This is a genomic window from Blautia caccae (assembly GCF_040095955.1).
Lineage (GTDB): Bacteria > Bacillota > Clostridia > Lachnospirales > Lachnospiraceae > Blautia > Blautia celeris.
The window spans coordinates 1-115,343 of record NZ_JBBMFP010000001.1 but is presented as its reverse complement, the minus strand read 5'-3'; the positions used below and the strand labels follow the sequence as shown (position 1 = coordinate 115,343).

99 protein-coding genes and 1 tRNA gene (1 of these 100 running past the window's edge) are annotated in these 115,343 nt (G+C 43.6%); 79 read left to right on the top strand and 21 right to left on the bottom strand.

Annotation, left to right across the window (positions count from 1 at the left end; translation table 11 throughout):
• The 10 genes from WMO65_RS00500 to WMO65_RS00455 all read left to right on the top strand — a co-directional run.
• Positions 1 to 67, top strand: the end of a protein-coding gene (locus WMO65_RS00500; RefSeq protein ID WP_148393404.1) for a carbohydrate ABC transporter permease. The gene continues 818 nt to the left of window position 1, outside the view; only the last 67 of its 885 coding nucleotides appear in the window; the start codon falls outside the window, past its left edge; its stop codon occupies positions 65 to 67.
• A 2-nt stretch (positions 68 to 69) separates the two neighbouring features.
• Entirely contained in the window at positions 70 to 906 is an 837-nt protein-coding gene (locus WMO65_RS00495; RefSeq protein WP_227210227.1) for a carbohydrate ABC transporter permease, read from the top strand.
• 17 nt (positions 907 to 923) lie between these two features.
• Positions 924 to 2,318 carry a glycoside hydrolase family 32 protein gene (locus WMO65_RS00490; protein WP_148393402.1) on the top strand — a complete coding sequence of 465 codons (1,395 nt, stop codon included), beginning with the start codon at positions 924 to 926 and terminating at the stop codon, positions 2,316 to 2,318.
• 626 nt (positions 2,319 to 2,944) lie between these two features.
• Positions 2,945 to 3,823, top strand: a complete 879-nt coding sequence (locus WMO65_RS00485) for an Rpn family recombination-promoting nuclease/putative transposase (RefSeq protein ID WP_148393401.1) — start codon at positions 2,945 to 2,947, stop codon at positions 3,821 to 3,823.
• Between the two features lie 417 nt (positions 3,824 to 4,240).
• Entirely contained in the window at positions 4,241 to 4,624 is a 384-nt protein-coding gene (locus WMO65_RS00480) for a VOC family protein (RefSeq protein ID WP_033140236.1), read from the top strand.
• Between the two features lie 12 nt (positions 4,625 to 4,636).
• Positions 4,637 to 5,713, top strand: coding sequence for a Gfo/Idh/MocA family protein (locus tag WMO65_RS00475; RefSeq protein ID WP_187370667.1), 1,077 nt, complete (start codon positions 4,637 to 4,639; stop codon positions 5,711 to 5,713).
• 70 nt (positions 5,714 to 5,783) lie between these two features.
• Entirely contained in the window at positions 5,784 to 6,833 is a 1,050-nt protein-coding gene (rsmH, locus tag WMO65_RS00470) for a 16S rRNA (cytosine(1402)-N(4))-methyltransferase RsmH (RefSeq protein ID WP_148393399.1), read from the top strand.
• 157 nt (positions 6,834 to 6,990) lie between these two features.
• Positions 6,991 to 7,842: a metallophosphoesterase gene (locus tag WMO65_RS00465; protein WP_148393398.1), complete on the top strand. Its 852-nt coding sequence runs from the start codon at positions 6,991 to 6,993 to the stop codon at positions 7,840 to 7,842.
• A 20-nt stretch (positions 7,843 to 7,862) separates the two neighbouring features.
• Positions 7,863 to 8,513, top strand: a complete 651-nt coding sequence (locus WMO65_RS00460; RefSeq protein WP_103733064.1) for a response regulator transcription factor — start codon at positions 7,863 to 7,865, stop codon at positions 8,511 to 8,513.
• Entirely contained in the window at positions 8,506 to 9,885 is a 1,380-nt protein-coding gene (locus WMO65_RS00455; RefSeq protein WP_148393397.1) for a sensor histidine kinase, read from the top strand. The genes WMO65_RS00460 and WMO65_RS00455 overlap by 8 nt, the downstream gene beginning before the upstream one ends.
• 87 nt (positions 9,886 to 9,972) lie before the next feature.
• On the opposite strand, the gene WMO65_RS00450 is transcribed toward WMO65_RS00455, so the two are convergent.
• The 4 genes from WMO65_RS00450 to WMO65_RS00435 all read right to left on the bottom strand — a co-directional run bounded on the left by WMO65_RS00450 (position 9,973) and on the right by WMO65_RS00435 (position 14,960).
• On the bottom strand, positions 9,973 to 10,590 hold the full coding sequence (locus WMO65_RS00450; RefSeq protein WP_033140230.1) for a sugar O-acetyltransferase: 618 nt from the start codon (positions 10,588 to 10,590) through the stop codon (positions 9,973 to 9,975).
• A 6-nt stretch (positions 10,591 to 10,596) separates the two neighbouring features.
• Positions 10,597 to 12,084 (bottom strand): 4-alpha-glucanotransferase, encoded by a 1,488-nt coding sequence (gene malQ, locus WMO65_RS00445; protein WP_033140229.1) that lies wholly within the window; start codon positions 12,082 to 12,084, stop codon positions 10,597 to 10,599.
• Between the two features lie 149 nt (positions 12,085 to 12,233).
• Complete coding sequence (locus WMO65_RS00440; protein WP_148393396.1) at positions 12,234 to 13,907, bottom strand: alpha-glucosidase; 1,674 nt, start codon at positions 13,905 to 13,907, stop codon at positions 12,234 to 12,236.
• Between the two features lie 123 nt (positions 13,908 to 14,030).
• A complete protein-coding gene (locus WMO65_RS00435; RefSeq protein WP_148393395.1) occupies positions 14,031 to 14,960 on the bottom strand; it encodes a helix-turn-helix domain-containing protein in 930 nt (309 codons plus the stop codon).
• Positions 14,961 to 15,361: 401 nt separating this feature from the next.
• Between WMO65_RS00435 and WMO65_RS00430 the strand changes: the two genes are divergently transcribed.
• Both WMO65_RS00430 and WMO65_RS00425 read left to right on the top strand, forming a co-directional pair.
• Positions 15,362 to 16,207 (top strand): MerR family transcriptional regulator, encoded by an 846-nt coding sequence (locus WMO65_RS00430; RefSeq protein WP_148393394.1) that lies wholly within the window; start codon positions 15,362 to 15,364, stop codon positions 16,205 to 16,207.
• Positions 16,208 to 16,367: 160 nt separating this feature from the next.
• Positions 16,368 to 19,130 carry a glycoside hydrolase family 3 C-terminal domain-containing protein gene (locus tag WMO65_RS00425; protein ID WP_148393393.1) on the top strand — a complete coding sequence of 921 codons (2,763 nt, stop codon included), beginning with the start codon at positions 16,368 to 16,370 and terminating at the stop codon, positions 19,128 to 19,130.
• Between the two features lie 217 nt (positions 19,131 to 19,347).
• On the opposite strand, the gene WMO65_RS00420 is transcribed toward WMO65_RS00425, so the two are convergent.
• Positions 19,348 to 19,421: transfer RNA gene (locus WMO65_RS00420), tRNA-Met, on the bottom strand.
• Positions 19,422 to 19,645: 224 nt separating this feature from the next.
• Between WMO65_RS00420 and WMO65_RS00415 the strand changes: the two genes are divergently transcribed.
• The 14 genes from WMO65_RS00415 to WMO65_RS00350 all read left to right on the top strand — a co-directional run bounded on the left by WMO65_RS00415 (position 19,646) and on the right by WMO65_RS00350 (position 31,520).
• Positions 19,646 to 20,869, top strand: coding sequence for a hypothetical protein (locus WMO65_RS00415; protein WP_103732798.1), 1,224 nt, complete (start codon positions 19,646 to 19,648; stop codon positions 20,867 to 20,869).
• A gap of 12 nt (positions 20,870 to 20,881) precedes the next feature.
• On the top strand, positions 20,882 to 21,688 hold the full coding sequence (srtB, locus tag WMO65_RS00410; protein WP_148393392.1) for a class B sortase: 807 nt from the start codon (positions 20,882 to 20,884) through the stop codon (positions 21,686 to 21,688).
• Positions 21,688 to 22,413: an NAD-dependent protein deacylase gene (locus tag WMO65_RS00405; RefSeq protein WP_033140222.1), complete on the top strand. Its 726-nt coding sequence runs from the start codon at positions 21,688 to 21,690 to the stop codon at positions 22,411 to 22,413. The genes srtB and WMO65_RS00405 overlap by 1 nt, the downstream gene beginning before the upstream one ends.
• Positions 22,414 to 22,445: 32 nt before the next feature.
• The gene (locus WMO65_RS00400; RefSeq protein ID WP_033140221.1) at positions 22,446 to 22,634 is read left to right on the top strand and encodes a DUF951 domain-containing protein; all 189 of its coding nucleotides are present in this window, start codon (positions 22,446 to 22,448) and stop codon (positions 22,632 to 22,634) included.
• A gap of 102 nt (positions 22,635 to 22,736) precedes the next feature.
• The gene (rpsF, locus tag WMO65_RS00395; protein WP_033140220.1) at positions 22,737 to 23,024 is read left to right on the top strand and encodes a 30S ribosomal protein S6; all 288 of its coding nucleotides are present in this window, start codon (positions 22,737 to 22,739) and stop codon (positions 23,022 to 23,024) included.
• A gap of 100 nt (positions 23,025 to 23,124) precedes the next feature.
• Positions 23,125 to 23,589 (top strand): single-stranded DNA-binding protein, encoded by a 465-nt coding sequence (locus WMO65_RS00390; protein ID WP_033140219.1) that lies wholly within the window; start codon positions 23,125 to 23,127, stop codon positions 23,587 to 23,589.
• A gap of 34 nt (positions 23,590 to 23,623) precedes the next feature.
• On the top strand, positions 23,624 to 23,887 hold the full coding sequence (gene rpsR, locus WMO65_RS00385) for a 30S ribosomal protein S18 (protein WP_033140218.1): 264 nt from the start codon (positions 23,624 to 23,626) through the stop codon (positions 23,885 to 23,887).
• Positions 23,888 to 24,065: 178 nt separating this feature from the next.
• On the top strand, positions 24,066 to 24,767 hold the full coding sequence (locus WMO65_RS00380; RefSeq protein WP_148393391.1) for a response regulator transcription factor: 702 nt from the start codon (positions 24,066 to 24,068) through the stop codon (positions 24,765 to 24,767).
• Positions 24,754 to 26,376 carry a sensor histidine kinase gene (locus tag WMO65_RS00375; RefSeq protein WP_148393390.1) on the top strand — a complete coding sequence of 541 codons (1,623 nt, stop codon included), beginning with the start codon at positions 24,754 to 24,756 and terminating at the stop codon, positions 26,374 to 26,376. The genes WMO65_RS00380 and WMO65_RS00375 overlap by 14 nt, the downstream gene beginning before the upstream one ends.
• A 175-nt stretch (positions 26,377 to 26,551) precedes the next feature.
• Positions 26,552 to 28,597: a DHH family phosphoesterase gene (locus WMO65_RS00370; RefSeq protein ID WP_033140215.1), complete on the top strand. Its 2,046-nt coding sequence runs from the start codon at positions 26,552 to 26,554 to the stop codon at positions 28,595 to 28,597.
• On the top strand, positions 28,594 to 29,040 hold the full coding sequence (gene rplI / locus WMO65_RS00365; RefSeq protein ID WP_033140214.1) for a 50S ribosomal protein L9: 447 nt from the start codon (positions 28,594 to 28,596) through the stop codon (positions 29,038 to 29,040). Before WMO65_RS00370 ends, rplI begins: the two co-directional genes overlap by 4 nt.
• Before the next feature lie 30 nt (positions 29,041 to 29,070).
• Positions 29,071 to 30,399: a replicative DNA helicase gene (gene dnaB / locus WMO65_RS00360; protein ID WP_033140213.1), complete on the top strand. Its 1,329-nt coding sequence runs from the start codon at positions 29,071 to 29,073 to the stop codon at positions 30,397 to 30,399.
• Positions 30,400 to 30,667: 268 nt separating this feature from the next.
• Positions 30,668 to 31,309 (top strand): DUF3796 domain-containing protein, encoded by a 642-nt coding sequence (locus WMO65_RS00355; RefSeq protein ID WP_033140212.1) that lies wholly within the window; start codon positions 30,668 to 30,670, stop codon positions 31,307 to 31,309.
• A 1-nt stretch (position 31,310) separates the two neighbouring features.
• Positions 31,311 to 31,520 carry a helix-turn-helix transcriptional regulator gene (locus WMO65_RS00350; RefSeq protein ID WP_103731755.1) on the top strand — a complete coding sequence of 70 codons (210 nt, stop codon included), beginning with the start codon at positions 31,311 to 31,313 and terminating at the stop codon, positions 31,518 to 31,520.
• Between the two features lie 339 nt (positions 31,521 to 31,859).
• Here WMO65_RS00350 and WMO65_RS00345 read toward each other — a convergent pair whose 3' ends face one another.
• Positions 31,860 to 32,684: a C45 family peptidase gene (locus WMO65_RS00345; protein ID WP_054352231.1), complete on the bottom strand. Its 825-nt coding sequence runs from the start codon at positions 32,682 to 32,684 to the stop codon at positions 31,860 to 31,862.
• Positions 32,685 to 32,946: 262 nt separating this feature from the next.
• Between WMO65_RS00345 and WMO65_RS00340 the strand changes: the two genes are divergently transcribed.
• Together WMO65_RS00340 and WMO65_RS00335 are read left to right on the top strand one after the other, a co-directional pair.
• Entirely contained in the window at positions 32,947 to 33,267 is a 321-nt protein-coding gene (locus tag WMO65_RS00340) for a hypothetical protein (protein WP_148393389.1), read from the top strand.
• 24 nt (positions 33,268 to 33,291) lie between these two features.
• A complete protein-coding gene (locus WMO65_RS00335) occupies positions 33,292 to 33,483 on the top strand; it encodes a helix-turn-helix transcriptional regulator (RefSeq protein WP_018598522.1) in 192 nt (63 codons plus the stop codon).
• 21 nt (positions 33,484 to 33,504) lie between these two features.
• Here WMO65_RS00335 and WMO65_RS00330 read toward each other — a convergent pair whose 3' ends face one another.
• The 7 genes from WMO65_RS00330 to WMO65_RS00300 are packed head-to-tail and all read right to left on the bottom strand — an operon-like array spanning position 33,505 to position 38,431.
• Positions 33,505 to 34,560 carry a type IV pilus twitching motility protein PilT gene (locus WMO65_RS00330; protein ID WP_033140208.1) on the bottom strand — a complete coding sequence of 352 codons (1,056 nt, stop codon included), beginning with the start codon at positions 34,558 to 34,560 and terminating at the stop codon, positions 33,505 to 33,507.
• 56 nt (positions 34,561 to 34,616) lie between these two features.
• Complete coding sequence (locus WMO65_RS00325; RefSeq protein ID WP_148393388.1) at positions 34,617 to 35,102, bottom strand: hypothetical protein; 486 nt, start codon at positions 35,100 to 35,102, stop codon at positions 34,617 to 34,619.
• A 15-nt stretch (positions 35,103 to 35,117) separates the two neighbouring features.
• A complete protein-coding gene (locus WMO65_RS00320; protein WP_148393387.1) occupies positions 35,118 to 35,561 on the bottom strand; it encodes a hypothetical protein in 444 nt (147 codons plus the stop codon).
• 21 nt (positions 35,562 to 35,582) lie between these two features.
• Positions 35,583 to 36,065: a DUF4860 domain-containing protein gene (locus WMO65_RS00315; protein WP_148393386.1), complete on the bottom strand. Its 483-nt coding sequence runs from the start codon at positions 36,063 to 36,065 to the stop codon at positions 35,583 to 35,585.
• A complete protein-coding gene (locus WMO65_RS00310) occupies positions 36,062 to 36,403 on the bottom strand; it encodes a hypothetical protein (protein WP_052099169.1) in 342 nt (113 codons plus the stop codon). Before WMO65_RS00310 ends, WMO65_RS00315 begins: the two co-directional genes overlap by 4 nt.
• Before the next feature lie 13 nt (positions 36,404 to 36,416).
• Positions 36,417 to 37,454, bottom strand: coding sequence for a type II secretion system F family protein (locus WMO65_RS00305; RefSeq protein ID WP_148393385.1), 1,038 nt, complete (start codon positions 37,452 to 37,454; stop codon positions 36,417 to 36,419).
• A gap of 11 nt (positions 37,455 to 37,465) precedes the next feature.
• A complete protein-coding gene (locus tag WMO65_RS00300) occupies positions 37,466 to 38,431 on the bottom strand; it encodes a transglutaminase-like domain-containing protein (RefSeq protein WP_033140204.1) in 966 nt (321 codons plus the stop codon).
• Between the two features lie 196 nt (positions 38,432 to 38,627).
• Between WMO65_RS00300 and WMO65_RS00295 the strand changes: the two genes are divergently transcribed.
• The 6 genes from WMO65_RS00295 (at position 38,628) to holA (ending at position 45,748) form a co-directional block, all read left to right on the top strand.
• On the top strand, positions 38,628 to 39,305 hold the full coding sequence (locus tag WMO65_RS00295; RefSeq protein WP_148393384.1) for a ComEA family DNA-binding protein: 678 nt from the start codon (positions 38,628 to 38,630) through the stop codon (positions 39,303 to 39,305).
• A 48-nt stretch (positions 39,306 to 39,353) separates the two neighbouring features.
• A complete protein-coding gene (locus WMO65_RS00290) occupies positions 39,354 to 40,043 on the top strand; it encodes a response regulator transcription factor (RefSeq protein WP_033140202.1) in 690 nt (229 codons plus the stop codon).
• Positions 40,044 to 40,064: 21 nt separating this feature from the next.
• Complete coding sequence (locus WMO65_RS00285; RefSeq protein WP_033140201.1) at positions 40,065 to 41,498, top strand: sensor histidine kinase; 1,434 nt, start codon at positions 40,065 to 40,067, stop codon at positions 41,496 to 41,498.
• A 15-nt stretch (positions 41,499 to 41,513) separates the two neighbouring features.
• Positions 41,514 to 42,455: a GerMN domain-containing protein gene (locus WMO65_RS00280; RefSeq protein ID WP_181014499.1), complete on the top strand. Its 942-nt coding sequence runs from the start codon at positions 41,514 to 41,516 to the stop codon at positions 42,453 to 42,455.
• Positions 42,448 to 44,664 carry a DNA internalization-related competence protein ComEC/Rec2 gene (locus WMO65_RS00275; protein WP_148393383.1) on the top strand — a complete coding sequence of 739 codons (2,217 nt, stop codon included), beginning with the start codon at positions 42,448 to 42,450 and terminating at the stop codon, positions 44,662 to 44,664. Before WMO65_RS00280 ends, WMO65_RS00275 begins: the two co-directional genes overlap by 8 nt.
• A 103-nt stretch (positions 44,665 to 44,767) precedes the next feature.
• On the top strand, positions 44,768 to 45,748 hold the full coding sequence (holA, locus tag WMO65_RS00270; protein ID WP_148393382.1) for a DNA polymerase III subunit delta: 981 nt from the start codon (positions 44,768 to 44,770) through the stop codon (positions 45,746 to 45,748).
• Between the two features lie 130 nt (positions 45,749 to 45,878).
• On the opposite strand, the gene rpsT is transcribed toward holA, so the two are convergent.
• Positions 45,879 to 46,139, bottom strand: a complete 261-nt coding sequence (gene rpsT / locus WMO65_RS00265; RefSeq protein ID WP_018598507.1) for a 30S ribosomal protein S20 — start codon at positions 46,137 to 46,139, stop codon at positions 45,879 to 45,881.
• A 225-nt stretch (positions 46,140 to 46,364) separates the two neighbouring features.
• On the opposite strand from rpsT, the gene gpr reads away from it, so the two are divergent.
• The 17 genes from gpr (at position 46,365) to WMO65_RS00180 (ending at position 68,436) form a co-directional block, all read left to right on the top strand.
• Positions 46,365 to 47,270 carry a GPR endopeptidase gene (gene gpr / locus WMO65_RS00260; RefSeq protein WP_033140199.1) on the top strand — a complete coding sequence of 302 codons (906 nt, stop codon included), beginning with the start codon at positions 46,365 to 46,367 and terminating at the stop codon, positions 47,268 to 47,270.
• A gap of 90 nt (positions 47,271 to 47,360) precedes the next feature.
• The gene (locus WMO65_RS00255) at positions 47,361 to 48,662 is read left to right on the top strand and encodes a stage II sporulation protein P (protein WP_207727925.1); all 1,302 of its coding nucleotides are present in this window, start codon (positions 47,361 to 47,363) and stop codon (positions 48,660 to 48,662) included.
• 157 nt (positions 48,663 to 48,819) lie between these two features.
• Positions 48,820 to 50,634, top strand: a complete 1,815-nt coding sequence (lepA, locus tag WMO65_RS00250; protein WP_033140197.1) for a translation elongation factor 4 — start codon at positions 48,820 to 48,822, stop codon at positions 50,632 to 50,634.
• A gap of 170 nt (positions 50,635 to 50,804) precedes the next feature.
• On the top strand, positions 50,805 to 51,947 hold the full coding sequence (gene hemW, locus WMO65_RS00245; RefSeq protein WP_148393381.1) for a radical SAM family heme chaperone HemW: 1,143 nt from the start codon (positions 50,805 to 50,807) through the stop codon (positions 51,945 to 51,947).
• 165 nt (positions 51,948 to 52,112) lie between these two features.
• The gene (locus WMO65_RS00240) at positions 52,113 to 52,562 is read left to right on the top strand and encodes a CBS domain-containing protein (RefSeq protein ID WP_033143032.1); all 450 of its coding nucleotides are present in this window, start codon (positions 52,113 to 52,115) and stop codon (positions 52,560 to 52,562) included.
• Between the two features lie 614 nt (positions 52,563 to 53,176).
• Positions 53,177 to 56,017: an excinuclease ABC subunit UvrA gene (gene uvrA / locus WMO65_RS00235; RefSeq protein ID WP_033143076.1), complete on the top strand. Its 2,841-nt coding sequence runs from the start codon at positions 53,177 to 53,179 to the stop codon at positions 56,015 to 56,017.
• Between the two features lie 109 nt (positions 56,018 to 56,126).
• A complete protein-coding gene (locus WMO65_RS00230) occupies positions 56,127 to 57,119 on the top strand; it encodes a rod shape-determining protein (protein WP_018598499.1) in 993 nt (330 codons plus the stop codon).
• A gap of 17 nt (positions 57,120 to 57,136) precedes the next feature.
• A complete protein-coding gene (gene recD2 / locus WMO65_RS00225) occupies positions 57,137 to 59,371 on the top strand; it encodes an SF1B family DNA helicase RecD2 (protein ID WP_148393380.1) in 2,235 nt (744 codons plus the stop codon).
• Positions 59,296 to 60,078 (top strand): ComF family protein, encoded by a 783-nt coding sequence (locus tag WMO65_RS00220; protein WP_243128845.1) that lies wholly within the window; start codon positions 59,296 to 59,298, stop codon positions 60,076 to 60,078. The genes recD2 and WMO65_RS00220 overlap by 76 nt, the downstream gene beginning before the upstream one ends.
• 315 nt (positions 60,079 to 60,393) lie before the next feature.
• A complete protein-coding gene (locus tag WMO65_RS00215) occupies positions 60,394 to 60,825 on the top strand; it encodes a hypothetical protein (protein WP_033143036.1) in 432 nt (143 codons plus the stop codon).
• A complete protein-coding gene (locus WMO65_RS00210) occupies positions 60,822 to 61,877 on the top strand; it encodes a hypothetical protein (protein WP_148393379.1) in 1,056 nt (351 codons plus the stop codon). Before WMO65_RS00215 ends, WMO65_RS00210 begins: the two co-directional genes overlap by 4 nt.
• 54 nt (positions 61,878 to 61,931) lie before the next feature.
• Positions 61,932 to 62,807, top strand: a complete 876-nt coding sequence (cdaA, locus tag WMO65_RS00205) for a diadenylate cyclase CdaA (protein WP_033143078.1) — start codon at positions 61,932 to 61,934, stop codon at positions 62,805 to 62,807.
• Positions 62,785 to 64,104, top strand: coding sequence for a CdaR family protein (locus WMO65_RS00200; RefSeq protein ID WP_052099654.1), 1,320 nt, complete (start codon positions 62,785 to 62,787; stop codon positions 64,102 to 64,104). The genes cdaA and WMO65_RS00200 overlap by 23 nt, the downstream gene beginning before the upstream one ends.
• Before the next feature lie 25 nt (positions 64,105 to 64,129).
• A complete protein-coding gene (locus WMO65_RS00195) occupies positions 64,130 to 64,393 on the top strand; it encodes an HPr family phosphocarrier protein (RefSeq protein WP_033143038.1) in 264 nt (87 codons plus the stop codon).
• Between the two features lie 98 nt (positions 64,394 to 64,491).
• Positions 64,492 to 65,196: an AzlC family ABC transporter permease gene (locus WMO65_RS00190; RefSeq protein WP_033143039.1), complete on the top strand. Its 705-nt coding sequence runs from the start codon at positions 64,492 to 64,494 to the stop codon at positions 65,194 to 65,196.
• The gene (locus WMO65_RS00185) at positions 65,193 to 65,498 is read left to right on the top strand and encodes an AzlD domain-containing protein (RefSeq protein WP_033143040.1); all 306 of its coding nucleotides are present in this window, start codon (positions 65,193 to 65,195) and stop codon (positions 65,496 to 65,498) included. Before WMO65_RS00190 ends, WMO65_RS00185 begins: the two co-directional genes overlap by 4 nt.
• Before the next feature lie 175 nt (positions 65,499 to 65,673).
• On the top strand, positions 65,674 to 68,436 hold the full coding sequence (locus WMO65_RS00180) for a L,D-transpeptidase family protein (protein ID WP_148393378.1): 2,763 nt from the start codon (positions 65,674 to 65,676) through the stop codon (positions 68,434 to 68,436).
• 66 nt (positions 68,437 to 68,502) lie between these two features.
• Here WMO65_RS00180 and WMO65_RS00175 read toward each other — a convergent pair whose 3' ends face one another.
• Genes WMO65_RS00175 through WMO65_RS00165 form a run of 3 tightly spaced genes read right to left on the bottom strand, consistent with a single transcriptional unit; the run spans position 68,503 to position 71,694 of the window.
• Entirely contained in the window at positions 68,503 to 69,762 is a 1,260-nt protein-coding gene (locus tag WMO65_RS00175) for an ATP-grasp domain-containing protein (RefSeq protein WP_243128844.1), read from the bottom strand.
• Positions 69,759 to 70,739 (bottom strand): hypothetical protein, encoded by a 981-nt coding sequence (locus WMO65_RS00170; RefSeq protein WP_148393377.1) that lies wholly within the window; start codon positions 70,737 to 70,739, stop codon positions 69,759 to 69,761. The genes WMO65_RS00175 and WMO65_RS00170 overlap by 4 nt, the downstream gene beginning before the upstream one ends.
• A gap of 25 nt (positions 70,740 to 70,764) precedes the next feature.
• A complete protein-coding gene (locus WMO65_RS00165; RefSeq protein WP_148393376.1) occupies positions 70,765 to 71,694 on the bottom strand; it encodes a glycosyltransferase family 2 protein in 930 nt (309 codons plus the stop codon).
• A 164-nt stretch (positions 71,695 to 71,858) separates the two neighbouring features.
• Here WMO65_RS00165 and WMO65_RS00160 point away from each other — a divergent pair, with 164 nt between their 5' ends.
• Positions 71,859 to 72,224 (top strand): DMT family transporter, encoded by a 366-nt coding sequence (locus tag WMO65_RS00160; RefSeq protein WP_148393375.1) that lies wholly within the window; start codon positions 71,859 to 71,861, stop codon positions 72,222 to 72,224.
• The gene (locus WMO65_RS00155; RefSeq protein ID WP_148393374.1) at positions 72,217 to 72,555 is read left to right on the top strand and encodes an EamA family transporter; all 339 of its coding nucleotides are present in this window, start codon (positions 72,217 to 72,219) and stop codon (positions 72,553 to 72,555) included. The genes WMO65_RS00160 and WMO65_RS00155 overlap by 8 nt, the downstream gene beginning before the upstream one ends.
• A gap of 63 nt (positions 72,556 to 72,618) precedes the next feature.
• Here WMO65_RS00155 and rffA read toward each other — a convergent pair whose 3' ends face one another.
• Positions 72,619 to 73,746: a dTDP-4-amino-4,6-dideoxygalactose transaminase gene (gene rffA / locus WMO65_RS00150; protein ID WP_148393373.1), complete on the bottom strand. Its 1,128-nt coding sequence runs from the start codon at positions 73,744 to 73,746 to the stop codon at positions 72,619 to 72,621.
• A 194-nt stretch (positions 73,747 to 73,940) separates the two neighbouring features.
• On the opposite strand from rffA, the gene WMO65_RS00145 reads away from it, so the two are divergent.
• Positions 73,941 to 77,213 carry an N-acetylmuramoyl-L-alanine amidase gene (locus tag WMO65_RS00145; protein ID WP_148393372.1) on the top strand — a complete coding sequence of 1,091 codons (3,273 nt, stop codon included), beginning with the start codon at positions 73,941 to 73,943 and terminating at the stop codon, positions 77,211 to 77,213.
• Between the two features lie 95 nt (positions 77,214 to 77,308).
• Here WMO65_RS00145 and WMO65_RS00140 read toward each other — a convergent pair whose 3' ends face one another.
• Both WMO65_RS00140 and WMO65_RS00135 read right to left on the bottom strand, forming a co-directional pair.
• Positions 77,309 to 81,283, bottom strand: a complete 3,975-nt coding sequence (locus WMO65_RS00140) for a hypothetical protein (RefSeq protein WP_148393371.1) — start codon at positions 81,281 to 81,283, stop codon at positions 77,309 to 77,311.
• Between the two features lie 109 nt (positions 81,284 to 81,392).
• Positions 81,393 to 82,382 (bottom strand): glycosyltransferase family 8 protein, encoded by a 990-nt coding sequence (locus WMO65_RS00135; protein ID WP_148393370.1) that lies wholly within the window; start codon positions 82,380 to 82,382, stop codon positions 81,393 to 81,395.
• A 175-nt stretch (positions 82,383 to 82,557) separates the two neighbouring features.
• Between WMO65_RS00135 and glf the strand changes: the two genes are divergently transcribed.
• The 16 genes from glf (at position 82,558) to WMO65_RS00055 (ending at position 103,091) form a co-directional block, all read left to right on the top strand.
• Positions 82,558 to 83,664 carry a UDP-galactopyranose mutase gene (gene glf, locus WMO65_RS00130; RefSeq protein WP_148393369.1) on the top strand — a complete coding sequence of 369 codons (1,107 nt, stop codon included), beginning with the start codon at positions 82,558 to 82,560 and terminating at the stop codon, positions 83,662 to 83,664.
• Between the two features lie 63 nt (positions 83,665 to 83,727).
• Positions 83,728 to 84,594, top strand: coding sequence for a LicD family protein (locus WMO65_RS00125; RefSeq protein ID WP_148393368.1), 867 nt, complete (start codon positions 83,728 to 83,730; stop codon positions 84,592 to 84,594).
• Entirely contained in the window at positions 84,591 to 85,877 is a 1,287-nt protein-coding gene (locus WMO65_RS00120; protein ID WP_148393367.1) for a lipopolysaccharide biosynthesis protein, read from the top strand. Before WMO65_RS00125 ends, WMO65_RS00120 begins: the two co-directional genes overlap by 4 nt.
• Positions 85,878 to 85,903: 26 nt before the next feature.
• Entirely contained in the window at positions 85,904 to 86,704 is an 801-nt protein-coding gene (locus tag WMO65_RS00115) for a glycosyltransferase family 2 protein (RefSeq protein WP_148393435.1), read from the top strand.
• A gap of 28 nt (positions 86,705 to 86,732) precedes the next feature.
• Positions 86,733 to 87,419, top strand: coding sequence for a glycosyltransferase family 2 protein (locus WMO65_RS00110; RefSeq protein WP_148393366.1), 687 nt, complete (start codon positions 86,733 to 86,735; stop codon positions 87,417 to 87,419).
• A gap of 9 nt (positions 87,420 to 87,428) precedes the next feature.
• On the top strand, positions 87,429 to 87,845 hold the full coding sequence (locus WMO65_RS00105) for a DUF2304 domain-containing protein (protein ID WP_148393365.1): 417 nt from the start codon (positions 87,429 to 87,431) through the stop codon (positions 87,843 to 87,845).
• Entirely contained in the window at positions 87,829 to 89,721 is a 1,893-nt protein-coding gene (locus WMO65_RS00100; RefSeq protein ID WP_187370664.1) for a DUF2142 domain-containing protein, read from the top strand. Before WMO65_RS00105 ends, WMO65_RS00100 begins: the two co-directional genes overlap by 17 nt.
• A 219-nt stretch (positions 89,722 to 89,940) precedes the next feature.
• Positions 89,941 to 91,239: a D-alanyl-D-alanine carboxypeptidase family protein gene (locus WMO65_RS00095; RefSeq protein ID WP_148393363.1), complete on the top strand. Its 1,299-nt coding sequence runs from the start codon at positions 89,941 to 89,943 to the stop codon at positions 91,237 to 91,239.
• A gap of 45 nt (positions 91,240 to 91,284) precedes the next feature.
• Positions 91,285 to 91,851, top strand: a complete 567-nt coding sequence (rfbC, locus tag WMO65_RS00090; protein WP_148393362.1) for a dTDP-4-dehydrorhamnose 3,5-epimerase — start codon at positions 91,285 to 91,287, stop codon at positions 91,849 to 91,851.
• Between the two features lie 13 nt (positions 91,852 to 91,864).
• Positions 91,865 to 92,674: an ABC transporter permease gene (locus tag WMO65_RS00085; RefSeq protein WP_148393361.1), complete on the top strand. Its 810-nt coding sequence runs from the start codon at positions 91,865 to 91,867 to the stop codon at positions 92,672 to 92,674.
• Between the two features lie 11 nt (positions 92,675 to 92,685).
• Entirely contained in the window at positions 92,686 to 93,996 is a 1,311-nt protein-coding gene (locus tag WMO65_RS00080) for an ABC transporter ATP-binding protein (RefSeq protein ID WP_148393360.1), read from the top strand.
• Complete coding sequence (locus WMO65_RS00075; protein WP_148393359.1) at positions 93,989 to 96,838, top strand: glycosyltransferase family 2 protein; 2,850 nt, start codon at positions 93,989 to 93,991, stop codon at positions 96,836 to 96,838. Before WMO65_RS00080 ends, WMO65_RS00075 begins: the two co-directional genes overlap by 8 nt.
• 23 nt (positions 96,839 to 96,861) lie before the next feature.
• A complete protein-coding gene (locus WMO65_RS00070) occupies positions 96,862 to 97,767 on the top strand; it encodes a class I SAM-dependent methyltransferase (protein WP_148393358.1) in 906 nt (301 codons plus the stop codon).
• A 13-nt stretch (positions 97,768 to 97,780) separates the two neighbouring features.
• Positions 97,781 to 99,163 (top strand): hypothetical protein, encoded by a 1,383-nt coding sequence (locus tag WMO65_RS00065; RefSeq protein WP_148393357.1) that lies wholly within the window; start codon positions 97,781 to 97,783, stop codon positions 99,161 to 99,163.
• Positions 99,164 to 99,173: 10 nt separating this feature from the next.
• Positions 99,174 to 101,624: a glycosyltransferase family 2 protein gene (locus WMO65_RS00060; protein ID WP_148393356.1), complete on the top strand. Its 2,451-nt coding sequence runs from the start codon at positions 99,174 to 99,176 to the stop codon at positions 101,622 to 101,624.
• A gap of 48 nt (positions 101,625 to 101,672) precedes the next feature.
• On the top strand, positions 101,673 to 103,091 hold the full coding sequence (locus tag WMO65_RS00055) for an ArnT family glycosyltransferase (RefSeq protein WP_148393355.1): 1,419 nt from the start codon (positions 101,673 to 101,675) through the stop codon (positions 103,089 to 103,091).
• A gap of 41 nt (positions 103,092 to 103,132) precedes the next feature.
• Here WMO65_RS00055 and WMO65_RS00050 read toward each other — a convergent pair whose 3' ends face one another.
• Positions 103,133 to 104,089: a glycosyltransferase family 2 protein gene (locus tag WMO65_RS00050; protein ID WP_033143059.1), complete on the bottom strand. Its 957-nt coding sequence runs from the start codon at positions 104,087 to 104,089 to the stop codon at positions 103,133 to 103,135.
• A gap of 186 nt (positions 104,090 to 104,275) precedes the next feature.
• On the opposite strand from WMO65_RS00050, the gene WMO65_RS00045 reads away from it, so the two are divergent.
• From WMO65_RS00045 to WMO65_RS00005, 9 genes are all read left to right on the top strand, one after another.
• The gene (locus tag WMO65_RS00045; protein ID WP_187370663.1) at positions 104,276 to 106,102 is read left to right on the top strand and encodes a glycosyltransferase family 2 protein; all 1,827 of its coding nucleotides are present in this window, start codon (positions 104,276 to 104,278) and stop codon (positions 106,100 to 106,102) included.
• A gap of 55 nt (positions 106,103 to 106,157) precedes the next feature.
• Entirely contained in the window at positions 106,158 to 107,114 is a 957-nt protein-coding gene (locus WMO65_RS00040; protein ID WP_148393353.1) for a glycosyltransferase family 2 protein, read from the top strand.
• A gap of 60 nt (positions 107,115 to 107,174) precedes the next feature.
• Positions 107,175 to 108,326 carry a CDP-glycerol glycerophosphotransferase family protein gene (locus tag WMO65_RS00035; RefSeq protein ID WP_243128843.1) on the top strand — a complete coding sequence of 384 codons (1,152 nt, stop codon included), beginning with the start codon at positions 107,175 to 107,177 and terminating at the stop codon, positions 108,324 to 108,326.
• Positions 108,327 to 108,352: 26 nt separating this feature from the next.
• A complete protein-coding gene (locus tag WMO65_RS00030) occupies positions 108,353 to 110,746 on the top strand; it encodes a CDP-glycerol glycerophosphotransferase family protein (protein WP_148393352.1) in 2,394 nt (797 codons plus the stop codon).
• Between the two features lie 81 nt (positions 110,747 to 110,827).
• On the top strand, positions 110,828 to 112,216 hold the full coding sequence (locus WMO65_RS00025) for a sugar transferase (RefSeq protein ID WP_148393351.1): 1,389 nt from the start codon (positions 110,828 to 110,830) through the stop codon (positions 112,214 to 112,216).
• The gene (locus WMO65_RS00020) at positions 112,213 to 112,965 is read left to right on the top strand and encodes a glycosyltransferase family 2 protein (RefSeq protein ID WP_349063528.1); all 753 of its coding nucleotides are present in this window, start codon (positions 112,213 to 112,215) and stop codon (positions 112,963 to 112,965) included. Before WMO65_RS00025 ends, WMO65_RS00020 begins: the two co-directional genes overlap by 4 nt.
• Before the next feature lie 113 nt (positions 112,966 to 113,078).
• A complete protein-coding gene (tagD, locus tag WMO65_RS00015; RefSeq protein ID WP_148393349.1) occupies positions 113,079 to 113,474 on the top strand; it encodes a glycerol-3-phosphate cytidylyltransferase in 396 nt (131 codons plus the stop codon).
• A gap of 16 nt (positions 113,475 to 113,490) precedes the next feature.
• Positions 113,491 to 114,273, top strand: coding sequence for an ABC transporter permease (locus WMO65_RS00010; RefSeq protein WP_148393348.1), 783 nt, complete (start codon positions 113,491 to 113,493; stop codon positions 114,271 to 114,273).
• A 1-nt stretch (position 114,274) separates the two neighbouring features.
• Positions 114,275 to 115,009 carry an ABC transporter ATP-binding protein gene (locus WMO65_RS00005; protein WP_148393347.1) on the top strand — a complete coding sequence of 245 codons (735 nt, stop codon included), beginning with the start codon at positions 114,275 to 114,277 and terminating at the stop codon, positions 115,007 to 115,009.
• Positions 115,010 to 115,343 lie beyond the last annotated feature (334 nt).

Sequence of the window (115,343 nt, the reverse complement as noted above, 5' to 3'; positions counted from 1 at the left end):
CGTGGCGATCTGTCTGCTGGTTGGCTTTGTATTCAGAAGAGTTACGGAAAGGGGGGAGGAAGCATGAATATGAGGACAAAAAAAAATATCTTTACCGGATGCAAAGTGCTTGCAGCCGCGCTGCTGCTGGTTTTCCAGGTATATCCCATCTTTTACGTGATCATGTCGAGTATGAAGACAACGGAGGATTTCCGGCACCTGGCCTCCTATGCGCTTCCTGGGGCGATCAATTTCAGCAATTATATAAAAGTATTCACCACAAGTCCCATGCTGACTTACTTTAAGAATAGTATCATCATCACAGTTGGGGTGCTGATTCCGCTGCTTCTGATCAGTTTTATGGCGGGATTTGCTCTCAGTAAGATCCGATTTAAAGGGAATAAGAAAATATTATCCTATTTTCTTTTGGGACTGATGCTGCCGTTTCAGGTAGCGCTGATTCCGTTGTTTACTATTTTCAGCAAGATGAATATGCTCAATACATATCCTGCTATTATACTGCCGCAGATCGCGTTTTCTCTTTCCTATTCCATCCAGCTTTTTTACTCATTCAGCAAATTTCTGCCGGATGAGATTGTGGAGGCAGCCATTATAGACGGATGTACACCTATGAAGACATTTTTCAGGATCATTTTCCCCATGTCAACCAATTCTATCCTGACAGTGGCTACCATGCAGGGAGTCTTTACCTGGAATGATTTTATCAATGCCTATACCTTTACACGTTCTACGGATATGAAAACAGTGACACTGGGACTGAATGATTTTGTGGGATTTATGGGAACTACGGACTGGGGTGCGACTTTTGCTGCCATCACGGTAACTGTTCTGCCTACATTCCTGTTCTATTTTTTTACCAATAAATATATGTTAAGCGGACTGACAGCCGGTGCTGTCAAAGGCTAGAAAGAGAGGATTTTATTATGAACAAGCTTTACTATCAATTCCCGGATACCTGGTTTGGAGATTGCATGCCTTTTGGCTATAAGGACAAATTTTTCCTTTACCATCAGAGAGATACCAGAAAGCCGGGGCCCTTTGGCGAACCCTTTGGCTGGGACCTGGCGACTACCTCGGATTTTGTAGCGTATCAGGACTGCGGTGTGGCAGTGCCCAGGGGAACAGATGAGGAACAGGACCAGTTTATTTTTGCTGGAAGTGTGTTTGAAGCGGAAGGAAAGTTTCACATTTTTTATACAGGATACAACAGGGATTATCCGGCACAGGGAAAAGCGTCCCAGGTGCTGATGCATGCTGTGAGTGATGACCTGTATCACTGGACAAAGACACAGGAGGCGCTTACCTTCTGTCCTCAGGAGGGATATGACCCGGATGACTGGAGAGACCCTTTTGTCATCTGGAATGAGGAGGCACAGGAATACCTGCTTATATTGGGGGCACGTAAAATCGGGCCTAAGACAGAACAGACAGGACGCACTGTAAAGTTTACATCAAAAGATTTGAAAAACTGGGAATTCCAGGGAGATTTCTGGGCACCCGGACTATACACCATGCATGAAATGCCGGACTTGTTCAAAATAGGAGACTGGTGGTATCATATCATCTCTGAATACAGTGACAAAAATAAAATCATCTACCGCATGAGCAGAAGTCTTGAGGGGCCCTGGATCGCTCCGTTGGATGATGCCTTTGACGGCAGGGCCTATTATGCCGGAAGGACGTTCTGCCTGAATGGGCAGAGGATACTCTTTGGCTGGGTTCCCACAAAGGAAGACGGTGATGACAGGAAGAACTTTGAGTGGGCGGGAACCTTTGTGGCACACGAGATATACCAGCGCCAGGATGGAACTCTTGGCGTAAGAATACCGGAAACTGTATGGAATGCATTTGGGGAGCGGGAGTACATTTCCGATGTAAAACTGGATAGTCCCTATGCCAGGACAGAGAAAGTGCTTGCTGAGACATGCGGTGATCTGTATTCTTTTGAGGCTGATATTACCTTCGGGGAGGGAACCAGATCTTTTGGAATCCGTGTTCTGGAAAAGGAGGAGACAGCGCAGTCTTACCAGTTTATTTTCCCTGTAGGGGAGAATAGATATGTCTTTGAAAAGAACCCCAACTGGCCCTGGTTTGGGTGCATGAACATCGGCCTGGAACGCCCGATCACGCTTCGGGCAGGGGAGACTTATCATGTGCGGATGATACTGGATGATACTATTGTAACTCTGTATGTGAACGGTGTGGCTCTTAACAGCAGAGTTTATGAAAAGCCGGGGGATGCACTCAGCATATTTGTCACAGACGGCACCATGGAGGTAAGTAATATTTCCATTGCGAGAGGACTGGAGTGTGTTTGAAAATGAGTAACCGTCCAGACAAGCTGAACCGTTACGCATTCAGTCATTAAAATTTGCTTCGCGATGCACAGATATGGAGCATTCTGCTCCATATCGCGCTGGCCGCCTCGGAATTTTCATGCCCTCGGTCTGAAAACACCTCCCGGGACAATAGCATGTGAACGGCCGCAGCTTTTCCTTGCTTTACAGATAATTTGAAGGAATACTTTGGGTTTCGTATGTAATCTTAAGGAGTCTGACTACGGTTTTTTCCCGCTTTACAGATAATTTGAAAGAAATCTCTAATTTTATTATGTAATTTCAAAGAGCTCAATCAAGTTATTAGCTTGTTTTACGAATAATTCCGAAAAAATTTGGGGGTTTGGTATGTAATCTTAGGGGATTTGCTTGCTAATCCTCCTATTTTTACAGATAATTCCGAAAAAAATCTTGGGATTTATATGTAAATCAAGAAATTTAGCTGACAGGTGCCCTTTCTTTACAGGTATCATCTCAAACTCAGGTGCTTTTCATATGATATGTGAACTGTAAGTGCACAATCTGCAAATGCTGATTTTTATATGGTGTAATAAAACAGACTGTGCTATAATCAAAACAGAATTCCTCTGTCTGTGCGGAGGTTATATATGAATCAAAACAGAAAACTGGCACAACTTTTATTTAAGGATAATTTTATGTTCGGTGCAGTTATGGTGCATGAGGAAATCTGCCGTGATTTTCTGGAATTAGCTGTAGGCTTTCCAATCGAGAAGGTGGAGATCAGCAAAGAGAAAAGCATGATCTACCATCCGGAATACCGGGGCATACGGCTTGACATTATCGCCCGGGATGAAAACAGGACCCACTATAATGTGGAAATGCAGGTGGCAAAAAAATCCCATCTGGGAAAAAGAGCCCGATATTATCACAGCCAAATGGATATGGAACTGCTGCTGACCGGAGAAGACTACAGGGAACTTCCTGCGGCCTATGTGATTTTTATCTGCGATTTTGACCCATTCGGGCAGAAAAAGTACCGCTATACTTTTCAAAACATTTGCGCGGAGACAGGCTTATCCATTGCAGACGGAAGCACTACTATTTTTTTGAGCACATGCGGAAACAATACGGCAGAGGTGCCTGAAAAACTTGTTAAATTTCTTGAATTTGTCAGAGCCGGCGAGGCAGACAGTACCCGGGACTACCAGGACAGCTTTATCAGAAAGATCCAGAAGTCCATGGAGTATATCAGAAGCAGCCGGGAAATGGAGGAGAAGTTTATGCTGCTGGAAGAGTTATTGAAGGATGAACGTGCAGAAGGCAGAGTGGAGGGCAGAGCAGAAGGTAAAGCGCTGGGCAAAGCGGAATCTATCCTGCTTTTGCTGCAGGATTCAGGTATGATACCGGATGAACTCAGAAGCAAAATCCTGGAGGAACAGGATACGGATATTCTTTCAAAATATCTGAAGCTGGCGGCACGCGCGGAGTCAGTTGCAGAGTTTATAAAAGAAATGGATAAAATCTAAACGGCGTTTCAAAATTATCATATAAGGATGCTGCGGCCATTTGCCTGCAGCATCCCTGTCTTACAATTCTATGCCATATCCGGCATATGACAAACCCTATCATCAATTATATTTGTAACCATCCGGCCGTCAGAAGCATTCGCGGCATTTGCCTATGAAAAAACGCTTTGCCTCGGGGCAGATATCTGCTTCCGTTATTCTTATGTACGGTCAGTGCACAAAATGCGAAGGACCCGACCGGACAGTTACATATATTTTTATATGACGGGCAGAGGAATTCTGATAGCCAGTTTCCCCGAATTATGATAGTATAAAACTACACGATTGCCCCACAGCAGAATGCCGGGCATGATGGGTTGCGCCAGAAAATAGTATAAGAAAACAGTACAGGCATCACATAAGAAAAGGAGAATGCATATGATGAAAAATTACGTTACAGGACTGCAGCATATTGGAATTCCCACAAATGATATAAAGAAAAGTCTTGAGTTTTATGAAAAACTGGGATTTGAAAATATTTATCAGGTAAAAAACGGGGCAGAGACTGTGGCCTTCCTGAGATATGAAAATTTAACACTGGAAATATATGAAAATGGTGCCGCGTCGGAGCGTGACGGCAGTGTGGATCATTTTGCGCTTGACACAAAACATGTGGAAGAGCTGTATGAGAAAATGAAACAGGAGGGATATACCATGCTGACCCCGGGAATCAACAGTCTTCCTTTTTGGGAAAAAGGAATCAAATTTTTTATCATTGAAGGGCCGAACAGAGAAAGAATCGAGTTCTGTGAGATTCTGTAGGAGGAGATGGGTATGAAAAGAGCAGTATTTGGTATTGTGGGCGCCGGATGGAGGGCTGAATTTTTCCTGAGGGCGGCAAAAGAGCTTCCGGAATTTTTTCATGTGAGCATTGTGGTGGAGCGGAATCCGGAAAAAGCAAAACGGCTGGAGCGTCAATGGGGCGTTAAAGTTCTGCCTGACCTGGATGCGCTTGCCAAGTGCAGGGAAGAGGTGGAATTTGTGGTCATGTGCCTCTCCCCGGATGTGATGCCGGCGATGCTTAATAAGGCTTCTGATCTGGGCTTTTATGTGCTCAGCGAGACATTTGCGCTGAACTGCGCAGATGCCATTGAGGAGTATTATCACGGAATCGAGGACCCATCCAGAGTGCAGTTCGCAGAGCAGTATTGGCTGCGGCCCGCCCATATGGCGAGGATGGCTGTCATTGAGTCGGGAAGGATCGGCCGTGTGACACAGGCACAGATTTCCGTGGGCCATGGATATCACGGTGTCAGCCTGCTCAGAAAATATCTGGATGTGGGATTTGAAAACTGTGTGATTCGGGCATGGGAATTTGCCAATCCCATTGTGGAAGGCCCGGGACGCGCCGGATATCCTGAGAAAGAGCAGATCATACAGGACAGACAGCAGTTTGCAGTGCTTGATTTTGGCGGCAAATGGGGCGTGTTTGATTTTACGGAAGAACAGTATTTTTCAAAAATCCGGGGCAGCAGAGTGCTGATCCGAGGTGACAGAGGGGAAATAGAAAACAATACCGTCCGCTGTCTGAAAGATTACAAAACACCGGTGGAATACAATATGACAAGAAGCGGTTCCGGTATAGACGAGGGACTTGGTGCTCCGGTCATAGAGGGAATCCAGGCAGCCGGAGAATGGCTGTACCTTAATCCATTCGGAAGGCCGAGACTCAGTGACGAGGAAATTGCCGTAGCAGATACTGTCTGGAAAATGCATCAGTATGTATGCGGTGGTGAGAGTTTCTATTCCCTGGAGGAAGCCTGTCAGGACCAGTATCTTGACTGTATGATAAAAAGCGCAGTCAAGTCAGGGGAGAGCGTAAAGACCCGGAGCCATAGCTGGACAAAATAAGGAAAAGACAGGTTCAGCAGCCGGGAGAACGGAACAGTTCCCCATTTTGTATATAAAAGGAGCAGCAGCAATGGAAAAGAAAGAACAGCAGCACAAGCGCCGTGTCCGCTATAAAGGCACCCATCCAAGAAATTATAAAGAAAAATATAAAGAACTGCAGCCGGAGAAATACGCGGATACCATCCAAAAGGTCATTGAAAAAGGCAGTACACCTGCCGGAATGCACATTTCCATTATGGTAAAGGAAATCCTGGATTTTCTGCAGATACAGCCGGGGCAGACAGGTCTGGATGCAACCCTCGGGTACGGCGGACACACGTCGGAAATGCTGAAATGCCTGCAGGCAGAAGGCCATATTTATGCCCTGGATGTGGACCCCATTGAGATGGAAAAGACGAGAGATCGGCTGCAGAAAAAAGGATACGGCCCTGAGATACTTACCATCATACAGAAAAATTTCGCTGATATTGACCAGGTGGCAGAACAGGCCGGAAAGTTTGATTTTGTTCTGGCGGATTTGGGTGTTTCCTCCATGCAGATAGACAATCCGGACAGAGGATTTTCTTACAAAACGGACGGGCCTCTGGATCTGAGGCTGAACCCCCAAAAGGGTGTCTCCGCTGCGCAGCGCCTTAAGGAAGTGACCCAGGAAGAACTGGAGGGAATGCTGGTAGAAAATTCAGACGAGCCTTTTGCAGAGGAGATCGCCAGGGCTGTTATGCAGGAATTAAAAAAAGGAAATGAGGTGTCCACCACCACACAGCTTCGCAGAATCATCGAAAAAGCACTCTGCCGTGTACCCGAAAAGGAGCGGGAGGAGGCTGTGAAAAAATCCTGCCAGAGAACCTTCCAGGCACTCAGGATTGATGTGAACAGCGAGTTTGAGGTGCTGGAAGCCTTCCTGGAGAAGCTGCCCGATGTTCTGGCAGAGGGCGGCCGCGCGGCTATTCTGACCTTTCATTCAGGGGAGGACAGGCTTGTGAAAAAATCCTTCAAGCAGCTTTGCAAAGCAGGTGTATACAGGGAAGTATCCACAGAAGTGATCCGGCCGTCCGCAGAGGAATGCAGAAGAAATCCACGTGCAAGGTCTACAAAAATGCGCTGGGCCGTCAAAGCATAACAAGAAGCTTAAAGACCACGGCATGGAGATTCATAAGTAATTATGGCCTCCATGCCGTTTTTTGTAACATGGCTGTCACAACTCTTTTTTATCCTTTAACAGGATGGATGAAGTAAACGATTTGATTCCATACTGAGAAAGGGAGTATAAAAGAATTATGAAAATATTAAAGAAACTGATTTTCGCCGTTTGTCTGTTATTTCTTCTGACCGCAGGCTGTATCTTCTATGCATTTCGGATTGAACCGTTCCGGATCAGCGTCAATACCTTTGCCATGGGGGCAGAAGAAAGCAGTGCAGAACCTGTAAAGATCGTTCAGATCTCAGATATTCATATAAAGGAGGACTTCACATACAAAAATCTGGAGAAAATAGTGGAGAGATGCAATCGCCTGTCACCGGATTTTGTTGTCTTTACAGGAGATTTATATGATAATTATGCAAAATACAGCGATGACAGCCACCTTATCTCCGAATTGAAAAAGCTGCATGCGGAATATGGAAAGATCGCCATATGGGGAAACAGGGACTACGGCGGCGGTGCGGTGCGAAAATATCAGGAGATCATGGAACTTTCGGGGTTTACATTACTTAAAAATGAGCGTATGTTCATTACAACGAAGAACGGGAAAAAAATACAGTTTACAGGTCTGGATGATGCTCTTCTGGGGCAGCCGTCCATGCCGGATATGACCGGAACGGACGCGGCGGATTTTAAGATCCTCCTGACCCATGAGCCGGACAGCGTCCTGACGTTTCCGGACAGCGGTCATCCACTGATCTTAAGCGGGCACAGCCATGGAGGGCAGGTCAGGATTCCGTTTCTTCCCTTTGTAAACGAAAGGGCCGTGGCAGCGACCTCCCTCTCCTCCAAATACAGCGGAGGGATGTACCGGGTGGGAGAGGAGGGGAAACAGAAGCTGTATGTAAATACCGGACTTGGGACTACCCATATTTCCGCCCGCTTTGGTGTGGTTCCGGAGATCACAGTGTTTGAAATTTATATCTGAATATTGGGGAGAGAGAACACATGAAGGTTTTGATCGCAGAAGATGATGAAAATATGAGCCGTATTTTAAAGCTGTATCTGGAGAGAGAGGGGTACACCGTGCAGACTGTTTTTAACGGGGAGGACGCGCTTGATTATTTTGAAACGGATGGGGCGGACCTGATGATCTTAGACTGGATGATGCCCGGAAGAGACGGACTTTCTGTGTGCAGGGAGATCCGCCGTATGAAAATTCCGGTGAAGATCATCATGCTCACCGCAAAGTCAGCAGCAGCCAGTGAATTGCAGGGCCTTGTCACAGGGGCAGACGATTATATCAGGAAACCTTTTGATATGGAAATCCTGCTGGTGCGCATAAAAAAACTGTGCAATATGGAATCCATCCTGCGCTGCGGAGCGGTTTCCCTGAATCCCCAGACTCATGAGGTGCGGATGGACCAAAAGAAGGTGGATCTGACGAAAAAGGAATACGATCTGCTTCATTATTTTCTCGTGAATAAGAACATGATCCTGTCCAGGGAACAGATTCTGGACAGCGTCTGGGGGATGGATTACGCAGGGGATGTGCGGACCGTGGATACGCATATCCGGCGTCTGAGAAAAAAGATCGGTGATTCCTGCATCAAAACCAGTTTTGGTTCAGGCTATAGGATGGAGGAAGCTTATGAATAAGCTATCACAAAAATTCATGGCAGGCATTCTTGTCATACTGTCTGTTTCCACCTGTGCATCAGCCCTGTTAAACGCCGGTTTTGTGGATAAATATTATCTGCACCAGAAAAAAAAGAGTCTCTCTGAGATCTGCGGCAGGCTCATGGAAGCAGTGGATGACGGCGTACCCTATGAAGAGGCAATTCGGGAAATTGAGGCGGAAAATAAAGTGATAGCCGTATCCGCAGACAGCCGCAGCTCGGACAATGAGATGATCAATTATGAAATAAGAGATGCTTTTCAGGTAAAAGGTGTTGGGTTTCAGAAGTTCTGGCTGTGGGAAGAAGATTACAAAGAGGTGATGCGCGGGAAGAACAGAATCCGCCTCTACAGCCAGGAAAAATTAAATTACAGTCTGCTTGTGGAATACGCTGCCGGAGACTCCAGACTGTTTTCAGTTGCCATGATCCTTCCTGATATAAAAGATGCGGTCCGGATTATGAACGCATGTACGGTATCCATCAGTTTCCTTACCATTTTACTGTCTCTTCTGTTTATTTTTATTCTGGTGAGAAGGGTGACCGCGCCGCTGAAACAATTCGATGCCTTTGCTGCCTCCATGGGAAGAAACGAATTTCATCCGCTGGAGATCCATACGAATGATGAGCTGGAGAGGGCAGCCGCCAATCTCAATGCCATGGGAAACCAGATCACGGCCTACCAGAAATCCCTGCAGAATAAAAAGGAACAGATGGAACAGCTTCTGGACAATGTCGCCCACGATCTGAAAACGCCGGTTTCCCTGATCAGGCTCTATGCAGACGGGATAAAAGACGGTCTGGATGACGGCACCTTTCTGGACACGATCATGCAGCAGAGCAGTCAGATGGACCGGATGATAAACAGGCTGCTGTTTTTGACCCGCATTGAGAAAAAAGAGCCATCCCTTGAACCATATGATCTCAGTGACATGCTGCAGGATATCCTGGAATCCTGCACGCCGCTTTCGAAAGAGCAGAATCTGGAATTTGTCCCGGATATCCAAGCGCAGACTGTGGTGACAACAAACGGAGAGTGGATGGAATCTGTTTTTTCCAACCTGATCACAAACGCCGTAAAATACGCTTCCGGTCATAAGATATGGATCACCCTGCAGAAAAGCGCCGGACAGGTGGATTTCACTATAAAAAATGAGTGCCGGAAGGAACACCTGGATCTGGAGAAAATATGGGATCCATACTATGTGGGAGAGCAGTCACGCAATAAACACCTTTCCGGGACAGGACTGGGCCTTACGATGGTGAAGAAAATGGTGCAGAAGCTAAACTGCGAGATAACCTGTACCTTAGAAGACGAAATGCTTTCTTTTATCCTGAAGATACCCCTGGATTGATCCAAAGAGACATCGGATCTTCCGGAACGATAAAACCCGTACCAAAAGACTGCCGTAATGCAGCCTTATGATACGGGCTTTTTATGCTTATTCTGTAATCTCTCCGCCGGTCTCAAAGAGGCGGTCTTTGAAATAATATTTCTTATCCTCATCCGTGATCTCTTTGATGACTCTGGCCGGATTTCCCACGGCCACGCTGTTGTCCGGGATATCCTTTGTGACAACACTGCCGGAGCCAATCACCACATTGTTTCCAATATGCACGCCCGGATTGATCACCACATTGCCGCCTACCCATACATTGTCACCGATGGATATTCCGATACCATATTCCCAGCCGGAATTTCTGGTTTCCGGGTGCAGGGGATGGCCGGCAGTGTAGATGGAGACATTGGGGGCAAACATAACATTTTTTCCGATGGTCACCTTAGCGACATCTAAAATCACACAGTTGGCATTGGCGAAGAAGTTTTCACCCACTTCTGTGTTGCTGCCGTAATCAAAATAGATGGGCTGTTCCATCCAGACATTCTCTCCGGTCTTTCCCAGCAGTTCCTTTAAAATGGCAACTCTTTTTTCTCCCTGGGAAGGGCGGCACTGGTTAAAGTCATAGCAAAGCTCTTTTGCTTTTGCACGCTCTTCGGTAAGCACGGTATCTGCCGGGTAGTAGAGCATTTCTTTCAGCATGCGTTCTTTTTGCGTCATAATCTGTTACCTTTCATAAATTCTTGTGATTTTCCGTATCCGGTTTTGTAAATCCTGCGAAAATTCACCGGGCAGGAGCCGCCACTTCCAGTTTTCACCCAGAGTGGACGGGGTGTTCATGCGGCAGTCATTGCCAAGGCCCAGGTAATCCTGCATGGGGATGATGCACAGGCGTGCGCAGCTTCCCATGACCCGGCAGATGACCTCCCAGTACAGACTTCTGTCTGCAGTAGTGTAGTCGTGCAGGTAATCACGCAGCATTTCCTTTTCCTTCGCTGAAATATCCTGGTACCACCCATTTAATGTGGCATTGTCATGGGTGCCTGTATAGACCACGGAATTCTCAGGATAATTGTGGGGCAGGTAGTCACTGGCACATCCCGTATCCCTGGTGTCAAAGGCAAATTCAAACACTTTCATGCCGGGAAATCCGCTTTCCCAGACCATATGGCGCACAGAATCGGTCACATATCCCAGATCTTCGGCAATGACATCTCTCCAGCCAAGGACTTCCTTCATTTTGTTGAAAATTTCCATGCCGGGGCCTTTTTCCCAGTGCCCGTTCCAGGCGGTGGTGTCTCCGTAGGGAATGGAAAAATATTCGTCAAATCCCCGGAAATGGTCGATTCTCACCACGTCATAGAGCCGGAAGGTGTAGGAGAGACGTTCCATCCACCAGGCAAATCCGGTGTTTCTATGGTAATCCCAGCGGTAAAGAGGATTGCCCCAGAGCTGGCCGTCTGCGGCGAATCCATCGGGCGGACAGCCGGCTACAGCCACGGGCACATTATCTTCGTCAAGCTGGAACAGCTCCGGATGTGCCCAGGTATCAGCGCTGTCGTAGGCAACATAGATGGGAATATCCCCGATGATCCGGATGCCCTTTTGGTTTGCATAGGATTTCAGCTTCTGCCACTGGCAGGTGAACTGAAACTGCATATATTTGTAAAATTCGATATCAAAATACAGTTTTTCCCTGTAGTAGTCCAGGGCATATCCATAACGTTTTCTGATATCCTCCGGCCATTGGTCCCAGCATTCATCCCCGAAGAAATTCTTCACTGCCATGAAGAGCGCATAGTCCTCAAGCCACCAGGAATTATCGGAACAAAAAGTCAGAAAATCCTGATTCTGTGATACATTGCTCCGCTCGTATGCTGTGCGGAGCAGTTTAAAACGCGCTTTGTATATCTTTCCGTAGTCCACAGACCTGGGATCGCTGCCGAAGTCAGCATCGTCGCATTCTTCCTGCGAAAGTACACCCTCGCTGATCAGAACCTCCAGGTCAATAAAGTAAGGATTGCCTGCATAGGTGGAGAATGACTGGTAAGGTGAATCTCCGTAGCTTGTGGGACCCAGAGGCAGAATCTGCCAGTATTTCTGCCCGGCAGATGCGAGCTGGTCCGCAAATGTATAGGCTTCTTTTGAAAAACAGCCGATTCCGTAGCCTGACGGAAGGCTGGATATGGGAAGTAAAATTCCGCTTTCTCTCATAGGTAAAACCCCCTGATCGTATTCAGAGCCGGCGGATGTACCGCTTGGGCTTATGGGGTTATTTTATCATAGATGCAGCGGAAATGGAAACCTATTTGTAACGAATCAGCAGGTCTGCCCGTAACTGTGAGGGTACCCAACCGTTACATTTATTTCTCCAGTTCCAGCACCAATACCTGGTAGCCGTGTAAGGTTATGGAATGATCTGTAAGGTTCATATCAGGATAGTTGTTGATCAGGACCTTTTTGCAGGCAGCAGGCAGTTCTATGGTCTGCTCCTCCTTCTGGTAATTGCCGATCACAAGCAGGTCCTTGTCACCTCTGCGGAAATAGGACATAAGGTTGTGGCGCTCCTCGAGATAGGGAACCAGCTCCCCGTACACTACGGTTTCCTGATATTCCGGATCTTTTCTCAGGGCGATCAGTGCCTTATAGAAAGCGTACACGGAATTTTCATCATGGATCTGGGATTCCACATTGATCTCTGTGTAGTTGGGATTGAGGATAAGCCATGGTTTACCTGTAGTGAAGCCGGCGTTCTCCCGACTGTTCCACTGCATGGGAGATCTGGCGTTGTCACGGTTGTAGGTTGCCATGATCTTCAGCGCCTCTTCCTCAGAATATCCGGCCTCCCGTGCTACGTGGTACTGGTCAAGAGCGCTGATATCGTCAACCTCCTCCAGTGGGATCACACCCAGGTTTTCCATGCCGATCTCCTGTCCCTGATAGATGAAAGGAAGGCCTTTCAGCATGAAATACAGGGCAGCCAGCATTTTCTTGCTGGTATCGCAGCAGTCACCTTCCGGAATATAGTAGCTGACACCCCGGGGCTCGTCATGGTTTTCAATGATGTTGGACAAAAATCCGATGTCACCTACGCGCTTTTGGGAGTGGAAGCAGCATTTCTTGTAGTCATCCGGTGTGATGTGTTTACAGTCATACCATCCCTTTTCACTCTTGCCGAAAGAGGTTTCAGCAAAGTCAAACATGGAGGAGAAGTAGCCGTTGTCTCCGATGAAATCAGGGATTTCCTCTTCTTTTTCATTGAACACTTCACCTACCGTAAACGCGTCGTGGGGCTTGAAGGTGCGGTCACGCATTTCGCCCAGGAATTCACCAACCCCTGTGGCATCCTCCAGCATATTGTCAATGAGGCTCAATCCGTCTTCGCGGTCAACCGGGTAATCTTTGTAAGGAAGCTTTTTCTTGATATTGATGATCGCGTCAATGCGGAACCCGCCAAGGCCCTTGTCCAGCCACCAGTTGATGTTTTTGTAAACCTCTTCCCTGACGGCTTCGTTTTCCCAGTTCAGGTCCGGCTGTTTTTTGTGGAACACGTGCATGTACTGCTTGTCCGGGCGTCCGGGAAGGGGTTCCCACACAGAGCCGCCGAAGTAGCTTCTCCAGTTGCAGGGCAGTTCGCCTTCTTTTCTGTCCTCTATGTAGAAGAAGTTGCCGTATTCCCCGTCCGGGTCCGCGCAGGCCTTTTGGAACCATTCATGTTCATCGGAACAGTGGTTTACCACCAGGTCCATGAGAATGTACATACCGCGTTTTTCTGCCTCTTTCAGCAGGCGGTCCATATCCTCCATGGTGCCGAAGGAGGGGTCGATTTTATAGTAATCCGAGATATCATAACCCTGGTCTGCAAAAGGAGATGCATAGATGGGGGAAATCCAGATGATATCCACACCCAAATCCTTTAAATAGTCCAGCTTGCTGATGATGCCCGGCAGATCACCGATGCCGTCTCCGTTGGAATCATAAAAACTTTTTGGATAAATCTGATATGCCACTTTGCCGTGCCACCATTTTCTTTGCATGTTCAATATACCTCCGTATGATCGATCTGATTTTTGGCGGCTTTCTTCTGCCGCCTGACGAGGATTATTATACTGACATTTGACACGGTTTGTCTTACGAATATTTGATTAAAAACTACGAAATTATGACTTTTCGCTGCGGAAAGTTTTTCTGTACTGCAGAGGCGTGGAGCCGGTCTTCTTACGGAACTCCCGAAGAAAATTCCCAAGATTGTTGAAACCGCAGTCCAGACAGATGTCCATGACCGGCAGCTCCGTGTCCTGGAGCAGGGTGATGGCGCGGCCGATGCGGTATTCATTGATATAGGTGACAGGCGTCCTGCCGATGGCCTTTTTAAAAAAGCGGCAGAAATACTGATCGTTCATGCCTGCCTGCCGGGCCAGGTCGTGGATATAGAATTTTTCCTGATAATGCTCATGGATGTATGCCAGGGAATTTTTGATGATCTCCACTCTGTAATCATCGGTTTTCTCCTGTGTGGTCAGCAGTCCCTCACCTGCCAGAATACCCAGTATTTTCAGGAGGCCGGCCCGGATAAAGAGCTGGGAGGGCAGGTCTTCCGTCACCGTCTGCCCTTCCTTGGAGAGGTAGGAACCACTCTGGTAAAATACGTTTACAATATCCAGATATTCTTTTTTGACTGCAGAAAAGGCGGGGTCCTTAGGACTCAGACACAGGGGGAAAAAGAGTTTTTTCTTTAACAGGGGCTGGAGGATACGGCTCTGGGCGATATCATAATTGTCAAAACTTAAAATGCGAGGGTGAAAGAGCACGGCAGATTCCAGGCAGGCGGACTTTGGATGGATGGAATGCAGATCCCCGGCATTGATGAAATAAAAACACTCCTCCTGTATGTGATAAGTCTCCATATTGACATCCAGTTCGAAGTCGCCCTTCATAAAATACAGGATTTCTACCTCGTCATGCCAGTGATGTTTTACCCCTTCCCAGTCTGTGACCTCGAAGATTTCATAGAGGCCGCAGGGGAAAGAGGCTGTGCCGTGGTCTTTCTGCTCCTTCAGATCCATATCAGAGTTGTCTGGTAATTTCATATGCTCCCCGCCTTTCCAGGGGCGTGTTTGTAACTATTTTAACGATTTGCGCCCCGTACTAAATCATTCTGATAAAAAGCATAGCACAGAATATTGGGAGCAACAAGGAAAATATGTGGGTATATGGCTGAACCGGACGTCATGGGGGCATGGGTATCTCTCACGCAGACACCCGCAACGCTCAGTCAAGCTAACCGTTAACTGCAACTAAGAGCACTCGGGAAAGCCCTCGTGTCTAAGTTTCCGTAAACGGTTAGCTCGGCCGAGCGTTGCGGGTGTTTGCGTAAGAGATGCCAGGGGCCGGGTGACGTCCGGTTAGGAAAAAACTTAAATATCCTCTTGACTCTGACGGAGCGTCATAGTGTAATCTGTAAATCAGGAAAGACAGGAGGAAGAAATATATGAGGACTGTAAAACAGGTTTCTGACATGACAGGTATCAGCGTGCGTGCGCTTCATTATTATGATCAGATCGGTCTGTTAAGACCCACGGTATGTAATGAGGCGGGATACAGGTTTTATGACGATAAAGCCCTGGAGATTCTGCGGCAGATTCTATTCTTTCGGGAGTTTGATATGCCCCTGAAAGAAATAAAGGCCATTCTGGACAGTCCTGATTATGACCGGGAGCAGGTTTTGAGAAGCCAGAAAAGACTTCTGGAACTGAAAATGAAGCGCCTGGAACGCCTGATTTCCAACATGAATGACATTTTGAAAGGAGAAGACAAGATGGATTTTGATGTGTTCAGCAAAGCGGAAATTGAAGAGTTATATAAACATATGACAGACAAAATGAATGAGAGCCAGAGACAGGCAGTCCGGGAGAAATTCGGCAGTATGGAGGCTTTCAAAGCGCATTATATAGAAAATGCATCCAGTGAAAATGTACAGGAAAACTTCAAAAAAGTGGTGGAGTGGTACGGCGATAAGCAGGCTGCACTGGATGCCTCAAAAAATCCTGCCGGTGCTGAGGTCGTGCAGGCATACCAGAACCGGCTTAATGATATCTGCAGCAGACTGGCAGCAAAAAGAGAGATGCCGCAGGATTCTTTTGAGGTCAAATCCCTTATCGGCGAGTATGAATTTGTTTCAAAACAGCTTTACCAGATATCCGACGCAGAGAAAATAATGCTGGAGCTGGCAGATCTTTACCGGGAAAACCAGGCAGCAAAAGAGGCATTTGACGGACAGTACGGGGAAGGTATGGCACAGTATTTTGCAGGGGCCATATGGGAATATTTTAAGTGATTGGAAGACAGCAGGCTGTCGGACGGAGTCCATTCCGTCCGGCAGGCCTGTTTTTTTAGGTCAAAATCAGCCTAATATGTGTCAAAAACGTCATATTGTCTTTTACTCCGCGCGAAGGTAAAATGAAGAAAGAATAAATCACGCGGATAGGAGAAACAAAGTGGAAAATAAATATGTGATCAACTGGGAAAAATACGCCTCCCTTGCCCGTCAGGCAGCAGCAGAGGGAGCGGTACTGCTTAAAAATGACGATCAGGCCCTGCCCTTAAAAAAGGAGACGATTTCCGTATTCGGCAGGATCCAGTTCCATTATTATAAGAGCGGAACCGGTTCAGGAGGCCTTGTAAATGCAAAATATGTAGTGGGTATAACCGATGCCCTGCTGGAGGAAGAAAATCTGTCCGTCAATGAGGAACTGGCAGAGGTTTACCGTTCCTGGATCGCAGAGCATCCTTTTGACCAGGGAAGCGGCTGGGCGCAGGAGCCCTGGTGCCAGGAGGAAATGCCTCTGGAAGAAAAACTGGTGGAGGAGGCAGCAGCCAAATCCGACGCGGCAGTCATTGTGATCGGCCGTACTGCTGGGGAGGACAGGGACGCTTCGGCAGAGAAGGGAAGCTATCTTCTGACGGATTTGGAAGAGGATATGCTTTCTAAGGTGTGCCGTGCCTTTGAGAGAGTCATTGTTGTCCTGAATGTGGGAAATATCATTGACATGAAGTGGGTGGATAAATACAGACCATCCGCTGTTCTTTACACCTGGCAGGGAGGCCAGGAAGGCGGCCACAGTGTTGCAGATGTGCTGACAGGACGGGTAAATCCCTGCGGAAAACTGGCTGATACCATCGCACATGATATCTCTGACTACCCCTCCACAGAGAATTTCGGTGGAGATACCTTTGATCTCTACACAGAGGATATCTATGTGGGGTACCGTTATTTTGAGACGTTTGCCAGGGACAAAGTGCTGTATCCCTTTGGATTTGGCCTGTCTTATACCGGCTTTGGAATCACGTGCAGCCCGGCAGAACACCGGGATGGGGAGACAATAGTCCGTGTAAAGGTCACCAACACAGGCGCCCTTCCGGGAAAAGAAGTGGTGCAGGTATATGTAAATCCTCCCCAGGGAAAATTAGGGAAACCCCTTAGAAATCTCGCTGCGTTTGCCAAGACAAAATGCCTTGTTCCGGGAGAAGAACAGGAACTTACCTTAAAGTTTTCGGATTATGATATCGCCTCCTATGACGACAGCGGCGTGACAGGACACAAGTCCTGTTATGTTCTGGAGAAGGGCAGTTATGAAGTCTATGCAGGTACAGATGTGCGAAGCGCCGAAGCTGCCGGAAGCTTTGAGATTCCGGAGACAGAGGTGATTTCTGTCTGTACGGAAGCTGCCGGCCCGGTCAGGAAATTTGAGAGAATGCGCGTCGGAAAAGGTGGTGTTTTGGCGTGGGAAGAGGTGCCTGTACGCACTCATAAAATGCAGGAACGTGTGCAGACGGAAACGCTTCCGGACATTACTTACACAGGGGATAAAGGATACACACTGGGAGAAGTTTTTGACGGGGAACTGTCCCTGGATGAATTTCTGGCACAGCTTTCAGAGGAGGATCTGTGCTGCATCGTCAGAGGGGAAGGCATGTGTTCTCCAAAGGTAACGCCCGGAACTGCAGCGGCTTTCGGCGGTGTCACGGAATCCCTGCAGAGGTACGGCATTCCCTGCGGCTGCTGTGCGGATGGCCCTTCCGGTATCCGTATGGACTGCGGAACACCTGCATTTTCCATGCCGAACGGTACTTGTCTGGCCTGCACATTTGACACAGAGCTGTCAGAGGCCTTATACGAAATGGAAGGCGCCGAGCTCAGGAAAAATCGCATTGATACGCTTCTCGGCCCCGGAATCAATATCCACAGAAATCCCTTAAATGGGCGTAACTTTGAATATTTCTCAGAGGACCCGTATCTGACCGGTATGATGGCATCCGCCCAGTTAAAGGGTATGGCACGCTATGGTGTAACAGGAACCGTGAAACATTTTGCGGCCAATAACCAGGAATACCACAGAAGACTTCTGGACTCCGTCATGTCAGAGAGGGCACTGAGGGAAATCTATCTCCGGGGCTTTGAGATCGCAGTAAAAGAGGGAAAAGCCTATTCCATCATGACCACCTACGGTGCAATAAACGGTCTGTGGACAGCCAGCAATTACGACCTTCTGACCACCATCCTGAGGAAAGAATGGAATTTTGACGGTATGGTTATGACTGACTGGTGGGCTGACTTAAACGACGAGGGAGGCCCTGCCTCCACGGATAATCTGGCCGCTATGGTACGGAGTCAGAATGATGTCTATATGGTGACACAGGATTCGCTCACAAATAAAGATAACCTGATGAAGAGCCTGAAAGAGGGAACTCTGAAACGCGGCGCTCTTCTGCGGAGTGCGGGAAATATCTGCCGCATGCTCATGAAATCTCCGGTGATGGAACGGTCCCTCGGCAGAATGTCCGAGGAGGAAAAAAATGCCGGTGAAGTTATGGCCGGAGAGGACAAGGTGGATTTTGATATTACCTATCACAAGGTGGACGGAAAGCTGGTTCTGGACGGTACAGAGATAGATACGTCAAAAGGAAAAAGCGTGGTGTACGGGATTTTACTGGATACTTTCGGATCTTATACCGTGCGCCTGAAAGTAAAGGCAGACGGCAGTGAGCTGGCGCAGATTCCTGTCTCCGTATTTGCAAACGGGCACCTGGAGGGGACGATTACCATCAACGGAACGAATGGGGAGTGGATAGAGATAGAAAAAACCATTGGTCCGTTGTTCGGCCCTCATAACTATATAAGGCTGTATTTTGCACAGGGAGGAATGAAGATCCAGACCGTGACAGTGGAACTGCAGGAAGAGATGAGCAGAGGCTTTTGATAGGAAAAGGATGACACCGCATGCAGGCTGTTCCCACGTTTGGGGCGCGTGATACAGGCGGAAATATAGAACGCGGTATGATATATACGGCATGACGTTCAGAAGAGTGTAGAACCTTTGGAAGAGAGAAGGTTCTGCACTCTTTTTTTGCGGTACACAACCCGTAAGTTGGACACAAAAAAAGCCGGGAGACATTTCTCCTGGCCTTTTTTCAGAGTAGCGGGAGTAGGATTTGAACCTACGACCTTCGGGTTATGAGCCCGACGAGCTTCCAGACTGCTCCATCCCGCGTTATATATTTAAGTATATTCAGTATAGTCCCTTTTTATACTAATGTCAAGAAAATAAATCGAAGGCAAAAAGCCTTACTTCCCATGTCCTTTGGACGACGTTTCCCGGGGTGTCCAAAAGCTCTGCCGCCACTTTTCAAAAAAACCATTCAGTTTCCCCCGCAACTATGGTACAATAAAACAAAAACCAACCAACACACCAACAGCAGAAAGGCAGGAGAACAGATGGCGGGAAAATGTATCCTATGCGGTGGAAAATTAAGAAACGGAATCTGCACAGAATGTGGTATGGACAACAATAAATCGGATGCCGCATACCGTTCCCAGGTGAATCGCAGCCAGTGCGAGGATGCCCCCCTAACGCATGTGCACGGGGAGGAGAGCACAGAACTTTACAGGAAGCCGGCTCTGAACCATCCCCGTCAGCAGCAGTACAGCCCTTCGGGCCAGGGCGGGAACGCAGCGAAAAAAAATCAGGGAGCCGGAAAAGCTCCGGGAAAATATACTTTGAACGGCGGAAACACCAAAAACACAGTGGATTTCAACCGTTTACGTGATATATCAAAAAGACCGGGAAGTTCCGGCATGTATTCGCCGGGCAGAGGAGGGGGCAGCAACAAAGCGGGGATCACTGTGGTTGTGGTGGCAGTCCTGGCAGGCATGATCCTGGTGTCCATTGGCTATGCCAACAAGTCAGAGACCACTGTGACAACAGAAAAGATCATTAACGAACCGGATTACCAGGAACCGTTTGATTACCAGCAGCCCTACGATTATCCGGAATACACCTTTGATCCCTACCAGTACACTACAAAAGAACTGGCGCCGGAAGGGGAGAACTGGGACACAGAACTGTCTGCGGGGGCGTATATGGTGGGATATGACATCCCGGAGGGCCGGTACGTTGCAGAGGGCGGCGAAGGCATGCGTCTGGAAGTGGCTGATATGGACAGTAATGTGTGGTTCAGCGAATATTTCGGTGAGGATGAGAACCAGGTACAGCAGTTAGATGACGTGAGACTGTTTACCGGTGCCATTGTCATGGTAAACGGCGGCGGAAATATACATATCACATCCGAAAACGCACAGACAGAAGCCGTTGTGACACCTTCCGCAAACCCACTGACAGAGGAGATCACACTGACGGACACCATGGTGGCAGGGGAAGATTTCCCGGAAGGGACCTACGATATTGTCATAGCTGCGGATGATTTTGGAATCGTGACCTATGAACTTCCAAAGGAACAGGGGCAGGAGTATGGACTGAACTTCAGTTTTCTGATGGATTCCAGTCCAAGCGGAGAGTATCCGGATTATACAAGAGAATATAAAAATGCGGTACTGCCCAAAGGCACCACAGTGACAGCGGATGAGCTGACCATAAAACTGGTCCCCAGCTCCAGGATCATTTCTGAGGACTACAATGCGTTTTACGATAACTACAGTTGATAGGAGACACCCATGAGCAGGAAGAATAAAAAGAAGACAACATTCGGAGGCATACTGCGGAATATCATTCTCATTGCAGCTATCTGTGTATTCCTTTTTTCCGCGTACCAGCTTGTTAATATTTATCTGGAGTACAAAAAAGGAACCGACGAATACGATAAGATCAGGGAATATGTAAAAGAACCCGAAGCAAAGAAAGAGGACAAAAAAGACGAACCAAAAGCCAAGGAGGAGGAAAAGGAGGAGGAGCTGATAGGCCCTCAAATTGACTTTGCCGGCCTCAAAGAGATCAATCCTGACATTGTGGGATGGATCCAGATGGAAGCCCTTGATGTGAGCTATCCTATCGTGAAGGGGACGGACAATGACCATTACCTCCATTATACTTTTGAGGGACAGCAGAATGCCGCAGGCGCCATTTTTATGGAACACACCAACAACAGCAATTTTGAAGACTGCAACACCATCATTTACGGGCATAATATGAAAAACGGTTCCATGTTCGGCACCTTCAGGACACTTCACGAGCCGGAAAACCTGACCAGTCCGTATCTGTGGATCTGTCTGCCGGATAAGAGCTACCGCTACGAGATATTTACGGTGCACACAACATCCGCCACGGGCGATACCTACACGCTTTTCAGCGCCCCGGATGACCAGTTCGCGCAGTATCTGAAGAAAATGCGGGATGCCTCAGAATTTGAGGTGGGCACTGAGCCCACCAAGGACGATAAGATCGTAACACTCTCAACCTGCACCGGAAATGATGCAACCAGATTTGTGATACAGGCCAGACGCCTGCCGGAGGTATATAAATAATGGAAGGGACGAAGAAGCTTCAGCAGATTATTTCAGAGAGCAGCAATATTGTATTTTTCGGAGGGGCCGGGGTCTCCACAGAGAGCGGTATCCCTGATTTCAGAAGTGTGGACGGCCTTTATCACCAGCAGTGGGAGTATCCGCCGGAGACCATTTTAAGCCATACCTTTTTCATGAGGAAACCGGAAGAATTTTATCGTTTTTATAAAGCCAAAATGCTCTGTGATACGGCGAAGCCAAATGCCGCGCACTTAAAACTGGCAGAGCTTGAAAAAGCAGGAAAGTTAAAAGCTGTCATTACCCAGAATATTGACAATCTTCATCAGATGGCCGGCAGCAGAAACGTGCTGGAGCTGCACGGAAGTGTATACCGCAACTACTGCATGAAATGCTGCACATCCTACGATTTTGCCTATATGAAGGCAGCAAAAGGCGTGCCGAAATGTGAAAAATGCGGCGGCATCATCAAGCCGGATGTGGTTCTCTATGAGGAGAGCCTGGACAACGGGACGATCACCAGAGCCGTGCAGGCCATCGCCGAGGCAGAGGTCCTGATCATCGGGGGAACTTCCCTGGCTGTCTATCCGGCAGCGTCCCTGATCGATTATTTCACCGGGAAGCACCTGGTAGTCATCAACCGGGATGCCACGCCCAGGGACCGGATGGCAGACCTTGTGATCAATGCGCCCATCGGGCAGGTATTCTCACAGATCCACGTGGAATAAAACAGAAAAGGCAGACAGAAAGGAAACCGGACATGGGTTACAGTTATGAAGTTGGAGATATTGTAAAACTGAAGAAACAGCACCCCTGCGGCAGCCAGGAATGGGAAATCCTCCGGGTAGGTGCTGATTTTCGACTGAAATGCACAGGATGTGGTCACCAGATCATGCTGGCGAGGAGAATTGTGGAGAAAAATACCAAAGATTTGAAAAAAAAGGCTTGAATATCCAGGAATGATGTGTTAAAATAAATCCTCGTGATATATTATTTATCCTTGTTCTCTGCATATCAGAGGGCCAGAAGACCATAAGGAGGTAAAAACAGCATGAACAAATATGAATTAGCATTAGTCGTTAATGCGAAGATCGAAGATGAAGCTCGTGCAGCAGTTGTGGAAAAAGCGAAAGGCTACATTACCCGTTACAACGGAGTTATTTCCGAAGTAGAAGAGTGGGGCAAAAAAAGATTAGCTTACGAAATCCAGAAAATGCGCGAAGGATATTACTACTTCATCCAGTTTGAAGCTGATGCAGCTTGCCCTGCAGAAGTAGAACGCCACATTCGCATCATGGACAATGTATTAAGATATTTAGTTGTTAGAAAAGACGCTTAATTCTTTCTGATGGCACAAAACGCGGATCCATTTAGAATTATGAAAGTAGATTTCTGATTCCCGATACTATGTGCAAGGTAAGAAATGATGAGGTAGAGATATGAACAAAGTAATTTTAATGGGTCGTTTAACCAGAGATCCTGAGGTGAGATACTCCGCAGGAGAAAACTCTATGGCAATTGCCAGATATACAATAGCCGTTGACCGCCGTTTCAAGAGAGACGGAGAAGCTACCGCAGACTTTATCGGATGTGTGGCTTTTGGAAGACAGGCTGAATTTGCAGAAAAATACTTCCGTCAGGGTATCAAGATCGCCATCAGCGGCAGAATCCAGACAGGCAGCTATGTGAACAAAGACGGCGTAAAAGTCTACACCACAGATGTTGTGGTTGAGGACCAGGAGTTCGCCGAGAGCAAAGCAGTCAGCGACAGCCATGTGGGACAGGCTGGCGGACAGGGAATGCAGGGCATGGGAATGCCTTCACCGACACCTGGTGCAGCATCCTCTGCAGACGGATTCATGAACATTCCGGACGGAATTGACGAAGAGTTACCGTTCAACTGATAAAGGACGGAATTTGATTAGGAGGTAAAAAATCATGGCTTACGAAAAAGGTAACAGACCGGATTCTCCGATGAAGAGAAGAGGCGGACGCAGAAGAAAAAAAGTTTGCGTGTTCTGTGGAAAAGAAAATAACGAAATCAACTACAAAGATGCAAATAAATTAAAAAGATATGTCTCTGAGAGAGGAAAAATCCTTCCGAGAAGAATCACAGGAAACTGTGCAAAACATCAGAGAGCTTTAACTGTAGAGATTAAGAGAGCAAGACATCTGGCAATTATGCCTTATGTTCAGGACTAATCTGCATACAGAAGCATTGTAGATAGGGCGCCGCTGCGTTGTGCAGCGGCGCTTTTTATATTTCTGAAGAGGTCCGGCAGACGCGGAAAGCACTCTTTTGGTTTCATCACACCCAAAAACGTGTTATAATGGGCACATCGGATGCGTTCGGTTATACAAAGGAAAGTGAGGCAGGTACATGAATTACAAAATTTTAATTGCTGAGGACGAACAGGACATTGCGGAGCTTTTAAAACTATATCTTGAGAATGAAGGCTACTGCGTTTTTTGTGCCGGCAATGGAGTGGAGGCGCTGAAGATTCTGGAGAGGGAGGATATCAGTCTGGCAGTGCTTGATATTATGATGCCCCGGATGGACGGATATGAGCTCACCCGGCGTATCCGGGAAACCAGCAATATCCCCATTCTGATTCTCTCCGCCAGGGATAAGAGCAATGATAAGATCCTTGGCCTGAATCTGGGAGCTGACGATTACATGGCGAAGCCTTTTGACCCGCTTGAGATTGTGGCAAGGGTGAATTCCAACCTCCGCCGTTTTTACCAGTTAAATACAGAGAAACCGAAACGGGAGGAATCCTATATTCTGAAGGTGGGGGATCTGAGCCTGGATACACAGACGCTTGTTCTGAAGAAAAAGGGCGAGGAGGTTCTGCTCACACCAATGGAGTACAAGATTCTGGCCCTGCTTATGAAAAAGCCGGGCACTATCTATACAAAGGTGCAGATTTACGAGAGCACCAGCGGGGAGTATTTTGAGAGCGATGACAACACGATCATGGTCCATATTTCCAATCTCAGGGATAAAATAGAAGATAACCCGAAAAATCCACGCTACATAAAAACCATAAGAGGAGTGGGTTACAAGATTGAAGACAGATAAGAGAAAAACAGGAAGCTTTCTGGCTCTTCTTATACAGAATTATGTGGGATTTACGCTGACCATACTCTGCATTCTGGCATTGATTTCCGCTGTCATCAACAAAGGTTTTGAAAGGCGGCTGGACCTGCCCAGCACCAGTGTCCTGGAAGAAAACGAGGGGCTTTTAGAGGCAGGCAGTTATGATAAATTTCCTTATAAAAAGGTGCTTGGCAAAAGAGGAGACTTTGCAGTTCTGGATGAGGACTGTAAGGTGGTGTATAAGAGCAGTGACGAGATGGAGACGTCCTTCACTGCTGCGGAGCTGTACTGTATACCGGAAATGACACTCTGGGAGTTTACGGAGACGACAACCTTTACGAATCAGGAGGGAAAGAAACAGATCCTGGTGAAACGGTACGGGCAAATCCCCAGTCAGGATGGCGAAATGTATAAGGAGACAGAGAGTTTCATGATCCTGGATGAAAATTATAAGGTGCTGACCAATACCATGGACTTTCCTGCAAAGCGTCTCGGGGAGAGGGAACTGCAGTATATGACAGATTCGGTCTCAAAGAAATACGGATACCAGAAACATGTGTTTACCGGGGAGGACGGCAGAAAGTACACGGCAGTCTTCAAATATAAGAAGATAGATGACCCCAGTTACCGCCAAATTGTCTCTGCCCTGGAACGGCTCTGGCTGCTGACAATCCCGCTGTATATTATCGTTGTGGCCGTTTTTGTGCTCAAACTGAACCGGAAGGTAAAGGTGCCGCTTACTTCTCTGAGCCGCACCATCACCCAGTACCAGCAGGGGGAGAAGCCCAGCAATGAGTACAGAGGGCCAAATGAGTTCGTGGAGATAGGTGACGATTTTGTCAGACTTGCCAACCGGCTCAACGAGAGTGAGGAGAGGCGTCTGAAGGCAGACAGGGATAAGCAGAAGATGCTGGCTGACATTTCCCATGATTTAAAGACTCCTATCACGGTGATCCAGGGATATGCCAGGGCTATCTGTGACGGTATGATACCTGAGGAGCGGCGGGAACAGTATCTCAGGACCATTTATCTGAAATCCTCAGCTCTCAATGAACTGATCAACACCTTTTATGAGTACAGCAAACTGGAGCATCCTGATTTCAGCCCTACACTGAAAAGGGAAAATATCTGTGAGTTTGCCAGGGAATATTTGGCAGCCAAATACAATGAGATTGCCCTGGCCGGATTCGACCTGGAGGTGGACATTCCGGAGGAGCCTCTCTTTTGTGACATTGACGCACAGCAGTTCAGGCGCGTGTTTGAAAATATCATTGCCAATGCGCTGCGGCACAATCAGGAGGGAACCATACTGCGCTTTAAGATCGCGGCTGAGGGAAACAGCATCAAGATCACCATATCGGACAACGGAAAGGGAATCCCTCCGGAGATCGCGGATGTTATCTTTGAACCCTTCACCGTGGGGGATGAGTCCCGCAACAGCAAACAGGGAACCGGTCTGGGGCTTGCCATTGCCAAAAAGATCGTGAAATCCCATAAGGGATATATCAGCCTTTCCAAAAAACCGGAAAAGGGAATGTCCACAGAGTTTATCATATGGATGAAAATGGGAGAAACGCTGTCTGAGACATGACGGCGTTTTTCTGCTTTTGATCCCGGCACAAGGGTTCGTCATTTTGCACGAAAATGGGAACTGCAATTTAAAGTTGTGCATCACCGTATTTGATGGTATAATATTAAAGTACATTTTCATCCGGCAACGCATAATGAAGACCGGACAAAGTAGAGAAATTGGCAGGTAAGAGGATATGAATGGGAAAATTAAGATTAAAGGTCAGTTGAAGCTGTACATGCAGTGGCCGGTAATTCTGGCAGTCCTTCTGATTCTCATGGATATTTGTGTGTTCCGCATCAACAGGCGTGCTGGTGCTATTGCCAGCGGATTTTTGGCTGTTTATTTGCTGATAGTTATTTTCTTATACCATCACAGCCGTGCCATCATCATGAATGAGCTGATTTCTTTTGCGACCCAGTACGGGCAGGTGCAGAGAAGCCTGCTGAAGGAATTTATCGTTCCTTACGCGCTGCTGGACAGCAAGGGAAAGCTGATGTGGATGAATGATGCATTTTCCGCCTTGTGTGAAAAACCGCGGAAATATAGAAAATCAATAACCACCCTGTTTCCGGAGATCACTGTGGACACGCTGCCGAAGGAGGATGCTTCTGAGGTTGTATTCCAGTTCAGTGAGAGGGATTATCGTGCGTCCATGCGCAGGATTTCCATCCAGAAGCTTTTGGAGGATTCAGGTCTGGTGGAGGCAGAGGAAGAGAATTTCCTCACAGCGCTGTATCTCTTTGACGAGACAGAGATTAACCGCTACATCCGCAGGACAGAGGACGAGAAGCTGGTTACAGGGCTTTTGTATCTGGACAATTACGACGAGGCACTCAACAGTGTGGAGGAAGTGCGCCGTTCACTTTTGGTTGCTCTGATAGAAAGAAAGCTGAACAAGTATTTCAGCGAGGTAGACTGTCTTGTGAAGAAGCTGGAAAAAGACAAGTTTATACTTGTGATGCGCCAGCGTTCTCTGGAGGAACTGAAGAAGAAACGTTTCAATATTCTGGAAGACGTAAAAACCGTCAACATCGGAAACGACATGGCAGTGACCATCAGTATCGGTATCGGTATCAATGCGCCCAGCTATGCCCAGAATTATGAGTACTCCAGAATCGCCATTGACCTTGCCCTTGGCCGCGGCGGTGACCAGGTGGTGATCAAGGACAAAGAGAGCATGACATATTTTGGCGGGAAATCCCAGCAGATGGGCAAGAATACCCGTGTGAAGGCACGTGTGAAGGCACATGCCCTGAAAGAATTTATGGTTGCCAAGGATAAAGTGGTGGTCATGGGACACAAGATTTCCGATGTGGACTCTATCGGTGCAGGTATCGGTATCTACAGGGCAGCAAAATCCCTGAATAAGAAGGCCCATATTGTTGTAAATAATCCAACCATGTCTGTGCGCCCTATCATTGAGAATTTTATGAACAATCCGGATTATGATGAGCATATGTTTGTGGACAGCGCGGAGGCAAAGGATATTGTGGACAACAATACCGTTGTGGTCGTGGTGGATACCAATAAACCAAGCTACACGGAGTGTGAGGAGCTTCTTTCTAAGACAAAGACCATTGTGGTGCTGGATCATCACCGCCAGGGTGCGGAAGTGATTTCCAATGCAGTGCTCTCTTATATAGAGCCTTTTGCTTCCTCAGCTTGTGAGATGGTGGCAGAGATCCTGCAGTATTTCTCTGATGATATCAGGATTTACAATATAGAGGCTGATGCCCTTTACTCCGGCATCATCATTGACACTAACAATTTTACAGCCAAGACGGGTGTGAGAACATTTGAAGCTGCTGCTTTTCTGCGCCGGTGTGGTGCGGATGTGACCCGCGTGCGTAAAATGTTCCGGGACGATGTGGCGTCCTACCGGGCGAAAGCTGAGGCAATCCGTCATGTGGAGACTTATCGGAATTATTTCGCCATTGCAGTCTGCCCCAGTGAGGGTCTGGACAGCCCTACCATTGTGGCGTCTCAGGCAGCCAATGAGCTTCTGAATATCAGCAGTGTGCGGGCATCCTTTGTGCTCACAGACTATAATCACACCATTTATTTCAGCGCCCGGGCCATTGATGAGGTGAATGTGCAGCTTATCATGGAACGTCTGGGAGGAGGCGGCCACATCAATATGGCCGGAGCACAGCTCAAGGATGAGACGATGGAAATCGCTGTCATCAAACTGAAAGAGACCATTGACCAGATGATCAAGGAAGGAGATATAGAGATATGAAAGTAATTTTAATGGAAGACGTAAAATCCCTGGGTAAAAAGGGTGACATTGTAAATGTAAGCGACGGATATGCCAGAAACATGCTGTTTCCAAAGAAACTTGGCCTGGAGGCCACATCCAAAAACATCAATGATTTAAAGCTCCAGAAAGCTCACGAGGATAAGGTGGCACAGGAGCTGCTTGATGCAGCCCAGGCTTTCAAGGCAGAGCTGGAGACAAAAGAAGTGACCGTATCCATCAAGGTGGGAGAAAACGGCCGTACATTTGGTTCTGTCTCCTCAAAAGAGCTGGCTGAAGCAGCAAAAGACCAGCTGGGATATGATATTGACAAAAAGAAAATGCAGCTTTCCTCCCCGATCAAAGAACTGGGGACCACAAAGGTGCCGATTCGTCTGCATCCGAAAGTGACAGCAGAGCTGAAAGTCATTGTGAAGGAAGCATAACGCTTCCGGGGGAAAGGAGCCATAGCTGTCATGGAAGAAGCACTCATAAAGAGAATCCTGCCCCACAGCATTGAGGCGGAGCAGTCGGTTATCGGTTCCATGATCATGAACAAAGATGCCATCGTGACTGCATCGGAGATTATTACAGGTGATGATTTTTATCAGCAGCAGTATGGCATTGTCTTTGAAGCCATGGTGGGGCTTTACAATGAGAACAAGCCTGTGGATTTGGTGACACTGCAGAACAGGCTGAAAGAGCTGGATGTGCCGCCTGAGATCTCCAGCATGGAGTTTGTGGGAGAGCTGGTGGCAGCAGTGCCTACCTCTGTCAATGTAAAGTATTACGCGGAGATTGTGTCTGAAAAGGCGATGCTGCGCAAACTGATCAAGACCACAGAGGAGATTGCCAACACCTGTTATCTTGGCAATGAGCGGACGCAGGATATTCTTGAGATTACGGAAAAGAAGATTTTTGACCTGGTACAGAGAAAAAGCAGTGATGAATTTGTACCGATAAAGGATGTGGTCCTGAATGCCATTGAGAAGATTGAGAAGGCATCCAGGACAAAAGGAAGTGTTACCGGTATCCCCACAGGCTTTATAGACCTGGATTACAAGATGTCCGGTTTCCAGCCGTCTGACCTGATTCTGGTAGCTGCAAGGCCGTCTATGGGTAAAACGGCATTCGTACTGAATATTGCCCAGTATATGGCGTTTAAGAGTGGTGTCACCACAGCGATTTTCAGTCTGGAGATGTCAAAGGAGCAGCTGGTAAACCGTCTGCTGTCTTTGGAGTCAAAGGTGGATTCCCAGAGTATCCGTACAGGTAATCTGGAGGATGAGGACTGGGCAAAGCTGATCGAGGGCGCCAATATCATCGGGTCATCCAATATGATCATTGACGATACGCCGGGTATCTCCATTTCAGAACTGCGGTCAAAGTGCAGGAAGTATAAGCTGGAGCAGAATCTGGGCGTTATCTTTATTGACTACCTGCAGCTTATGTCAGGAAGCGGCAGAAGCGAATCGCGCCAGCAGGAGATTTCCGATATTTCCAGGTCTCTGAAAGCACTGGCAAGGGAACTGAGCGTGCCGGTAGTGGCGCTGTCCCAGTTGAGCCGTGCCGTGGAACAGAGGCCGGATCACAGGCCCATGCTTTCTGACCTGCGAGAGTCAGGGGCAATTGAGCAGGATGCCGATGTTGTTATGTTTATTTACAGAGATGATTATTATAATAAGGACTCTGAGAATAAGAATATTGCGGAGATTATTATTGCGAAACAGAGGAATGGTCCGATCGGGACGGTGAATCTGGTTTGGCTGCCTAATTATACGAAGTTTGTGAATATGAAAAAATAAAAAAAGAGGTTCTGCGGCGGGGGTGCTGTGGGGCCTTTTTTGTTGGGAGCGCACCCCCAATCCGCCTCTGCCCCTCCCGGCACGCTTCTCATTTCCCTGGTGTTCACACGGCCGCAGGGGAGTGGAGGAGGAAAGTGTGACGTTTGGAAGAGAGTCGCAGATGTGGAAGGGATAGGGAAAAGAGTGGGCAGGGGGTTGACAGTGAGGAAGAGGAGTGATATATTTGTCTTATTAAGAGATAAATATATCACTTTTGGAGGATGAGAGTATGAAGAGGGATTGGAAAGGGATTGGGTTGATTGGGGTTATTTTGGCGGAGTTTTTAGCGGTGGGGTTTGATGTGATCTTTAATGGGAGCAGGATCGTGAAACCGATAGATATGGAGACTTATGTGTTCAGGGGGACGGATTTGCCTTTGATAGCGGCTACGGCGGGGCTTGTCTGTTATGTGTTTTATCTGGTGATCCGGGCAGTAGTAGTGAACTTCAGGAAGGGAGAAACGGCGGCTAAGGGAGTGACCAGGAAGCTGAATCCTAAGTTTGGGTGGTTTGGATTTTTTGGATTTGTGGGATTTATGGGGATTCCGGTTTATATGGTGCAGGGGCAGGTCTGGCCGTTTTTCTTTTTTGTATTTTTCGGGTTTTTTGGATTTTTCTATGAGGCGAAGATGAGCTGTACTTTGATGGATGAAAGATTTAAGGAGGAACAGGCAAGGGCACAGCTGGTCTCTTACAGAACAGGCTTTGGGCTTCTGTGGGTGGTGGCCTGGTTTATGGGAATTACAGGAGGACATATAGATATACGTTATGTGGCTCTTATCTTTACTGTTGCCTCGTCCCTGATCATTGCGCTGGTACTTTTTTTAAACAGCTATCTTCTGTACAAATATGATACGGAGGAAGCAGAGTGATATGGGGGTAGATGGATTTACATGCAACCTGAAAAAATACCGCCAGCTAAAAGATATGACCCAGGAACAACTGGCCAATGCTGTAGGCGTCCGCCGCGAAACCATTATGCGCCTGGAAAAAGCCCAGTATAATCCTTCACTGAAACTGGCAATTGATATTTCAAGGGTTGTGGAGGCTCCCATAGAAGAAATCTTTATTTTTGATGAGTAGACAAAAATGCAGCCATCACTTTCCGAATGGCTGCATTTTTATTACGCTTTCTGTCGGTTCCGAATCTCCCTCTCTGCGAGGAAGAGCGAAAGTGGATACATCCTGTCCTGGTGCCGAATGGAAGGCCGGGAGATGAATCGGAAGAACTATTCCCTTTTCGGCGTGTGCCCGGTGAGACAGTCTGGCACGTATCCCCATGAGCACGCTCGAAATGTAAAAAAGTTTTCCAGGTCATGGAACATCCGCTGCTATTCAAAAATATCATGAAAGGCAATTTCCTGCGCTTTCCTGAACACCCTAAAAAGCCTGTCTTATCAATTGATTTTTTCTAAATGGTTTTCACTTATATAAACCAAGAAGATCATTTACAAATATTTCATCATTGGTAAATTGAATTTTATTATTGTTTAAAAATCCATCCAATGATTGGATCGTTTTTTCAACAACAGAAATTTTCCATCTTTTGCTTAAATCTTTTTTAAAACTAATATAAATTTCATTTTTTAACGGTTCATATACGATTGAACTCAGAGTATTATCCTGACTGGTTTTGCTTAAAATTTCAAAGGCTTCATCTATTCCAAAGCTGTCCATATGATCGGAAATATATTCATAAGCACAAATATATCTGTCAGCACCTATACCACATACTTTATCATAATTTACATCCTCAAAATTTCCATTCGGAAAATTAGTCATAATAATAAAATCATTATGAATGGGACTTATTATATTTCTATCCTTTCCCTCTTCCAGAATAAATGCACCACCGGTTTTATCGGCAATCATAGTATGCAGTCCTAAATCCGGAAATAATGGATTCCTGGGATACGAGATCACTCTTTTATCAGGAAGTTCAAAAAATTCAGAGGATTTTCCTGTTTTCCTTAAGGCCTCGTCAAAAATCTCAAAAGCAAACCAATCGTTTTCGTCACAACTTGCTCTAAAACCCGGACCATATTCTACTGCCTGAGTACAGACAAAAAGCCCCTCACTATTAAAACCGGCGATATCCCTGTATCTGTTATCTAATAAAGCTGAAAAGTAAAATAAGTTCTTATCATTATAACTTTTGACTTTCAATCTTAAGTCAATATCATCAGTGTCGAAATTCATACCATAAATAGCTTTTTCCTGATGATATACTGCAAAACTTGTACACATTTTGAAGCCTCCTTTTAATATAATCTGTTTAGAGTATTGAAAGAATCATCTGGATATTTTATCATTGGCTTCACCACTTTTTTACACTTCTGTTCATATGATACCACAGACATCCTGACGGTTCAATCCACAACATTTTTGTCTGTATAACCCCTGTCCCCTATATTATCAAAAATATAAAGTAAAGAACTCTTTACATTTTGGCGGAATATGTTATAATACAAATGTAAAGAACTTTTGACATTTAAAGGAGGTATAGATCATGAAAAAAATGGATGAGATGGACAGGAATATCAGGCTGCGTTCTGAAGAATTAGGGTTTAAAGCTGCGGTTTTTGTTCTGGCAGTCTGGGTATTGATTGAATGCTGGCGTAATTTTTCCGGTGATGGCATATCGAATTCGATTCCCATGCTGGTGCTGGCAGCAGTTTTATGTGTTCAGGGATTTTCAGAGATGCTGATGAAAAGAAAAATGATTTCCGGTGATGAAGAGTACAGAGAACCAAACAAACTTTTATGGAGCATAATCTCAGCCATTGCCATAATAGCCATTATAATAACCATTGGTTTCTATCTATTATAATTCCGCAGAAAGGCAGGAGTCCAAATGAAAAACAATATCAAACAACTCAGAAAACAAGCCGGCCTCCGCCAGGAAGACATGGCCAATCAACTGGGTGTCACCCGCCAGACCATCATAGCCATAGAAAACGACAAATACAACCCCACCCTGGAACTGGCCATGAAAATAGCTCGTCTTCTAAACAAAAATGTAGAGGATATCTTCTTTCTGGATTAAAGATATCCTCTGTAAAAACAATCATATCCTCTTCCCCAACATCTCCGGATTAGAAGCATGCCCCAACGCCTCATGCCTGCTGATCCTTCCCTCCTTCACCAACCTCTGCAGACTCGCATCCATAGAAACCATATCCCCCCCAGCCGAAGAATAAATAATCCCATCAATCTGATGCACCTTATTCTCCCGAATCATATTCTTAATAGCCGGCGTAGTCTTCATGATCTCAAAGGCAGGAGTCAGCCCCTCATTTACATCAGGCACAAGCTGCTGTGACACCACAGCCCTCAGCACAGAAGACAACTGCACAGCAATCTGCCTTTGCTGGTTCGGCGGAAAGACATCAATAATGCGGTCTATGGTATTAGCCGCACCCAGCGTATGCAGAGTAGACAACACCAGATGTCCCGTCTCAGCCGCTGTCATAGCTACTGCCATCGTCTCATAATCCCTCATCTCGCCCAGAAGGATCACATCAGGACTCTGCCGAAGAGAAGCCCTGAGCGCCATAATATAACTCTCCGTATCCGTATTGATCTCACGCTGGCTCACAATACTCTTCTTATGGCTGTGCAAAAACTCCAGAGGGTCCTCCAGTGTGATAATATGCTTTTCCTGCGTTCTGTTAATGGCGTCTATGATACAGGCCAGCGTAGTGGATTTCCCGCTTCCCGCCGGACCTGTCACAAGTACAAGGCCCTTATTTGTATTTCCGAGTTCAATGATAGAATCAGGAATCCCCAGATCCGATGGATTGGGGAGCTGGAAAGTGATGACACGGATGACAGCGGCCATGGACCCCCTTTGCTTGTAAGTGCTCACCCGATAACGGGAAAGCCCTCTGACGGCAAAGGAAAAGTCATCATCCCCTGTCTCCAGAAAACGGTTGATATCCCGGTTGTCTGCAAGCTGGTAAATTTCACGTATCATGGATTCTGACTGGGCAGGCATGATCTTGTCCGTATCCATGGTGACCAGTGAGCCGTTCTTTTTGTAGGAGAGCGGCAGACCTGCAACGATAAAGAGGTCTGACGCACCGGTATTGGTGGTTTCTGTTAAAAATGTAAGTGCATCCATTGCGGTTTCCTTTCTGTATCGGTTCAGCTTGTCTGAACGGTTGCTTCTTTCCTGCGTTATGTGTCGCTTCCGTAGACCGGCAGCGTTTCCTCGGGCTGCCATGTCTCAGTATTTATAAGCTTCCAGCTTTTGATCTGATAATAACTGTCCCCTGTCTTTAAGTCTTCGGGGAGAAGAAGGGCCACATGCAGTGCCTGCTTTTCTCCTGCGGGGACCTGATATTCCATGACCCGCTCTGAAGAAAAGAGGATTCCCTCTGTGTTTTCCAGCGCGGATTTTACGTGCTGCAGATATTCTTCTGTATTTCCATAGAGCGTATACTGCTCCTCCAGACACTGGTCAATGGTCAGGAGAATGTCATTTGCCTTGTTTTCCGCTTCGTAGTAATCCCTGGTATGCTCCGCATTTTTCTGGCTCAGACGGTAATCAGAGCGGGCGCTGACCAGAGAGAGTACGGCAAAGGTTATCATGCAGAGCAGGACAAAGATCAGCAGGATTGAGGATGTGCCGACACCCAGTATGGGTTTTCTGCTTTTTTCCAATTGGCGGACTCCTTTCTATTCAGACAACCCTGCTTTGCGGGCTATCGGGATTTTTGTGGTGAGCCGGTAGAGGCTGCCACCCTCAGAATCAGTAAAATCTATCTGGGCGGTCCTGCAGCTGCCGGAAACTGTCTGTTCTATATTGAGATAGTATACAGCCTCCTTTTGGGGGCAGGATTCCCCGTCTCTGTCATAGCAGAAGAAAATAGTTCCATCCTTTTTAAGTGCCTCAGGAAGAAGTTCTTTCACTGCCTCGTAGGAGCCGTCCGTGTGGGCCAGTACCTCAGCGGCACTGGAGGCATAGCCGGAGCCAAGAGTCAGTTCTCTTGCAGACTGGCTCATAAAATGCGCTTTTACAAAGACCTGGATACACACAGCGCTGGCCAGGGAAAAGAATAATATTGCAAGTATCAGTTCAATCAAAAACAGACTGGACCGTGTATTTTGCCGTTCTCTCACTGGAATCTCCTTTCTGACAGATTACTCACTTTGTACGTGGATCAGCAGGGACAGAGAATGTTTTTTGCTGTCCGCGGCTGTAAAACGGAAGAAGCCCCGGGATGTCTCCTGGATCGTAAAATCGGTAACCTCCAGTATGGACTCCCCCTGGGATTTCTTTGGTGTATTTTCTTTTTGGGTAAAAAGTTCTTTTATATATCCCTCATCTTCATAAATATAGGTGGCGTATTCTTTATCCTCTATGGTCTCTAAAAGGATCAGGGCATCCCTGTCCTCTATTTTTCCCATGGAAACGCTGCCGGACACATCGTGCTGGCGTATTTTTTCCGCCATGTAGGAGAGGGAAGTGCGGGTCGTATAGTTGGCATCCATATCTTCCGCCGTGGACTGATACACATGGGCGCCTATGAGCACCACAGCCAGGGCCGAAGCGGTGAAGACGCAAAGAAGGCCAAGGGTGAACAGGACATCTATAAAATGGTTCTGATGCTGTCTGGGATTCATGGCGTCACCTCCCCGCCCTTTAGTGGTATGACATCAACATCTGGCATCAGATTGGAGCCTACCACTTCGTAGGTGACCAGATATTTGTCGTGGTCATAGGTTATGCCGTAATGGTCCTCCAGATAGGCAAGACTTGCCGGATAGCTGCCCTCCACGGCATAACAGTGTACGGCACTTTTGATGACAGCCTGCTTCAGGCTCCGTTCCTCCTCCTTCTGTGTGGCAGAGGACACAGAGGACATGCCGTAAAACAGAAAGCACATAAGGCACAGGAACACAAGCGCGGGCAGAAGCAGTCTGTGAAGGGGACGGCGCTTTTCAATTTGAAATCGGTTCATATGACAGCCCCCTTTATCCGATGCTGGACATGATTCCCATGAGCGGCAGCATGACAGACAAAAGGATCATGCCCACCACCACTGACAGGACTGCGACCAGGGTCGGTTCCAGTTTTGATACAATACCGGTGATCCGTTCATTTACTTCCTCATCGTACTGGACCGCGATCTGCCGCATCACATCATCCATGGCACCGGTGCGGAACCCGATATTGATCATGCGCACATAAAGCCCGGAGAAAATATTTGCCTGTGAGAGTGCTTCGGAGAAGCCTGTGCCCTCAGCGATAAGGTCCCGGGCGGTTTTTATCTTTTCCTGCATGACAGGATGGTCAGTCAGACGTGATACCATCTCAAGACTCTGGTCTGTGTCCAGACCGCTGCTCAGGGCCAGGGACATGCCGCTTGCAAAGCGAGCAGCAGCTATTTTCTCCGAAAGACCTTTCGTCAGGAAAAAACGTCCGGCAAGATTTTTCAGGGATTCCCGCCCTTTCTCTGTGCAGGAAAAGTAAAAAAACAGGACAATGATAAAAACAGCAATCACAATAAACACCAGGGCATACCGGTTCAGGACCTGTCCGAAACCCATCACGCTTCTGGAAATACCGGTGAGACCTGTTCCGAGCTGTTCAAACACCTGCTCAAATATAGGCATGACCTTTGTGATCAGTACCAGCACCACAGCCAGCATCATGACGATCATGACCAGAGGGTAAGTGACAGCGCTTTTGATATTTTTGGATATGGCATCCTCCCGCTCATAATGCGCTGCCAGAGCTGACATGACATCATCGAGGCGGCCTGCCTGCTCCCCGATCTCCACCATATCGCACAGATATTTGGGGAAAACACGGGCTTCCTCCAGAGAGGTCCAGAGGCAGCCTGTCTGCTCGATCTGTTCCAGGACTGTTTTGAGAATCTGCTGCCCTTCCTCCTGGGGGGCATCCTCCAGCATAATGGAAAGCCCCTCCGTGGAGGAGATGCCGGAGCGGAGAATGAGAGCCATCTGGCTGCAGAAGGTTGAGAGTTCCTTATTGGATAAAACTTTCATGCTGCTCCTTTCTAACGGGTATACCGTACGGTATAATTGCTTCCGTCACCAATGTATTTTAAGATCTTTTTGCTGTTTTTATTGCTGGAGGCAAAGGTGGGATCCATGCGTTTCCAGCTTTTGCCGTCAAATTCAATGATATTGTCGATCCACCCAACATCCTTGATATACACGCTGATCCACGCGTGGTATACCTTTCCGGAATATCCGATCTCCAGCTTCGCGGGGATATCCTGGGAGCGGAGCATGGCAGCCATCAGGGAGGCATAGTCAAAGCAGATGCCTTTGCAGGAAGTAAGCGTCTCGTCCAGATCCGGCAGATATCCGGTGGGGACGGTTTTGGCCTTCTCCTCATCATAGGATATGGTTTCTGTAACATAGTAATAAATGTCAGCCACAGCATCCAGATCTGAGGTGGCTGTCTTTACCTGTTCCTGCGCTGTCTTCACCGCCTTGCTTTCAGGGGTAAAATCCACATACTGGTTCGGGTACAGATAGGGAATAAAGTCGCTCTCCAGCTTTACATCAATGGTTTCACTGTAGAGCGTTGCGTATTTGTCGCCGGTTATATTTTCATATGTGCTTATGGTGTATGAGCCGTCCCCGGATGTAAGGGGCATGGTCACATAGGGACCGGAGGTTATGAAATACTTGTAATTTATGCCGTCAGGCCCGTCAATCTGTATATTGGCCTTATCCGCATCACCTGTATACTGAGCCATAATATAGCCCTGGTCTGTGTGGGAGACGTCGACGATCAGGGGCTCTGCTCCCAGTACGGCGGTTCCTGAGGCCTCGGGCATATGGACATTTGGCGTATTGGGACGTACCGTTTCTTTTTTCTCTGCTTGGGAAGTGCTGGATTTTTTTGTGGAGCCGGACGATGCGCTGGCGGAAGAACAGGAGGCCAGAATCAGTACGGGACACAGAACAGCTAAAATACCGCATAGCAGATGGAATATACGGTTGTGAGTCATACTGGACCCTCCTCGTGTCTGCTGCTTCTTACGTTCTGAATAATTGTTTTTATCATATCATTTTTTGCCTCATAAAGCAATAAGAGGGAAAACTTATAGAATTTGATATTGTAATATGTCAGTAAATTCGATAAAATAGAAATAGTTATGCATACTGGGAACCTTTTAGCCTATTGCTGAAAGGAGATATGCTGTAATGAATAAAAAGTTATGGATCGGACTGCTTCTGCTGTCCGTGCTGTCTGTTTCATCCTGCCAGAGACAGGAGGAAACCCTTTTGCTGTCGGAAGATAAGACAAAGCAGGAGGAAAGAGTACAGGAACCTGAAAAAAAGGAAGATTCGGGGAAAGAACCGGATGTTCCGGAGGAGGACGCCGCCCCGCAGCAGATCTGCGTCTTCCTGTGCGGTGCCGTAAACCAGCCGGGTGTGTATTATCTGAAGGAAGGGGCGCGGCTCTATGAAGGGATTGCGGCTGCGGGAGGATTTTCAGAGGATGCGGATGAGGACTGGTGGAATCAGGCGGCTGTTCTGTCTGATGGAAGCCGGATCCAGATCTATACCAGGGAAGAGACAGAGGTTTTTCGGGAAGCCGGACAGAACCCGGGAAGTGCCGGGGAGGATACGGCTTTGGCATCAGGAAACGGTGCGGAGTCAAAAGCGGATGAAGCAGCAGGAGAACCGGGCCGGGTAAATATCAACACAGCATCCCAGGAGGAACTGCAGACAGTTCCCGGCATTGGGGAGGTAAAGGCAAAAGCGATCCTTTCCTACCGGGAAGAACACGGGGAGTTTTCATCTGCGGAGGATATAAAGCAGGTGCCCGGCATCAAAGGCAAGACATACGAAAAAATAAAAAACTATATTTCTTACTGAGATATAGTCCTGTATAACGGGTAAACTTAAGGATGAGGAGATAATTAAATGAGTAAAAGAGTTTTGGTTGTTGATGATGAGAAATTGATCGTAAAGGGAATCCGTTTCAGCCTGGAGCAGGATAATATGGAAGTGGACTGCGCGTACGATGGGGAGGAAGCGCTGGAGAAGGCCAGGGAGAACAGCTATGATATGATCCTTCTGGATATTATGCTTCCAAAAATGACGGGACTGGAGGTCTGCCAGCAGATCCGTGAATTTTCCCAGGTACCCATCATTATGCTGACTGCAAAAGGTGAGGATATGGACAAGATTCTGGGGCTTGAATACGGTGCGGATGACTATATCACCAAGCCGTTTAATATTTTAGAGGTAAAGGCCCGCATCAAGGCAATTATGCGCCGGACCAAGAAGGATGATAAGCAGGCGGAGCGTTCCGGCTCCATCACAGTGGGAGATCTGCGTCTGGACTGCGAGAGCCGCAGAGTCTTTATAAATGATAAGGAAGTCAACCTGACAGCAAAAGAGTTTGACGTCCTGGAACTTCTGGTTAAGAACCCCAACAAGGTTTACAGCAGGGAGAATCTGCTGAATCTGGTATGGGGATATGAATATCCGGGAGATGTGCGTACCGTTGACGTACATATCCGGCGTCTGCGAGAGAAAATCGAGGAGACTCCCAGCGAGCCAAAGTATGTACATACCAAATGGGGTGTGGGATACTATTTTCAGGTATAAGGAAAAAGGGAGTCAGTGAAGTTGTTTGGAAAAAAAATAAAACATACATTTTTTAAGAGTCTGCGGTTTCGGATTCTGCTGATCCTCATAGTCATCGGCATTGTCCCCAGTATTATCGTGGAAAATGTCATTGTGAACAGTTACGAGAACCGGGCTGTGGATATCCGGACAGTCAATGTGAAGAATCAGTGTGATATTCTGGGCAACCAGCTTATGAAGGAGGATTATCTGAATCATCCGGAATCTGATGTGATCAATAACGAGCTTTCCATGCTCTCTGCCATTTACAACGGAAGAATCCTGATCATCAATGAGGACTTCCGGGTCATTAAGGATACGTTTGACATTGATGTGGGAAGATATGTGCTCTCTGAAGAGGTGATCCGGTGCTTTGAGGGGGAGAAAAATACGCCCCATTACGATAAGAAGAACTCCTATATAGAGCTGACAAGCCCTCTGACCATTCCGGGTAAGAAAAAGGTGAAGGGTGTCATGCTAATCAGCATTTCCACCAGCGAGATCGCGGACAGTATTGACATGCTGGAACAGAGGGGAAATCTTCTTCTCATTGCCATCTGTCTGCTTGTGGTGGTGCTGGGATATTTCTTGGCCGGTATATTGGTGAAGCCGTTTTCCAGGGTCACCAAGTCCATTGAGGATCTGACGGACGGGTATCTGGATGAGGAGATATCGGTGCCGGATTACACAGAGACGGAGCTTATCACCAACGCCTTTAATAAGATGCTGAGCCGAATGAAGGTTCTGGATGAATCCAGACAGGAGTTTGTATCCAATGTGTCCCATGAGCTGAAGACCCCTATGACATCCATGAAGGTTCTGGCAGATTCCCTGGTGGGTCAGGAGAATGTGCCGGTCGAGCTGTATCAGGAGTTTATGCAGGACATTGCTGTGGAGATCGACAGGGAGAATAAGATCATCACAGATCTTCTCTCTCTTGTAAAGATGGATAAAAAGGCATCCGACCTGAATATTGCGGAAATCAATATCAATCAGCTTCTGGAGAACATCCTGAAGCGGCTAAAGCCAATCGCCGAGGCAAAGCAGGTGGAACTGATCCTGGAGAGCTACCGGCCTGTGGTGGCGGAGGTGGATGAGGTGAAATTAAGTCTTGCCCTGTCCAATCTGGTGGAGAACGGTATAAAATACAATTCGGAGGACGGATGGGTGCGTGTCACGCTGAATGCGGACCACAAGTATTTTTATGTGTCAGTGGCGGATTCCGGCATTGGTATTCCGGAGGAGAGTATTGACAGGATCTTTGAGAGATTTTACCGGGTGGACAAATCCCACTCCAGAGAGATCGGCGGTACCGGTCTTGGCCTTGCCATCACCAGAAATGCCATTGTTATGCACAGAGGCGCCATAAAAGTAAAAAGTGAAGAGCATAAAGGAACCACCTTCTCTGTGAGAATTCCTTTGACCTATATCGCGTAAAAGGAGGTGGCAGCGTTGAAGAAAATAGGACTTATGGGGATTCTTCTGCTGGCAGTGTGCGCTCTTGCAGGCTGCGGGGAGCAGGAAGGACAGGAAAATACAGAGAAAGCAGAATACAGTATGTATTATCTCTCACCCACGGAGGAATCGCTGGTGGAGGATGATTATGTACCGGAAGAGCGGGTGACTGCCAGTATGGTCAGCGAGATGGCGAAAAAACTGACAGAGCCTGTGGACAGTGATGATTATATGAAACTGCTTCCCGATGATGTGAAGATTCTGGAATATGAATTTGACGGGCGCGGTGTTGTGCTGAATTTTAACGATGCCTATGCAAAGATGAAAAATACAAGAGAGATTCTTGTCCGCGCGGGAATCGTGAAATCCTTTACCCAGATTCCGGGGGTCATCAATGTGACATTTCTGATGGGCGGGGAGCCGCTTACGGATTCAAACGGCAATGTCTACGGCACGATGGACAAGGAAACCTTTGTGGAAAATGAGGGGGAGAACCCCAATTCCTATGTCTATGCAGATGTCAATCTGTATTTTGCCAACGAGGCCGGTGACAAGCTGGTGAAAGTGACAAACGGAGGCGGGTATTACAGCATTAATGTCCCGCTGGAGAAAAAAATCGTGGAGCTGCTCATAAAGGGGCCGCCCGGTGATTCGGATGCCAAGCCCACAATTTCCAAGGAGACCAAGATCTTAGGGGTGTCCATTGTGGAAGGTGTCTGTTATGTGAATCTGGACAAGACCTTTATGAACCAGAGTATGAATGTACAGCAGGAACTGCCTGTGTATTCCATTGTCAATTCCCTGATGGACGCCTGTAAAATCCACGGTGTGCAGATATCTGTGGAGGGAGAGACAAAGGTGACTTTCCGGGAGAGCATGAGCCTGGATAAGCTTTATAAGGCAGATTACAGTTTAGTGGAGGACGCGTCAGATGAGTAAACGGCCGCTTTGTGCCTTTGCCCTGCTTTTTATGGCAGTTATCTGGTGCCTGAGCCTGGCGGGAGTTCCCTTTTTCGGGAACGCTCCCCCGGTTCTGCCGGAGGGCTGCAGTCCGGACGGAGCAGTGCTGGAGGGCAGGGTTTATGAGACAAAAAACAATTCTTTTTATACCATTCTATATCTCAGACAAGTAAAAATTCTAAGTGATTCCAACCAATATTCCATGGAACAGGTAAAAGTAAATATAAAAAATGAACTGGCAAAAAGTACAGTGATGCCGGGTATGAAAGTGCGCCTTACCGGGGACCTGCAGCAGATTCCCCTGCCATCCAACCCGGGACAGTTCAATGAACGAAGCTATTATTACGCAAGAAAAGTTAAATGGTATCTGGAGGGCAGAAGTCTTGAGACTGTTGGGGCGGATGCACGGTCTTTCGACGCGCTGCGCTGTGAGGCAAAGGCTTTTCTGAAAGAGAAGATACTGCAGCTTGCGCCCGGACGCACCGGGGGGATTTTCTGTGCTATGATGCTGGGGGAAAAGCAGGAGATCGGCCGGGAGAACCAGATGCTGCTGAGGCTGGACGGAGTTCTTCATATTGCTGCCATCAGCGGAACACACCTTTCTTTTCTGGGATGGGGGCTGTACCGGATACTGCGGAAACTGCGTCTGCCGGTTCCCGGGGCGGGAGGAATCTCTGTTTTTCTCATGATACAGTACGGAATCTTCACAGGCAGCAGCGCTTCTGCCATGCGGGCAGTGATCATGTTTTCCCTGGCAGTTGGGGCAATGGCAGTGGGCAGGACATACGATCTGCTTTCCGCCCTGTCCCTCTCGGCAGTGCTGCTTCTTCTGGAAAGTCCTGGTTATCTGTATGACAGTGGATTTTTGCTGTCATTTGGAGCAATTCTGGGTTTGGCTGTGATCTATCCGGCTTTTGTGGAAAAGAAAGAAGAAAGCAGGCTGGTTTTGGGAGTTAAATCAGGTCTTGCCCTGCAGCTTGCCACCATTCCCATACAGATGTATTTTTTTTATGAACTGCCTGTTTTCGGGATTCTGGTTAACCTGCTGGTGCTGCCCACTGTGGGAATCGTGCTGGCGTCAGGGCTCTTTGGCTGTCTGTCCGGCCTGGCAGTTCCTCTTTTGGGGAGAATGCTGATGCTTCCCGGTGCCTTTCTTCTGGAAGTTTATCTTAAGATTGGTGAGTGGCTGCAGGGAATCCCCTTTGCGTCGGTGATCACGGGAAGGCCGCATATGTGGAAAATCATTGTGTATTATATTTTACTGGCTGTGTGGGTTCGGTATTGCCGGGGAAAGGAGTGGGGGAAAAAGTATAGAAAGTTGCGGTATCTTCCCGTGCTCCTGGGATGTTTCCTGCTGTTTGTAAAAATTCCGGATGAAAAACTGCGGATCACATTTCTGGATGTGGGGCAGGGAGACTGTTCTGTCGTCAGGTTTGAAGGAAAGACATATGTAATAGACGGCGGCAGCAGCAGTGTATCCGGTGTGGGAAATTACAGGATTCTGCCGTTTTTAAAGTGTATGGGAATCAGAAAGGTGGATGGGATCTTTCTGTCGCATATGGATGATGACCATATAAACGGAATCGCGGAGCTGCTGGAAGCTGTCAAAAACCGGGAGACCTCTCTGCGGATAGATAAGATTTTTTTATCAGAGTGCGGGGAGAAACAGGAGAAGCTGGCGGAAATGAAGCAGGCGGGAGAAAAAGCAGGCTGCCGTATTTTTTATCTGTACAGCGGGGACAGGATCAGAAAGGGAGAGATGGAACTGCGCTGTCTCTATCCCTACATAGATACAAAAGGGGAGAGCAACGAGAACTCCCAGGTTCTCAGATTGACCTGCGGGAAGTTCGGCGCGCTTTTCACCGGTGATACGGAAGGAAGCGGGGAGACGGCTGTCACCGGGATTCTGGAACAGGAACAGACAGCGTGCCAGTTTTTAAAGGTGGCGCACCACGGCTCCAAAAACTCCACATCCATCCGTTTTCTGGAGGCTGTGAAGCCTGTGGCAGGCATTATCTCCTGCGGGGAGGGCAATCGATACGGGCATCCGCACAGAGAGCTGATGGAACGGCTGGAGGAGGAAAAGGTGGAGGTGTTTCAGACAAAGGATTGGGGGGCAGTATTTGTTGTGACGGACGGAAAAAGAACAGAAGTGTCTTTTCAGCATAAAAAATCCATGGTAAACTAGAATGTGATTGAAAATGCCGTCGGCAAGCTGTGCGTCATAATTTGTGGGGAATTTAACTTTGATGAGGGAGATGCAGCTTGTCGGAATAAAAAGGAGCATCTAAATGAAAAGTTTACAGGAAGACATAAAAAACCAGGATTTCAAGAAGGTTTATCTCTTCTGCGGAGAGGAGGCCTATCTGAAACAGCAGTATAAACATAGAATGAAGGCAGCGCTGCTGCCGGAAGACGACAGCATGAATTTTTCCATGTTCGAGGGAAAGAAGACAGAGCCGAAGAGTGTGATCGATTTGGCGGAGACCATGCCTTTTTTCGCTGACCGAAGAGTGATCATGCTGGAGGATACAGGATTTTTTAAAAACCAATGCACAGATCTGCCGGAGTATATGGCGGAACTGCCGGATTACCTCTGCATGATCTTTGTGGAGGACGAAGTGGACAAGCGGAGCCGGATGTTCAAGGCTGTGAAGAAATACGGCAGAATCGTGGAGTTTGCAAAGCAGGATTCCCAGACCCTGATGCGCTGGGTCTTAGGCATGATGAAACGGGAAGGAAAGAAGATAACCCAGGGGGATATGGAACTGTTTCTGACAAAGACGGGAACAGATATGGGAAACATAGAAAAAGAGCTGGAAAAGCTTCTCTGCTATACCATGGGCAGGGACGTCATTACAGCCGGGGATATTGAGGCGGTATGCACCACCCAGATCACAAACCATATTTTCGACATGATCAAGGCTGTGACGGAGAAGAAGCAGAAGCGGGCACTGGATCTGTACTATGACCTGCTCTCCTTAAAAGAGCCGCCCATGAGGCTCCTCTTTCTCCTTGCCCGGCAGTTTAACCTGATCATGCAGGTGAAAGAGCTTTCCCGGGAGGGATATGACCAGCCTGCCATTGCCAAGAGGACCGGGCTTCAGCCTTTTGTGGTCAGAAATTATGCAGGGTATGCCCACAGGTACAGCACAGAGGAGCTGCGCGCCGCTGTGGAGGAATGTGTGCAGACGGAGGCAAAGGTAAAGACAGGATATATGAATGATGTGATGAGTGTGGAACTTCTGCTGGTGAAATTCAGCAGCAGCTAAGCAGCCTGAACCGCTGCCGGCATCCGGCCATGAAAAGACGCTGCCATGGTCCGGATGCCGGTATTTTGCGGGATAAAAAAATCCCGGCTGATGACGGGCAGCCGGGATTTTAAATGTTCTGTCTATATGATTAGAGTGCGTTTACAGCTTTGGATAATCTGGAAACTTTTCTTGCTGCATTGTTTTTGTGGTAAACACCTTTGGATGCAGCTTTGTCGATAGTAGAGATAGCGTTCTGCAGAGCTGCTGCTGCTGCCTCTTTATCTTTTGCTGTAACTGCTGCTTCTACCTTTTTGATAGAAGTTTTCACTGCTGATTTGATAGATTTATTTCTGTCAGCTTTTGTTTTGTTTACTAAAATTCTTTTCTTTGCGGATTTAATATTTGCCAAACCGTACACCTCCAAAATTGTTTTCAATATTATTTTTTATTCGTGACAATAGGAAGACGCAGAACGCACTTTCTATCGTTTGTTATGGTTTTGTACCGGTTAGACACGGACACGCCGGTACCACATGCTTTTTTATTCTAGTTGATTTAATTGTAAATGTCAATACATAAAATCCCCCAAAATGCAAAAAATAGGAACAAATACCCCTGGAAAGGAAGGTTGGATATGGCTTTAGGAAGAATACGCACGGACCTGGCACTGGAAACAAAAGAGAAATTCGAGGAGGACAATGTGGAAATCCGAGGTGTGATCATCGAGGAGGACTACAATGAGGAGAAAGATATCCGCACCACAACCGTAAAAATTGAGACAGAGAACGGGGCAAAAGCCATGGGACGTCCTCAGGGTGTTTATATAACGCTGGAGGCTCCGAATATGTCTGTGCCGGATGAGGATTATCACAGGGAGATCTCAAAAGAGCTGGCAAAACATATCAGAAAGCTGGTTCCTATGGAAAAAGAGCTGACCGCCCTGGTGGTGGGCCTTGGAAACCGGGAGGTGACACCGGATGCTCTGGGGCCTGATGTGGTCTCCAATCTGCGCATTACCCGTCACGTGATACAGGAGTACGGAGTGCAGAGCATGGGCAGGGAATATGCCAACAGTATCAGCGGCCTGGTACCCGGTGTTATGGCCCAGACAGGCATGGAAACTCTGGAGATCATCAAGGGTGTGGTGGATGAGACGAAGCCGGATGTGGTGTTCGCCGTGGATGCCCTGGCAGCCCGCAGCACAAAACGCCTGAATCGGACGATTCAGATCACGGATACAGGCATCAATCCCGGCTCCGGTGTGGGAAACCACAGAAACGGGCTGAGTGAGGAAACTCTGGGCGTAAAGGTGATCGGCATCGGCGTGCCGACTGTGGTGGATGCAGCCACCATCGTGCAGGATTCCATGGCTCACCTGCTGGATACCCTGGAAGAGTCTGAGAAAAAAGAATTTCTGGAAGAAATGATCGCACCATCCCTCCACAGCATGTTTGTAACTCCAAAAGATGTGGATGAGACCGTGAAACGCCTGTCCTACACCATTTCCGAGGGACTGAACATGGCATTTGAGCAGGCATAAGGAAAAAGACACGTCCCTGTTTTTTCTCCGCAGACGCATAATTCATGTAAGTTGTCTCATATATAGATATGAGGTGATAGGGTGAAGAAGATGGATGATGGAAAGCTTCTGCGGATTGTGTTGTGGCTGCTCTTATGTGCTGTTGGAGCATATATTCTCATAAAAGGAATGTCTTTAGATAAAAAAACGCTGGTGAACATGTGCAGGGATGCCCAGGAGAAAGCCATAGAGGCATACCTGCCGGGAATCCTGGAGACGGAAGGGGTCAAGACCCAGACGCCTGTGGAGTGGCTCTGCAGCAAAGTGGAGGAACAGCTTCCGTTTCTGGGGACCATCCAGGCAAAGGAGATGGAAGAGACAGAGAAGGACCGGGAGACAGACAAAAAGATCATGGAGGAAAATTCCGATTTTCTTGAGGCAAAACTTCTGGAAGAAAACCAGGAGGCAGGTCCTGTGGGGTCCGGCGAGGAAAACACAGGGGGCGTGGATGCTCAGAGTGAAAACCAACAAAGCGCGGAAAATACGGAAGCTCTGCAGGATGCAGCCAAAGAGAATGCACAGACAGCAGACGCGGGTGATGGCGGGCAGGCAGAGGCTTCTGCGGCCAATGCCATAGTAAATCCCATTTCCCTTGATATGTTCCAGGATTTTGACTATGTGATCAGCAATTTTTACACCATTGACAAGACCACCAGCATCAACAGCGACCAGTTAAACGCCCCGGCCCTTGTGTCGGAGGATCTGAAAATGACAACAGGAAATGATCAGCCGCAGATACTGGTGTATCACAGCCATTCCCAGGAAGAATTCATTGATTCCAACCCGGGAGACCCCAGTACCAGCATTGTGGGGGTGGGAGAATATCTGGTTCGTCTTTTAAGAGATACATACGGCTATAATGTGCTCCATGTGACAGATACCTTTGACATTGTGGACGGAAAACTGGACAGAAATAAAGCCTACAACTACGCCCAGGATAAAATCAGCCAGGTGCTGGAGGAAAATCCCAGTGTGGAAGTGGTCATTGACCTGCACAGAGACGGTGTGCCGGACGACAAACATCTGGTTACGGACGTGAACGGGAAGCCAACGGCCAAAATTATGTTTTTCAACGGATTGAGCCGCACCAACCAGAACGGGGATATTGAATATCTGCCGAATCCCTACATTCAGGATAATCTGGCATTCTCCCTGCAGCTTGCGCTTCAGGCAAAGCAGTATTACCCGGATTGGCTGCGCACCATCTATCTGAGAGGCTACCGCTATAATCTCCATCTGCGGCCAAAAGCCCTTCTTGTGGAATGCGGTGCACAGACCAATACCGTGGAGGAAGAAATGAATGCCATGGAACCTTTGGCGGACGTGCTGAATAAAGTCTTAAAAGGGGAATGAACGGCGAAGAAATGCTTGATTCCCCCTAAACCTTCGTGCTATACTAACATGGGCTTGCTGTGAAATGCAGGAAGCCCATTTAAAGTGTAAGAATAAGAAAGTAACCATATTCGTATTTTGAGAAGAGATAGAGAAAAACAATAGGAGGAATCAAGCAGTGGCAGGAGTTGACCAGAGTAAAATCCGTAATTTTTGTATCATCGCACATATAGACCATGGAAAATCCACCCTGGCGGACCGGATTATTGAAAAGACAGGACTTTTGACAGAGAGGGAAATGCAGTCCCAGGTTCTGGATAACATGGATCTGGAGAGGGAGAGGGGCATAACCATCAAGTCCCAGGCAGTCCGCATTGTCTACCAGGCAAAAGACGGAGAGGAATATATTTTCAATCTGATCGACACGCCGGGCCACGTGGACTTCAACTATGAGGTGTCCAGAAGTCTGGCAGCCTGTGACGGCGCCATTCTGGTGGTGGATGCCGCCCAGGGCATTGAAGCCCAGACTCTTGCAAATGTCTATCTGGCGCTGGATCATGACCTGGATGTATTTCCGGTCATCAATAAAATAGATCTTCCCAGTGCGGAACCGGACAGAGTGAAAAATGAGATTGAGGATGTCATCGGTATAGAAGCCCAGGATGCGCCTCTGATCTCCGCCAAGATGGGACTGAACATTGAGGAAGTTCTGGAGAAGATCGTGGAGAAGATACCGGCACCCGCCGGAGATGCCCAGGCACCTCTGCAGGCTCTTATTTTCGATTCTGTTTACGATTCCTACAAGGGTGTCATTGTGTTCTGCAGGATCAAAGAAGGAAGCGTAAAAAAAGGTACGAAAATCCGTATGATGGCAACCGGCGCTGTGGAGGAAGTAGTGGAAGTGGGCTACTTCGGAGCGGGACAGTTTCTTCCCTGTGACGAACTGTCTGCCGGCATGGTAGGTTATATCACTGCCAGTATTAAGAATGTAAAAGATACCCGCGTGGGTGATACCATAACAGACGACGAAAACCCCTGTGCAGAGCCTCTTCCGGGTTACAAGAAAGTAAACCCCATGGTGTACTGCGGTGTATATCCCGCGGACGGCTCCAAGTACCAGGATTTGAGGGATGCCCTGGACAAGCTTCAGTTAAATGATGCCTCCCTGCAGTTTGAGCCGGAGACCTCTGTAGCGCTGGGCTTTGGTTTCCGCTGCGGTTTTCTGGGACTGCTCCATCTGGAGATCATCCAGGAGCGTCTGGAAAGGGAATATAACCTGGACCTGGTAACAACTGCCCCGGGCGTTGTTTACAAAGTGCACAAGACCAACGGTGAGATGATGGATCTGACCAACCCATCCAATCTGCCTGACCCCTCTGAGATCGAATACATGGAAGAACCTATGGTAAAAGCAGAAATCATGGTGACTACAGATTTCATCGGCCCTATTATGGATCTCTGCCAGGAGCGCCGCGGGCAGTATCAGGGCATGGAATATATGGAAACCACTCGTGCTCTTTTGAAATACCATCTGCCTCTCAATGAAATTATTTATGATTTCTTTGATGCCCTGAAATCACGTTCCAGAGGATATGCGTCCTTTGACTACGAGATGCTGGGATATGAGCGCAGTGACCTTGTCAAGCTGGATATTCTGGTGAACAAGGAGGAAGTGGATGCCCTCTCCTTTATCGTGTTTGAAGGCTCTGCCTATGAGCGCGGCAGGAAGATGTGCGAGAAGCTGAAGGAGGAGATTCCCAGACAGCTTTTTGAAATCCCCATTCAGGCAGCCATCGGCAGCAAGATCATTGCCCGTGAGACCGTGAAGGCCATGAGAAAAGACGTGCTGGCGAAATGTTACGGCGGCGATATTTCCCGAAAGAGAAAGCTTCTGGAGAAGCAGAAGGAAGGAAAGAAACGTATGCGCCAGGTAGGAAATGTAGAGATTCCGCAGAAGGCATTTATGAGCGTTCTGAAGCTGGACGATAAATAGGATTTTGTAACGATTCAGCCAGCTGAATCGTTACGGGTATTCGCCCATTAAAAATCGCTTCGCGATGGGGCGAATACCTGCCGCCACTACTCTTTTGCACGGTCAGCGCAGTAAATGCGCAGACCTGACTGAACAGTTACAGAATTTTCAGAAATACAGGAGAAGACAAGATGAAAAAAGATTTGGGGCTGTATCTTCACATCCCTTTCTGTATACAAAAATGCGGATACTGTGATTTTTTATCCGCATCGGGAACCGGGGAGGAGAAAGAAGCGTATGTACAGGCTTTGGAAAAAGAAATCCGAAGCTACGGGGATTTTGCAAAAGGTTACAGGGTTTCCACGGTTTTTGTGGGAGGAGGCACCCCTTCCTGTCTGGAAGCGCCTCAGACAGAGCGGATTTTTCAGGCAGTAAGGGACACCTTTGATATAGAAAGAATGCCGGAGATCTCCATGGAGATGAATCCGGGCACTGTGACCCCAGAGAAACTGCAGACCTATAAAAACTGTGGTATCAACCGCCTGAGTATGGGGCTGCAGTCTGTCAGGGACAGTAATCTGAAGCTGCTGGGCAGGATTCATACCTACGAGGCGTTTCTGGAGAGCTATCATCTGGCAAGAGAAGCAGGGTTTCAGAACATCAATGTGGATTTGATCTCCTCCCTGCCGGGACAGACAGAAGCGTCCTGGAGAGAGGAGCTGGAAACAACCGCAGAGCTTTCCCCGGAACATATTTCCGTATACCAGCTCATTTTGGAAGAGGGTACACCCTTTTATGAGAAGTATGCCGGACATCCGGAGCTTCTTCCCGATGAGGAGACAAGCAGGGCTATCTACGAAGTGACCGCAGAGGTGCTTGCAGCGTACGGATTCCGCCAGTATGAGATTTCCAATTATGCGAAAGAGGGCAGGGAGTGCCGCCATAATCTGAAATACTGGGAGCGCGGTGATTATCTGGGCCTTGGCCTGGGCGCTGCCTCCATGGTCAGGAACATCCGCATGAGCAATACCGGGGATATGAAAACATATCTGGAAAAATGCGGGGAACCGAAAACCATGCGCACAGACGTACAGTTTTTGGAGGAGCCTCAGCAGATGGAGGAATTCATGTTTTTAGGGCTTCGCAAGACAAGGGGAATCTCAAAAAAAGAATTTCGCCGGGTCTTTGGCCGGGATATTGAACTGGTATATGAAAAAGCGCTGGATAAGCTTCTGTTAAACGGAATGCTGCTGGAAAAAAAGGACAGGCTGTATCTCTCAAAAGAAGGGGTACTTTTAAGCAATGCTGTCCTCTCGGAATTTCTCTTTGACTGATAAGTCAGGCGCGGGAGTTTGTGAACACAGGTTATAGAAATTTAATAAAGTTTTACAGTTTATCTCTGGAAAATTAATATAGAATGTGTCAGAATAAAGAAAGGAAATATATGTTGAAACGGCAGGTAATAACGGCCGTTTTGTATGACAGTGTGGGAGGGTATAATGAATATTTTATTTTTTCTCACTCCGAAGAGTGATGTGGCCTATATCTATGACACCTTCAGTTTAAGGCAGGTCTTGGAAAAGATGGAATATCACCGGTATTCATGTATTCCGATTATCGGGGAGAATGGAAAATATGTGGGGACGATTACAGAAGGAGACTTACTCTGGGGGCTGAAAAGCCGCGGCGACCTGAATTTAAAGGCTGCGGAGGAAATTCCGATCACTGCGTTCAAGCGGCGGGCAAATTATACGCCGGTGCGTGTGGACTCGGATATGGAAGATCTGCTGGACAAGGCTATGCGGCAGAATTTTGTACCGGTTATTGATGACCAGAAGAATTTTATAGGTATTGTGACGAGACGGGATATTATGCAGTATATCTGTTCTGAGCATCAGAATAAAAATAAGAAGGAGTGTAGAACCTATATTCAGCATGCGTCTGTGTGATGTAAATGTAAAAAGGCTTGCCGCGGGTAGCGGGGGCCTTTTTTGTAACGGTTTTTTTATTTGGGGGATGAGGGCGGACGAAAGGAAATAGGAGGGGGCCGGGAGAGGGAAATGCCTGTGAGCGAAGCGTTCCGCTGCCACGGAGCTAACCTGCTCCCATTTACTAAATTCATCGGCAAGGGCCTCTTCATTAAGTAACTGGGGCAGGTGGATCTCCGCGGCGCTCCACTAAGACATCGCTCACAGGCATTTCCCTCTCCCGGCCCCCTCCTATTTCCTTTCTGACGTTCTCTGAGCCATAGGGGTTATTCTGCCGGATGTGACCGTTACAATTCGGCTTTGTATTTTTCTCTTCCGGTAGAGAAAAACAGGGCTGCCAAAGGAGCCCCGCAGACTCCTCCGACATCCCGTCTACTCTGCCATTACAATAAATCTGTCTGAACATATGTTTGCAAATGTATAATGCATATGATATAATGGCAGGTAGCATAAAAACAAACATACATTCCCTGAAATTGGCAGCTTTCGGTCTCACGTGCAGTGGGTATGACGCTGTGTTGGGGGATGAGAATCTGATAGAAACTGTTGCGCTGATCACGAATAAGGAGATAAAAATGGCAGTAAGAAAACATGACAACCAATTTATCAAAATACGCGGAGCAAATGAGAATAATCTGAAGAATCTGGATGTGGATATTCCACGAAATGAGCTGGTGGTGCTTACCGGGCTGAGTGGTTCCGGGAAGAGTTCTCTTGCATTTGATACGATATATGCGGAAGGACAGAGGAGATATATGGAATCCCTGTCTTCCTATGCCAGACAGTTCCTGGGACAGATGGAAAAACCGGATGTGGAGAGTATTGAGGGACTTTCTCCGGCTATTTCTATTGACCAGAAATCCACCAACAGGAACCCCCGTTCCACGGTTGGCACCGTTACGGAGATATATGACTATTTCAGGCTGCTCTATGCCAGAATCGGTATCCCGCACTGTCCGAAATGCGGAAAAGAGATCAAAAAGCAGACGGTTGACCAGATGGTTGACCATATCATGGGTCTGCCGGAGCGGACCAAGCTTCAGCTTCTGGCACCTGTGGTGAGAGGAAGGAAGGGGACTCACGCCAAGCTTCTGGAGCAGGCAAAGCGGAGCGGTTATGTGCGCGTGCAGATTGACGGCAATCTCTATGAACTCAGTGAGGAGATCAAGCTGGATAAGAATATTAAGCACAATATTGAGATCGTTGTGGACCGCCTTGTGGTGAAAGAAGGGATTGAAAAGCGACTCACGGATTCTATTGAGAATGTGCTGAATCTGGCTGACGGCCTTCTCATTGTGGATACTATGGATGGAAACCAGATAAATTTCAGCCAGAGCTTTTCCTGCCCTGACTGCGGTATCAGTATTGATGAGATTGAGCCGAGGATTTTTTCCTTTAATAATCCCTTTGGTGCCTGCCCTGCCTGTTTCGGTCTGGGTTATAAGATGGAATTCGATGTGGATCTGATGATACCGGATCAGAGTCTGAGTATTGCCCAGGGCGCTATTGTGGTGCTGGGCTGGCAGTCCTGCACAGATAAAGGCAGCTTTACAAGAGCGATTCTGGATGCCCTTGCGGAGGAATATCACTTTGACCTGAATACGCCTTTTGAGGAATATCCGGATAAGATAAAGGACGTGATCATAAACGGGACCCACGGAAAAGAGATAAAGGTCCACTATAAGGGGCAGCGGGGAGAAGGTATTTATGATGTGGCCTTTGAGGGACTTGTGAAAAACGTGGAGCGCCGCTACAGGGAGACCGGTTCGGAGTCCAGCAAGCAGGAGTACGAATCCTTTATGCGTATTACCCCCTGCCCGACCTGTAAAGGCCAGCGTCTGAAAAAAGAAGCTCTGGCAGTGACAGTCGGGGATAAAAATATACATGAGGTTACATCCATGTCCATCCGCGCGCTGCAGGTATTTTTGAACGAACTGCAGCTCACCTCCACCCAGCAGATGATCGGTGAGCAGGTTTTAAAAGAGATTCGTGCCAGAGTGGGATTTTTGATGAATGTAGGGCTGGAATATCTGACTCTGTCCCGTGCAACAGGCACTTTGTCGGGTGGTGAAGCACAGAGGATACGTCTGGCAACTCAGATCGGTTCCGGCCTTGTGGGGGTTGCCTATATTCTGGATGAGCCAAGTATCGGTCTGCATCAGAGGGATAACGATAAACTCCTTGCCACTTTGAAGCACCTGAGGGATCTGGGAAACACTCTGATCGTGGTAGAGCATGATGAAGATACCATGCGGGAGGCAGACTGCATTGTGGATATCGGTCCCGGCGCAGGAGAGCACGGAGGCCAGCTTGTGGCAATCGGTACAGCGGAAGATCTGATGAAAAATAAAAACTCCATTACGGGCCAGTATTTAAGCGGGGCTATGAAGATTCCGGTACCTGAGGAGAGAAGAAAACCCAACGGCTTTCTGACCATACGGGGCGCTTCTGAAAACAACCTGAAAAATATAGACGTAAAAATTCCTTTAGGTGTCATGACCTGCGTGACCGGTGTTTCCGGTTCCGGCAAAAGTTCTCTGATCAACGAAATCCTATATAAGAGCCTGGCAAGGAAACTGAACCGGGCCAGAGTCATTCCGGGAAAACATAAATGCATTGAAGGGGTGGAGCAGCTTGACAAAGTTATTGATATTGACCAGTCACCCATCGGAAGAACGCCGCGTTCCAATCCCGCAACCTACACCGGTGTATTTGACCAGATCCGCGACCTTTTTGCAACCACCGCGGACGCAAAAGCCAGAGGCTATAAAAAGGGAAGATTCAGCTTTAATGTAAAAGGCGGCAGGTGTGAGGCCTGCAGTGGTGACGGTATTTTGAAAATTGAGATGCATTTCCTTCCCGATGTGTATGTTCCCTGTGAAGTCTGCCAGGGAAAACGTTACAACAGAGAGACTCTGGAAGTGAAATATAAAGGGAAAAGCATTTACGATGTGCTGAACATGACGGTGGAGGAGGCGCTCACATTCTTTGAACACCTTCCGTCTATCAAGAGGAAGATCCAGACGCTTTACGATGTGGGGCTTTCCTATATCCGCCTGGGCCAGCCTTCCACGGAACTGTCCGGAGGTGAGGCGCAGAGGATCAAGCTGGCAACAGAACTGAGCAAGAGAAGTACAGGAAAGACCATCTATATTCTGGATGAGCCTACCACAGGTCTGCATTTTGCGGATGTGCACAAGCTTATTGAGATCCTCCGGCGTCTGGCAGAGGGCGGGAATACAGTGGTTGTCATCGAGCACAACCTGGATGTGATAAAAACTGCGGATTATATCATAGATATCGGCCCGGAAGGCGGCGATAAAGGGGGAACCGTGATAGCTTCCGGTACACCGGAGGAGGTGGCGGCGAATCCTGTCTCCTACACAGGTCGTTACGTGTCAAAATATTTGAATTGATTGCCCCTTTTCATTTCGGGACAAGTTGGGTATAATGAAGAATATCGGTGGGCCCGGGACAGACATCCCGGGCAGAACACTGATATCCAAATATAGAAAGGGGTATTCTATGGCAGCGACAGATATTGGAATCGACCTGGGAACGGCCAGTATACTGGTTTACGCAAAAGGAAAAGGCATTGTACTGAAAGAACCATCCGTAGTTGCATACGATAAAGATAATAATAAAATAAGAGCAGTAGGAGAAGAGGCAAGGCAGATGATCGGCAGAACACCCGGCAACATTGTGGCGGTGCGCCCCCTGCGCCAGGGTGTTATCTCTGACTATGAGGTGACAGAGAAAATGCTCAAATACTTCATCTCCAAAGCCATGGGCAAGAAAGCTTTCCGAAAACCCCGCATCAGCATCTGCGTACCCAGCGGTGTGACAGAGGTGGAGAAGAAAGCTGTGGAGGAAGCCACGTACCAGGCAGGCGCCAGAGAAGTGAACATCATCGAGGAGCCGATTGCTGCGGCTATCGGGGCAGGTATTGATATCACAAGGCCCTTTGGCAACATGATCGTGGATATCGGCGGCGGTACCACAGATGTGGCGGTGATCTCCCTTGGCGGGACAGTAGTATCCACTTCCATTAAAGTGGCAGGCGATAATTTCGATGAGGCTATCATGCGTTATGTAAGGAAGAAGCACAATCTGATGATCGGCGAGCGCTCCGCAGAGGATGCGAAGATCCAGATAGGAACCGTTTATCCCCATCCGCAGCCGAAGACTATGGATGTGAAGGGACGTGATACGATCACGGGGCTTCCCAAAAGCATAACCCTCACCTCCGAGGAGATCAGAGAGGCTTTAAAGGACGCAACGGTACAAATTATGGAGACCATACATGGAATTCTGGAAAAAACTCCTCCGGAACTGGCAGCAGATGTGGCTGACAGGGGTATTGTCCTCACCGGCGGCGGTGCACTTTTGGGTGGGCTGGAGACGCTGATCGAGGAAGAGACAGGCATCAACACCGTGGTGGCAGAAGAGCCTGCTATGGCTGTAGCCATCGGCACAGGCCAGTACATGGAGCTTATGAGCAAGATAAACGGGAAATAAAACAAATGAGGTAAGTTATGGAAGAAACCATAGAAGGATATGTGGACCATATTATCTTCCGGAATGAGGATAACGGGTACACAGTTATGGTTGTGATTGCTGAGGAGGAAGAGCTGACCTGTGTGGGCAGTTTTCAGTATCTAAGTGAAGGAGAAACCATCAAAGCCTATGGACATTACACAGAACACCCGTCCTACGGCAGGCAGTTCTCCGTCACCTCCTATGAGACCGTTGTGCCCCAGGATTCCATGGCCATGGAACGATACCTGGGTTCCGGTGCCATCAAAGGGATCGGAGCGGCTCTTGCCGCCAGGATTGTCAGGCGTTTCAAGGACGACACTCTGCGTATCGTGGAGGAGGAGCCGGAGCGGCTGGCAGAAATCAAGGGCATCAGTGAGAAGAAGGCCCGGGAGATCGCTGCTCAGGTGTCTGAGAAGGCGGATATGCGGAAAGCCATGATGTTTCTTCAGCAATACGGCATTTCCCTTTCACTGGGAGCTAAGATATTCAATCAGTATGGACACGAAATGTACGGCATACTAAGGGAGAATCCCTATAAGATGGCTGAGGATATTGACGGAGTGGGATTTAAGATGGCAGATGAGATCGCTGCCAGGATCGGCATCCATACAGACTCCGATTACCGTATCCGAAGCGGTCTTCTATACATATTACTGCAGGCAACTGCAGAGGGGCATGTGTTCCTTCCACAGCGCATTCTGCTGGAACGGGCATCTGCCCTTTTGGGCGTTGCAGCCGCTTATATGGAAAAACATATTATGGATCTGGCTATAGACAGAAAGATTGTAGTAAAAGAGGTTGCGCTCAGGGAAGGGGCACAGACGGAACCGGTCATCTATGCCAGCCAGTATTACCAGCTGGAGCTGCATGTGGCACAGATGTTAAAAGAACTGGCCTTAGAGGATACCGTGGATGAGGAGAGGATGGAAGCACAGCTTGTTCGCCTTGAGAAAAGCGGAAATGTAGAGCTGGATGAGAAGCAGCGCCAGGCAGTCGTAGAGGCTGTGAAAAACGGCCTGCTGGTTATCACCGGTGGCCCCGGTACAGGAAAGACAACCACCATCAATGCGATCATCCGTTACTATGAGCTGGAAGGCGTGGACATCTGTCTTGCCGCTCCCACGGGAAGAGCCGCAAAGCGTATGACAGAGACCACAGGCTATGAGGCCAGAACTATCCACCGGCTTTTAGAACTCAGCGGAATGCCGGATGACTCCTCTGCCAGCATCCACTTTGAGCGCAATGCCCAGAATCCGCTGGAGGCGGATGTTGTTATTATTGACGAGATGTCCATGGTGGACATTTTTCTTATGCACGCACTGCTCTCGGCCATTACGCCGGGCACCCGGCTGATTCTGGTCGGGGATGTGAACCAGCTTCCAAGTGTAGGGCCCGGAAGTGTACTCAAAGATATCATCCGTTCTGAAAAATTCCCGGTTGTGGAACTGGTCAAGATTTTCCGGCAGGCTTCCCAGAGTGATATCGTGGTGAATGCCCATAAGATCAACCGGGGTGTCCCCGTTGTTCTGGATAATAAAAGTATGGACTTTTTCTTCCTGAAGCGGTATGACGCCAATGTGATCATCAGTGTTGTCATCACCCTGATCCAGAAGAAACTGCCAAAGTTTGTAGATGCAACGCCTTATGATATCCAGGTTTTGACTCCTATGCGGAAAGGGCTTCTGGGTGTAGAGCGTCTGAACAGCATTCTACAGCAGTATCTGAATCCCCCTTCTCCTGACAAGAAGGAGAGGGAGCACGGCAGCGGCTTGTTCCGCGAGGGTGATAAGGTCATGCAGATCAAGAACAACTACCAGACCGAATGGGAGGTCCGCGGCAAATACGGCATTCCGGTGGAAAAAGGCGTGGGTGTTTTTAACGGGGATACAGGAATCCTGCGGGAGATCAACACCTTTGCGGAGACCCTCACCGTGGAATTTGATGAGGGACGCTTTGTGGAGTATGCGTTCAAGCAGTTGGATGAGCTGGAGCTTGCCTATGCCATTACCATCCACAAATCACAGGGAAGTGAATACCCTGCGGTGGTGATTCCGCTTTTGGGAGGCCCCAGGATGCTGATGAACAGAAATCTTCTCTATACAGCCGTGACAAGGGCGAGAAAGTGTGTGACATTGGTAGGAGATGAAAATACTTTTTGGGAAATGGAAAAAAACCAGATGGAACAAAGCCGTTATACCACTCTGGATCTGCGGATAAAGGAAAGCTGTTAGCATCCTTTGCCCTTGATATGGTCTATCCCAGGCGCTGCCCTGTCTGCCATGACATTGCAGTTCCAAGGGGAAGGACCATATGCCGGGAATGCGTGGATAAACTGGTGCCCATCCATGGGCCGCGCTGTTTTAAGTGCTCCAAGCCCCTGGCGGACAGTGAGTCAGAGTTCTGTTATGACTGCGCATCGAAAAAACATTCTTATGACCGGGGAATCAGTATTTTTTCCTACGGTTCAGTTCTTTCAAAATCCCTGTATCAGTTAAAATACCATCAAAGGCAGGAGTACGGCCGTTTTTACGGCAGATATGCCGCGGCAATTGCAGGGGAACAGATCCGCCTCTGGGGAGTGGAAGTGCTGATCCCTGTCCCGCTTCATCCGAAAAGAATGGAGAAAAGAGGGTACAACCAGGCAGAGATCATAGCCGCGGAGATAGGAAAAGCACTGCAGATTCCCGTAGATATAAAAACTGTGATCAGAAAAATCAATACAAAACCCCAGAAAGAGCTGAACGACAAGGAGCGGAGAAGTAATCTTCGCAGCGCCTTTGCCGTGACGAAAACCAGACTTCCCTGGAAAAAAATATTGATCGTAGATGATATCTACACCACAGGGAGTACTGTGGACGGTGTAAGCCTTGCCCTGAAAGCAGCCGGTGCGGAACAGGTATATTTTTTAACCGCAGCCATAGGGACAGGTTTCTGCTGATAAGGCTTGATTCGCCTACTTTATTTATGCTATAATGCAAGTTGTATACATAGAATGGCATGTCCGGTACATCCCGGTATTGCGCTGTTTCATGTGTCATAAGACGGTACGTCCATACAGTCCGTGGTTTTGTGAAAGAATCAAAACAGACTGTGCGGTGTCCATAGAGTGCCGTATTTGTGGGATGCCATTTAGGAAATGCAGTAAGTGGCACATTTGTTGTGCCATAAATTGCAGACAGCCTTTTGGGGCATAATTATAGTAAACTGTGAGTACATATAAAAGCATTGTTTTCACAGGAAGTAGAGGAAGCTTATGTTAAATGAACAGAAAATCAAGAAAATGAGGAAATTAGCTGCTTACGAATCCGGTAAGGGCAGAGAAGATCTGTCAATCAGCAATTACTACAGAAGCGATTATATAGGCCTTGCAATGATCAAGAACTTTTTTATCACGACCATCGCCTATGTGCTGCTGCTGGCTGTCTACTTTGGGTATAAGAGCGAATATATGATGGATAATCTGCATAAGATAGACCTGTTTTCTCTGGGAATCAAAATTATCATCATCTATATCGCACTGCTTGTGGCCTACACCATTCTGACTTATATCTACTGCTCCGTCAAATACAGAAGCGCTCAGAAAGGCGTGGAGGAGTATTACAGAGAGTTGGGACAGCTGAAAAAAATATATGACAGAGAAGAAAAGAGAGCCGGGAGACTGACCGGAAGGAGGAAAGGCGCATGACAGCGTTACTGATATTGAAACAGAAAATCAAGGAATTTTACGGGGAGCATGACACCTGGATTCTTCCGATCCTGAAGTTTATATTGGCATTCGGTCTTTTCAAGGGGATCAACACCACACTGGGATTCATGGGCAAACTGGATAATATTTTTGTTGTCCTGATTCTGGCCCTTTTATGTTCCGTTATGCCCGTCAATACCATGACGATCCTGGGCTGTGTCCTGATCATCGGCCACTGCTATGCAGTGGGAATCGAGGTCGCAGGTTTTGCTCTGCTTCTTATGATCCTGCTGATGATATTATTCCTGCGGTTTACATCCAAAGATAACGTGGCTCTTGTGCTGACTCCGGTGTCCTTTGCCTTTCATATTCCGGCAGCCGTACCCATCGGCTGCGGTCTTCTACGCGGACCTGCAAGTGCGGTGCCCGCAGGCTGCGGCGTTATTCTGTATTACTTTATGCGTCTTGTAAAAGACAAGGCAGGGGTACTGCAGGGAAAAGAGACAGAGGCTGTCCAGAAGCTTCAGATCTTACTGGACGGACTGGTGAAGAATCAGGAAATGTGGCTGGCGATCATAGCGTTTGCAACAGTCACCCTGCTGGTGTACCTGATCCGCCGTTCCTCCTTTGACTATTCCTGGAGGATCGCAGTGGTTACCGGTGCGGTAGTGTACATTGTTCTGATGTTGTTCGGAAGCATGTTCATGAGCATCAGCATGGAGATGGGCAGCGTTATCATTGCCGGTGTGGTTTCCGCATTGATCGGCCTTGTCATTGAATTTTTTGTACTGGGAGTGGATTACTCAAGAAGTGAAGTGACCCAGTTTGAGGATGACGAATATGTCTATTATGTAAAAGCAGTACCGAAATCTCTTGTGTCACAGACCAAGAAGAGTGTGAAGAAATTTTCATCTAATAAGAAGTCAGATGACAGTGATCTGGACGATTTAGATGAAGAAACACTGGAACAGGATGCAGCGCCTGTAGAGCATGTTTCAGAGGAGGATTTTGACTTTGAGAAACAGCTGGAAGAATCGCTGAAAGATTTATAAAGATGATCCCATAAGGGAATTATACATAATTAAGGGGGTGGAGATATGGGGAATATGGTAGCCAGCATAAAAGAATATCTGACCGGTTTAACTCTTCCGCATATGTCATGGATTGACATTATTGAAATTCTTCTGATAGCAGTATTGGTTTATCAGTTTATGTTGTGGGTGAGAAATACACGGGCTTATTCCCTGTTGAAAGGAATTTTAATTGTCCTGGCATTTATCTTCATCGCTTATCTCTTGAAGATGAATACGATTTTGTGGTTGGTGTATAATGCCGGCGGATATGCGATCACGGCAGTGCTGGTTATTTTTCAGCCGGAGCTTAGAAAAGCTCTGGAAGAACTGGGACATAAGAAAATAGTAAGTACAATTCTTCCCTTTGACAGTGGTAAAAAAGATGAGAGCGGCAGATTCAGTGACCGTACATTAAATGAAATTGTCCGTGCCAGCTATGAAATGGGAGAAGTTAAGACAGGGGCATTGATTGTCATCGAGGAAGAGACGATACTAAACGAATATGCAAGAACAGGTATCTATCTTGACTCATTAGTGACAAGTCAGCTGCTGATTAATATTTTTGAGCATAACACACCCCTTCATGATGGGGCTGTGATCATCCGAGGGGACCGTGTTGTTGCAGCAACCTGCTATCTGCCGCTGTCGGATAATATGGAGCTGAATAAAAATCTTGGAACAAGACACCGGGCAGGAGTGGGAATCAGTGAAGTAAGTGATTCTCTGACAATTATTGTTTCCGAGGAGACCGGCAGGGTTTCTGTAGCCCAGAATGGTGCCCTGAGGGTTGGAGTAACCAGGGATGAACTGAAAGAAATATTGATAAAGGAGCAGAACGCCAACGCAGAAAAACAAAAGCGTAAGATATGGAAGGGATGGGTGAAGAATGAAGAAAAGTCTGATGAATAAATTTACCTTAAAAATCCTTTCCCTGCTGATTGCCATGTTGATATGGCTGCTGGTGGTTAATGTTCAGGATCCTATAACAACAGAAATTTTTACAGATATTCCGGTGACTTTTGTTAATGAGTCATACATTGAGAAAAGCGGTAAACTAGCCCTTATGGTGGAGGGAAAGGATACGGTAAATGTCCGTGTAAGGGGCGAAAACAGTATTATCAGGAATATGAGCAAAGATAACATCACTGCAGTTGCAGATCTGACTCAGATTATTGATATGACGACACAGCCGATCATGGTACCTGTTACCGTAACATGTCCAGGCATAAAAGATAAAAACGTAGAGGTAACACCAAGAAATATTCCTATAACTATAGAAGAGAGAGAGAGCATAGACTGTATCATCAATACAGAGCTTGTAGGAGAATCAAAACCGGATAAGAATTATGAAGTGGGAAAGACTACGGCTGAGCCGGAGAAAATTACTATCACGGGTCCGAAATCCGTTGTTAAGAATATTGACAATGTTACTGCGAAAGTTAATGTAGATGGAATGACCGAGAGCGGTGAAAGGAATGCGGAGCTGGTGATTTATGATAAGAATCACGATGAGCTTACGGATAAGCAGATGGCTTCCCTGAAATTTGATATACCAAGTACAACGGTAAAGGTTAATGTTGAATTGTGGAGAACGCTCCAGGGAGTCACAATTGATGCGTTAAATTCTTATGTAGGAGAGCCGCTGAATGGATATCAGGTTGGAAAAATTACGTCTACTCCGGAGAAAATCAATATTATCGGTTCAGATGAAGCGCTCCAGAAGTTCACGGTAAATGGCAACAAACTGACCATTCCCGCATCGGAGGACAGAGATATTACAGGTAAATCAGCCGACTGTGAATTTTCCGTTGATTTAGCCGAGCTTCTTCCAAAAGATATTAAACTGGCTTCCGGTGTAAATGATACGGCACTCATAAAGGTAAGTATCCTTCCTCTTAACAGCAAGGAATACAACATCTCCACAACAGATATTAAGATTGAAAATAATCCTGGAAATATGAATGTTGTTCTCGACAAAGTGGAGGTTCTGGTCCGTGTTGAAGGACTTACGGAAGAACTGGATAAACTGGAGAAAAGCCAAATACACCTGAGCATCGATCTCAAAGGTTATACAGAAGCAGGCGAATACGAAGTACCGGTTAAGATTGAAGTGCCTGACGGTTATCAGGTGGTCGATGAAGTCAAAGTCAAAGCAACCTTGACAAATACCAATACAGATGCTGTAGCACAAAAGCCGGCATCGTAAAACAGAAATAGGGGAGTGATGAATAATGGTAAGCCAGAAAGTCAAAGTCAATAATTTAATAGGGCTGCACCTGAGACCAGCAGGCCGCCTCTGCAGTGAGGCTATGCAGTTCAAATCACTGATCACCTTCAGTTACAGCAATGTTACAGCAAATGCGAAAAGTGTCCTCAGCGTTCTTGGCGCCTGTGTGAAAGGCGGAGATGAGATTGAATTGGTATGCGAAGGGGAAGACGAAGAAGAGGCATTAAAACATCTGGTATATATTCTGGAGGAAGGTTTGCAGGAATAAGCATTTATCCCGGGGATGGGACAGTTAAGGCTGTCTCATCCCTCGATTTTTGCCTGACCGAATCGTTACATATATTTTACTTTAAGGAGAAAGCAATCATGCATAATAACATCAAAGAAGGTCTGAAAGACGGTATTCCCATAGCACTGGGTTATTTTTCTGTCAGCTTTACATTTGGAATGCTGGCAGTGAACAGCGGTATGGCACCTCTTCACGCGGTGCTGATTTCCCTCTTTAATCTCACATCAGCAGGACAGTTTGCAGGTCTGAATGTCATTTTATCGGGTGCCTCCCTGTTGGAAATGGCATTGACACAGCTTGTTATCAACATGAGATATGCGCTCATGTCGCTTTCCCTGTCCCAGAAGTTCGACAGCTGCGTAAAGACGCGCCACAGGCTTTTGATTGCGTATGGAAATACAGATGAGATATTCGCGGTGGCAAGTTCAAAAAGGGGAAGTGTGGGTCAGTATTACATGTACGGCTTGATTCTCCTGCCGGTTCTCGGCTGGGTAGGGGGAACGCTGACCGGAGCCATAGCGAGCACGGTTATGCCCGCCTTTGTGCGCAGCGCTTTGGGTGTGGCGCTGTATGGAATGTTTATAGCAATTGTAGTCCCACCGGCAAAAAAAGAATCCACAGTGCGGACTGTGGTATTTATTGCGCTGGCCCTGAGCAGTATGTTTTATTATCTCCCGGTACTCAAACAGGTTTCCGGCGGATTTATGATCATTATCTGTACACTGCTGGCAGCGGGGATCGGAGCTGTTCTATTTCCTATTAAGGAGGGTGAGGAAGCATGATTTATGCGTATATTTTTGTTATGGCAGGCGTGACTTATTTGATCCGTATGCTGCCTTTGACACTGATTCAGAAGAAAATTTCAAATGTATACATACGCTCATTTCTATATTACGTGCCATATGCCTGTCTGACAGCCATGACATTTCCGGCTATCTTATACGCGACGGCATCGCCGATATCCGCTTTTGCGGGCCTGGCAGCAGCCATATTTTTTGCCATGAAGGAGAAAAGTCTGGTGATGGTGGCATGTTTTTCCTGTATCGGTGTTTTTATCACAGAACGTATTTTAGAGTTAATATGAGCAGAGTTCATGAGACTGTAAAAGAAATTTAATATTACATTTCTCCGGTTTGGTTGTAATAACCTATAAAAAATGGTAAAATGGTGATATCTCTAGAGGGAGAGTATACCTGTTTGATACATATTGTATCCGGGAGATAAATAAGAGCGTAAAGCTGGAAAGTAGAGGGAATAGTATGAAGAAGCGCAGGATGAAGCTGTTGGCACTGATGCTTACAGCAGCGGTTACATTCACTTCTGTTCTTCCTGTAGGAGCAACTGCTACCAACGGAAGCGAAGCACCGCAGCAGGTTACGGAGCTTACAGATCCGCTGGATGAAGGGGGCGGAGTAACAGACAATGGCCAGGGAAATACAGATGTTTCCGGCGATGTCCAGAATGGCATTGACCAGACCGGAGATGAGCAGCCTGGTGACCTGCCGGCTGAACCGAATCACGATGCAGAAACAGCCCAGGATGACCATTGGACTCTGGAACAAGCTGAGAATAAGATGATATTCCGGTATTATGAGTCAGTAGATGGGTTTGCAGGATATCAGAAGAAATGGGAATTGGATAAGCAGAGCGGTATCTGGACGTATTTTGAAGTTCAGGAAGACGGGACGGAAGCGGCTGCTACGCCTAAACCATATGACGAATTTGATGTAAATGGAACACACGTTGGCCTTTATGAGACCGTAGGATACTTAGACGAGGATCTGGGTGCAGTAACATTGGTTTACGCTTTTGCATCAACAGAGGAGGGTCTAAAAGGCTATGGCGGATATTGGTATCAGAATGAGAACGGTTGTTTCACATATTATACAACAGAAGCAGATGCAGAGGGAGATCCGGATGCTAAAATGGCGGAAGGACTTCAGGTACCTGGAAGTTTCCTGGAAGGCCTGAACACGATCAAAGATGAAGATGGTGAATATACCTTTTGGCTGGATGCAGAAGGCAGACCGCTGACAAATGCATGGAAGATAGTAGTGGGAGAGGACGAAAACAAAACATTCTGTTATTTCGGCGAAGACGGAAAGATGCTGACAGAGGGCATGCCCACAGGACTTCAGACTATTGAAGGTTCTAACTATTGGATCGGAGAAGACGGTAAGCCTGAGACTGCTGTATGGAAAAAGCTGGATGGCAAGTATTATTATTTTGATGTGAATGGTGTGCAGACACAGGATAAAACAGGCCTTCAGAAAATAGACGGCAGTAATTACTGGGTGAATAAGGATGGAAGTTATGCCAAATCCAAATGGATAATCAGCGGCGGTAAATATTACTATTTTGGAGCAAATGGAAAGCAGACATCTAAAACCGGATTACAGACAATCAATGGCAAGAAATACTACGTGAACAAAAACGGCACAGTTAGGAAAAATACTTCTGTAATTGTAAAAGGTGTGCGGTATTTCTTCGGCAAAGACGGTAAATGTACCAAATCCTACAAAGTTTATCCAGAGGGTTGGAAACAGAATGCAACCGGATGGTGGTATCAAAAAGAAGACGGAAGTTGGCCGGCAAACTGCTGGTATAAAGTAAACGGTCAGAAATATTATTTTGACGCTAATGGATATATGAGGACAGGCTGGCTTGCTCTGGGAAATAAATGGTATTATCTAACTGACAGCGGAGCTATGGCCCAGGGTTGGGTAATGATCAACAAGACCTGGTATTATCTGACACCGGGAAGCGGTGTTATGAAGACCGGATGGTATAAAGTCGGCAATACCTGGTATTACAGTAATGGAAGCGGAGCAATGCAGACAGGCTGGTTATTGCTGGGGAATACCTGGTATTATCTGACCGGAAGCGGAGCAATGGCTCAAGGCTGGACGTTAGTAAACGGAACCTGGTATTACTTAAATGGAAGCGGAGCAATGCAGACAGGCTGGTTGAATCTGAAAGGGACCTGGTATTACTTGAATGGAAGCGGAGCAATGCAGACAGGCTGGCTGATGACTGGCGGAACCTGGTATTATCTGAATGGAAATGGAGCAATGGCTCAAGGGTGGTTGTGTCTGGGCGGAACCTGGTATTATTTAACACCTGGTAACGGAGGTATGAAAACCGGATGGTATATGGCAGGTAAAGAATGGTATTATTCTTATGGAAACGGAGCTATGGCACGCAATGCCTGGATTGATACTTACTACTATGTGGGCAGCAGTGGGGCTATGCTGAAAGATACTACAATTGGCGGCTATTATGTGGATAAGAATGGACGCTGGATACCAGGCTATGGTACAGTAAATGTAAATACCATCGGCAATTGGGAAAAGACCGGTTCCACGTACTATTTTAAGAAGAGCAACGGTACTTATGCTAAGAATGAATATGTAGCATGGAATGGAAACTGGTATTATCTAGATGGCAATGGAGCCATGTTAACTGGATGGCATTATATCAGAGGTTATAAAATGTATTTTACGGCAAGTGGCGCCCTGCAGCAGGATGTAAGCGGAATGGTAGGTGGTCCTTACAGACTTCGCGTGAACCGTACCAAATGTCAAATTACTGTACTGGCTAAGGACGGTAGCAATGGCTGGACGATTCCCGTCAAGTCAATTACCTGTTCTGTAGGAAATCCGATTACTCTGACTCCTGCAGGTACCTTCTACATTGGTGATCAGGATAGATGGCACATTTTGATGGGGCCGTCTTGGGGACAGTGGACGTCACACGTAGTGAATGGTATTTTCATACATTCTGTAGCTGGTTCTTCTCAGAGTCAATATAACCTTGCAGCAGGGGATTATAACATGCTGGGGCAGCCTGCATCTCACGGCTGTATTCGTGTATGTGTCAGAGATGCAAAATGGATTTATGACAATACAGGCAGAGGAACTATGGTTACTATTGGTGATGGATATTATGAACCATTTGATAAACCGGCCACAATTAAACTGCCGTATGGAGTAAATTTGAAAGATCCAACAGATATTTGGTAAATAGTTTCTAAATATAAAAAACTGTTCGGCTGTACTTAAAAGTAGTACAGTCGGACAGTTTTTATATTAGTTTGGATACTCAGGCATGTGGTTTTGATATAATACTTCTTCACCTTCAGGAGACGTTATAGACATATGCTCAAAAATATAGTTTGTAATTCGATCCGCTTCCATTCGAGATTTGGCATTAATATAATAGCGAACTGCATATGGATTCACTCCGTGGGGAATGATTCGTTCTCCTTTTTTATAGAACAACCAGGAATCCATAATCCCCTTCATAGAGGAAAGTTTTACAGCAATATCCTGGTTTTCGACCATTAAACCATTTTTACCATGAAAGTACAGCACAGCACTGGTTTTATCGAAAAAAGGTGAGTGCTGCTTCAATGTGTTGCGCAGAGAAAATTCATCATAGAGATAATCCAGAAGCAAATTTTCTACCTTCAGGCCACAGCAATAATCAACCAATTCATGTTCATAACCAAAGAACCTGCCGGCAACTTCACATACGGATATAACATCTCCGGGAGACCAGAAAAATTGCATGGATAGAGCACCGCTTGTTTGACCTGTAAAATTAGCAATCCTTTGCAGAATATCTCGTGCTTCTTCATAGACATTATAAATAAGTCTGGAGGGATATACATTTCGGGTACTAATGGGGATATCATTGGTACATACTGGGGTTTTTTCTCTGTCTGCAATACTGATAACATACACTTTTCCATCGAGAACCCAACTCATCATATTAAATTCATAACCGTCGTTGTATTCTTCCACAAGGATTTCTTTTACCTCAGAGGTGGCGCAGATAAAATCAAAGTGTTTTTTTATTTCTTCAACAGAATGAAGAACAAGAACGCCTCGGGATCCGTATTTATCCAATGGTTTTACGACAACAGGAAAATCAAAATTATCCAGTTCTGAGTCTTTAAATCCGAAGCTAAGTCGTTTGTATTTTGCAGTGGGGATTCCAAGTTTTACAAACATTTGCTTCATAACATCTTTATTCCTGTAATAATCTAGTTTTTCAGGAGAAAAATAGCATTTCAGACCGGCTTTGTTTGCGATTTTCACCATACATTCAAAAAGATAATCTGAGAAAGAGGTGATAATCCCATCAATTCTTTCAAGATGGCAAATAGAAACAATGCGGTCTGTATCCCCAACATCAATATCGTAAGACTTGTCAGCAATTCTTTTTCCAATGCTGTCCGGGTAACCATCACATACAATAGTGTAAATACCTCTTGATTTTGCTGTTTGTATTAATTGTACGAATTCTCTTAATGAGCCAAGTATCAACAATCTTTGTTTTATCATATGTTAGTCTGGCCTTTCATTATTTGCTTCAGAACCTGCAGAATATGTTCCATATGTTTCCGGTTATATCTCTGGTCGCAAGGAAGAGGAAGAATATTGGACGCATAATCATACTCAATGGTATCCATGGGCATCTGATTTATTACATTACTCCAGTAAGTTGGAATGTATATTTTTTCTGCTGCTAACTTTTTGCGGATATTTACACCATTTGGACAATAAAAAGGATAGACAAAGGGGCCATCCGGATGCCTCAAAGGCAATGTATTGTACTGATTTAAAGCAGAGGCAAGTACAGCATAATTTTCGGTGCGCTTTTTACGTACGGCAGAATAATCTATTCCTTTCAACAGGTTTTCTGTCAGATGAGACATTCTTTTTATCGGCTCCTCAGAATAATGATGGGCAGTTTCTAACATCTCTTCGTAATACTCTGAAGCCGAATGTTCATACCGTCCGAGAATGTGTCCCATTCTGGATGACGAATAATCTATAGGATATGTTGACAAAACATCTTTTGGTACTTTTCCCAGACATAAGTATGCACCATCTGGCAGTCCGAAAAACTTTCGGCAGGAATAAAGTACCGGAATATCCGGCAGGGGCTTTTGGAAAAAGGCATGTGTATTATCCAGAAGAATATTTTTGTAACGTTTCTGCAAAGCCAAAAGCTTTTCATCAGAAAGTTGCCCGTAATAATTGACAAGATAAATATACTCGCCTTTTGTTGTTTCCATTTCGGGAAGAATAGGCTCAAATTCTGCATTGATGTGATACCATTTTAATGTTACAGTTGTATTTGAACATATAGTGGTAACGGAGTCACACAGAAAATAAGGAAGCCATAGTTTTTTTATTTTTAGATAATTCATGGCAAACAGGAGTGCAGTTCTTCCAAGGTTTAATTTTAGCAGCTCAGGATAATATTCTTCTCCTGAGAAATTTTCCAATTCTAAATATCCTCCGATTTCATTCATGAAAAAATATCCTTTGTATTATAATTTATATTTCTTTTTTTCTAATTACATAATTAGGCATCTTTTTTGCTTCATTTAATATATTCATCAGATATTGTCCTATAATACCAATAGCTAATAAAATAATACCATTATAAGCCAGTGTTAAAAGGACCAGGGTGGTCCAGCCTTCTACTGACACACCGTAAATAAAATAACGTATCAAATAGAAAAGACCAAGAATAATACTGATGATAAAACTGAATATACCTAAATCTCTGACCAAAAGCAGAGGAATCGCAGAGTTGGATGTTATATCATAAATCAAATCCTTTGCCAGTCTGCGGAAAGTATAATTACTTTTTCCTATTTTGCGTGCATCATGGTGTACAGGAACATTAATGATGCGGTTACTGCTCTGAACCAATAGATTTCCGATTTGCGGAAGATGTGTGTTAGTGTTTAGAATCGCTTCCACAATAAATCTGCGCATAAGCCGGAAACTGGTAATTTCCAGGTTAGGATCTTTTTTCAGCATTTTAGAAGTGGCGTAAACAGAAATCCTGGTTCCCAGTCTTCTTATAAAGTTATGTTTGCGGTTTTCATATTTGGCTATAATTACGTCAACATCATCCCTATCTTTAATTGCAGCAGCCATTTTGGGTATCTCTTCCGGACGATGTTGAAGATCATCATCCATAGTAATAATAAATTCACCTTTGGCAAAAGAAAAACCGCATAGTAGTGCCGGATGTTGTCCGAAATTTTTTGCCATCTGTATGATTTTAACCCGGTCATCCTGTCTGTGAAGTTTTTCCATAACAGCATAGGAATTGTCCCGGGAACTATCATCAACCAATATTAATTCAAATTCTTCCTGCATGGTATTTTCAAAAACATTCTTTAGCCTGGCATAAAGTTCTTCCAGTGTATGTTCTGAATTGTAAACGGGAACAACGATAGAATATAAACTCATAATTTTACCTCCGGGGTTGTTTTTCAACCGCCGCGACTATTATAACATTTTACAACAAGGGTTTCAATAGACTTGTTTCCGAAGGCGAAGGGTGTTATACTATAAAAAGCTGTGCAAAAACAGAAAATGCATGGTTTTATTAATCACAGAAAGAAGGGAAGTAGATGGCTGCGACTAAAAAAAGAAGGGTACAGGATTATATATTTTTACATATCAGTATCATGATATTTTCTTTTACCCCGGTTTTTACAAAAATGGCTTCCATGGAATTTAATAAGAACGGAATTTGGGGAATCAGGCTATATTTTTTCTTTTTCCTTATGCTTTTGGATTGTTTCATCTATGCTTTGGCCTGGCAGAAAATCATTCAAAAATTTGAACTTAGTGTGGCCTATGCCAATAAAAGTGTATATCTGATATGGTCACAAATCTGGGCTGTTATTATTTTCCATGAGGTATTGACTTTAAAAAATGTAATCGGTCTTTTTATCGTATTATTAGGAGTATTGGTGGTGCAAAAATATGAATAGATATATGCTTATACTGTTTATCGGAACCTTTTTTACAGCATTTTCACAGCTTCTATTGAAGCAAAGTGCAAATAAGAAATATAGTCATCCCATATTTGAGTATCTGAATTGGCATGTTATTACTGCATATGGAATATTTGGTGGAGTGTTGCTGCTGAATACATATGCATTTACACATGTGGACATGAAGTATGGATCTGTGATTGACACATTCAGCTATGTTTTTGTAATGCTTCTGTCTTTTTTTATTTTGAAGGAAAGATTTACGCGAGGAAAAATTATAGGGAATCTGATTATTATTTCAGGGATTTTTATATATACACTTGGATAAATGATGTGTTAAGAAAAGGGAATTACAGAGTCATATGATTCGGTAATTCCCTTTTAGAAATTATCAGGCAAAATATTTAAAAATTGTCTTTACAATATATTCTTTGTCGTTCTGATTCAAATGATAATACATAGGAAGCCTTACCAGCCGTTCACTTTCTCGGGTGGTATATTTATCGGGCCCAAAGAAACGGCCATATTTTTTACCGGCAGGTGCAGAATGAAGAGGAATATAATGAAAGACACTTAAAATGCCATGTTCTTTCAAAAAAGATATAAATTTAGTTCGTTCTTCCAAATTCCGTAGTTTTATGTAGTACATATGTGCATTGTGCTGGCAGTCCTCGGGGACATAAGGCTGTTCCAAAAATCCTTTATCTGCCAGAGGTCTGAGAGCATTATCATAAAACACATAACTTGACATACGGTCATTCTGTATCTGTGATGCCATTTCAAGCTGTGCCCACAGATATGCTGCATTCATATCACTGGGAAGATAGGAAGAACCATAATCCTGCCATGTATATTTATCAATCTGTCCACGGAAGAATTTACTTCTGTCAGTTCCTTTTTCTCTGAGAATTTCGGCCTTTTCCTGATAGGACATATCCTGAAAAAGAAGAGCGCCGCCTTCTCCCATGCTGAGATTTTTTGTCTCATGAAAACTCAAGCATCCAAAGTCACCTATGGTGCCAAGACTCTTTCCTTTATAATAAGAAGCAAATCCCTGTGCGGCATCTTCAACTACTTTTAGGTTATGACGTTTTGCAATATCCATAATAGTGTCCATTTCACACGCTACGCCGGCATAATGGACAGGAACGATTACCTTGGTACGAGGAGTAATGGCATCCTCAATAAGCGTTTCATCTATATTCATGGTATCAGGTCTGATATCTACAAATACCAAGGAAGCTCCTCTTTGTACAAAGGCATCCGCAGTAGATACAAAAGTATAGGAGGGAAGAATCACCTCATCACCGGGTTTGATATCTGTCAATACAGCAGCCATTTCCAGGGCATGCGTACAGGAAGTGGTCAGAAAAACCTGGTTTACGTCAAAGTGTTCCTTCATCCAGTTACTGCACTTTTTAGTAAATACACCGTCACCACATATCTTACGGTTGGTAACAGCTTCTTTTATATAGTCCATTTCTTTACCTACATAGGGGGGAATATTAAAATCTATCATTGATAACTCCTTTATAAAAACATACTCCAGGCTAAGTTAATAAAAAACATTATCATTGTAACATAATATAAAAAAAAAGGAAATAATAAACTGGGAATCCATTGATTTCTTAAGAGTATTCATGTATAATATTTAATACTTAGTTAATAAATGTAATAACTTTGAAAGAAATACTAAAAGAAGAGGAGTGGACAATGAAGAAATTAGGGAAAAGACTTCTATCTTACGCACTTGTTTTGGCTATGCTTATGAGTTTGTATACGCCTGCATACGGTGCTCAGATGGGAGAGGAGGCACACGATGCTCAGATGAGTGAGTCAGATACGCAGACATCTGATTCCGGGATAAATGGGGAATCAGGTACACCAGTACAAGATGCTCAGATAAGCGATGAGACAGACACACCGGAACAAGAAACTCAAATGAGTGGCGAGACAGATACACAAGTGCCGGAAGAAGAGACATCGGGTTCCGAAGGGGAGATATCGGAACAGCAAGAAGAAGAGAATGCGGAGTTAGAATTGAATTACATTCTGACACAGGAAGATGATACACATCAGTCTGTTATTGTTGAATTAGGAGATGCAGAGACAACAGTCTTGGAAAGTGCTGTTCTAACTTACCAGGATGGTGAAGGGGAAGTACATACAGCTCAGGCTGAAGAAGTAGTGGAAAATGTAGCTGCATTTCTTCTTGACCTTCCTGCTGCTGACCAGGAAAGGACATTCGTTTCGGTAAAGGCATTTATTGCAGGTCAGCAATATGATACACTACTGAGCCGGCAGGAAGAGATGGAGCAGGTTGAAATGAGCAGTGAAGAAGCTGCCCAGGCTGTTACCGAAATTAAAAATGAAGAGGCAGGCCTTGATTCACAGACTGCTGAACAGGTGGAAAGTGCAGTTCTTTCCGCGGATGAGAATGGTATATCAGCAGACGCAATTAAGGAGTCGCTTACAGGGAATAATCAGCTGGCAGAGAATTCCTCTAACGATATTCAAACATTTGCTTTGGGGGAAGAGGCGGGGGTTCCCGCAACCGTGGCTGTAGAACCAAAGAAGAAAGACCATTATATTGTTGTTCTTGATCCGGGACACGGAACCATTGACACGAATGGATATGACAGCGGAGCTGTCCATAAATTCAGTGATGGCACAAAATTCGTGGAAGCAGACATTACCATGAAAATTGCCAAATATTTAAAAGAAGAACTCTCAAAATATCCCGAGATTACAGTTTATATGACCCATGATACTGTGGGTGCAGGCAAAGCAATTAAAATGACCTTAAATGAAAGAGTTTCATTTGCGGCTAATAAGCATGCAGATTTGCTGGTAAGTCTTCATCTGAATTCTTTTGACAAAGAAACGGCCCATGGTGCAGAGGTTCTGGTACCAAAAACAGGAAGATATAATACAGAAGTGGCAGAAAATGCACAGAAGGCTGCAAATAATATCTTAAAAAGGCTGACTTCCCTGGGACTTTACGATAGGGGACTTTTAGAAAAGGACTCCGGTGACTATAAGTATCCGGATGGAAGTACTGCAGATTATTATGCAATCGTGAGAGAAGGATTGAAAGCTTCCATACCTTCTATTATTGTGGAACACGCCTTCTTAAGCGGAAAAGATGACAAAAAGTTTTTGAATAATGAGGCTTCTATTAAAAATCTGGCAAAAGCAGATGCCTATGGCATCGCACAGTATTTTGGTATTGAAACAGGTGGAGAGACTTACGAACCGGTGCCTGAACCGGTAGGAAAATGGAAAAAATCAGGTAATTCCTGGTATTACTATATTGGTAATGTTAAGCAGAAGGGCTGGCAGAAAATTGATAATGCCTGGTATTATTTTAATAGCAAAGGTGTCATGTTGACGGGCTGGCAGATGATAGGTAACTACTGGTATTATATGAATTCTTCCGGTGTCATGCAGACGGGCTGGCAGCAAATAAATGGTAGCTGGTATTATCTTAATGCATCTGGGAGTATGCAGACCGGCTGGCAGAAAATCGGTGGTAAATTATACTATCTTCAGGGAAATGGTGCCATGCTGAATGGCGGTTGGCATATGCTGGGCAGGTATTGGTATTATATATCCGGCAATGGAGCTGCCCTGACCGGTTGGCAGAAAATAGGCGGCCGATGGTATTATATGGATAAAAATGGCCGCATGAAGACAGGCTGGTATAAAGTAGGTAAAAAATGGTATTACAGTGATGGAAGCGGAGCTATGCAGACCGGATGGATGTATAGTTACAATACTTGGTATTATTTAAATGGAAACGGAGCCATGGCAGAGGGCTGGATCCATTTGGGAAATACCTGGTATTATATGCAGCCAGGCAATGGTGCGATGAAGACCGGTTGGCAGAAAATAGATGGTAAGTGGTATTTCCTTAATAGCAATGGTGCAATGCAGACCGGTGGTTGGTTTAACCAGGGATATGTATGGTATTACTTAAATGCAAATGGATCAATGGCAGAGGGCTGGATACGACTTGGGAATACCTGGTATTACATGCAGCCGAATAGCGGACATATGAGAACCGGATGGTATCAGGTCGGTAAAAAATGGTATTACAGTGATGGGAGCGGAGCTATGCAGACCGGCTGGTTGAAACCGGGTAATACTTGGTATTATCTGACCGGAAGCGGAGCCATGGCAGAGGGCTGGAATTTTATTAACGGAAGCTGGTATTATCTGGCACCTGGCAGTGGCGCTATGAGAACCGGATGGTTTCAAGTAAATAAAGTCTGGTATTATTGTAACGGAAGCGGTGCTATGCAGACCGGCTGGCTGCAGCTTGGGAACATCTGGTATTATTTAAATAATAGTGGTGCCATGCTCACGGGATGGCATACACTGGGGGGAAAGGAATATTATTTCAATAATTCTGGTGCATGGGTACCGGATAAAAAAAAAGATAATACCCAGAAATTATATGCCATAGAGGGAAAAAGTTCTGTAACAGTTGACCAGATGGTAAAGTATTATAAGAAATCAGGTTGTACATATCCGTCTGCTGCACTGAAAAAAGGTGGTGCAGCAGATATAAAAGCATTTTCAAAAATTGTCTTAGAGGAAGCAAATGCAGAGGGAATAAAGGCAGAGGTGGTTTTTACTCAGGCCATGAAAGAAACCGGCTGGCTGCAGTACGGAGGAGATGTGAAAATTGAGCAGTTTAATTTCGCAGGTCTGGGTGCTGTCGGGAATGGCGTGGCAGGAAATTCCTTTAAGAATGTCCGAACGGGAATAAGAGCCCAGGTTCAGCACTTAAAAGCGTATGCTTCGGATAAGGCCCTAAAGAATGTATGTGTAGATGATAGGTTTCAGTATGTAACAAGAAAATCAGCAATATATGTGGAATGGCTGGGAATCCCGGACAATCCTACAGGAGCAGGTTGGGCTGCCGCTGACAATTATGGGAAAAATTTAGTTGATATGATTACAAAGTTAAAGAGTATGTAACGAAATAACGAGTAAAAGTTGAAAGGGTGCGTATCACAGATTCATGTTGAACTGTGATACGCACCCTTTTAGTTTTTATTTGGTTATGTTATATTTTAACGCCGCTGACCTGTCCACGCGCCACTGCTGTTTACAAAATAACCATCAGGGGTCCAGGTGTTTGCTAACATAACTCCATTAGAAGGAGATAAATAATACCATGTATTATTCACATTCTGCCACCCTGTAGTCATGGCTCCCAAACTGTTCATGTAGTACCATTTGCCGTTATCAGAAAGCCAACCTGTAGCCATTGCACCATTACCATATAAGTAATATTTGGTGCTGCCTTGTTTCAGCCATCCGATCTGCATGATACCTGAGGAGTTAGAATAATACCAGGTATTGTTTACTTTGAACCATCCTCTGACAACAGCACCACTGTCGGTGAAATAGTACCATTTATTCCCGAATGCCGCCCATCCGGTGGCCATAGCACCATTACCGTAAAGATAATATTTGGTATCACCTTGTTTCAGCCATCCGGTCTGCATGATACCTGAGGAGTTAGAATAATACCAGGTATTGTTTACTTTGAACCATCCTCTGACAACAGCACCACTGTCGGTAAAGTAATACCATTTATTCCCCAGCGCAGCCCATCCGGTGGCCATAGCACCGTTGCCATAGAGATAATATTTAGTATTACCTTGTTTCAGCCATCCGGTTTGCATAACGCCGGAAGAATTGGAATAATACCAAATATTATTTATTTTATACCATCCAACTGCTGCAGCACCATTTCCGTTAAAGTAATACCATTTGTTGCCGGTATACACCCAACCTGTAGCCATTGCACCATTTCCGGATAAATAGTATTTACTTTGACCTATAGTGTGAAGTCCTGTCAGCATCTTTCCGGAAGCATCAGAATAATACCAGATACCATTGATCTCATACCAGCCGGTAAGCATAGCTCCTGAATTATTCAGATAGTACCATTTGTTTCCGACAAAAATCCATCCTGTCATCATGGCACCACTGCCGGAAGTATAATAATATCTTCCATTCGATTTGATCCATCCGGTCTGCATGACACCTGAGGAGTTAGAGTAGTACCAGATATTTCCGACTACATACCATCCGGTGTTAGCGCCGTTTTCAGTAAAATAGTACCAGCTTTTATTGAGTTTTACCCAACCTGTGGCCATAGCACCGCTGCTATTGAAATAATATTTTCTGCCTCCGATTGTCTGCAGACCCGTAAGCATTTTTCCGGAAGCATCAGAATAGTACCAGATACCGTTTATCTTGTACCACCCTGTACACATAATCCCTTCGCTGTTGAAATAATACCATGTTTTACCCTGTTTCATCCATCCTGTAACTATATAACCGGACGAGTTGAAATAATACCATTCACCATGAATCTGAAGCCAGCAACTTGTGGGATAAGAGCCATTGCCAAATTGATACCACCATCCGACTTCATTGTGCTGCCAGTTGCCATCTTTAAAGTTTGGAATCCATTTCCCGGAAGAATCATAATAATAGCCATTTACATATTGATCCTGAGCCATGGCACCTGTTGCTGAATCAAAATAATAAAAATATTTATCAATATGTTTTCGTCCGGTCTGCATTACGCCATTGGAATCCATGTAATACCATTTCCCATTAACTTTTTGCCAGCCAGTAGTCATAAAACCATTGGAATCCGTATAATACCATTTTCCATTTACCAGAACCCATCCAACAGCCATTGTACCATCATCTTTTAAATAAGACCATTTCCCGGAAGCATTTTGCAGCCATTTGTTGGTTGACGCGTTATACGAGTTTTCAAAATAATACCAGTCACCTTTGGAATCCTTTTTCCATCCATTTGTCTTTTTGGGATAGCCATCATAATAGTATATATGCCTGTAAGGTGATGAGCCTTCTGCAGAGGCAATAAATTCTTTACCTTTTGGAACATTATTACTGAGTCCTTTGTCAAGATTGATAACAATTGCCTTTATATATGGTGCATACCATGCAGTCGGATAAAGGGCAGTCCCGGATTGTCCTAATTTTATGAGAGAGTCCAGGGTACCTATATTATTATCAACGCTTGCGTTAGATACATAATTATATTTGCCTGTCATAATTGCAATATCAGGACTCAGTGCCTTCAGATAATTATAAGTATTGGATCCGTAAAAACCATGATGCCCAAGCTTTAATAAATTTACATGTCCAAGTCGCTTGGCCAGTGCTGTTTCCGCTCCGATGTAATTATTAATGTCTCCGGCCAGAAAGGCGGTTTTTTTAGTCATCATGGAGGTAACCTTTACTCCGAGACTGAAGTAGTTTGCATCTGCCTGAGGGCGTTTAACACCGTAATTCATAATCTCTAATTTCATACCGTTTTTTCCGCCCAGCATAAAGACCGGTGTAGAGACAGAACCCACAGTTTCCCCATCAAAAATACCACTCTGGGCTGGTGCCGCATAAGCATTCTCATAGGCATTGTTTGGGTCATCTGGATGATCAGGGTCAACCTGGTCACTGGATGGTACATCCTCAATAGTCAGATTATCTGATAATCCCTCATCTGAAGGGATTAGGGGCTCATCAGCAGCACCGCTTTCTTCCTGATAAATACTGAAAAGCTGTAAAGCCTCTTCCGAAAGTACATTTGCTGTTTCCGGAGCTGAGGGAACTTCTGCACTACATATAAAATCAAAGAGATTTTCTTCCTCTGCAGGAGCAAATGTATATCCTTCTGCTTTGGGAGTCAATTTGTAGGTGAACGGTGTTTTGGTATCATCAAATTTTCTGATACCGGTAAATGTATATGTCCAGAGACCTTCTTTGCCGGGGACTTCTTTCGCTTCTACAATGACATCGGCGGGAAGTTTTGTTTCTGGATCAGTAGCTGTATAAGATAAGGTCACTGCTATTTGCGAGGGCATAGTGATATTACTGTCTGTGCTGTTGTCTGCATTTGACTGGTCTGTACCCTGTGTTGGTGAATCCGTATTCTGTGAATCTGTGTAGATGTCTTGTAATGCAGCATCCGGGTTCGGTTGCTCTTTGTTGATATCTTGAGAGACGGCATCCTGCGTGTTTCTCTCCATATCTTGAGAATCCGCGTCTGTATCCGGTGTTTCTTTTGCAATATCTGATGGAAAAGCATCTGTACCTTGTGACTCTTTGCTCATGTCCTGAGAAGCAGAATCTGCATCCTGCGGCTCTTTGTCCATGTCTGAAGGAGCAGAATCTGTATCCTGCGGCTCTTTGTCCATGTCTGAAGGAGCAGAATCTGTATCCTGTGGCTCTTTTTCCATGTCTGAGGGAGCATCTGTATCCGGTGACTTTACATCGCTGTTTTCAGCAGGTGGCAGAGTTTCATCTGCATTTGCAGACGGAGAAGAATTACTGTCACTTGGATCTGTACTGCCATCAGGTTCAGACGGAACTTCTATGTCCTTATTCATTATAATAGTTCCGGTCACAGTCACAGTCTCAGGATATAATGGTGCATTTGTATTGAAAGTCTGGATTAATGTGGCCCCTGTATCCTGTGCTGCCTTTACCATGTTGTCATAAACATACAGATTATCCCATAAACGAATACTATCCGTAACATCATTATCAGAATAGGCTTCGATGTAAACCCGTTTAGGATGAAATGCATATATGATTTCGTCTGCAGATCCAATGTGGTCACTATGGGGATGTGTACCAATGTAGAATTCAAAGTTATCTTTTGTGACACCTACTGTCCGAAGATAGGTAATTACATCCTTTTCAAACCCATTTCCTCTTGTAATACCTGGGCGACTCGGATAATGTGGATTACTTCCGTTAGGATAATCATTATCTTCACCTGAATCCACCATACCGAATTTACCGTTACATTCCAGTAAAATGGCATCTGTATTGTCAGTTAAAGTTAGAAAGTGGATTTTACAGGAATTGTTCGCTGCCAATACAGCTTTCGAATGGCCCGGTGGGATTAGATACGCAACTGACAATACCATAAAAATCAGTATAAAACATGTGACTTTTTTGAATTTCCCCTTCATAAATATTACCCCTTCCATTTCTTTCCTCTCTGAAATCTTAAAGAGAAGCTTTTTTATATTATAACAAGCCGTCAGCGCAGCGGCTAGTCCAAAATGAATATTTTTAGGAAAACAGTTATCTTATAAGTTATCTGTCTTTCTGCAATTTTTTTGCTCTGTATTTCATAAAAAAGGGAATTAACATATTAATAATATAATAACGTATTTTAGGAACAGGCCTCATAATAAAATTGAAGATTCTCCAACATACGAAATATACTTCCCACCCTTCTTCATAGGGAGTGTCTTTCCAATCTGTCATTCCAAGATACTTTTCATAGCAGTTCTTATATTTATGTGTATTTCCGGCTCTCCACGGGCGTTCTTCTCCTAAATAATGTATAATAACAGGACTTTTTACGCAGCTTTCAAATTCCTCTTTGGAGAAGTATTTCATCGGACTTACCAGATCGGAGAGAAATTTATATGGATATTGATAGAATATATTGCAGAAATTGTATTTAGGCATGATTGAGAGAATTTCATCTTTTAATGCTCCATTAATAGCGTCCTGATCATTTGCAAATAAATTGCCATTATGTTCTCTGTAAAATTGTATTATTTTTTTATCAGATTCATTCTTACGCCACTTTTCCAAATCCACCAGCAATACACCTGCATTATGATAATAATAATCTTTTAAACCAAGATCTTCTTTACGTTTTTTATCTACAGTTGGTTCTATGCTCATTCCCAATGTTTTGTTTTTTAAATCCATATGCCACAATTCTTCCAGGCTGGAAATGACAATCGTATCTCCATCTAAATATATAATTCGTTTAAGGCTTTCCGGCAGGATCCGGCCCATGATTAGTCTGGCTAAAACAATTGGATTCCAACCGGATGTATCAATATCAAAATCAAAATATTGTTTTATATCTGATATTTCAATAAAAATAATGCTGCGGTTATATTTTTGGGCTAAGCACTTCAGTTGATTTTTATTTTGGGAAGATATTCCAAAGGACATTATATAGAAAGTAATTTGAGCCTCTTTTTGGTTGTTTTCACAGATTGAGGTGAGTCCGGCTCCTAATTGCGGTACAAAATTATCGTTAATGGTATATAAAAAATTCACGATTGGCTCCTTTCAATTGAACACGCATACAGCGGTTTTTATAAAGTAAATCAATTATAGCATATTTGTAGCTGACGTGGGGGAGTAAATTTTTCTTTATAAATTAAGAATTGATTCTTATGTACAAACAGGGTATAATAATTTTATTTGAAATTGGATGATATGGGAGATAAACATGAAAAAATATGATTATGTTATTGTAGGCAGCGGTCTTTTCGCAGGTGTCTTTGCCAAAAGTGCAATAGAGCACAACAAAAGATGTCTTGTTGTAGAAAAAAGACATACCCTTGGTGGTAATCTGTACTGTGAAGAGATAGAAGGCATTCAGGTGCATAAGTATGGAGCCCATATTTTTCATACGAGTAACCGTAAAGTCTGGGAATTCGTGAATAGTCTTGTAGAATTCAACAGGTTTACGAATTCGCCTGTTGCCAATTATCATGGTGAGATATTTAATCTGCCTTTTAATATGAATACTTTTAATAAAATGTGGGGTGTTGTCACTCCGGCAGAGGCACAGCGGATAATTGAATCACAGAAAACTACAGTGACAGAGACGCCCAGTAACCTGGAGGAACAGGCAATCAGTCTGGTGGGATATGATATATATGAAAAATTAATAAAAGGGTATACAGAAAAACAGTGGGGAAAGAAATGCTGTGAGTTGCCTTCTTTCATTATTAAAAGGATACCTGTACGATATACTTACGATAATAATTATTTTAACGATTTATATCAGGGAGTTCCTATTGGGGGATACAATAGGCTTATTGATAAACTGTTTTCAGGATGTGATATAGAAACCGGGGTTGATTTTAACTTAAACAGGGAGAAATACCGGGAATTGGGAGACAAGTTGTTGTATACAGGTACTCTTGATTCCTATTATGACTTTGTATACGGAGATTTAGAATACCGGAGCCTGCGATTTGAGACAGAGGTTTTGTCTCAGGAGAACTATCAGGGGGTGGCAGTAGTAAACTATACAGATAGTGAGACTCCTTTTACGAGAAGTATTGAGCATAAACATTTTGAAAACAGCAAATCAGAAAAGACAGTAATTACCAGAGAATATCCGTTAGTTTGGAAAAGAGACAATGAACCTTACTATCCAATCAACGATAGTAGAAATCAAGAGATATATTTAAAATATGCAGAGCTTGCGGAAAAAGAAACACTTACACTTTTTGGCGGCAGATTAGCAGAATATAAATATTACGATATGGATAAAGTGATAGAGGCAGCATTTAGCCTTGCACAGAAAGAGTTTTCCGGCAGATAAAAGAATAGACTATTTAGAATGGAAAGGATGGCATGGTGGAGCGCACCATAATTCAGTGTATTTATGGAGAATAAGACATATGATAAGAAAAACCTTCGGAAACTGCAGTTGGTAGAATTGGATATCTTGAAAGATTTTATTGCCATTTGTGAAAAATATAAATTACCCTATTTCGCAACAGGGGGGACGGCTATCGGAGCCCTCCGTCATCAGGGATTTATTCCATGGGATGATGATATTGATGTATGTATGCTGAGAGAAGATTATAATAAATTTATGGATGTAGCACCTAAGGAAATGGGAGAGAAGTATATCTTCATGACAACAGATACAGAAAAAAAATATCCTCTTATGTTTGGAAAAATGGTTAAAAGAGGTACAAGATTTGTTGAAGATGCATATCAGCAGGGAAATTATCCTTTGGGAATATATATTGATATTTTTCCTTATGACAAAACTTCTGAAAATGAGAGGTTAAGAACAAAACATCAGAAAAAGACCTGGTTTTGGGCAAGACTTCAGGTGCTGACTCTGATTCCTGATCCGAATCTGCCACCTGGTATGAAAGGGTGGAAGAAAAAAGTGGCCGAATGGGGATGCAGGACGCTGCATGTTTTATTTAAAATTTTTTGTATAACACCGCAAATGTGCACGAATAAATACTTAAAATGGGCTACATATTGTGAAGATGACTCGGATTTATATATTGATTATTCTTACATATCCGGTGAAAATTTAATGATTCGTACAAAGAGTTCTTTTCCTACAGTAAAATTTAAGTTTGAGGATACGGAAGTGGCACTAGTCAAAAATTTTGACGCATTTCTTCGACCTGAATATGGGGATTACATGCAGATGCCGCCGGAAGGTGAAAGGCATAATCATTATGCCTCATTTATAGATTTTGGAGATGGAGAAACCTGCAATTGAAGAATAATATGAAGAATGATTATAATGGCGGTAAAAAATTATCCATGAAACAGAGCATACTTTGGAATTCCTGGGGAAGTATGTTCTATTTGGGCTGCCAGTGGCTTTTGACTATTCTTGTGGTGAGGATTTCAGGAGTAGACGATGCCGGACTTCTCTCCCTGGCTATGTCAGTCAGTAATATATGGTATAGTTTAGCTGTATATGGTATGAGAAATTTTCAGGTTTCAGACACAAATGAAAAGTATTCAAACGGTTTATATATTTCGAGCAGGATTATTACAAGCAGCACAGCTTTGTTTGGGTGTATAGCCTATACACTGGTATTATCTTATAGCTGGGAACAGAAGATATGTATTATAATTTATTTTATATATAAAATATCAGAAGCTCTTTTTGATGTTTTTGCCGGAATATACCAGAAGATGTGGCGCCTTGATTATGTAGGAAAGTCCCTTACTATAAGAGGTGTGTTGACCTTAGGGACTTTTTCTCTTGCCTTATTCCTATCTGGAAATCTTGTTTTAACTTTATTAATAATGACAGTCTGTTGTCTGTTGTCTGTGTGCCTGTATGATATTCATTTTGCGGGAAAGATAACAGATATTAAAATTTGCTGGGATAAACCTAAATTAATGGAATTATTGATTGAATGCTTTCCTCTTGTAGTGTATACTATGTTGTCGACAGCTATTGGCACTATTCCGAGGTTATTCATAGAGAGATATCTCGGGAATTATAAACTCGGAATATATGGTTCTGTAGCAACACCGACTTTAATAATACAGATGGGCGCCACTTATATTTTTAATCCTTTTGTCACACTTTTCGCGGAGCGATATCACCAGAAGAATAAAAAAGGTTTTTTAAATGCCTTATTTTTATGTTCTTCCGCTGTAGCAGGACTGGCTGTGACAGGTGTTATAGGCGGAAAATTATTTGGAAAATGGGGATTGGAATTGCTTTTGGGAGAAGAAGTGGCTTCCCATTCGGAACTGTTAATTCCTTTGATCTTATGTACTGTGCTGACGGCTTTTGCCTGGCTTCTCTGTGGTGTCCTGACTGCAATCAGGAATTTTAAAGGGCTTGTAGCAGGGAATGCGGCAGCAGTGGCGGTCAGCTATATCTCTTCAATCGTTATGGTCAGAAGATACGATATGCAGGGAGGAAGTGCGGCTCTGGCGCTCGCAACAGTAGTGGAAATCATCTTATTGTCACTGTGTCTTGCCAAAAGTGTTCATGATAATTTTGCTGTGAACGAACATACAGAAAACTGGAAATAAGGAGAAAAATGGAGCGGTTGGGAAAGATGGAAAAAAATAGAATAAAAGAACACACTTTTGCCATATGTGCGTATAAGGAAAGTCCTTATTTGGAAGAGTGCATTCTGTCATTAAAAAAGCAGACCAGGAAAAGTAACATTATTATAGTCACATCTACTCCGAATCATTATATAGAGGAGTTAAGTGAAAAATACGGAGTACCTCTTTATATAAACCATGGAGAACATGGAATTACACAGGATTGGAATTTTGCATATCAATGTGCTGATTCCAAGTATGTTACCATAGCACATCAGGATGATGTTTATCTTCCGGAGTATTGGCAGAAGATCTACGAATATCTCAGACAGTCAAAAAGACCATTGATCATTTTTGGGGATTATGGGGAGTTGAGGAAAGGGCGGCCTGTTCTTAATAATCGGCTTTTAAGAATCAAACGCCTTATGCTGATGCCTTTGAGAGTCAAAGCATTTTGGGGATCTAAATTTGTAAGACGAAGAATTTTGTCTCTTGGATGTCCTATTTGCTGTCCTTGTGTTACTTTTGTGAAAGCACACCTGCATGTACCTGTCTTTAAGGCAGGATTTCGCAGTGCGGAAGACTGGGAAGCATGGGAAAAACTTTCTAAAGAAAAGGGCAGTTTTGTATATGTAAATAAAATTTTAATGTATCATAGAATTCATGAGGACTCAGAAACCAGTATTATTCTTGGAGATGATGCGAGAAAAAAAGAAGATTTCATTATGTTTAGAAAATTTTGGCCGGAACCGATTGCCAGAATCCTTGTAAAGTTGTATAGTTCAAGTGAAAAATCTAATAATTTATAATGAATCAGATAAGATAAAAGGAAAACGTATGAAGAAATTAATCATTATACCTGCTTACAATGAAGAGGCATGCATAGAGAAAACGGTGGAGAATATTCAAAAATCCGCGCCTTCATTTGACTATATTATAATAAATGACTGTTCCAAAGATAAAACCAAAGAGATATGTGAAAAAAATCAATTTCACTTTATAAATCTTTCGGTGAATCTGGGAATAGGGGGAGCAGTACAGACTGGTTATATGTATGCTCTTGAGAATCATTATGATGTGGCTGTACAGGTAGATGGCGACGGACAGCATGATGCCGCATTTCTGAATGAAATGGCAATGTTTATGGAAGAAAATCAAGCCGACATGGTGATTGGGTCGAGATTTATTGAGAAAAAGGGGTTTCAGTCATCAGGGCTTAGAAGAATGGGGATTAAGTTTTTTACAGGTCTCATTAAAGTTCTGACGGGTAAGACTATAACAGATCCGACATCAGGTCTGCGAATGGTGGACAGAGAAATCATTAAGATATTCGCCGAAAATTATCCAAAGGATTATCCGGAGCCGGAAACGGTGGTGTCTGTTATCAGAAAAAATATGAAGGTAAAAGAAATTCCTGTTGTTATGAAGGAGAGGCAGGGAGGGGTATCCTCAATTTCTCCAAGAAAATCGGTATACTATATGATTAAGGTAAGCCTTGCAATTATTATAGAATGTCTTCGATAGAGGTGAAGTATGAACATAAGAACACAGATTATAGTAGCGGTTATTGTGTTGGCTGCGTTTGCTTATCTGGTTGGTAAGATAAGAAAAAATAAGTTGGAATTAAAATATGCGCTGTCCTGGATTATTATGGGAGTCTTGATTTTGCTGCTGGACATTTTTCCGGGAATAATTGCGAAATTGGCTGATATTTGCGGAATCGGAATTCCGGTTAATATGATTTTCTTTCTGGGCTTCTGTTTTTTACTGGCACTGACGTTTACTTTGAGTGTTCTGGTATCCGGGTTGTCTCAAAAAACAAAAGTATTGACACAGAGGATTGGTATTTTGGAAGAACTGATACGCAGGGAATGTGGTGAAGGAACAGCTATAGGGGAGAAAGAATTGCTTAAAGAAAAGGATGTATTTGAAAATGACAAAGAGAGTTAGGGTGAATCTGGATTGGTGGAAAAAACTGCTGGTTATAATGCTTAGTGCAATACTGGCTGGTTTTATTTTAGAGGGATTATTACAGTTTTATGAGGCAGAAAAAAGCGAAAAGTCCCAGATAATCAGTCTCCAGGATGTACATGTGAAGAATGGAGATAAGACGGAAAATCTCTATGTCATGAAGAAAAATGGAGAGGTTAAAATTGATGTTTCCGGAAGATATATCAACAAATTTCAATATTATTATGCATCAGAAAAAAGTTTTCAAGCTGAGATTTTAATAGAGACTAAAAATTTGTATGGTAATTGGGAAATTCAAAAAATTCTGGACCCGTGCCGCAGCAATTTAAATAATTCTTTTGTTAACATTAAAAATAATGTAAAGTCCATTACTATACAACTGCCAGAGGGAGTAACGGTGGGAGATTTTACAGTTCATAATGCAAAAGATTCTAACGGATACAGAATTTTGTATATCAGTGTGTTTGTTGGTGTGTTTTTGTTTCTTCTTTTGTTCAAAAAAGAAATCGGAAAACGTGTAGAGCTTGGCTTTCTCATAATTTCAATGACAATAGGGATGCTTTTTATAGCTCTTCAGCCTCCACAATTTACAAGTTGGGATGAACATATCCATTTTTATCATGTATTTGACTTTTTTGATGGAAAACATGTGGATTGGAACCAGGCAGAGTATTATGCTTATATCAATCCGGAATCAATGGAAAAAGTAGCCTTTACATCCAAGGAAGAAAAAGCTCTTCAGATTCAGTATTTTAATGAGAATACACAGGATAGCGGATATTCATATGATAAAAGCAGTTTTACTGTCAGTAGATTAGGATATCTTCATATGGCTATTGTAGTTGCTGCAGGGAAATTTATCGGACTTCCTTTTTATGTGGTATATTTGCTGGGCAAAATAGCAAATCTCATGATGTACTGCATCCTTATGTTTTTTGCGATAAAAAGTATCCCTATAGCTAAGAATTTACTGGCAGCTTTGGCTTTGATGCCTACACCTATGGTACTTGCAACCGCTTATTCTTATGATGTGGCTTTGATTGGGTTCTTATCTTTGGGAACAGCAATGCTGATTAGAGAATTTTATTATCCGGAGAAAAAAATCAGCAGGACAATGCTTGTCTGCATACCTGTCCTCTTTTTATATGGGAGCTGTCCTAAGGCTATTTATATTCCGTTGATGCTTAGTGCAGTGTTTTTGCCAATGAAAAAATTCAAGAATAAGAAACAGTGTTGGATATGGAAAACAGTGGTTATTGTAGCCTGTATTTTACTGATGCTGACTTTCCTGATACCTACAGCAGGTAACACAATGGCATCCGATGTAAGAGGAGGAGATACGGATGTAGGACGACAGCTTCAAATGATACTTGCTCATCCCTGGTCCTATATACAGATTTTATTTGAAAATATCAGTAAAACATTTAACAGTTATGTGATGGGGATAGAAAGTATTTCCACCATGGCATATGAAGGGGTGTTTGAGTTCTATATGCTGGTTACGGCTCTTATTCTTGGTGTGGCCTGCACAGAGCCCAGAAAAACCATGAATGGAATGACAAAAAAGTCAATGAACATATTTAAAATAATCATTCTGCCTCTTGTTGCCGGTGTGATGGCTCTGATATGGACAGCATTGTATCTGGCTTTTACAGAAGTGGGTGAGGTTATGATTAAAGGGGTACAGGGAAGATATTATATTCCATTGTTGCTGCCATTACTTATGGTTTTTTATACAGACAAGATTCAAACGAAATGGAAGCAGGAGAATTATAGCTTTGTTATGTTTTTAATAGTTCTTCTAATATGGCATCTGATCTTGTATTCTAAATTTTTGATTCCTTACTGCAGTTGATCCGTAGAGCATAGATAAAAGGTTGAAAAGCGGATTTCTTTTAAAATATTGAAATTCTGCTTATAAGATGGTATAGTATACAAGGTCAGGAGGAAGCATTTTGTGGAAAAGATAAGGTGTTTACTTATAAGATTACCGGACATGTATGCAGAAAAATAAAAATCATACAGCAGTATCCAGAGGATACTGCTGGTTTGCGTATAAGGAGATTTTTCAAAAATGATCAAATTAAAAAAAAGTTGTCCCTTTTCGTTTATTCTGGTATCGTTAGTATTGTGTATGAGCATGATGACAGTAACTGTTGCCGGAGCAGTCAGCAATGGCACAGCATATCCTGTTGAATCCAATAACATACAGGGATGGCCTGCAGGGCCGGAAGTGGCATGTGAAACAGCAGTATTGATGGAAGCCGGTAATGGTAACATCCTTTACAGTAAGGGAGGAAATGAGCTGCGCTATCCTGCCAGTATTACGAAAATAATGACTGCATTATTGGCAATCGAAAACCTCCAACTGGACACACAGGTAACATTTTCAGAAAACAGCGTGGCATCAGAACAGGTAGCAGGCAGCAGTACACTCCATATGCAGGTCGGAGAAGTGATAACTGTAGAAGATTGCCTGTACGGACTGATTATTCAGTCTGCCAATGAGATCGCAATTCAGCTGGCAGAACAAGTATCGGGGACAGAAGCAGCTTTTGCAGAACTTATGAATCAGAGAGCTTTGGAGATTGGCTGTAAGAACACACACTTTGTCAATGCAAGCGGGCTGCCGGATGAGAATCACTACACAACAGCTTATGATATGGCTCTGATTTGTAGAGAAGCTTTAAAAAATCAAACTTTTCGCACAGTTATCCAGACCGAAAACTATGTGATTCCACCTACAAATATAACTGCAGGTGCCAGAGAACTGCATACGCATCATCCGCTGTTGGCTTCAGAGTCTGCAGAACATTATGAAGGATGTTTGGGGGGAAAGTCCGGCAGCACAGAGGCAGCAGGGAAGACGTTGGTAACAGCAGCAGAAAGAAATGGAGTTACTCTTATTGCAGTGGTAATGAAAGGGGCTGATATGGGTCCTAATTGTCAGGATACCACGAACCTTCTGAACTATGGTTTTGATAAATTTAAAAAGACTGATTTAAATCAGGGATTTGTTTATATTCCATCCAATGTGAAGCTGGAACAGCTTCAATATGAAGAAAGTGTACAGCAGGATGGAAGCATTCTGCAAAAGTACAGTTATTCAGGACAGCCTGTGGGAAGTGCAGTTAAGCAGGAAGAAATACCGCAGGAGGAAAGCAAGAAAAAAACCTCAGAAGAAAAAGAAGCAGCAGGGACAAAAAACGCTGACACACAACAGCAGGAGAAGAGCAAGGGTGATCAATCATATTCTTTTATGGATGCGCTTTTGATTTTGTTGGCAGTGTTGATTGCAGTCCTTGTGATACTTATCATATTGCTTGTGAAAAAAGATAGAAGAAAAAATAAGAAAAGAAAGAAAAAAAGATAGCAGGTTAACAAAGAAAATTTTAATAAATAAAGTGAGGAAAAAGTTATGGGAAAAATTACAGTAGAAACATGCGAGATTGAAGGATTGAAAGTAATTACTCCGGCTGTTTTTGGTGATGAGCGCGGATATTTTATGGAAACATATAATTATAATGATTATAAAGCTGCGGGCATTGATATGGAATTTGTACAGGATAATCAATCCAGTTCTAAAAAAGGAGTATTAAGAGGCCTTCATTTTCAGATTCATTATCCACAAGATAAATTGGTGCGTGTTGTAAGCGGTGAAGTATTTGATGTGGCTGTAGATTTACGCCCGGGTTCCGAAACATTTGGAAAATGGTATGGTGTGATTCTGTCAGCAGAAAATAAAAAACAGTTTTTTATACCGAAAAATTTTGCACATGGTTTTGTGGTCCTTTCAGAACATGCGGAATTTGCATATAAATGTACTGATTTCTATCATCCGAACGATGAAGGCGGATTAAAGTGGAATGACCCTGATATAGGAGTGGAATGGCCTATGCCTCAGGGAATGACGGTGGAAGATTTAACTATCTCTGAAAAAGACCATAAGTGGAGCGGAATTAAAGAATATATGGAAAGCAAATAAACAGGAGCAGAATATGAAAGAAAAAATATTAGGATTACCGCTGGAATTATATCATAATAAAGGACTTATTTTGTCTTTGTCTAAGAATGATTTTAAGACAAAATACGCAGGATCTTATCTGGGAATTGTATGGGCATTTATTCAGCCGGTTGTCACAATCATGGTATACTGGTTTGTATTTACCATAGGACTCAAGGCAGGTGATATGGCGGAATATCCATTTGTTCTTTATCTGATTTCGGGTATTGTTCCATGGTTTTTTTTCCAGGATGCGTTGAACGGCGGAACGAATGCATTGATGGAGTATAATTACCTGGTTAAAAAAGTTGTTTTCAAAATCAGTATTCTTCCTATAGTAAAGGTGTTCTCAGCGTTGTTTGTACATGTGTTCTTTGTGGCATTCGCACTTATTATTTGCTCAGTTAACGGATATACACCTACTTTTCATACACTGCAGATTTTTTATTATACAGGCTGTACATTTGTTTTCGCATTGGCTCTTGTTTATGCCACCAGTGCTATTGTGGTTTTTTTTCGGGATTTGACACAGATTATTAATATTATCCTTCAGGTGGGCGTGTGGATGACTCCTATTATGTGGGATTTAAATATGCTGAGTGGACATCCCTTACTGATGAAAGCGTTTAAGCTGAACCCGATGTATTATATTGTGTCTGGATATAGGGATTCCATATTAGGAAAAACTTGGCTTACTGAGCATTGGAAGTGGGGAATCTATTTCTGGGTTGTGACGATTATAATATTTGCTTTTGGTTCTGTAATATTTAAACGTCTGAAACCACATTTTGCGGATGTATTGTAAGGAGAAATTGCATGTCAGATAAAATTATAGCAGTAGAGCATCTAAGTAAGATGTATAAATTATATGACAAACCTATGGATCGGCTGAAGGAGTCATTGGGACTGTCAAGAAAAAAGAATTATAAAGAACACTATGCTTTGCAGGATGTTTCCTTTCAAGTAAGTAAGGGGGAAACAGTCGGAATTATCGGAACAAATGGTTCCGGAAAATCTACGATCTTGAAGATTATAACAGGTGTTTTAAATCCCACGGACGGCAGCGTATCGGTAAATGGAAGAATTTCTGCCCTGTTGGAGTTGGGTGCAGGATTTAACATGGAATATTCAGGGCTTGAGAACGTTTATTTAAATGGCACCATGATTGGGTTTTCCAGGGAGGAAATTGATGCTAAGCTTGATGATATTTTAAATTTTGCAGATATCGGTGAATTTATTCACCAGCCTGTAAAAACATATTCCAGCGGTATGTTTGTGAGGCTTGCATTTGCGGTTGCTATTAATATTGAACCGGAGATTCTAATAGTAGATGAGGCTTTATCAGTAGGGGATGTGTTTTTTCAGGCGAAATGTTATAGAAAATTTGAAGAATTTAAAAAGATGGGCCGTACAATTCTGTTTGTAAGCCATGATCTGGGTAGCATTAGTAAATATTGTGACAGAGTGATTCTTCTTAATAAAGGGAAAAAAGTGGCGGAGGGAAGACCAAAGGAAATGGTTGACCTGTATAAAAAGATTCTGGTTGGTCAGGATGTATCCGTTATAGAAGAGATAGAGGAAGAGGCCGATAAGATATTGGATGAAAGGCAATTGGATTATGAGCATGACAGTGAAATATGGAAAAAGTATATGCTTATAAACCCTGAGCTGCAAAGTTATGGCGATGGCAGAGCAGAAATTGTTGACTTTGGTATTTTTGATGAAGAAGGAAAAATTACCAATACAGTATATAAAATGCAGAATTTTACTCTGCGAATGAAGATAAAATTTAACAAGAAAATTATAAATCCTATTTTTGCTTTCAGCCTCAAAGACTTAAAGGGAACAGAGTTGACAGGAACGAATACAGTTATTGAAAAAACAGAAACAGGTACTGTTCTGGAGGGAGAAGTGGCTGATATTTCATTTACTCAGAAGATGAGACTGCAGGGGGGACAATATCTTCTGCAGTTGGGATGTACAGGTTTTGAGGGAAATGATGATTTTGTTGTATACCATCGTTTATATGACATTTGTTGTATCCAGGTGATCGCTGATAAGACAACTGTAGGTTATTTTGATATGGATACCCGGGTAAACTATGCAAAAGGAGCAGTACATGAATAGTAGTGGAGATAACATTAAATTTTCTGTTTTAATTCCTGTTTATAACGTGGAAATACACTGGCTTCAGAGAGCGATTGAATCTGTCGCAAACCAGATATACGGTAATTGGGAATTATGTCTTGTAGATGATTGTTCTACAGATCACAGAGTGAGAGAATACTTATCCGGCATCCGTGATAAGAGAATAAAGATAAAGTTACTTGAAAAAAACGGCGGTATATCTGTGGCAACGAATGAGGCAGCGGCTCTTGCTGATGGTGATTATCTGGTTTTGATGGATAATGACGATGAAATTGCAGAGAATGCACTTTTGGAATTTTCAACTGTTATTAAAAATACAGGAGCGGATATTTTATATAGTGATCAGGACATTGTCGATGCAGAAGGAAACCACAGAGATCCTTTTTGCAAACCGGACTGGTCACCGGAACTGCTGCTCAGTCAAATGTATATAGGGCATTTACTTGGTTTTAAGAGAAGTCTTTTTGAAAAAACAGGAGGATTTCGGTCTGAATTCAACGGAAGTCAGGATTATGATTTAATGCTTCGCATGTCTGAAATTACTGACAATATTGTACATGTACCTCAAATTTTATATTCCTGGAGGGCAATCCCTTCATCCACAGCAAATAATCCGGAGTCTAAGCCTTATGCACAGGTAGTGGGATTAAAAGCCATACAGGAGCATCTGGATCGGGTTAACGGAAAAGAAGCAGCCAAAGTAAATGAGACAGAGAATTATTTTGTTTATGATGTAAGGTATTGTTTGAAGGAACCTCCTTTGGTATCTGTAATCATTCCTACAAAAGATCATGCGCCGCTGCTGGAAAAGGCAGTTCAGAGTATCCTTCGTTTTACCAGATATGACAGGTATGAGATCATCATCCTGGATAATAATTCAGAAGAAGCAGAGACTTTTGCATATTTTAAAGATGTTACGGAAGAAAATTCAAATGTTCGTGTGGTAACAGCTGCGTTTGAGTTTAACTGGTCAAAATTGAATAACTTTGGAATGAAGCATGCAGAAGGAGACGTCTATATCTTCCTGAATAACGATGTAGAAATCAGCAGCAGTGAATGGATGTACCGTTTAGTAGAGAAAGTTACACAGCCGAATATTGGAGTGGCAGGTGCCCTTCTGTTATACGAGGATAATACCATTCAGCATGCCGGAGTAATAGCCGGGATGGGAGGCTGGGGAGATCATGTTTATAAGGGAATGCCCCCGGTTCATTACGGTTCACCCTTTGTATCGCCCATGGTAACCAGAAATGTTACTGCAGTTACAGGTGCATGCATGGCGGTGTCTAAGAAAACCATTGAAAAGATCGGACCTTTTGATGAACGCTTTCTGATATGCGGAAGTGATGTTGAACTGTGTATAAGAGCGATTCAAAATGGATACAGGAACGTATATGATCCTTATGTCAGGCTGTATCATTTTGAGTCAAAGACCAGAGATTCTTATATTCCAGAAGTGGATTTTGAAATGTCACGAAAGATGTATGCCCCATATTTGTCTGAAGGGGACCCTTATTATAATAGGCAGTTGGATATGTTCAGTTGTGTACCTAAAATGAAAGCAGAGGCGGAAGAAATAAGTGTGGAAAAGAAAATAGTGGATGAATACCTCCATGGGGCTTATGAAGCGGGGATTTTTAACAGTCCGGAAATTGACACTCATATAGCGGAGATCAATCCTTATATATTCCGGCAGTCTACGCACAAGAACAAAAGAATTAATATTCTTTTGCCTTCCATTAATCCGGAACATGTTTTTGGCGGTATATCTACAGCACTTAAATTTTTTGAAAAACTGGCTGAGTGTACGGGATTCGATAAAAGAATTGTTCTGGTAGATGCGGTACCATCTGCGGAAGCTATACAAGTATATGAAAAAAATTATACATTTGTAAGATGGGAGGAAGACAGTCAGGAGAATGCTCAGATTGTTCCATACAGTGAGCGGAACGGATGGTCTCTTCCGGTATCAGAAAATGATTATTTTATGTTCACAGGCTGGTGGACCGCGCATTGTGCACAGGAAGCTTATGAAGAATATGAGGTTAAGACAGGTATAAAACCCAGACCGTTTATTAATTTTATTCAGGATTATGAACCTGGATTTTATGCATGGTCCACAAGGTATCTTCTGGCAGACGCAACCTATAAACATCCCTATCCACAGATTGCAGTTTTTAATACAAAATTGCTGCAGGACTATTTTCACTGGCAGGGATATAAATTTTATAAGGAATTTGCTTTTGATCCAGTGTTAAATACAGTGCTGAAAGAAAAGTTGTACGCCATGAACAGCAGTATGAGAAAGAAGAAGCAGATTCTGATATATGGCCGCCCGGGAACCGAAAGAAATGCTTTTAAACTTATAGTTGCTGCGCTGCGTAAATGGATTGGAATACAGGAAGATGCAGAAGAATGGGATGTTTTATCAGCGGGAGAGATGCATCCGAAAGTATATCTGGGAAAAGGGAAATACTTGAATTCTGCAGGGAAATTAACCCTGGATGAATATGCACAAGTTCTTCAGGAGTCTTATGCAGGTATATCTCTTATGGCATCTCCCCACCCAAGTTATCCGCCTTTGGAGATGTCTGTTTTCGGGATTAAGGTTATTACTAATACGTTTGCCAATAAAGATTTAAAAGATTTTAATGAATTTATTGTATCTTTAAATAATATCAGTCCCAACCATATTGCTAAAAAACTAAACGAAATCTGCAATGATTACCGCATTATTGTTGAGAACAGGATTGTAAATAAAGATTACTGCGAAAATGACAGTGTGTTCAGCTTTATAAATGAGATAAAGGAAATGCTGTAATTATTCCGGAGGAGGGAGTTTCCATGGTAGAGGAGATTGGAAAAGTAAAATTGAATTATGAGTTTTACAGTGGAACGGATGCATATAGTGATGGAGAGATTGAGAATGACCTGCTGAATCTCGTGAAGGACGAAGAAAATGTTGACCGCATTCTTCAAAAGGATAACCGATGGCCTGTCTTGTATCATTTGTCTCCGGTGAGACAGAATATATTAGAGTGGTATCCTTTTACAAAAAAAGACAGTGTATTGGAAGTGGGGGCCGGATGCGGTGCAATCAGCGGAGTATTGTCACGTCTGGCGGGAAAAGTGACCTGTATTGAATTGTCAAAAAGAAGATCCATGATTAATGCCTACAGAAACAGAAATTGTGAAAATATAGAGATAATGGTAGGGAATTTCAACGATATTAAATTGAAAGAGAAATTTGATTATATTACTCTGATTGGCGTGTTGGAATATGCAGGATATTATACGGATGCTGAGGATTCCTTTACTGCATTTTTACAGAATTTGAGAAAAATGTTGAAACCAGCCGGTCGTATTCTAATTGCCATTGAGAATAAATTCGGATTGAAATACTGGGCAGGTGCCAGAGAAGATCATACAGGACAGCTTTTTGACAGTATAGAAGGATACCATAAGACAGAAAGTTGTGTCAGAACATTTTCAAAAAAAGAGATAACATCCATTATACGTCGGGCTGGGTTCGATAAAATGAATTTTTACTATCCATTCCCGGATTATAAATTTCCTGTTCAGATTTTTTCGGAGGATTATCTTCCGAAAGCAGAAGAACTGGCCTGTGGTAAGGACAGCTTTGACAATACCAGATGGATACTGTTTGATGAAACGGCAGTCAGCCAGCAGTTGGCAAAGGACGGCAGTTTTGAGTTTTTTGCTAATTCATTTATGATTGAAGCGGAATAGAAGGAGTGCCAACGTGAAAAAAATATATTCCAAGTTTACAAAAGAGCGTGATAAAAGATTTCAGATAGAGACAGCAATTTACGTGACAGAAAACGGCAAAAAAGCAATTAGTAAAAGAGCCCTTCTTCCGGAAGGACAGGAACATATAGAAAATATGTATCAGAATTATCAATACTTTAAGGGACAGGGAGTATGCCTTCTGACGCCTTGTAGGATTGAAAATAAAGCTGTTTTTTTTGATTTTATTACGGGTGATAGTTATTATACACAAATTTTACAGGCACTTGAGAATAAAGATCAGGCTCGTCTGCAAGATGTTTTAGAAAAATATAAAAATATTTTTGATACCATGTACCATGAGCAGGCTCCGTTTGAAAAAACAGAAAAATTCGTTTCGATTTTTGGTGATATGGATATTCCGGCCGAAATGCTGTCAGTAAAAAGACTGAATATTGATCTGACATTTGATAATTTAGTGGAAAGTGGAGAAAATACTTTTGTACTGGATTATGAATGGATCTTCGATTTTCCTATACCGGTTAAGTTCGCAATTTACAGAGCACTTTTTGCTGTTGCTTTGAAACACAAAGCTACTCTTAACAAGCTAATGACAGAGAATGAGCTGTTTGATTATTTTGATATACACGAAGAAGATCGTAAATTGTTTGCAAAAATGAATGATGGGTTTATGCACTATGTTGAGGGTAAGGACTACTCTTATTCCAGAATTTTAAATCAGTATAAGCAGGAAGTGTATTATTTTGATGAGGAGATGAAGACAGAATCTTCATATGCACAGATTTATCTTGACAGAGGGACGGGATATTCAGAAGAAAACAGCAGGATGTTTCCTGTTTTAAAGGGGCAAAAGGAAGTTGAGCTGGAATTGAATCTGGACCCATGTCATATGCCCAGAGAAATCCGGATAGACCCGCTTAATACATCTGTAATGATCCGTATGATTTATATGGAAGCAGATACGACGGAAGGCATAAGAAAAATAACAATAGAGCAGACAGAAAATAATGCGAATACATGTGAGGGAAATGATCTGGTATTTAAAAGCAGGGATCCTCAGATTCTCCTGGGTATTTTGGAGGGAGAACAATGGACAAGCATCAGAGTTAAATATGAAATTCTATTCTCTCAACTGCATAATGCAGAGCCTTATCTGCAGCTTTGTAAAAAAAGAGAAGAGGAATTAAAGGCAAAGATAGAAGAACAGGGACAATTGCTTCATGAGAGTGCAAAACGCTTCGTAGAATTAGAAGAACTCCTGCAGCTCTATAAGGATAAGCTGAACTATATAGAAAACACCAGAGCTTATCGCTCCCTGCTCAAGCAAAAAGTAGAGCAGATTCATCTTTGGGATAAGTTAAAGGAACAGGATAACTAAAGGAGTATTTATGCAGCGAGAGATATATGAAGTCAAAAAAGAACGATTTAATATAGCAGACCGCAAAGAATATATTCTGCAGGGTGTCTGGCCAAAGAACTACAAGCCTGAAGTGAAATTAGACAATAAGGTAATGGAAGCGAAAACCAGCAGGCAGGAGAGGGTCAGCGCTCTGGAAAGATTCCAGGATTTGGATTTTGAAAATGGTGAGCGTATCGAGATGGTGGTTTTGCTTCCGGAGCAAATAAAAAAGTCCGGAAAACTTACCATTCATGCAGTAAAAGGAAATGATAGGATTCTTTGGTTTTCTGCCGATGCAGGGAAACTGGCAGAAAAGCAGGGAAAACCCCAGTTTTATATTGAGGAGGTTACAACAGATAAAGAACTCCGTAAATGTAAAATTAGAGGCTGGGCAGCAGGACAACAGATGGTTGATATCAGTCTTGAAGATAAAACGGGCAGAAAAATTCCATGCCATTTGGAAAGACTGAACAGAGTGGATGTACAGAATCAGTTTTCAGAAATGGATATTGGTGAGAAGTCAGGGTTTTATTTGGAGGCAGATTATGACAGGCAGAATTCCTACCGAATAGTTTTTCAGACGGGAACGGAAAGTGCAGTATTTCCTGTACCTCTTCAGCGTTTGGAAATTTTGCAGGAGAAGTTTGGGGTTTATTATAGGAAATCGCTTCATTATCTGAAGATGCATGGTATTTCAGGATTTTCAGCAAAAGTGTTTTCAAAAGCAAAAAATCGTAAAAATCGTCCTGTCGAATATTCAAAATGGCTTCCAAAGCATCTTCCTTCTCAGGCAGAACTTGCGCAGCAGAGGGAAGAAAAATTTGCCTGGGAGCCTAAGTTTAGTATTGTCGTTCCTTTGTTTAAAACCCCCGAAAAATATCTGGAAAGCCTTATTCGGTCTATACAGGCACAGACTTATGAAAATTGGGAGCTGTGTTTATCTGATGGAAGCGGAAAAAATTCTGTATTAGGGGATTTTATAAAAAGGTTTGCAGAGAAGGATAGAAGGATTGTCTATATCCCTCATGAATCCAGTCTGCAGATTTCCGAAAATACGAATGCGGCTATTGAGGCGGCTTCCGGTGATTTTGTTGTATTTGCAGATCATGATGATGAATTGACACCGGATGCACTTTATGAATGCGCGAAAAGATTAAATGAAAAAAAAGATACTCTGGTTCTTTATTCAGATGAAGATAAAATGACAATGGATGGAAATAAATTTTTTCAACCTCATTTTAAGCCAGACTTTAACATTGATCTATTGTGTTCAGTGAATTACATCTGCCATTTGTTTGTAGTCAAAAGAGATATTATTAATTTAGTGGGGATGTTGAGAAGAGAATTTGACGGTGCCCAGGATTATGATTTTATTTTTCGATGTACAGAACAGGCGGGAAGGGAACATATTTGTCATATTCCTCGGATTTTATATCATTGGCGTTGTCATGAAGATTCTACGGCAGAAAATCCGGAAAGTAAACTATATGCTTTTGAAGCAGGAGAAAAGGCGGTACAGGCACATTATGAACGTGTTGGTGTCAAGGCACAGGTTCGGCAGGGAGAATTTCTGGGACTTTACAGAACAAAGTTTATTAGGGATTATGATCCTCTAATATCAGTAGTGATTCCAAATAAAGATCATATAGACGACTTAAAACGCTGCATAGATTCGATTGAGCAGAAAAGTAATTACAAAAATCTTGAATACATTATAGTTGAAAATAACAGTACAGAGAAAGAAACGTTTGCTTACTACAAGAAATTAGAAGAAAATAATCCGAGGGCAAAAGTAGTTTACTGGGATGGGATTTTCAATTATTCTGCAATCAATAATTTCGGCATCAAGGAAGCTAATGGTGAATATCTCCTTCTGCTGAATAACGATACGGAAATTATAAATGCAGATTGTTTGGAGGAATTACTGGGATATTGTATGCGTGAAGATGTGGGGGCTGTCGGAGCACGGCTTTATTATGAAGATGACACTATACAGCATGCAGGGGTTGTCATAGGCTTCGGTGGAATTGCAGGACATTGCTTTGTTCAGCAGAAACGCGGGGCTACCGGTTATTGTCATAGGATAATCTGTGCGCAGGATTACAGTGCAGTTACTGCTGCCTGTATGATGGTAAAACGAAGAGCATATGATGAAGCCGGAGGATTAAGTGAAAAACTTCAGGTTGCATTTAATGATATTGATTTTTGTCTGAAACTTCAGAGAGCAGGGTATCTTGTGGTATATAATCCTTATGCTGAATTATATCATTATGAGTCAAAATCAAGGGGATTAGAGGACACACCCGAGAAAGTAGCACGGTTTAACAGAGAAATTAAAACTTTTGAAGAGAGGTGGCCTGAAATACTCAGAGATGGAGATCCTTATTATAATCCTAATTTGACCTTGGATAGTCAGGACTTCTCATTAAAAAGAATATAGCGAAAGAATCGTTCCCAATCATGTAGGTTCACGGAAGAAGAAAGAATAATGAATAAAAGAAAAGAAAAAATAGTGGAAATTTTATTTCTGACCGGCGTGTTTGTTTTCCTGCTTTTCTGGGCTGTAGTACAACCATTTAACGCATCACCGGATGAAGCTATGAAATATCAGATCGTGGAATATATAATGAAGTATGGAACATTACCCCATGGTGGTGATCCAGAGATCCGTCATGAATTATGGGGGATTTCTTATGCGTTTAATCCTATCCTTCCATATATTGCAGGAGCTGTATTCGGAAAAGCAGCACTTATATTTACCAGTGCAGAGATGGCACCGGTTATTGCAGCAAGAATAGTTAATGTTTTGTTTGGTACAGCGACAGCTGCACTTACTATAAAAACAGGTAAGAAGCTTTTTCAAAAAGAAAGTTCAAAAGTATTTGTAGTGTTGGTATGCTTTCTTCCGGGAGCGGTTTTTATAAATTCCTATATAAATACAGATTCCATAGCCTTATTTTCTACAGCATGGATAGTCTGGTGCTGGGTTAAAGCTTTGAAGAATGGCTGGGGGAAAGGTGTTTGTATTGAGCTTGCATTGGCACTGTCAGTGTGTGCGCTTTCTTATTATAATGCATATGGATTTATACTCTGCAGTGTTTTTTTCTTTGCAGGAAGTATCATGTTCTGTGAGGATAAGAGTTGGAATTATAAAAAAATGTTTTCTCTGGGATTCCTTATTATAGTGGTAGTAGTTATCTGTGCAGGATGGTGGTTTGTGCGTAATGGAATCTTGTATCATGGAGATGTATTAGGTATGCGTACATCTTCGGAGTATGCACAGTTGTATGCACGGGAAGATTTAAAACCATCTAACAGAATCACCCCACAAAGTCAGGGAATGAGTATCTGGGAGATGTTATTCTGGATTCCAGGAGAATGGAAATTCAACTGGCTGGTAACTGTGGCAGTGAGTTTTATAGGAACATTCGGCTTTCTTGATATTTTTATGCCAAAAGCGTGGTCTTTGGTTTATATTGTTGTTTTTGCAGCAGGGATTGCCGGAGTGTTCTTTCAGATCAGAAGACAGTTTTTTGTCACAGGACTGCAGAAAAGTGTCAGACATGCAAAAGATAATGCAGGAGATACTGTATATATTACAATCAGAAAGAATAAAAGATGGGATATGAAAAATTATTTCCATCTATGCCTGCTTGCTGCCATGGTCATACCGTTTATTCTGCTGGTGAAATATGCATACTCCAGTGATTTTCAGGCACAGGGGAGATATCTGATGCCTATGTTAATTCCTTTTATGTATTTTATTACATTGGGTTACACAAACATAATGGATAAATTTGTTAAGAGCCAAAAAGTAAAAAGATGGATTTCAAATTTATTTTGTATAGTTTATATAGCATCAGCAATTGGCGTGTATATATTTGTTTTTGTGCCGAATTATATGTAATATCAAAGCCGTACGCACATTATTCCGCGTACGGCTTCTTCTTAATCCTCATCCTTTTCAGGCTTTTCCTGACGGTACAGCTGACGTACAACAAACTGAGGCGATTTATTCTGACTGATAAAAATCCTTCCGATATATTCCCCCATCAACCCCAGCATGAGCATATTCAGACCGCTGACAATGAGCAGGGCACACATGAGAGAAGTCCAGCCGATGATCGGTTCCGGACAGATAAACTGGCGGATTACCATAATGATAGTGAGCAAAAAACCAAGGAATGCAAAGAACCCTCCGAAAAAGCTTGCGATCCTCAAGGGTTTTACAGAAAAAGAGGTAAAACCATTCAGCCACAGCATGATCAGTTTTCCGAGGGTGAAAGTAGTTGTACCAACTTCACGTTTTTTATGATCGATAAAAACATTGGTAATGTGATCTGTTGTGCGCAGGATAAGTCCCCATATATAAGGGAAGGCACTGTCATAACGCAGCATCTCATCTTTTACAAAGGAATTCATGATAAAATAACTGCATAAGGTAAGGTCCTTTGGCTTTTTCAGAAGCATGGTAGCCATCTTATCATTCAGGCGGCTTCCCCAGTTTTTAAAGGCACTGTGCTGCTTTACATGATATTTTCCAAACACAGCATCATATCCTTCTTCTATTTTCGCGATCAGTTTATGAGCCTCTATCGGAGGATTCTGGCAGTCATCATCCAGGGAAATGATATAGTCTCCGGTGGCATAAGTGTATCCGGCCATCAGAGCAGCATCCTGACCGAAATTCTTGGCCAGATTCACGGCAATGACCTGCGGGAATTTATCTGCCAGACCTTTGATCACGGAGAAGGTATTGTCCTTGGAGCCGTCATTTACCAATATGATCTCAAATTGATAATCCTCTTTTGGAAATGCTTTGAAAATATCATCTACAACAAGAGAAATTGTTTTTTCGGAATAATAGCAGGGAATAACAAAAGAGAGTTTTTTATCCAGTTTCAAAATATGACCTCCTTGTATTTCTAGTTACTGTTCACTCCGTGAACAGTAACCGTTTAAACTCAATCTTCTTTAGTATAGCACATCCGAGGTTCCCTTTAAACAGAAAATGTGGTAGAATGTACGGGTATATAAGTAAAAGGACGGGTAAATCTGCCCAAAAGAATGGAATTTGCAGAGGTAAAAGTTATGTCTAAAGGAAAACTGGAGTGGGGAAGAATTTTGAAAAAGCTTTCTCCGTATACCATACAGAAGGGGTACCGCTATTTAAAACATTATGGACCGAAGGAATTTTGGATTCGTCTGCACGAAAGATTTGAACCGGAAGAGGTTCCGTATGGTCCCTGGTATGAAGCTTACCGTCCCACAGAAGCAGATTTAGATAAACAGCGGAAACGGGTATGGAAATATTCTCCTAAGATCAGCATTGTGGTACCGGCATACAAAACACCTGAAAAATTTCTGCGGGAAATGATGGATTCTCTGAGAGAGCAGACCTACAGCAACTGGGAACTGTGTATAGCCAATGCCAGTCCGGAAGATGCCTCCATGGAATTTACGCTGAAAGAATATTCCTCTTTTGACAGCAGAATTGTGTGGAAGAAACTGGACAAGAATCTTGGAATCGCAGAGAATACTAATGCGGCCTTCGCCATGGCCACAGGTGATTACATTGGACTTCTGGACCATGATGATCTGCTTGCCCCTAATGCTCTGTATGAAATCGCGTCAGCTTTGGAAAAAGATCGGGACATTGATGTGATCTACACGGATGAAGATAAGGTGAGGGCAGATCTGTCGGAACATTTTCAGCCTCATCTGAAGCCGGATTTTAATCCGGATCTGCTTCGGGCGAATAATTATATCTGTCACCTGTTTGTGGTAAGACGCGGAATCATGGAACGGACAGGCGGTTTCCGCAGTGAATTTGATGGTGCCCAGGATTATGATTTTATATTCCGATGTGTTGAGAGCGCTGAAAAAATACATCATATACCGGAAATTTTGTATCATTGGCGGACTCATCAGGCTTCCACAGCGGATAATCCGGCCAGCAAAATGTATGCCTATGAAGCGGGAAAGCGGGCAATCGAAGGCAATTTAAAGCGCAGTGGTCTTAACGGAAAGGTCAGCCATACAAAAGACTATGGTTTTTATCGAGTGGAGTATCAGGTGAAGGAGTCTCCTCTGGTTTCCATTATCATCCCTAATAAAGACGAGAAGGAAGCTTTGAAAAAGTGTATAGACTCCATTTTTGAGAAATCAACATATGAAAATTTTGAAATCCTTATTGTGGAAAATAATAGTGAGACAGAGGAGATTTTTTCATATTATCGTGAACTGAGCAAACAGGACAGGATACGTCTTCTGAAATGGAAGAAGCCATTTAATTACTCTGCGATCAATAATTATGCGGCATCAAAAGCAAAAGGAGAATATCTTCTGTTTTTAAATAATGATATGGAAGTGATTTCTCCTAATTGGATGGAAGAGATGCTCGGACACTGCCAGAGGCCGGATACAGGGATTGTGGGAGCAAAATTGTATTATCCGGATGGAACCATCCAGCATGCAGGTACAATCATCGGTATCGGTGGAATCGCCGGACATATGTTCGTCAACATGCTGGGAGAGCGTACCGGTTATCTGCATAAGGCTTCCCTGCAGCAGGATTTAAGTGCGGTCACGGCTGCCTGTATGATGGTAAAACGCGAAGTGTTTTTTGAAGTCAATGGATTTGAGGAAAAATTGACAGTCGCATTTAATGACGTGGATTTTTGCCTTCGTGTACGCCGGAAAGGATATTTGGTTGTTTATGATCCTTTTGCAGAGCTGTATCATTATGAATCAAAGAGCCGTGGGACAGAGGACAGCAAAGAGAAGGTGCGCAGATTTCAGAGTGAGATTGAGTTCATGCGCTGCCGGTGGGAAACACTTTTAAAAGAAGGGGATCCTTACTATAATAAAAATCTTTCTCTTACAAAATGGAACTATTCCCTGCGGCCAAAAGAATAAAAATCTCAGGACACAGTCTTATTCTAAGACTGTGTCGGAAAGGTTTCCGAAAAACATGTATGAAGTATCTGTAATTATTCCTAATTTTAATGGAAAAAAATATTTAAAAGAGTGTTTGGACGCATTGCTCATGCAGGATTTTCCTTCATTTGAAATTGTAGTGGTGGATAATGGGTCAGAAGACGGCAGTATTCCATATCTCAGCCGGAATTATCCGCAGGTCAGACAGATCGCTCTAAAAGAGAATACAGGTTTCTGTGGGGCGGTCAATGTGGGAATACACAGTTCACAGGCAAAATATATACTGCTTTTGAATAATGATACTATCGTCCAGGAGGGATTTATTCAGGCTTTAGTTCAGGACATTAAAAAAAGTCCTGATATTTTTTCGTGTCAGGCAAAAATGCTGCGGATGCATGATCATAGCAGGATAGATGATGCCGGAAATTATTATTGTGCCCTTGGATGGGCTTTTGCCGACGGTAAAGGTAAGCCGGAGGAAAATTATAATAAGCGAAAGAAGATATTTGCCTCCTGTGCGGGAGCTGCTATCTATAGAAAAAGTATTTTAAACGAAATCGGATACTTTGATGAGGAGCATTTTGCCTATCTGGAAGACCTGGACATTGGGTACAGGGCCAGGCTTCATGGATATGAAAACTGGTTTTGTCCCACAGCACGCGTATACCATGTGGGAAGCGGTACCAGCGGCTCCAGGTATAATCTTTTTAAAGTCAGATATTCTTCCAGGAACAATGTGTACATGATATATAAAAACATGCCGCTTTGGCAGATCGTGCTGAATTTGCCGCTGTTTGCAGTGGGATTTGGAGTGAAGGCAGTTTTTTTTGCTGTTAAGGGGTTTGGAAGAGAGTATATTGCGGGGATAAAAAATGGGTTTGAGATTTCCGGGAAGAACAGAGACAAAAAGGTATCCTGTATACACGGAAAAGGGAAACGTTATTTAAAAATACAGATGGAATTGTATAGGAATATTTTGAAAAAATTGTAGACAGCGCATGGTAATCCATGTGTATGATAGAAATATATAAAGTTGAGTGGGGATTCTGAAATGCTGCAAAAGGTAGAAAATATATTGAAAGCGCAATTGTATAAAAGACAGGAGCTTGATTTTCATATTTGGGTATTTTCATCTGTTGACAATTGTAATTTTAATTATAATTCTAAATATTTGTTTTTATATGTAAGGGATACACTTCCGGAAATCAAGCCGGTATTTGTTATCAATGACAAAAAAAAGCGGCAGCAGTTGTCAGAACAATATGGTGAGGGATTTTTTATTGACGGTCTTTGCAGTGAAGGAATGAAATTGATACTGAGTGCAGGTGTCTGGTTTACTTCTGCCGGCCTTCCTGTATATGAGTGGAAAGGAAATCCGGACCGCATAGTTGTAAACTTGTGGCATGGGATTCCTTTGAAAAAAATAGTATTAATGGAGGAGAAGCAAAGCTTTTTTCGCCGGTTCTATTTTAAGCATGTGTTTTCCAGTAAATATACTTATATTTTAACAACAAGTACACATCTTGTACCTGTCATGTCAAAAAGTTTTGCAGTGCCGGAGGAATGTATAAAAATATGGGGCCAGCCAAGAAATGACGTTTTGTGGGAGACACCCGCAAAACGTGAAGTTTTGCAGACTATGAAGATAGAAGAAGGGGCTTCTCTTATTTTGTATGCCCCAACCTACAGAGAGTATGGAGATACGGAGTTGTTTCCTTTCCCGGATTATGATAAAAAGGAAATGGAGAGCTTTCTTCAGAAAAAAAACTGTCATATTTGTATAAGGATGCATTTAAAGGAACAGGGTGGAACAGAAAAGTACGCCGGTACCCATATTCATTTCATGAATGAAGACGTGATTGAGGATATTGCGCTGTGGCTGAATTGTTTTGATGTATTGATAACGGACTATTCAAGCATCTATCTGGATTATCTCCTACTGAATAAGCCGATCATATTTCTTCCTTATGATCAAAAAGAATATCTCAGGAAACGAGGAATGAATTTTCCATATGGAAAAGTAACTCCCGGGCCAAAACCGGAAAGTCAAAAGGAATTTTTAAATTGTGTGGGGAAGGCTTTAGCCGGTCAGGATGGATATGACTCCGAGAGAGAGAAATGTAATTCTTACTTTAATCAGTTGAAAGAGCCCTGCAGTAATAAGATATGTGATTATATATTGCATGATATAAAAAACAAATAATAGTTTTTATCCGAGAGGAAAATCAAATGCAGACATTTATTAAAGTGTTAAAAAAGCTGAAAAGCGGCACATGGTATCCTTTTTATAATAGTTTTTATGAACATGTACCGCTGGACTCCAATATGATATTTTTGGAATCAAGAGGCGGTAAAGCACTGGAAGGAAATATTTTTGCTCTTTGCAGAGAATTGGAAAAAGACAAATATAACAAATTTAAGCGGATATTAGTTGTAAATAAAACTTCAAAAAAAACGATCATACAGAAACTCAAAAACTATGATCTGCATGTGAATAAGATAGTAGAGACAGGCAGTCTTCAGTATTATTTTTATTTGTCGAAGGCGAAATATCTGGTTAACGATACAAGTTTTCCGGGAAGGTTTATTAAAAAAGAGAAGCAGATTTATCTCAATGTCTGGCATGGAACCCCTCTGAAAAGGATGGGAAGAGATAATGTAGATGAAGTGTACAGTATGGGAAATGTAATGCGAAATTTACTGGCAGCAGACTATCTCTTATTTCCCAATGTATATATGGAAGAAAAAATGTCAGAGGCGTATATGCTGGACAATCTTTATGAGGGAAGGATACTTCATGAGGGATATCCCAGAAACAGCATATTTTTTTCGCGTGAAAGCGGAGAGGATATGAAAAAAAAGCTGGGGTATAAGGGGCAGCAGTTGATTATGTATATGCCCACATTTCGCGGCAAAGCGGACAAGATTGAAGTGAAAGGGTTTGGAACAAGGATACATCAGCACTTGTATGAGCTTGACCGCAGACTTTCTGACGAACAGATTTTACTGATAAAGGTACATCCATTTATTCAGGACCAGATTGAGATCAGTCAATATTCACATATTAAACCCATACCTGAGGAATTTGACTCTTATGAAGTTTTAAATGCGTGTGATGTCCTGATCACAGACTACTCCAGTGTGATGTATGATTTTGCTATTACCAAAAGGAAAATCATACTTTTTGCTTATGATTATAAAGAGTATATCATGGAAAGAGGGATGTATGAAAATATAAAGGACTATCCTTTTTCCATAGCGGAGACAGTGGATGATGTCATACGAGAATTGAGAAATGATTCCGGCAGTGCGGACAGTGAGTTTATTATGAAATATGGAACTTATGAGAGCAGAGATGCAGCAGATAAAATCTGCAGACAGGTATTTTCAGAAGAGAATTGCTGTATGGTTGGCAAAATGAAAAAAAACGGCAGAAAAAATATTCTAATATATGCAGGTGATTTAAATCAGAATGGAATCACTACCGCATTCTGCAGTATGATGAAGTATGTGGATAAAAGCAGGTATAATTATTATATTTCTTTTCGGATGCAGTCAGTAAAAGCAGAACCTGAGCGCACGAAAAAAATACCCGGAGAATTGGGAGTGTTTCCAATTGCCAGTGAGATGAATATGGATGTATTGACAGGAGCTGCGCAGCTGCTTTATATAAAATCAGGTTATAAAGGCCGTTTAACGATGAACAGGGTGCATCATGCTTATAAACGTGAGTGGAGAAAACATTTTGGTAATGTTCGGTTTGAACATGTGGTTCATTATAATGGTTACGAAGCTTATATAACATCTTTGATTGAACAGGCGCCATGTATCAAAACAATTTGGGTTCACAATGATATGGAGCAGGAAATTGTTATAAAGAAAAACCAATCTCGTTATTTGCTGGAAGATGTGTATAAATCTTATGATAATGTTGTGATTGTCAGTGAAGATATTCGTTGTTCAACGATACGAATCAGTGGTAGAAAAGATAATATCCATGTGATTGAAAATTGTCATGATTATGAAAGTGTGATAGAACGGAGTAAAATGCCAGTTTCCTTTGATAACAATACGCTGTCTACAGTGTCGAAAGAAGAGCTGATGAATATTCTCAACGGCAAGTCTGTAAAGTTTATTAATATTGGAAGGTATTCACCTGAAAAGGGACATGAACGGCTGATCAAAGCATTTGAACGTTACTGGCTTGATCAAAGAGAGTCTCATTTAATTATCATTGGCGGTACCGGTGAACTCTACAGTAAAACTCTGGAATTAGCACGTGCGACTGCAGCATCTGCGCATATCATATTAATTAAATCATTGAGTAATCCCATGCCCGTTTTGAAAAAGAGTGATTTATTCCTGCTTACTTCTTATTACGAGGGGCTGGGACTTGTATTACTGGAGGCTGATACCCTGGGAATTCCAGTTATGGCCTGTGATGTGCCGGGACCCGGTGGTTTTTTACGGCAGTATGGAGGCACTCTTTTAGAAAACAGCGAGGAAGGGATTTTACAGGGAATGAAAATGTTTACCCGGGGAAAAAATTTTCCTATGAATGTGGATTATGAACAGTTAAACCGGAAAAGTATCCGGAAATTTGAGGAGTTATTGACAGAATAAAGTAAATTGCATTGGATATAGAATTGTGGTATACTGCTGGAGATAGAAATTAGGCGTAGCAGAAAGAGAAGGGATTATACTTTGAAAGCGACAGACTTTTATAAAAGAATTATTGTTTTTTTACTGACGGCATTAGTTGTCATTGCTCAGACGTCATTGTTTGGTATTGTCTGGTATAAGTATTATCGCAATTTAATATTTGAACCTTTTTGGAATAAGGGTAACTGGGCTTTGATAGCGCTTTATGCATTGATTCTGATTCTGTTTTCAAGACTTTACGGCGGTCTTAGGGTAGGGTATCTAAAAAAGCTGGATATTATGTATTCACTTAATCTGGCGACTATATGTACGAATGTAGTTGCATATTTGCAGATAACGCTGATCAACCGTTGGTTTTTATCTCCTGGTCCGCTTTTTATTATTACATTGCTAGATATTGTGATAATTGTTTTTTGGACACTGGGTTCCAGTTACATTTATTCAAAAATATATAAAGCGCGACGAATGCTGGTTATATATGGAGAAAGAGCACCGGACGAATTGATCAGAAAGATGAACTCCAGAAAAGATAAGTATGATATCAGTGGTAAAGTACACATCAGTGTTGGTGATAAAGAAATATATAAAATGATGCATGACTATGAGGCTGTGATAATATGGGATTTACCTTCTCAGCTTCGGAACAAATATCTTAAACATTGTTTTGCACATTCTGTACGCTGTTATGTAACCCCTAAAATATCCGATGTTATTTTACTGGGGACAGAGAGAATTCATTTGTTTGACACGCCATTGCTGGTATCTAAAAACATGGGGCTGACTGCCGGTCAGGCCATAATAAAAAGAAGCATTGATATTTTAGTTGCATTAACAGGAATTATCATATCCTCGCCTATTATGTTAATATGTGCTGTGGCAGTTAAATGCTATGACAAAGGCCCGGTGTTTTATCGGCAGGAGCGTTTGACACTGCATGGCAGGGTCTTTCGTATTTTTAAATTTCGAAGTATGTGTGTAGATTCGGAAAAGAACGGGGCCAGATTAGCTTCAAAGAACGATTCCAGAATTACTCCGGTTGGAAAAATATTGAGGAACCTTCATTTTGATGAACTGCCCCAATTGTTTAATGTTTTAAAAGGGGATATGTCTATTGTTGGTCCAAGACCGGAAAGAAAGGCTATTCTGAAAGAGTATCAGAGAGAGATTCCAGAATTTTACTATAGACTGAAAGTAAAAGCCGGATTGACCGGTTATGCACAAGTATATGGGAAATATAATACAACGCCTTATGATAAATTGAAACTGGATTTGTTTTATATCGAAAATTATTCCGTTCTTTTGGATTTGAAGCTGATGCTGATGACATTTAAAATTTTATTTCAGAAAGAAACATCAGAAGGTGTCGAGGATACGCAGAAAAATGCGTTGCGGGAGTCTCATAAGGAAGAAAAGGAAAAGAAAGAAGCATGACAGAAAAACCATTGGTATCGGTAATCATGCCGGCATTTCAGGCTGAAAAATATATTAAACAGGCAATAGAATCGGTTTGGACTCAGGATGTACCGTTGGAATTGATTGTGATTGATGACTGTTCTTCTGATAACACCCGTGGTGTTTTAGAACCATATATGAAGCGTACAGATTTTCACTATATCAGGAATAAAGACAATATAGGAGCCGCCGCATCAAGAAACAAAGGAATAGATGCTGCAAATGGTGATTTTATTGCATATCTGGACTCGGATGATTGGTGGGAAACGGGGAAGCTGATGAAACAGCTGGAAATCTTGAAGAAGACGGGCTGTGTAATGTGTTCCACAGGAAGAGAAATGATGAAACCGGACGGAAGCAGTACCGGCAAAAAAGTTGGAGTGACTTCTATAGTAACCTATAAAGAGCTGTTGAAGCATAACAGCATCAATTGTTCTTCTGTATTGATAAGAAAAGATGTGGCTATGGAATTTCCTATGTGTTATGATAAAAGCCATGAAGATTATATAACATGGTTAAAGGTATTAAGAAAATATGGCCGCTGTGTAGGGATTAATTATCCTTATTTAAAATATCGTCTCAGTGAAGGCGGAAAATCAAGGAATAAAATTAAATCTGCGCGAATGACATTTCAAGTGTATCGTTATATGGGGTACGGTCGTATAAAAAGCAGCATTTTCTTTTTATCATATGCGGTTCACGGTATTATTAAATATATAGGGATATGAGTGCAACTTTAGGTACAGAGTTGAAAAAACCTGGTTTATGTGATATAATCGGTAAGATTGTTTTAGAATTCAGTTGTGGCTGATATAAAAACTATGTTTAAGGAGATAAAAAAATGAAGCGAGTAATTACGTACGGTACATTTGATTTACTGCATTATGGACATATTAACTTATTACGCCGAGCAAAACAGCAGGGGGACTATTTGATTGTTGCATTATCCACAGATGAATTTAATTGGAATGAAAAGCAAAAAAAATGTTATTTTTCTTATGAAGAAAGAAAACAGCTGCTTGAAGCAATCCGCTACGTGGATTTAGTAATTCCGGAAGAGAACTGGGAGCAAAAGAGGACAGATGTGAAAGAATATCATGTAGATACCTTTGTCATGGGGGATGACTGGGTAGGAAAATTTGATTTTCTGAAAGAGGAAGGCTGTGAGGTTGTCTATCTGCCGAGGACACCGGAGATTTCAACTACACAAATTAAAAAAGATTTAAATAAGGATTGAGGGTTGGGATATTATTATGAAGCGATTTATAGTTGATTTGAAGAAATATTATAAATATGCTAAGTACTCAGCAAAATCAGACCTGAAGGCAGAGGTTGCAAGTTCTTATTTGAATTGGCTATGGTGGGTATTAGATCCACTATTATTTATGCTGGTATACACATTCATAGCTATTGTTGTTTTTCGTAGTGGAGTACAATACTTTCCGGTGTTTGTTTTTATAGGTTTGACTTTATGGAATTTTTTCAATAAGACAGTTATTGGAAGTGTAAAAATTATTCGTAATAATAGTGCTATTGTCACAAAGGTGTATATTCCTAAATTCGTATTGATTCTTCAAAAGATGATGGTAAACGGATTTAAAATGTTGGTTTCCTTTGCCCTTGTGATTATCATGATGGGTATTTACCGTATTCCTGTTACATGGAATATATTGTATATGATTCCAATATTATTGGTTTTAGGGATTCTTACATTTGGTATATGTTGTTTTATGCTGCATTTTGGTGTGTTTGTAGATGATCTTTATAATGTAATGAATGTTGTATTGCGTCTGGTATTCTATATGTCAGGTATTTTTTATTCTATTGGAGACCGCGTGCCGGAACCTTTTAGAAGTATTCTTTTGAAATGTAATCCGGTTTCCATGCTTATGGAATCTTCCAGGAGATGTATGATTTATTCAGGGGCACCATATCGTAAGCTTATTGTAGTTTGGGGAGTAATAGGAGTATTGTTGTGCATACTGGGGATTAAACTGATTTATAAATATGAAAACAGTTATGTAAAGGTGATGTAGTATGGAGCAGGAAATTGCATTAGACGTTAAAGATTTAAGAATCACATATAAATGCTTAAAGTCTTTTTCTATCAAACAGAGTTTGCTGAAGTTTAAAAAGGCTAAAACAGAAGTATATGAAGCAGTTCGCGGTGTATCGTTTTCACTGCCTAAAGGGGAGATTCTGGGGATTGTAGGTAAAAATGGGAGTGGAAAGTCTACGATGCTTAGAGCTATAGCAGGTATTTTCTCACCTGATTCAGGAATAATAGATCTACATGGCAACAGTGTATCATTGCTTTCCATTGGCGTTGGTTTTCAAAAAAAATTAACTGGACGCGAAAATATATTATTATCAGGTATGCTTCTGGGGTTTTCTGAGGAGCAGGTCCGGGGAAAGATGGATGAGATTATTGAATTTGCAAACCTTGGGAAATTTATAGACATGCCGGTTAAGACTTATTCCAGCGGTATGCATTCAAAACTTGCATTTTCAATTACTGCAATTTTAGAAGCAGATATTATATTGATTGATGAAGTCCTCAGTGTTGGAGATGCCAGATTTAAAAAGAAAAGCTATAATAAAATGAAAGAGCTTATTTCAAATAAGGACAGAACAGTCTTGATTGTATCACATAGTGCTCAGACACTGAAAGAATTGTGTACAAGCATTTTATGGCTTCATGATGGAGAGATGAAAATGATTGGAGATACTGATGAGGTATTAGTGGCGTATGATGATTTTATGAGTAAGTAGGCTAGATCAATAATATAATAGAATTATTAGTTTTCTTATTGTATTACGCACAAATTAGTAAATAAACAGATGGGGGTCTCATGATAATATGAATCATGGGACCTTTGTAGATTCATTTGTTGTAAAAATATCCCCTATCCGTAAGCGTAAAACCCTACGCTTACAGATAAATTGAGACTATGAAGAAAAGTCTGTAAATAAGATTCTTCTATGATAATGAGTGGTGAAAAGTCTTAAGAATAGGCTTTTCACCCTTACTTTATATATAACAGTTACAAAAAGGCATGTCAACAGCAGGCGGTAAATCCGCCTGTTATTCGCTCATGTTCGATCA

What these genes read in the sequence shown, in the direction of transcription:
- WMO65_RS00495 (WP_227210227.1), top strand. Translation starts at nt 70, where the DNA reads ATGAGGACAAAAAAAAATATCTTTACCGGATGCAAAGTGCTTGCAGCC.
- WMO65_RS00490 (WP_148393402.1), top strand. Translation starts at nt 924, where the DNA reads ATGAACAAGCTTTACTATCAATTCCCGGATACCTGGTTTGGAGATTGC.
- WMO65_RS00485 (WP_148393401.1), top strand. Translation starts at nt 2,945, where the DNA reads ATGAATCAAAACAGAAAACTGGCACAACTTTTATTTAAGGATAATTTT.
- WMO65_RS00480 (WP_033140236.1), top strand. Translation starts at nt 4,241, where the DNA reads ATGATGAAAAATTACGTTACAGGACTGCAGCATATTGGAATTCCCACA.
- WMO65_RS00475 (WP_187370667.1), top strand. Translation starts at nt 4,637, where the DNA reads ATGAAAAGAGCAGTATTTGGTATTGTGGGCGCCGGATGGAGGGCTGAA.
- rsmH (WP_148393399.1), top strand. Translation starts at nt 5,784, where the DNA reads ATGGAAAAGAAAGAACAGCAGCACAAGCGCCGTGTCCGCTATAAAGGC.
- WMO65_RS00465 (WP_148393398.1), top strand. Translation starts at nt 6,991, where the DNA reads ATGAAAATATTAAAGAAACTGATTTTCGCCGTTTGTCTGTTATTTCTT.
- WMO65_RS00460 (WP_103733064.1), top strand. Translation starts at nt 7,863, where the DNA reads ATGAAGGTTTTGATCGCAGAAGATGATGAAAATATGAGCCGTATTTTA.
- WMO65_RS00455 (WP_148393397.1), top strand. Translation starts at nt 8,506, where the DNA reads ATGAATAAGCTATCACAAAAATTCATGGCAGGCATTCTTGTCATACTG.
- WMO65_RS00450 (WP_033140230.1), bottom strand. Translation starts at nt 10,590, where the DNA reads ATGACGCAAAAAGAACGCATGCTGAAAGAAATGCTCTACTACCCGGCA.
- malQ (WP_033140229.1), bottom strand. Translation starts at nt 12,084, where the DNA reads ATGAGAGAAAGCGGAATTTTACTTCCCATATCCAGCCTTCCGTCAGGC.
- WMO65_RS00440 (WP_148393396.1), bottom strand. Translation starts at nt 13,907, where the DNA reads ATGCAAAGAAAATGGTGGCACGGCAAAGTGGCATATCAGATTTATCCA.
- WMO65_RS00435 (WP_148393395.1), bottom strand. Translation starts at nt 14,960, where the DNA reads ATGAAATTACCAGACAACTCTGATATGGATCTGAAGGAGCAGAAAGAC.
- WMO65_RS00430 (WP_148393394.1), top strand. Translation starts at nt 15,362, where the DNA reads ATGAGGACTGTAAAACAGGTTTCTGACATGACAGGTATCAGCGTGCGT.
- WMO65_RS00415 (WP_103732798.1), top strand. Translation starts at nt 19,646, where the DNA reads ATGGCGGGAAAATGTATCCTATGCGGTGGAAAATTAAGAAACGGAATC.
- srtB (WP_148393392.1), top strand. Translation starts at nt 20,882, where the DNA reads ATGAGCAGGAAGAATAAAAAGAAGACAACATTCGGAGGCATACTGCGG.
- WMO65_RS00405 (WP_033140222.1), top strand. Translation starts at nt 21,688, where the DNA reads ATGGAAGGGACGAAGAAGCTTCAGCAGATTATTTCAGAGAGCAGCAAT.
- WMO65_RS00400 (WP_033140221.1), top strand. Translation starts at nt 22,446, where the DNA reads ATGGGTTACAGTTATGAAGTTGGAGATATTGTAAAACTGAAGAAACAG.
- rpsF (WP_033140220.1), top strand. Translation starts at nt 22,737, where the DNA reads ATGAACAAATATGAATTAGCATTAGTCGTTAATGCGAAGATCGAAGAT.
- WMO65_RS00390 (WP_033140219.1), top strand. Translation starts at nt 23,125, where the DNA reads ATGAACAAAGTAATTTTAATGGGTCGTTTAACCAGAGATCCTGAGGTG.
- rpsR (WP_033140218.1), top strand. Translation starts at nt 23,624, where the DNA reads ATGGCTTACGAAAAAGGTAACAGACCGGATTCTCCGATGAAGAGAAGA.
- WMO65_RS00380 (WP_148393391.1), top strand. Translation starts at nt 24,066, where the DNA reads ATGAATTACAAAATTTTAATTGCTGAGGACGAACAGGACATTGCGGAG.
- WMO65_RS00370 (WP_033140215.1), top strand. Translation starts at nt 26,552, where the DNA reads ATGAATGGGAAAATTAAGATTAAAGGTCAGTTGAAGCTGTACATGCAG.
- rplI (WP_033140214.1), top strand. Translation starts at nt 28,594, where the DNA reads ATGAAAGTAATTTTAATGGAAGACGTAAAATCCCTGGGTAAAAAGGGT.
- dnaB (WP_033140213.1), top strand. Translation starts at nt 29,071, where the DNA reads ATGGAAGAAGCACTCATAAAGAGAATCCTGCCCCACAGCATTGAGGCG.
- WMO65_RS00355 (WP_033140212.1), top strand. Translation starts at nt 30,668, where the DNA reads ATGAAGAGGGATTGGAAAGGGATTGGGTTGATTGGGGTTATTTTGGCG.
- WMO65_RS00350 (WP_103731755.1), top strand. Translation starts at nt 31,311, where the DNA reads ATGGGGGTAGATGGATTTACATGCAACCTGAAAAAATACCGCCAGCTA.
- WMO65_RS00345 (WP_054352231.1), bottom strand. Translation starts at nt 32,684, where the DNA reads ATGTGTACAAGTTTTGCAGTATATCATCAGGAAAAAGCTATTTATGGT.
- WMO65_RS00340 (WP_148393389.1), top strand. Translation starts at nt 32,947, where the DNA reads ATGAAAAAAATGGATGAGATGGACAGGAATATCAGGCTGCGTTCTGAA.
- WMO65_RS00335 (WP_018598522.1), top strand. Translation starts at nt 33,292, where the DNA reads ATGAAAAACAATATCAAACAACTCAGAAAACAAGCCGGCCTCCGCCAG.
- WMO65_RS00330 (WP_033140208.1), bottom strand. Translation starts at nt 34,560, where the DNA reads ATGGATGCACTTACATTTTTAACAGAAACCACCAATACCGGTGCGTCA.
- WMO65_RS00315 (WP_148393386.1), bottom strand. Translation starts at nt 36,065, where the DNA reads ATGAATCCCAGACAGCATCAGAACCATTTTATAGATGTCCTGTTCACC.
- WMO65_RS00310 (WP_052099169.1), bottom strand. Translation starts at nt 36,403, where the DNA reads ATGAACCGATTTCAAATTGAAAAGCGCCGTCCCCTTCACAGACTGCTT.
- WMO65_RS00305 (WP_148393385.1), bottom strand. Translation starts at nt 37,454, where the DNA reads ATGAAAGTTTTATCCAATAAGGAACTCTCAACCTTCTGCAGCCAGATG.
- WMO65_RS00300 (WP_033140204.1), bottom strand. Translation starts at nt 38,431, where the DNA reads ATGACTCACAACCGTATATTCCATCTGCTATGCGGTATTTTAGCTGTT.
- WMO65_RS00295 (WP_148393384.1), top strand. Translation starts at nt 38,628, where the DNA reads ATGAATAAAAAGTTATGGATCGGACTGCTTCTGCTGTCCGTGCTGTCT.
- WMO65_RS00290 (WP_033140202.1), top strand. Translation starts at nt 39,354, where the DNA reads ATGAGTAAAAGAGTTTTGGTTGTTGATGATGAGAAATTGATCGTAAAG.
- WMO65_RS00275 (WP_148393383.1), top strand. Translation starts at nt 42,448, where the DNA reads ATGAGTAAACGGCCGCTTTGTGCCTTTGCCCTGCTTTTTATGGCAGTT.
- holA (WP_148393382.1), top strand. Translation starts at nt 44,768, where the DNA reads ATGAAAAGTTTACAGGAAGACATAAAAAACCAGGATTTCAAGAAGGTT.
- gpr (WP_033140199.1), top strand. Translation starts at nt 46,365, where the DNA reads ATGGCTTTAGGAAGAATACGCACGGACCTGGCACTGGAAACAAAAGAG.
- WMO65_RS00255 (WP_207727925.1), top strand. Translation starts at nt 47,361, where the DNA reads ATGGATGATGGAAAGCTTCTGCGGATTGTGTTGTGGCTGCTCTTATGT.
- hemW (WP_148393381.1), top strand. Translation starts at nt 50,805, where the DNA reads ATGAAAAAAGATTTGGGGCTGTATCTTCACATCCCTTTCTGTATACAA.
- WMO65_RS00240 (WP_033143032.1), top strand. Translation starts at nt 52,113, where the DNA reads ATGAATATTTTATTTTTTCTCACTCCGAAGAGTGATGTGGCCTATATC.
- uvrA (WP_033143076.1), top strand. Translation starts at nt 53,177, where the DNA reads ATGGCAGTAAGAAAACATGACAACCAATTTATCAAAATACGCGGAGCA.
- WMO65_RS00230 (WP_018598499.1), top strand. Translation starts at nt 56,127, where the DNA reads ATGGCAGCGACAGATATTGGAATCGACCTGGGAACGGCCAGTATACTG.
- recD2 (WP_148393380.1), top strand. Translation starts at nt 57,137, where the DNA reads ATGGAAGAAACCATAGAAGGATATGTGGACCATATTATCTTCCGGAAT.
- WMO65_RS00215 (WP_033143036.1), top strand. Translation starts at nt 60,394, where the DNA reads ATGTTAAATGAACAGAAAATCAAGAAAATGAGGAAATTAGCTGCTTAC.
- WMO65_RS00210 (WP_148393379.1), top strand. Translation starts at nt 60,822, where the DNA reads ATGACAGCGTTACTGATATTGAAACAGAAAATCAAGGAATTTTACGGG.
- cdaA (WP_033143078.1), top strand. Translation starts at nt 61,932, where the DNA reads ATGGTAGCCAGCATAAAAGAATATCTGACCGGTTTAACTCTTCCGCAT.
- WMO65_RS00200 (WP_052099654.1), top strand. Translation starts at nt 62,785, where the DNA reads ATGAAGAAAAGTCTGATGAATAAATTTACCTTAAAAATCCTTTCCCTG.
- WMO65_RS00195 (WP_033143038.1), top strand. Translation starts at nt 64,130, where the DNA reads ATGGTAAGCCAGAAAGTCAAAGTCAATAATTTAATAGGGCTGCACCTG.
- WMO65_RS00190 (WP_033143039.1), top strand. Translation starts at nt 64,492, where the DNA reads ATGCATAATAACATCAAAGAAGGTCTGAAAGACGGTATTCCCATAGCA.
- WMO65_RS00185 (WP_033143040.1), top strand. Translation starts at nt 65,193, where the DNA reads ATGATTTATGCGTATATTTTTGTTATGGCAGGCGTGACTTATTTGATC.
- WMO65_RS00180 (WP_148393378.1), top strand. Translation starts at nt 65,674, where the DNA reads ATGAAGAAGCGCAGGATGAAGCTGTTGGCACTGATGCTTACAGCAGCG.
- WMO65_RS00175 (WP_243128844.1), bottom strand. Translation starts at nt 69,762, where the DNA reads ATGATAAAACAAAGATTGTTGATACTTGGCTCATTAAGAGAATTCGTA.
- WMO65_RS00170 (WP_148393377.1), bottom strand. Translation starts at nt 70,739, where the DNA reads ATGAATGAAATCGGAGGATATTTAGAATTGGAAAATTTCTCAGGAGAA.
- WMO65_RS00165 (WP_148393376.1), bottom strand. Translation starts at nt 71,694, where the DNA reads ATGAGTTTATATTCTATCGTTGTTCCCGTTTACAATTCAGAACATACA.
- WMO65_RS00160 (WP_148393375.1), top strand. Translation starts at nt 71,859, where the DNA reads ATGGCTGCGACTAAAAAAAGAAGGGTACAGGATTATATATTTTTACAT.
- WMO65_RS00155 (WP_148393374.1), top strand. Translation starts at nt 72,217, where the DNA reads ATGAATAGATATATGCTTATACTGTTTATCGGAACCTTTTTTACAGCA.
- rffA (WP_148393373.1), bottom strand. Translation starts at nt 73,746, where the DNA reads ATGATAGATTTTAATATTCCCCCCTATGTAGGTAAAGAAATGGACTAT.
- WMO65_RS00145 (WP_148393372.1), top strand. Translation starts at nt 73,941, where the DNA reads ATGAAGAAATTAGGGAAAAGACTTCTATCTTACGCACTTGTTTTGGCT.
- WMO65_RS00140 (WP_148393371.1), bottom strand. Translation starts at nt 81,283, where the DNA reads ATGGAAGGGGTAATATTTATGAAGGGGAAATTCAAAAAAGTCACATGT.
- glf (WP_148393369.1), top strand. Translation starts at nt 82,558, where the DNA reads ATGAAAAAATATGATTATGTTATTGTAGGCAGCGGTCTTTTCGCAGGT.
- WMO65_RS00125 (WP_148393368.1), top strand. Translation starts at nt 83,728, where the DNA reads ATGGAGAATAAGACATATGATAAGAAAAACCTTCGGAAACTGCAGTTG.
- WMO65_RS00115 (WP_148393435.1), top strand. Translation starts at nt 85,904, where the DNA reads ATGGAAAAAAATAGAATAAAAGAACACACTTTTGCCATATGTGCGTAT.
- WMO65_RS00110 (WP_148393366.1), top strand. Translation starts at nt 86,733, where the DNA reads ATGAAGAAATTAATCATTATACCTGCTTACAATGAAGAGGCATGCATA.
- WMO65_RS00105 (WP_148393365.1), top strand. Translation starts at nt 87,429, where the DNA reads ATGAACATAAGAACACAGATTATAGTAGCGGTTATTGTGTTGGCTGCG.
- WMO65_RS00100 (WP_187370664.1), top strand. Translation starts at nt 87,829, where the DNA reads ATGACAAAGAGAGTTAGGGTGAATCTGGATTGGTGGAAAAAACTGCTG.
- WMO65_RS00095 (WP_148393363.1), top strand. Translation starts at nt 89,941, where the DNA reads ATGATCAAATTAAAAAAAAGTTGTCCCTTTTCGTTTATTCTGGTATCG.
- rfbC (WP_148393362.1), top strand. Translation starts at nt 91,285, where the DNA reads ATGGGAAAAATTACAGTAGAAACATGCGAGATTGAAGGATTGAAAGTA.
- WMO65_RS00085 (WP_148393361.1), top strand. Translation starts at nt 91,865, where the DNA reads ATGAAAGAAAAAATATTAGGATTACCGCTGGAATTATATCATAATAAA.
- WMO65_RS00080 (WP_148393360.1), top strand. Translation starts at nt 92,686, where the DNA reads ATGTCAGATAAAATTATAGCAGTAGAGCATCTAAGTAAGATGTATAAA.
- WMO65_RS00075 (WP_148393359.1), top strand. Translation starts at nt 93,989, where the DNA reads ATGAATAGTAGTGGAGATAACATTAAATTTTCTGTTTTAATTCCTGTT.
- WMO65_RS00070 (WP_148393358.1), top strand. Translation starts at nt 96,862, where the DNA reads ATGGTAGAGGAGATTGGAAAAGTAAAATTGAATTATGAGTTTTACAGT.
- WMO65_RS00060 (WP_148393356.1), top strand. Translation starts at nt 99,174, where the DNA reads ATGCAGCGAGAGATATATGAAGTCAAAAAAGAACGATTTAATATAGCA.
- WMO65_RS00055 (WP_148393355.1), top strand. Translation starts at nt 101,673, where the DNA reads ATGAATAAAAGAAAAGAAAAAATAGTGGAAATTTTATTTCTGACCGGC.
- WMO65_RS00045 (WP_187370663.1), top strand. Translation starts at nt 104,276, where the DNA reads ATGTCTAAAGGAAAACTGGAGTGGGGAAGAATTTTGAAAAAGCTTTCT.
- WMO65_RS00040 (WP_148393353.1), top strand. Translation starts at nt 106,158, where the DNA reads ATGTATGAAGTATCTGTAATTATTCCTAATTTTAATGGAAAAAAATAT.
- WMO65_RS00035 (WP_243128843.1), top strand. Translation starts at nt 107,175, where the DNA reads ATGCTGCAAAAGGTAGAAAATATATTGAAAGCGCAATTGTATAAAAGA.
- WMO65_RS00030 (WP_148393352.1), top strand. Translation starts at nt 108,353, where the DNA reads ATGCAGACATTTATTAAAGTGTTAAAAAAGCTGAAAAGCGGCACATGG.
- WMO65_RS00020 (WP_349063528.1), top strand. Translation starts at nt 112,213, where the DNA reads ATGACAGAAAAACCATTGGTATCGGTAATCATGCCGGCATTTCAGGCT.
- tagD (WP_148393349.1), top strand. Translation starts at nt 113,079, where the DNA reads ATGAAGCGAGTAATTACGTACGGTACATTTGATTTACTGCATTATGGA.
- WMO65_RS00010 (WP_148393348.1), top strand. Translation starts at nt 113,491, where the DNA reads ATGAAGCGATTTATAGTTGATTTGAAGAAATATTATAAATATGCTAAG.
- WMO65_RS00005 (WP_148393347.1), top strand. Translation starts at nt 114,275, where the DNA reads ATGGAGCAGGAAATTGCATTAGACGTTAAAGATTTAAGAATCACATAT.